General features: G+C 57.6%; 82 protein-coding genes and 2 tRNA genes (1 of these 84 only partly in view). 41 read left to right on the forward strand and 43 right to left on the reverse strand.

All coding sequences use genetic code 11. The annotated features are described in order from the left end of the window. On the reverse strand, positions 1-117 hold the 5' portion of the coding sequence (locus VGR81_03440) for an SAM-dependent methyltransferase (protein ID HEV2287986.1). It extends 759 nt beyond the left edge of the window; only the first 117 of its 876 coding nucleotides appear in the window; its start codon is at positions 115-117; its stop codon lies off the left edge, out of view. Positions 118-371: 254 nt separating this feature from the next. Between VGR81_03440 and VGR81_03445 the strand changes: the two genes are divergently transcribed. Together VGR81_03445 and VGR81_03450 are read left to right on the forward strand one after the other, a co-directional pair. Beyond that, positions 372-3476 (forward strand): hypothetical protein, encoded by a 3105-nt coding sequence (locus tag VGR81_03445; GenBank protein ID HEV2287987.1) that lies wholly within the window; start codon positions 372-374, stop codon positions 3474-3476. Between the two features lie 78 nt (positions 3477-3554). After that, positions 3555-4244 (forward strand): DNA alkylation repair protein, encoded by a 690-nt coding sequence (locus VGR81_03450; protein HEV2287988.1) that lies wholly within the window; start codon positions 3555-3557, stop codon positions 4242-4244. An 18-nt stretch (positions 4245-4262) separates the two neighbouring features. On the opposite strand, the gene VGR81_03455 is transcribed toward VGR81_03450, so the two are convergent. The 8 genes from VGR81_03455 to VGR81_03490 form a co-directional block, all read right to left on the reverse strand. Beyond that, a complete protein-coding gene (locus tag VGR81_03455; GenBank protein HEV2287989.1) occupies positions 4263-6431 on the reverse strand; it encodes a molybdopterin cofactor-binding domain-containing protein in 2169 nt (722 codons plus the stop codon). Beyond that, entirely contained in the window at positions 6431-6907 is a 477-nt protein-coding gene (locus VGR81_03460; GenBank protein HEV2287990.1) for a (2Fe-2S)-binding protein, read from the reverse strand. The genes VGR81_03455 and VGR81_03460 overlap by 1 nt, the downstream gene beginning before the upstream one ends. 121 nt (positions 6908-7028) lie before the next feature. Further along, entirely contained in the window at positions 7029-10214 is a 3186-nt protein-coding gene (locus VGR81_03465; protein ID HEV2287991.1) for a hypothetical protein, read from the reverse strand. Between the two features lie 163 nt (positions 10215-10377). Further along, positions 10378-11484: a DUF481 domain-containing protein gene (locus VGR81_03470; protein ID HEV2287992.1), complete on the reverse strand. Its 1107-nt coding sequence runs from the start codon at positions 11482-11484 to the stop codon at positions 10378-10380. 215 nt (positions 11485-11699) lie between these two features. Next, positions 11700-12857: a galactokinase gene (gene galK / locus VGR81_03475; protein ID HEV2287993.1), complete on the reverse strand. Its 1158-nt coding sequence runs from the start codon at positions 12855-12857 to the stop codon at positions 11700-11702. Next, positions 12854-13081, reverse strand: coding sequence for a hypothetical protein (locus VGR81_03480; GenBank protein ID HEV2287994.1), 228 nt, complete (start codon positions 13079-13081; stop codon positions 12854-12856). The genes galK and VGR81_03480 overlap by 4 nt, the downstream gene beginning before the upstream one ends. Then, a complete protein-coding gene (locus VGR81_03485; GenBank protein HEV2287995.1) occupies positions 13078-14691 on the reverse strand; it encodes a sodium:solute symporter family protein in 1614 nt (537 codons plus the stop codon). The genes VGR81_03480 and VGR81_03485 overlap by 4 nt, the downstream gene beginning before the upstream one ends. A gap of 46 nt (positions 14692-14737) precedes the next feature. Then, the gene (locus VGR81_03490) at positions 14738-16573 is read right to left on the reverse strand and encodes a beta-galactosidase (GenBank protein HEV2287996.1); all 1836 of its coding nucleotides are present in this window, start codon (positions 16571-16573) and stop codon (positions 14738-14740) included. A gap of 142 nt (positions 16574-16715) precedes the next feature. Between VGR81_03490 and VGR81_03495 the strand changes: the two genes are divergently transcribed. From VGR81_03495 to VGR81_03515, 5 genes are read left to right on the forward strand one after another with little or no spacing between them, the layout of a single operon-like run. Beyond that, positions 16716-17597 (forward strand): nucleotidyltransferase family protein, encoded by an 882-nt coding sequence (locus VGR81_03495; GenBank protein HEV2287997.1) that lies wholly within the window; start codon positions 16716-16718, stop codon positions 17595-17597. A 32-nt stretch (positions 17598-17629) separates the two neighbouring features. Further along, positions 17630-18940, forward strand: coding sequence for a galactokinase family protein (locus VGR81_03500; protein ID HEV2287998.1), 1311 nt, complete (start codon positions 17630-17632; stop codon positions 18938-18940). A 22-nt stretch (positions 18941-18962) separates the two neighbouring features. Continuing rightward, positions 18963-21053 (forward strand): hypothetical protein, encoded by a 2091-nt coding sequence (locus VGR81_03505; GenBank protein HEV2287999.1) that lies wholly within the window; start codon positions 18963-18965, stop codon positions 21051-21053. Beyond that, a complete protein-coding gene (locus VGR81_03510) occupies positions 21050-22576 on the forward strand; it encodes a sodium:solute symporter family protein (GenBank protein HEV2288000.1) in 1527 nt (508 codons plus the stop codon). The genes VGR81_03505 and VGR81_03510 overlap by 4 nt, the downstream gene beginning before the upstream one ends. A gap of 19 nt (positions 22577-22595) precedes the next feature. Beyond that, positions 22596-22742 carry a hypothetical protein gene (locus VGR81_03515; GenBank protein ID HEV2288001.1) on the forward strand — a complete coding sequence of 49 codons (147 nt, stop codon included), beginning with the start codon at positions 22596-22598 and terminating at the stop codon, positions 22740-22742. A 1-nt stretch (position 22743) separates the two neighbouring features. On the opposite strand, the gene VGR81_03520 is transcribed toward VGR81_03515, so the two are convergent. From VGR81_03520 to VGR81_03530, 3 genes are all read right to left on the reverse strand, one after another. Next, the gene (locus VGR81_03520; protein HEV2288002.1) at positions 22744-24666 is read right to left on the reverse strand and encodes a beta-L-arabinofuranosidase domain-containing protein; all 1923 of its coding nucleotides are present in this window, start codon (positions 24664-24666) and stop codon (positions 22744-22746) included. A gap of 100 nt (positions 24667-24766) precedes the next feature. Beyond that, positions 24767-27724, reverse strand: coding sequence for a carboxypeptidase regulatory-like domain-containing protein (locus VGR81_03525; GenBank protein ID HEV2288003.1), 2958 nt, complete (start codon positions 27722-27724; stop codon positions 24767-24769). 70 nt (positions 27725-27794) lie between these two features. Next, the gene (locus tag VGR81_03530) at positions 27795-29003 is read right to left on the reverse strand and encodes a hypothetical protein (protein HEV2288004.1); all 1209 of its coding nucleotides are present in this window, start codon (positions 29001-29003) and stop codon (positions 27795-27797) included. Positions 29004-29381: 378 nt separating this feature from the next. Between VGR81_03530 and VGR81_03535 the strand changes: the two genes are divergently transcribed. Continuing rightward, positions 29382-29651, forward strand: a complete 270-nt coding sequence (locus tag VGR81_03535) for a hypothetical protein (protein HEV2288005.1) — start codon at positions 29382-29384, stop codon at positions 29649-29651. A 35-nt stretch (positions 29652-29686) separates the two neighbouring features. Here the strand turns inward: VGR81_03535 and VGR81_03540 are convergent, their stop codons facing one another. Next, positions 29687-31621: a tetratricopeptide repeat protein gene (locus VGR81_03540; GenBank protein HEV2288006.1), complete on the reverse strand. Its 1935-nt coding sequence runs from the start codon at positions 31619-31621 to the stop codon at positions 29687-29689. A 586-nt stretch (positions 31622-32207) separates the two neighbouring features. Here VGR81_03540 and VGR81_03545 point away from each other — a divergent pair. Then, entirely contained in the window at positions 32208-32963 is a 756-nt protein-coding gene (locus VGR81_03545) for a hypothetical protein (protein HEV2288007.1), read from the forward strand. Positions 32964-33134: 171 nt separating this feature from the next. Here the strand turns inward: VGR81_03545 and VGR81_03550 are convergent, their stop codons facing one another. Next, positions 33135-33662, reverse strand: coding sequence for a LytTR family DNA-binding domain-containing protein (locus tag VGR81_03550; protein ID HEV2288008.1), 528 nt, complete (start codon positions 33660-33662; stop codon positions 33135-33137). Positions 33663-34198: 536 nt separating this feature from the next. Between VGR81_03550 and VGR81_03555 the strand changes: the two genes are divergently transcribed. From VGR81_03555 to VGR81_03565, 3 genes are all read left to right on the forward strand, one after another. Further along, the gene (locus VGR81_03555) at positions 34199-38467 is read left to right on the forward strand and encodes a carboxypeptidase-like regulatory domain-containing protein (protein HEV2288009.1); all 4269 of its coding nucleotides are present in this window, start codon (positions 34199-34201) and stop codon (positions 38465-38467) included. Positions 38468-38858: 391 nt separating this feature from the next. After that, the gene (locus tag VGR81_03560; protein ID HEV2288010.1) at positions 38859-39269 is read left to right on the forward strand and encodes a hypothetical protein; all 411 of its coding nucleotides are present in this window, start codon (positions 38859-38861) and stop codon (positions 39267-39269) included. Between the two features lie 191 nt (positions 39270-39460). After that, positions 39461-39904: a LytTR family DNA-binding domain-containing protein gene (locus tag VGR81_03565; protein ID HEV2288011.1), complete on the forward strand. Its 444-nt coding sequence runs from the start codon at positions 39461-39463 to the stop codon at positions 39902-39904. Between the two features lie 49 nt (positions 39905-39953). Here the strand turns inward: VGR81_03565 and VGR81_03570 are convergent. From VGR81_03570 to VGR81_03590, 5 genes are all read right to left on the reverse strand, one after another. Beyond that, positions 39954-40030 (reverse strand) — tRNA-Val (locus tag VGR81_03570). 65 nt (positions 40031-40095) lie between these two features. Then, complete coding sequence (locus VGR81_03575) at positions 40096-40443, reverse strand: YbjQ family protein (protein ID HEV2288012.1); 348 nt, start codon at positions 40441-40443, stop codon at positions 40096-40098. A 138-nt stretch (positions 40444-40581) separates the two neighbouring features. Further along, positions 40582-42471, reverse strand: a complete 1890-nt coding sequence (locus tag VGR81_03580) for a CocE/NonD family hydrolase (protein HEV2288013.1) — start codon at positions 42469-42471, stop codon at positions 40582-40584. Between the two features lie 51 nt (positions 42472-42522). Further along, the gene (locus tag VGR81_03585) at positions 42523-43038 is read right to left on the reverse strand and encodes a hypothetical protein (protein ID HEV2288014.1); all 516 of its coding nucleotides are present in this window, start codon (positions 43036-43038) and stop codon (positions 42523-42525) included. A 94-nt stretch (positions 43039-43132) separates the two neighbouring features. Next, positions 43133-46045, reverse strand: a complete 2913-nt coding sequence (locus VGR81_03590; protein ID HEV2288015.1) for a beta-propeller fold lactonase family protein — start codon at positions 46043-46045, stop codon at positions 43133-43135. 282 nt (positions 46046-46327) lie between these two features. Between VGR81_03590 and VGR81_03595 the strand changes: the two genes are divergently transcribed. The 3 genes from VGR81_03595 (at position 46328) to VGR81_03605 (ending at position 48938) form a co-directional block, all read left to right on the forward strand. Further along, a complete protein-coding gene (locus VGR81_03595) occupies positions 46328-46474 on the forward strand; it encodes a hypothetical protein (GenBank protein ID HEV2288016.1) in 147 nt (48 codons plus the stop codon). 98 nt (positions 46475-46572) lie between these two features. Beyond that, positions 46573-47799: a S41 family peptidase gene (locus VGR81_03600; GenBank protein HEV2288017.1), complete on the forward strand. Its 1227-nt coding sequence runs from the start codon at positions 46573-46575 to the stop codon at positions 47797-47799. Between the two features lie 8 nt (positions 47800-47807). Beyond that, on the forward strand, positions 47808-48938 hold the full coding sequence (locus VGR81_03605; protein ID HEV2288018.1) for a divergent polysaccharide deacetylase family protein: 1131 nt from the start codon (positions 47808-47810) through the stop codon (positions 48936-48938). 54 nt (positions 48939-48992) lie between these two features. On the opposite strand, the gene VGR81_03610 is transcribed toward VGR81_03605, so the two are convergent. Both VGR81_03610 and VGR81_03615 read right to left on the reverse strand, forming a co-directional pair. Then, positions 48993-50102 (reverse strand): NAD(P)/FAD-dependent oxidoreductase, encoded by a 1110-nt coding sequence (locus VGR81_03610; protein ID HEV2288019.1) that lies wholly within the window; start codon positions 50100-50102, stop codon positions 48993-48995. A 197-nt stretch (positions 50103-50299) separates the two neighbouring features. After that, positions 50300-51472, reverse strand: a complete 1173-nt coding sequence (locus VGR81_03615) for a N(4)-(beta-N-acetylglucosaminyl)-L-asparaginase (GenBank protein HEV2288020.1) — start codon at positions 51470-51472, stop codon at positions 50300-50302. A gap of 230 nt (positions 51473-51702) precedes the next feature. Here VGR81_03615 and VGR81_03620 point away from each other — a divergent pair, with 230 nt between their 5' ends. From VGR81_03620 to VGR81_03635, 4 genes are all read left to right on the forward strand, one after another. After that, entirely contained in the window at positions 51703-52680 is a 978-nt protein-coding gene (locus VGR81_03620) for an ABC transporter ATP-binding protein (protein HEV2288021.1), read from the forward strand. 7 nt (positions 52681-52687) lie between these two features. Then, entirely contained in the window at positions 52688-54238 is a 1551-nt protein-coding gene (locus tag VGR81_03625; protein HEV2288022.1) for a hypothetical protein, read from the forward strand. Positions 54239-54458: 220 nt separating this feature from the next. Further along, positions 54459-55223 (forward strand): isoprenylcysteine carboxylmethyltransferase family protein, encoded by a 765-nt coding sequence (locus VGR81_03630; protein HEV2288023.1) that lies wholly within the window; start codon positions 54459-54461, stop codon positions 55221-55223. 114 nt (positions 55224-55337) lie between these two features. After that, positions 55338-57359, forward strand: coding sequence for a S9 family peptidase (locus VGR81_03635; protein HEV2288024.1), 2022 nt, complete (start codon positions 55338-55340; stop codon positions 57357-57359). Between the two features lie 721 nt (positions 57360-58080). On the opposite strand, the gene VGR81_03640 is transcribed toward VGR81_03635, so the two are convergent. From VGR81_03640 to VGR81_03650, 3 genes are read right to left on the reverse strand one after another with little or no spacing between them, the layout of a single operon-like run. Beyond that, positions 58081-58533: a GtrA family protein gene (locus VGR81_03640; protein HEV2288025.1), complete on the reverse strand. Its 453-nt coding sequence runs from the start codon at positions 58531-58533 to the stop codon at positions 58081-58083. Beyond that, the gene (locus VGR81_03645) at positions 58530-59276 is read right to left on the reverse strand and encodes a CDP-alcohol phosphatidyltransferase family protein (protein ID HEV2288026.1); all 747 of its coding nucleotides are present in this window, start codon (positions 59274-59276) and stop codon (positions 58530-58532) included. Before VGR81_03645 ends, VGR81_03640 begins: the two co-directional genes overlap by 4 nt. Positions 59277-59317: 41 nt before the next feature. After that, positions 59318-60187, reverse strand: coding sequence for a hypothetical protein (locus tag VGR81_03650; GenBank protein ID HEV2288027.1), 870 nt, complete (start codon positions 60185-60187; stop codon positions 59318-59320). A gap of 148 nt (positions 60188-60335) precedes the next feature. Here VGR81_03650 and VGR81_03655 point away from each other — a divergent pair, with 148 nt between their 5' ends. Next, a complete protein-coding gene (locus VGR81_03655; GenBank protein HEV2288028.1) occupies positions 60336-61208 on the forward strand; it encodes a winged helix-turn-helix domain-containing protein in 873 nt (290 codons plus the stop codon). Positions 61209-61420: 212 nt separating this feature from the next. Here VGR81_03655 and VGR81_03660 read toward each other — a convergent pair whose 3' ends face one another. Continuing rightward, on the reverse strand, positions 61421-61888 hold the full coding sequence (locus VGR81_03660; GenBank protein ID HEV2288029.1) for a nuclear transport factor 2 family protein: 468 nt from the start codon (positions 61886-61888) through the stop codon (positions 61421-61423). Between the two features lie 48 nt (positions 61889-61936). Then, positions 61937-62416 (reverse strand): nuclear transport factor 2 family protein, encoded by a 480-nt coding sequence (locus VGR81_03665; protein HEV2288030.1) that lies wholly within the window; start codon positions 62414-62416, stop codon positions 61937-61939. 191 nt (positions 62417-62607) lie between these two features. On the opposite strand from VGR81_03665, the gene VGR81_03670 reads away from it, so the two are divergent. The 3 genes from VGR81_03670 to VGR81_03680 all read left to right on the forward strand — a co-directional run bounded on the left by VGR81_03670 (position 62608) and on the right by VGR81_03680 (position 65230). After that, entirely contained in the window at positions 62608-63696 is a 1089-nt protein-coding gene (locus tag VGR81_03670; protein HEV2288031.1) for a histidine kinase, read from the forward strand. After that, positions 63684-64445 carry a LytTR family DNA-binding domain-containing protein gene (locus tag VGR81_03675; GenBank protein ID HEV2288032.1) on the forward strand — a complete coding sequence of 254 codons (762 nt, stop codon included), beginning with the start codon at positions 63684-63686 and terminating at the stop codon, positions 64443-64445. The genes VGR81_03670 and VGR81_03675 overlap by 13 nt, the downstream gene beginning before the upstream one ends. Positions 64446-64786: 341 nt before the next feature. After that, complete coding sequence (locus VGR81_03680) at positions 64787-65230, forward strand: tetratricopeptide repeat protein (GenBank protein ID HEV2288033.1); 444 nt, start codon at positions 64787-64789, stop codon at positions 65228-65230. Positions 65231-65499: 269 nt separating this feature from the next. Here VGR81_03680 and VGR81_03685 read toward each other — a convergent pair whose 3' ends face one another. The 3 genes from VGR81_03685 to VGR81_03695 form a co-directional block, all read right to left on the reverse strand. After that, positions 65500-66252 (reverse strand): PEP-CTERM sorting domain-containing protein, encoded by a 753-nt coding sequence (locus VGR81_03685; GenBank protein ID HEV2288034.1) that lies wholly within the window; start codon positions 66250-66252, stop codon positions 65500-65502. 214 nt (positions 66253-66466) lie between these two features. Beyond that, entirely contained in the window at positions 66467-67375 is a 909-nt protein-coding gene (locus VGR81_03690; GenBank protein HEV2288035.1) for a sigma-70 family RNA polymerase sigma factor, read from the reverse strand. A gap of 2 nt (positions 67376-67377) precedes the next feature. Continuing rightward, complete coding sequence (locus VGR81_03695; protein HEV2288036.1) at positions 67378-67848, reverse strand: DoxX family protein; 471 nt, start codon at positions 67846-67848, stop codon at positions 67378-67380. Between the two features lie 95 nt (positions 67849-67943). On the opposite strand from VGR81_03695, the gene VGR81_03700 reads away from it, so the two are divergent. Beyond that, positions 67944-68447 (forward strand): carboxymuconolactone decarboxylase family protein, encoded by a 504-nt coding sequence (locus VGR81_03700; GenBank protein ID HEV2288037.1) that lies wholly within the window; start codon positions 67944-67946, stop codon positions 68445-68447. A gap of 951 nt (positions 68448-69398) precedes the next feature. Here VGR81_03700 and VGR81_03705 read toward each other — a convergent pair. The 5 genes from VGR81_03705 to VGR81_03725 form a co-directional block, all read right to left on the reverse strand. Then, complete coding sequence (locus VGR81_03705; protein ID HEV2288038.1) at positions 69399-69908, reverse strand: hypothetical protein; 510 nt, start codon at positions 69906-69908, stop codon at positions 69399-69401. After that, positions 69908-70129 (reverse strand): hypothetical protein, encoded by a 222-nt coding sequence (locus VGR81_03710; GenBank protein ID HEV2288039.1) that lies wholly within the window; start codon positions 70127-70129, stop codon positions 69908-69910. The genes VGR81_03705 and VGR81_03710 overlap by 1 nt, the downstream gene beginning before the upstream one ends. Positions 70130-70301: 172 nt before the next feature. After that, a complete protein-coding gene (locus VGR81_03715) occupies positions 70302-70952 on the reverse strand; it encodes a deoxynucleoside kinase (GenBank protein HEV2288040.1) in 651 nt (216 codons plus the stop codon). A 129-nt stretch (positions 70953-71081) separates the two neighbouring features. Then, entirely contained in the window at positions 71082-72479 is a 1398-nt protein-coding gene (locus VGR81_03720) for a tryptophanase (GenBank protein HEV2288041.1), read from the reverse strand. Between the two features lie 126 nt (positions 72480-72605). Next, positions 72606-74870, reverse strand: a complete 2265-nt coding sequence (locus tag VGR81_03725; GenBank protein ID HEV2288042.1) for a M20/M25/M40 family metallo-hydrolase — start codon at positions 74868-74870, stop codon at positions 72606-72608. A 433-nt stretch (positions 74871-75303) separates the two neighbouring features. Between VGR81_03725 and VGR81_03730 the strand changes: the two genes are divergently transcribed. Continuing rightward, positions 75304-75984, forward strand: coding sequence for a hypothetical protein (locus VGR81_03730; protein HEV2288043.1), 681 nt, complete (start codon positions 75304-75306; stop codon positions 75982-75984). Between the two features lie 371 nt (positions 75985-76355). On the opposite strand, the gene VGR81_03735 is transcribed toward VGR81_03730, so the two are convergent. Next, positions 76356-76586 (reverse strand): type II toxin-antitoxin system HicB family antitoxin, encoded by a 231-nt coding sequence (locus VGR81_03735; GenBank protein ID HEV2288044.1) that lies wholly within the window; start codon positions 76584-76586, stop codon positions 76356-76358. A gap of 124 nt (positions 76587-76710) precedes the next feature. On the opposite strand from VGR81_03735, the gene VGR81_03740 reads away from it, so the two are divergent. Further along, positions 76711-77880, forward strand: coding sequence for a P1 family peptidase (locus VGR81_03740; protein ID HEV2288045.1), 1170 nt, complete (start codon positions 76711-76713; stop codon positions 77878-77880). A 28-nt stretch (positions 77881-77908) separates the two neighbouring features. On the opposite strand, the gene VGR81_03745 is transcribed toward VGR81_03740, so the two are convergent. Beyond that, on the reverse strand, positions 77909-79678 hold the full coding sequence (locus tag VGR81_03745; protein HEV2288046.1) for a HAMP domain-containing sensor histidine kinase: 1770 nt from the start codon (positions 79676-79678) through the stop codon (positions 77909-77911). Between the two features lie 304 nt (positions 79679-79982). On the opposite strand from VGR81_03745, the gene VGR81_03750 reads away from it, so the two are divergent. The 4 genes from VGR81_03750 to VGR81_03765 all read left to right on the forward strand — a co-directional run bounded on the left by VGR81_03750 (position 79983) and on the right by VGR81_03765 (position 84452). Continuing rightward, a complete protein-coding gene (locus VGR81_03750; GenBank protein HEV2288047.1) occupies positions 79983-81077 on the forward strand; it encodes a hypothetical protein in 1095 nt (364 codons plus the stop codon). 28 nt (positions 81078-81105) lie between these two features. Continuing rightward, positions 81106-82560, forward strand: coding sequence for an amidohydrolase family protein (locus VGR81_03755; GenBank protein ID HEV2288048.1), 1455 nt, complete (start codon positions 81106-81108; stop codon positions 82558-82560). Positions 82561-82653: 93 nt separating this feature from the next. Next, on the forward strand, positions 82654-83340 hold the full coding sequence (locus tag VGR81_03760) for a hypothetical protein (protein ID HEV2288049.1): 687 nt from the start codon (positions 82654-82656) through the stop codon (positions 83338-83340). A gap of 92 nt (positions 83341-83432) precedes the next feature. Further along, positions 83433-84452, forward strand: a complete 1020-nt coding sequence (locus VGR81_03765; GenBank protein ID HEV2288050.1) for a class I SAM-dependent methyltransferase — start codon at positions 83433-83435, stop codon at positions 84450-84452. A gap of 51 nt (positions 84453-84503) precedes the next feature. Here the strand turns inward: VGR81_03765 and VGR81_03770 are convergent, their stop codons facing one another. Together VGR81_03770 and VGR81_03775 are read right to left on the reverse strand one after the other, a co-directional pair. Beyond that, positions 84504-86987: a 2-oxoglutarate dehydrogenase E1 component gene (locus VGR81_03770; GenBank protein ID HEV2288051.1), complete on the reverse strand. Its 2484-nt coding sequence runs from the start codon at positions 86985-86987 to the stop codon at positions 84504-84506. Between the two features lie 55 nt (positions 86988-87042). Continuing rightward, complete coding sequence (locus VGR81_03775) at positions 87043-87615, reverse strand: DinB family protein (GenBank protein ID HEV2288052.1); 573 nt, start codon at positions 87613-87615, stop codon at positions 87043-87045. A gap of 148 nt (positions 87616-87763) precedes the next feature. Between VGR81_03775 and VGR81_03780 the strand changes: the two genes are divergently transcribed. Beyond that, positions 87764-88924, forward strand: coding sequence for an aminotransferase class I/II-fold pyridoxal phosphate-dependent enzyme (locus VGR81_03780; protein HEV2288053.1), 1161 nt, complete (start codon positions 87764-87766; stop codon positions 88922-88924). 112 nt (positions 88925-89036) lie between these two features. Further along, positions 89037-89510, forward strand: a complete 474-nt coding sequence (locus tag VGR81_03785; GenBank protein HEV2288054.1) for a hypothetical protein — start codon at positions 89037-89039, stop codon at positions 89508-89510. Between the two features lie 29 nt (positions 89511-89539). Here the strand turns inward: VGR81_03785 and rpsU are convergent, their stop codons facing one another. Further along, positions 89540-89737, reverse strand: coding sequence for a 30S ribosomal protein S21 (gene rpsU / locus VGR81_03790; GenBank protein HEV2288055.1), 198 nt, complete (start codon positions 89735-89737; stop codon positions 89540-89542). A 332-nt stretch (positions 89738-90069) separates the two neighbouring features. On the opposite strand from rpsU, the gene glgC reads away from it, so the two are divergent. The 4 genes from glgC (at position 90070) to VGR81_03810 (ending at position 94763) form a co-directional block, all read left to right on the forward strand. Further along, positions 90070-91302, forward strand: coding sequence for a glucose-1-phosphate adenylyltransferase (glgC, locus tag VGR81_03795; GenBank protein ID HEV2288056.1), 1233 nt, complete (start codon positions 90070-90072; stop codon positions 91300-91302). 15 nt (positions 91303-91317) lie between these two features. Then, positions 91318-92085, forward strand: coding sequence for a methyltransferase (locus tag VGR81_03800; protein ID HEV2288057.1), 768 nt, complete (start codon positions 91318-91320; stop codon positions 92083-92085). A gap of 113 nt (positions 92086-92198) precedes the next feature. Then, positions 92199-93587 carry a phosphopyruvate hydratase gene (gene eno, locus VGR81_03805; GenBank protein HEV2288058.1) on the forward strand — a complete coding sequence of 463 codons (1389 nt, stop codon included), beginning with the start codon at positions 92199-92201 and terminating at the stop codon, positions 93585-93587. A gap of 54 nt (positions 93588-93641) precedes the next feature. After that, positions 93642-94763: an aminotransferase class I/II-fold pyridoxal phosphate-dependent enzyme gene (locus tag VGR81_03810; GenBank protein HEV2288059.1), complete on the forward strand. Its 1122-nt coding sequence runs from the start codon at positions 93642-93644 to the stop codon at positions 94761-94763. 266 nt (positions 94764-95029) lie between these two features. Here the strand turns inward: VGR81_03810 and VGR81_03815 are convergent, their stop codons facing one another. Continuing rightward, positions 95030-95746, reverse strand: a complete 717-nt coding sequence (locus tag VGR81_03815; protein ID HEV2288060.1) for a hypothetical protein — start codon at positions 95744-95746, stop codon at positions 95030-95032. A gap of 214 nt (positions 95747-95960) precedes the next feature. On the opposite strand from VGR81_03815, the gene VGR81_03820 reads away from it, so the two are divergent. From VGR81_03820 to VGR81_03835, 4 genes are all read left to right on the forward strand, one after another. Continuing rightward, on the forward strand, positions 95961-96677 hold the full coding sequence (locus tag VGR81_03820; GenBank protein HEV2288061.1) for a Crp/Fnr family transcriptional regulator: 717 nt from the start codon (positions 95961-95963) through the stop codon (positions 96675-96677). Positions 96678-96799: 122 nt separating this feature from the next. Then, entirely contained in the window at positions 96800-97777 is a 978-nt protein-coding gene (locus tag VGR81_03825; GenBank protein ID HEV2288062.1) for a DmsE family decaheme c-type cytochrome, read from the forward strand. Positions 97778-97874: 97 nt separating this feature from the next. Continuing rightward, on the forward strand, positions 97875-100463 hold the full coding sequence (locus VGR81_03830; GenBank protein ID HEV2288063.1) for a hypothetical protein: 2589 nt from the start codon (positions 97875-97877) through the stop codon (positions 100461-100463). Positions 100464-100522: 59 nt separating this feature from the next. Beyond that, complete coding sequence (locus tag VGR81_03835) at positions 100523-100861, forward strand: cytochrome c (GenBank protein ID HEV2288064.1); 339 nt, start codon at positions 100523-100525, stop codon at positions 100859-100861. A gap of 303 nt (positions 100862-101164) precedes the next feature. Here the strand turns inward: VGR81_03835 and VGR81_03840 are convergent, their stop codons facing one another. From VGR81_03840 to VGR81_03850, 3 genes are all read right to left on the reverse strand, one after another. Then, the gene (locus tag VGR81_03840) at positions 101165-101491 is read right to left on the reverse strand and encodes a hypothetical protein (protein HEV2288065.1); all 327 of its coding nucleotides are present in this window, start codon (positions 101489-101491) and stop codon (positions 101165-101167) included. A 66-nt stretch (positions 101492-101557) separates the two neighbouring features. Further along, entirely contained in the window at positions 101558-101761 is a 204-nt protein-coding gene (locus VGR81_03845) for a cold-shock protein (GenBank protein ID HEV2288066.1), read from the reverse strand. Positions 101762-102008: 247 nt separating this feature from the next. Further along, positions 102009-102085 (reverse strand) — tRNA-Arg (locus VGR81_03850). A 492-nt stretch (positions 102086-102577) separates the two neighbouring features. Between VGR81_03850 and VGR81_03855 the strand changes: the two genes are divergently transcribed. Next, the gene (locus tag VGR81_03855; GenBank protein ID HEV2288067.1) at positions 102578-104227 is read left to right on the forward strand and encodes an outer membrane beta-barrel protein; all 1650 of its coding nucleotides are present in this window, start codon (positions 102578-102580) and stop codon (positions 104225-104227) included. Positions 104228-104419 lie beyond the last annotated feature (192 nt).

Genomic DNA, 104419 nt, shown 5'->3' on the forward strand with positions numbered 1-104419 from the left:
ATAGGGGTCGCGGAAGAGAGCGTCCGGGCGGTCCGTTTCCAGGGCGCGGTAATAGGCGACCCAGCGAGCCGTGTCCGAGATATCGCGTATCACTGGCCCCTTTGCCGATTCGCTCACCCCGATGCCTCCCAGGGAATGCTCCTCGCTATTTTAGTCGGTTGGCACGCGGAATGATACGACGGCGGGCAAGTTTGAGGTAGGGTTCGAGGCCGGTCCGGGCAGGATGCAGCGGGCCAGTTTGCATTTCGACTCTTTGTGCTACGGTCCAGAAAATTCGAACTAACCCACGATTCGGCAAAATATTTGTTGGGCAGAAGCGCCCGGAATGATTTATCCTCGGATGTTTTTCGCCCACTGTGAGGAGCGCAAACATGATAGGAATTCGCCGTACCGTTTTCATCGCTCTATTTTTTGGGATACTCGGTTCGCTGGCACCCGCAGCCAGCGCGCAACAATACCCGATGAATCTTTACCAGGACATGCGCTGGCGGATGATTGGTCCGTTCCGCGGCGGGCGAACGAAGGCTATTTCCGGCGTGGCGAGCGAGCCAAACGTCTTCTATATCGCGCAGGTGAATGGCGGCGTTTGGAAGACGACGGACTACGGCGAGACGTGGAAGCCAATTTTCGACGCGGAGCCGACGCAATCGATCGGCGCGCTGGAAGTGGCGCCCTCAGACCCGAACGTGATTTACGCCGGCAGCGGCGAAGGCTTGCAGCGCCCTGACCTTTCGGTAGGGAACGGCGTCTACAAGTCCACGGATGCGGGAAAGACGTGGACACACATGGGCCTCGATGACGCGCAGCAAATCGCGGAGCTGGCAATCGACCCGCGCGATCCCAATAAAGTGCTGGTTGCTGTCGTTGGCCATCCCTACGGCCCGAGCGAGCAGCGCGGCATTTTCCGCACGACGGATGGCGGACAAACCTGGCAGAAAGTGCTCTCCAAAGACGACGGTTATACCGGCGGCGGAAGCGTTGAGATTGATCCTTCCAATCCGGATGTCGCCTACGCTTCGCTGTGGGACAGCGTTTCTGGCCCGTGGGAAGACGGCAATGAATACAACGGCCCCAATAGCGGGCTATACAAATCGACCGACGGCGGCGCGACCTGGACGCAGTTAAGCAATGGACTCCCCGACGGGATTATCCAGATTCATACGGCGATTGCGCCAAGCAATACTAGCCGCATTTTCGCCGCTATCGCCGTGGGCCGCGGCATCGATATCTATCGCTCCGATGATGCCGGAGCGAGCTGGACAAAAATCACCGACGATCGACGCCCAGAGGGCCGCATCGGCGGCGGCGATTTGGCGGTTCTGCGCGTCGACCCGAAGAATCCGGATGTCGTCTACTCAACGAGCACCGTAACGTGGAAGTCGACCGACGGCGGCAAGACATGGAACGCGTTGAAGGGCGCGCCGGGCGGGGACGATTACCAGAACATGTGGATCAACCCGAACAATCCAAACATTATTTTGCTGACGAGCGACCAGGGCGCGGTGGTGAGCGTGAATGGCGGAAAAACGTGGAGCAATTCGTGGTATGCGGAGCCGACCGCGCAGTTCTATCACGTGATTACGGACAATCAGCATCCCTATCGCGTCTATGGAGGCCAGCAAGAGAGCGGTTCAGTGGGCATTGCCAGCCGCGGCAACGACGGAGAAATCACATTTCGTGACTGGCACCCCGTCGGCGTGATCGAGTATGGCTACGTTGCGCCCGACCCGCTGAACCCGGACATCGTTTATGGCGCGGGACGAACGGAAGTTTCGAAATACAATTGGGTGACCGGACAAGTGCAGAAAGTGACGCCGGTGGGCGCGGGTGCGGGCAAGTATCGCGCGGACCGCACCGAGCCGATCATATTCTCTCCGATCGATCCGCACGTACTGTACTACGCGACGAATTATCTTTTCAAAACGACCAATGGCGGCGATTCGTGGACGACGATCAGTCCGGATCTGTCACGCAAGGCTCCCGGGATACCGGAGAGCCTCGGCGGCATGGACAAAAACGATCCGAGTGCAGATCAGCCGCGCGGAGCGATTTATGCGCTCGGACCGTCGCCAGTCGATATCAAAACCATTTGGGCTGGCACGGATGACGGATATATCTGGGTGACGCGAGACGGCGGGAAGAAATGGAACAATGTGACGCCACCGAAAATGACCGCGTGGAGCAAGGTGACGCAAATCGTTGGCTCGCATTACGACGTCAATGGGGCGTTCGCTTCGGTCAGCCGCTTCCGCATCAACGACATGAAGCCTTACATTTACCGCACGGACGACGGCGGCAAGCACTGGCAGCTGATCGTCGACGGGCTGCCGGACAATGAGCCGGTGAATACCGTGCGCGAAGACCCCGTGCGGAAGAATTTGCTTTTCGCAGGCACGGAAAATGCGGTTTGGGTGTCGTTCGATGCCGGCGATCACTGGCAATCCTTGCAGTTGAATCTGCCGCATTCGTCGATGCGCGACCTTTGGATTCACGATAGCGATTTGATCGTGGCCACGCACGGACGCTCCTTCTGGATTCTTGACGACATCACGCCGCTGCGGCAATTGAGCGACGGCATGGCGAAATCCAATGCCTATCTTTTCGCGCCGGCGCCGGCGTATCGTTATCGGCGGGATACGAACACGGACACGCCCTTGCCGCCGGAAGTCCCCGCCGGACAGAATCCTCCCGACGGAGCGATCATTGACTATTACCTCGGCAGCGCCGCGACGGATAAAGTCGCCATTGGAATTTACGACCACGCGAACAAACTCGTGCGCTTCTATTCGAGCGCCGAAAAGATGCCGTTCACCGAAGACGAGCTGAAGAAAACGCTCGGCGTGCCGACTTACTGGGTCCGCTGGCCGCGAATTCTTTCGAGCGCCGCAGGCATGCACAGGTGGGTGTGGGATTTGCATTACACGCCGCCGAAATCGCTCGCGCACAACTATCCGATTTCCGCGGTGCCGCATGACACGCCGAGCTATCCGCTCGGGCCTCGCGTGGCGCCGGGGACGTACACCATGATGCTTACGGTGGGCACGCAAACCTACACGCAAACGATCGAAGTGCGGGAAGATCCGCGCGTGCACGCGACGCAAGAGGCGCTCGAGGCGCAATCGCAGATGGAGCAACGGCTCGCGGCGAACATGGATAAGGCGTACGACGCGATGCAAGAGATCCAGAAGTTCCGCGAAGGATTGAAGCAGCAATCCGGCAATCAGATTGCTGCACTCGACAAGCAAGCAGCAGAGCTCGCCGGCGCGGGAGGCGGGAGAGGCGGTTTCTTCGGCGCGCGCGGAGGAAGCGATAGCTTCGCGCGGCTCAGTGCGGAATTCGGGCAGCTCTATACGCAGATTGATGGCGCCGATGCCGCGCCGACAACGACGCAAGAAGCCGCGGCAAGCGCATTAGAGCCCCGGCTCACAGCGCTGCTGACGAAGTGGAAAGAGCTCCAGACCTCGGCGAAAAAATAGCGCGGATGGATTCGGGCCGCGTGCCGTTTTTGGCGTGCGGCCTGCATCCGCAATACTGTTCGCCGGCTGCGCAATCGCATGACTCTCGCAAAAGCCCGCAAGGCGCTTCGCCGCTGCGCTGACTCGAAAAGAGCGCGCACATTTCGCGGTTTTTTCAAAGACACGACCGATATTTTCTTGGGCGTCACAACACCACAAATGCGGAAGGTCGCTCGCGAATTTCAGGGATTGCCGCTGCGCGACGTGCGCGATTTGATGAAGTCGAAAATTCACGAGGAGCGTTCGCTGGCGCACGCGATTCTCGTTCTGAAATTTCGCGGCGCAGACGAACGGAAGAAGGGCGCGATTTTCCATTTCTACATGCGCAACCGGAAGTACATTCACGAATGGGACGGCGTAGACGATAGTGCTCCCTACATCGCCGGCCCTTATCTTTTGCGTCGTGACAAGAAGCCGATCTATGAGCTGGCGCGGTCAAAGAGTCTCTGGGACCGGCGCATTGCCATGGTTTCGACGTGGTGGTTCATCCGCCAAGGGCAAGTGCACGACGCGCTGAAGATTGCGCGGCTGCTTTTGAAGGATGAAGAGGATCTGATCCACAAAGCATCGGGGTGGATGCTGCGCGAGGCGGGCAAGCGCAATTTACAGGCGCTCGAAAAATTCCTCAAAAAGCATCATCGCGAAATGCCGCGCACGATGCTGCGCTATGCGATCGAACGTTTCCCGCAGGAAAAAAGACGCGCTTACCTCGCAGGAAAAATCAACTGAAGACTTCTCACGGCGTTTCTAGCCTCGCTTCGGCAGCTTTCCGTCTTGCAACATGGGCATCGAGCGGATGCGCAGGCCGGTTGCGTCGAAAATTGCATTGGCGACAGCAGGGGCAAGGCCCACGATTGGCGTTTCGCCAGCGCCGAAGGACGGCTGATCCGTGCGGTCGATGAGCACGACTTCGATCCTGGGTTCGTCCTTGAATCGCGCCACGCGATACTGCGCAAAATGCGGATTCAATATGCGGCCATTATCGAATTCGATGGCTTCGTAAAGCGCGCCGCCGATTCCCATGGTGACTGCGCCGGAGATGGTGTTTTTCAGTCCGTCCGGATTCACGATGGCGCCGCAGTCCCATCCTTCCACAACGCGCTCAATGTGGACTTCATCCGTCGCGAGATTGATCGAGATTTCCGCGAACGCCGCAACGTGGCCGCCTTTATCGATGCCGCCGGAGATTCCGAAGCCGCGCCCCGGCGCTTTCTTGCGTCCTTGCCAGCCGAATTTCTCCGCGGCGGCCTGGTAGACAGCGCGCAATCTATCGTCTTGAAGATTATTCATGCGAAATTCGAGCGGATCGACGCCGGCGGCATGGGCCAGTTCGTCCATGTGAGATTCGCGTGCAAAATGATTCGCACAAGCGGCGAGCGAACGATACGAACCCTGGCGCAGCGGCGCCTTCACGGGATGAAATTCGATGATTTGATTGGGGACTTCGTACATCGTGGCGATGGCGGCCGCGCCGGAATTGTAGTTGTGAAACTCCCAAGCCGTGAGCTTGCCATTGGCACCGACGCCGCTCTTGATTTCGATGACGCCCGCGGGCCGGAAGTACGCCCACGTGAATTCCTCTTCGCGCGTCCAGAGCAGATGAACGGGCTTGCCCGCAGCCTGTGCGAGGCGGGCAGCCTCGACCGCGCATTCGCCGGTGTGCTTTCCCCCATAGGCAGCGCCTGTGTCAGGGACAATGACACGCGCAGTGTCGTTCGAAATGTGCAACGCCTGAGCCACTTCGTCGCGAACAGCAAACGGCCGCTGCGTGCCGGTCCAGACCGTCACTTTGCCATCTTTCCAGTCGGCGAGAGCGGCGCGGGGTTCGAGCGGACAGTGCGCGATGTAGGCGATGGTGTATGTCGCTTCGAGGCGGTGCGCTGCCGCGGCTAGGCCATCGCTCATCGAGCCTTTCGTCTGGCGATAGCGATTCTCTTCGGCGGGATTTTCTTCCGCGTTTTTCTTCAAGTAGTCGAAAAGCTCTTTGCTTGATGATTGCGGAGTCGTGTTCCATTCGGCTTTGATCGCCGCGAGCGCACGCTCAGCCGTCAATTCATCCGGCGCGGCAACACCGACAAAATCCCCATCGCGCACGGCGATAACGCCGGGCATCGCCTTTGCCGCGCTCAGATCCACAGAAGTGAGAGTCGCACCAAACGCACTGGGCCGCAGGACTTTGCCATAGAGCATTCCCGGCAACTTCAAATCCGGAGTGTATTTGTGCCGGCCAGTGACGAAATCGCGCGCGCCGATTTTGTGAATCGGCTGGCCGGCGATTTTCCATTCGGTGGCGGGAGTCACGGGGTCTTCGGTGGGCATCACTTGCGCGAGAGCCTGGCCCTGCGCAAGCTCGCCGTACGTAATCGAGCGTCCACCGGAACGGTCGGAGACAGCGCCGTTTTCAGCAACCAGCTGACCCGCATCGACGGTCCACTTTTTCGCCGCGAGGCCCACCAGCACACTTCGCGCAGCCCACGCAACGGAACGAAGCTGCGTGCCCATCTGCGGCGTGGTGCGGCTGCCGAACGTGCCCATGTCGAATGGCGTCAGTTGCGTGTCGCCCATCACCATTTGAATTGACGCGAGTGACACATGCAATTCGTCCGCGACGGTCTGCGCCAGCGACGTGCGAATGTTCTGGCCGATTTCCACTTTGCCGGTGTAAACGGTGACGCCGCCATCCGGCGCGATATGCAGCCATGCGCTGATTTCGCGCGGCATCTTTTCTTCCATGCCGATGCGGCGGCCGGATTCCTGCAGAGCCAGGGCATCCTTGGCAACCGCCAGGATGGCGATGCCGCCGCCAATCGCCTTCATGAAGCTGCGGCGGTCCATCGAGAAGAAGTGCACGGGAAGCCCGCGCAGTTCGTAGCGTTCAGGCTCAATCGGCACGGCGGTCTTCTGGTCCGGAGCCATTATGCGTTCCCCTTCATGCGCGAGGCGGCGAGCTGAATCGCTTCCGTAATCCGCTGATAAACGCCGCACCGGCAAATGTGGCCGTTCATGTAATTGGCGATTTGCGCTTCGGTAGGATTGGGCTGGACTTTCAGCATGGCCACGGCGCCCAAAATCATGCCCGACGTGCAGTAAGCGCATTGCATGGCGTCCGCATCGATGAACGCCTGCTGCACCGGGTGCAGCACGCCGTTTTTTTCGAGGCCCTCGATTGTGGTGATGTGATGCTTGCCGACGGCGCCGACGCGTATCTGGCAGGAATGGCGCGGATTTCCGTCGATCAGCACCGTGCATGCGGCGCACTGGCCTTCGCCGCAGCCGTATTTCGTGCCGGTGAGGTCAAGCTGGTCGCGCAGAACACTGAGGAGCGTGGCGTCGGCGTCAACGTCGAGCGCGTGGGGCGTTCCATTGACGTTCAGTTCCGTAACTCTGGCCATGCGGTTCCTCCGCGGGAAGTACCCGCCCGCCGTACCGCAGAAACGCTATTTTAGTTCCCTGAACTTCTTCGCGTCAAACAAAAGAGCGCGTCGGGCGAGCCTCGTCAAATTGCTTTCGAGATCAATCCTCCCTGCGCGGGCGCGACATCTCAAGTTCAATCGGTTCGATGTGCGCGCGGTGCAGGTCTTTGTTCAGATCCGGCAGTTTCGTGGAAACGATCGCTTGCCATTTTTCAAGCGCCGCGACTGCGATCTGATCGTCCTGCGCGAAGGCGGCGAAAGCGTCGGACGAAGGTGCTGCGTCATCGCTTTCGACGGCGCGCTGCACTTGTCCGAGCGCGCCGGAAACGTAGCGAAGCGTCGTTCGGTCCGTCGGCACAGGCATGCCCGCAGCCAATTCTCCAGCGGGCGGTCTGCCCAAAACGGAAGCGACTTCCGCGCTCAATTCATCGACGCTGCTGGCCAATTCCTTGCGCGAGGCGGCCTGCGGGCCGAGCGCCTTCAGCTTTTCCTGCAGCTCTGCCGCGAGCCTCGCGGCTGCGTTCACTTCCGCCGACTTTGCCGAAATTTGCTGCGCGAGTTCCAATTGTTTTAGCAGATCCTCCTGCGAGACGTTCGCGCGAGGATCCATTTTTACTGTGAGAGGTTGGGTGTAGCTCTGGCCATTCATGGTGAGCCGCACGGTGTAATCACCCGGCAGCGCCCACGGCCCGCCGCCGAATCCAAACATCGCGGCCATCATTCCGCCGCGACCTCCTCCCGTACCGGGATAGTGCAAATCCCAAACGAAGCGATGCATGCCGGCTTCGGCGGAAGGAGGTTCGGCCGGATGCACCCATGCCGCGGGAATGTCCAGCGTTTTCGGGTTGATCGGCGGCACTCTATCGGCGCTTGAGTAGCGACGCACGAGCCGGTTGTTGCTGTCGAAAATCTCGAGGGTTATGGGGCTTGTGGACGCGGATTTCAGGTAATAGTCAATCATTGCGCCATTGGGAGGATTTTCACCGGCGGAAATTTCCGCCGGCAAAGGTGTTCCTTCATCTGAGCCGGGATGCATGCGCCAGGCAACCTCGGGTTTGAAGAGGTACGCATCCGAACTCGCGATCTGCCCGGAAGCCTGCCGCAACGGGGTGATGTCGTCGAGGATCCAGAATGAACGACCGTGCGTGGCAACAACGAGGTCGGCGTCGTGAAATGCGATATCACGAATCGGCACCGTGGGCAGATCCAATTTCAGGGGCTGCCATTGCGCGCCGTCGTTGAACGAAACATAGACGCCCGTTTCCGTACCGGCGAAGAGCAGGCCGCGGCGCACAGGATCTTCGCGCACCACGTTGACGTAACTGCCTTCGGGAATCCCACTGGCGATGAGCTGCCATGTTTTTCCGCTGTCGTGCGTCACGTAGATGTAGGGTTTGATGTCGTCGAGACGATGGCGGTCAATGGCTGCGAATGCTTCGTTTGCATCGAAGTGCGACGCATCAATGAACGTCACTTTGCTCCACGCCGTGAGCTGCGCGGGCGTGACGTTCTGCCAGGTTGCGCCGCCGTCGGAAGTGACTTGAATGTTGCCATCGTCCGTACCGGTCCAAATCAAGTCTTTATTAATTGGCGAAGGGGAAATCGTGTAGATCAGGCCGTGATAGCCGTTGCCATCAACATCTTTCACCGTGACGGGATCGAGATTCGAAGGAATTCCCGGCGCGGAACGAGTCAAATCCGGGCTGATGATTTGCCAGCTCTGGCCGCCGTCGGTCGTCTTGAACAAAACCTGCGTGCCAAAATAGAGAGCGTGTGGGTCAGCCGGCGAGAAAACAAGCGGCTGCGTCCACGTGTGCCGGTAATCGCCGGGATGGGCGAGCTCAGGGGCGACGTCCTGCGCTGTGCCCGTGAAAACATTCTCCTTGGTCACCGTGCCTCCGAAAAGAATGCCGGGATGGAGCGGATCCGGCGCGATGTAGCCATTCTCGCCGCCGACGCCGAGAGGCAACCAGTCGCGCGCACTGATTCCGCGATGGCGGCTGCGGCTTGTCGTGCCCGAAGCGCCGCTATCCTGCTGCGCGCCATAAACCCAATACGGAAACCGATTGTCCACAGCAACGTGATAAAACTGCGCGGTCGGCTGGTTGTACCACGAGCTCCACGACTGCGCATCGTCGACGCTTACGATGACACCCTGATCGCAGCCAAGAATCATGCGATTCGGATCATCGGGCTCGATCCAAAGCGTGTGATAGTCATCGCCGCCGGGCGCGCCTTTGATGGCTGTGAAACTTTGGCCGCCATCGGTCGAGCGATAGGTCGAGGTGTTCATAACGTAGAGGACATTTTCGTTTTTCGGATCGACGGTGACGCCGCCGAAATACCATCCGCGGCCCCAGATGCGCGGCTCATTGTCCGCGAGCTTCCATGTTTGGCCCGCATCATCGGAACGGTAGAGGCCGCCGTCCTTGGCGTCAACAATGGCGTAAACGCGATTCGAATCCGACGGCGCCACGGCAACTCCAATGCGGCCGAGCCCATCGGTGGGCAGTCCGTTCGTCAGTTGCGTCCAGTTGTCGCCGCCATCGGTGGATTTATAAAGACCGCTGCCGGGGCCATTCGACGGCGGATAAACATTCCAGGGCGGACGGCGCGTCTGCCACAATGCCGCGTAAATCGTCTTCGGGCTCTCCGGATCGAGCGAGAGGTCGATCGCGCCGGTGTTTTCATCCTTGAAGAGAATTTTCTTCCACGTTGCACCGCCATCGGTCGAGCGGAAAACACCGCGATCCCCATTCGGCCCGTAAGAGTGTCCCATCGCGGCCACGTAGACGAGATTTGCGTCATGCGGGTCGACAACGATGTCGCCGATTTGCCGCGTATCTTCCAGGCCGATGTGCGTCCACGTCTTGCCGCCATCCGTGGATTTGTACATTCCATTGCCATAGGAAATATCGGAGCGCATGTCCGGTTCACCGGAGCCGACGTAAATCACGTTCGTATCCGACGGTGCGACGGCAATCGCGCCAATCGAAGCGATGTGCTCGGAGTCAAAAATCGGATTCCACACAAGCCCCGCGTTGCTCGACTTCCACACGCCGCCGCCCACAGCGCCGAAATAAAAGACGTCTGGCTTGCCAGGCACGCCAGTGACCGCCACGGCGCGTCCGCCTCGGAATGGGCCGATCAGCCGCCAGTGCATTCCGCTGAATAAATTCGGGTTCATCTCTTGCGCGGCAAGCGGCCGCGGCGCGGCCAATAGAAGGACGGCAAGCGACGCAATAAATGCAGAAAGAAAATAAAAATCGCGGCGGTTATGGCTCACTGTAGATTTCTCCTCAAAAAACGAACAGTATCGAACACGCGAGTATATAACACGCACAGATATGCTCCTATGAGAAGACGTCAAACGTCGGGGTTGCGTTTCCGCCTGAGGTTTCAGCCATGCGCGCGAGATCGGCTGGGAAGATCGTGAAGCGCGGGATCAATCAGATCGCGCCTTTGCCGAAGGTGACGCGAATTCCCGTCGTCAAGACGAAGTCGTTGGTCTTGATGCCGGGAATCGGGTTGCTGACGTAACGGTCGTTGAGAGAAACCTGCCAGTCGAGCCAGCCTTTAATCTTCGTGGCCGCCGAGCCGTTGAAGGTCATTCGGTATTGGCCGCCATAAGACAGATTGGGCCAAAAGTCGAGCTGCTCGGCAAACGACGTCCGGGTGGAAGCCTTGTAGGTGATAATCTCGCCTACGTTCACTTCGCCGCTTTTCTGCGTGATGTTCTGTCCTAATGTGGCTGCGAGCGTCGAGGTGTAATAGGCCTGGTCAAAGGCGCCGCCGCCGTAGACGTCAAAAACTGTGCTGGCTGTCTTACGGACGTGAAATCCGCCTCCTCCGCCGAGCACGTTGCGCAGGTTCAAATCTTCCAGCTCGTCGTACTGAAATTGCGTTTGTGCAAACGCGAAGGCCCTTGGGCTGAGGTTGAAATCCCCGCGAAGGTCGCCCGTGATGGCGTGGGCCGTTGTCGTTGTGACGCCGGGAACGATGTTCGCGCTCTTGGTCAGGATTGAATTGAAATCAACAGTGATTTTATCCGCCGCCGTCGTGCGAATCGCTGTGCCGTCGAATGTCAGACTCGTCGTATCCGAATTGCCGCGCGTCGCGCTCAGTCCAGCGTCGAGAAAACCGGCCCAGAAATCGGTCAGGCGCGGATGCTGAAGCCGGTAAATCACGGCGAGCGCCGCGGCCTGCTCTGCGTCATTGCGAATATACTGCACGGAGTTCTTATCTGACGCCACCGTGCCTTCATTCTTCGTTTCAATCTGAATTTTTCCGTCGCTCATAGACACGGTTCCAGAGACAACTTGATTGTTGCTCAGTCCTACGTAAAGTTCCTGGCTGGACTGAATCCCAGCGACATCAAGCCAATTCACATTGACGTCCCCTGCGTAATCCGTCTTGATGAGCAGAGTTTTTGTGTCTGATTTGACGATCGTTCCTGTCACGTGGTCGCCGTTCTTGAGTGTGATCTGATCTGCAAACGCGGGAATGGAAAACAGCAGCGCCACTAGAATCACGGCCGTCCTCACCAAATTACGCATTGTGCTTCATCCTTTCAATTTAGGGGAATCTACCCCTCACGAGGCGGGCCAGCCATCATGCGTCGCAGTGCCGAAAAGTATAGCGTGATTTTTCACCACTCCAAACGATGTTTTGCGAGTTAACAGGCTTTGCCGGCCTTTCTAGCAGGCGCCCGAGCGGGACCGCCCCAAGGCAGTGGACGTAATTATGTAGAGCGGGTCTACCCAAGCAAATTTCAAGTGATTTCAGCGGCTCCGCTGGAGGCGTGGCACATATAAACGTCCGGGAGAATTCCGCTGCGGTCTTTATACGATTTCGCGAGCGCGTTGGCGAAATCCGCAGCTGCGTTTGTCTGGACGAGGTTGACCGTACATCCGCCGAACCCCGCGCCAGTCATGCGCCCGCCGAGAAAACCGGGAAGTTCGCCCGCAAGCTTTACCATGAGGTTCAATTCTGCAGACGATACTTCGTAATCTTCATCAAGGCTCTTGTGGGATTGCGTGATGAGCCGGCCCAATGCGGCGAAATCGCGTTTCCGCAGCGCCTGTGCAGCTACACGCACGCGTTCAATTTCCGTTGTGACGTGCCGCGCCCTTCGGCGGATACTCTGTGGCCATTCGCGAGCCATTCGTTCGATATCTTCCCAATAGACATCGCGCAGCGCCCTCACATCCGGCCGTTCGGCGCGAATTCGCTCAACAGCCTCATCGCATTCCTTGCGCCGGCGGTTGTATTCCGACGATGCTGCGAGCGCGTGCCTCCCCATCGTATTAGCTACCACCACAGAGACTTCCGATTCGTCGAGAGGCTCCATGTCTATTTCGCGCGTGCGGCAGTCGATCAGCATGGCATGGCCGCGCCGGCCGCAACATGCCGCGAGCTGATCCATGATTCCACAGTGCATTCCGACGAATTCGTCTTCCGCGCGCTGGCACGCCTGTGCCAGCGCAACAGGCTCCATCTCGGCGTTAGCAATTCCTAGAAATGCGAGGCCGCATGAGACCTCGAGCGCCGCAGAAGAACTGATCCCAGCGCCCATCGCGACGTCATTCGAAATCAGCAAGTCCGCGCCGCCGATATCTCGCCCGGTTTCTGCGAGAGCCCATGCCACGCCGCGAACGTAGTTGCTCCAGTGATGCTGGCCGGGCCGAGGGTCATCGAGACCGCACTCGATTGTCTCCCTCATCTGCTCGGAATGGATTCGCAGCCGGCGGTCGCTCCGCGGCCTCGCGCATACAAAGCAATCGCGGTCAATGGCGATGGGCAATACCAGGCCTTCGTTATAATCGACGTGTTCGCCGATCAGATTTACGCGGCCGGGTGCGCGAAAGATGCGCGGGTCGCCGGCAAACATTTCCGTGAATTTCTTTGGCAATCCATCGAGGGAAGTCATCGCTGATTTCGCGTTCGCCGTCCGGCTCGAATGGCGCGCCATATCATGGCCAGACCAAATGCCAGCATCGCCGCGCCCCACCAGAGATTTATATTGACCGCGTGCGTCCATAGCTCGGAACGCGCGCTCGAAAAAATGCCGTAAATTCCTACAGCTGCACCGATTGCCGCGAAGAGCAATCCGATGGGCCAGCGAATGTCGAGCTCGGGTCCGGATTCCTTCATCGAAAGATCCAATTCAGCGCGACGACAATGATACCTACCGTCACCGCCAGCGTGGCAGGCCTGCGTATCCATCCGAGGTGTTCGTAGCTCTGTTTCTTCGTCAGCGAATAAACAAGCCCGCCGAGTTCGGCTTCGGGACGCGGTTTTGTGAATAGGCTGATTCCAATCGTCACAAAGAAGCACACCACCCACGCGTAAATCGCGCGGTCAAAATTCGCAGCCATCTCGCTGCGATAAATAAACCAACCGTGCAGCGTCGCGAAGTAATGCAATGCCGCCGCGGCGGTTCCGCTCGCCAAGCCATAGAACGCGCCATTGGGCGTCGTGCGCTTCCAAAACATGCCCAGCAGAAATGTCGCGAACAGCGGCGCGTTTACAAACGAAAAAATGAGCTGCAAATAGTCCATGATGTTGTGAAAACTCAGCGCCACATACGCCGCGGCGACGCTGAGCAAGACTCCGCCCACGGTCGCGATCTTCCCCATCCGCAGATAATGCGCGTCGCTGGCGTCGCGCCGGATATAGGAATGGTAGATGTCGTATGTCCATACCGTATTGAACGCGGTCACGTTGCCCGCCATTCCGGACATGAAGCTCGCCAGCAGCGCCGTGATTCCTACGCCCAGCATTCCCGGCGGGTAGTAGTGCGAGAGCAAAAGCGGCAGCGCCATGTTGTAATCGATTTTTCCCTGAACCAGGAATGCCGCTCTTGGCAGCAGAACCCACGCCGCCATTCCCGGCACGATTACGAGAAACGGAATAAACATCTTTGGCAGCGCCGCAATCAGCGGCGTTTTCTGCGCCGCAGTCATGTCGCGCGCCGCCAAAGCGCGCTGCACAACCAGAAAATCCGTGCACCAGTATCCGAATGACAGCACGAATCCGAGGCCGGCGACGAGTTGAAACCAATCAACACCCATCGGATTGGCCGTCGCCTGCCCGAGGTTTGACCACATGTGCGTGAAGCCCGGCGGCATGCGCGCTTCGAGGCCGCTCCAGCCGCCAGCTTTCGTTACCGTCAGCACAGCCAGCGGCAAGATGCCGAAGACAATCAGAAAAAATTGCAATACTTCGTTGTAAATCGAGGAAGTTAAGCCGCCGAGGAACGTGTAGATGAGGACGACGATTGCGGAAAGAAAAATCGTGGCATGAATCGACCATCCGAGCATCAGCTTGAAGACCAGCGCCATGGCGTACAAATTGATGCCGCTGGCTAGGATGGTCATCACGGCAAACGTCAGTGCGTTGAACGCGCGCGTTTTTTCGTCGAAGCGGAGGCGCAAATACTCCGGCACGGATCGCGCACGGCTGCCGTAATAAAAGGGCATCATGCACAGCCCGACAAAAATCATCGCCGGAATTGCGCCAAGCCAGTAGAAGTGGCTCGTCAGCATCCCATACTCGGCTCCGCTTGCGGCCATGCCCATGACTTCAAGCGCGCCGAGGTTTGCGGAAATGAAGGCAAGTCCCGTGATCCACGCGGGAATTCGCCGGCCGGAGAGAAAAAAATCCAGACTCGTGCGCATGGATTTCTTGAGTGTGAATCCGACGCCGAGCACAAATGCGCAATAAATCGCGATGACAGCGTAATCAATCCATTCAAGATGCATGGACGGAAAGACGAATCCTCTTATGCATTGTGATTTGCCTTATTGTTCATTCTTGTGACTCGGGTTGCACCTTGTTGAGAATCGGTTTCTTGCGTCCGGCCAGCCAAGCTCGTGAATCATCCTTCAGATCAAACACAATCACTTCATTTCTGCCCTTCATGAGCCACACGCCAGGAACATACAGCGTTTGCTGCGGCCCGATGTTCCAGAAGCGGCCCAGATTATGCCCGTTGATCCACACCACGCCCATGCCCAAGTTGCGCACGTCGAGAAACGTATCGCCGGTGCGGGCAAGCTCAAATGTGCCTTGGTAAAACGCTGGCGCATGCACGGAGCTTTTCGAGAATCGCAAGGACGTTAGATCCGTCATCGGCAACGGGTAAATCTCCCATCCGGTCAGTTCGCGTCCATCGAACGTAACGGACTCAGTTATGCCTTTTCGATCGTCGCGCAAATGTGGCCCGAAATTGATCCTGCCGAGATTCTCCACCAGGATGTCGAGCGTGTTGTTTGCGGCCGGAAGCTCGACCGGAATGCGGTCCTGTCCCAATCGCCGATCCAGAGACCCTGCGCGTTGCCCATTTACAAAAACCTCAGCATAGTCGTGAACTTCCGTGATCTTCAATTCACCACGGCGGGAGCCCCTGATATGTGTGCGGTAAAGAATATAGCCGTATGCCTGCCCGACGGCTTCCATTGTCTCCGGTCGTTCGCTTTGGATCGGCTGGCTGAGATTCGCCCAGAGCGAAGAGGAATCGTTGAGCTTGAATTTCGGGATTTCGATAATGGGAGTCGGCGCGGGCAGAGGCGGTAAGCTTGCTCCGCGAAGATAATGGCGAACGACATTTCGAAACGCAAAAAACTTTGGCGTCGGCCGGCCAGCTTCGTCCAATGGTGCGTCATAATCGTAGCTCGTGGTATCGGGCTCGTAAGTTTTTTCGAAATTCGCTCCGGCCATAAAGCCAAACGAAGTTCCGCCTTCAAACATATACAGGTTTACGGAATAGCCGCGCGACAGCATCCATTGCAGTTCTTGCGTTTGCCGCCGGGCATTCGTCACGTTGTGTGCCGCGCCCCAGTGGTCGAACCATCCGTCCCAATATTCGCCGCTCATCATTGGTGTTCCCGGGCGGAACGCGCTCAGCGCCGCAAACGCCGATTCGGCCTCGCCTGGGCCGAAATTCACAACTGCCGGCAAACCGGCGAGCGTTCCATGCGGCAGTTCGGGGGAGCCATCTGCCGTGTAGAGGAGCGCGCCATCAAACCCCGCCTTGAAGATCAAATCGCGAATGTGGCTCATATAGGCAGAATCGGCGCCGAATGAGCCGTATTCATTTTCAACCTGCACGGCAATGATTGGCCCACCGCGCGTGATCTGCAGCGGCGCGAGCTCCTGGCCCAGCCGTGCCAGCCATTCGCTGGCAGGCCGCAGAAAATTTTCCTGTTGGCCTCGCAATTCCATCTTTGGATCCGCGAGCAGCCACGACGGCAGGCCGCCTAAATCCCACTCCGAGCAGATGTATGGTCCCACACGCAAAATCACGTAGAGCCCTTCTTCCTGTGCCTCGCGGACGAACTCCGCCACGTCGAGTTGCCCGCTGAAATCGTAAATACCTGGCTTCCGCTCATGCAGATCCCAGAAAACGTAAGTCGAAATCGTATTCAATCCCATCGCCCGCGCTTTTTGGAGACGATCGCGCCAGTAAGCGCGCGGAATGCGTGCATAATGCATTTCGCCGGAGATCACCTGAAACGGCCGCCCGTCGAGCACAAATCGGCCGCCTTCGACGCGAAAGGAGTGTGCTTGCTGAGGCCCTGCCGGAAGCGACAGAGGAAGAACCATCACCCCAAAAGCGGCAGCAATCAAAGAGAGGAACCTCACGTGCTCGTTTCCTCGCATTCCTCGCGAAATCGCTTCCGGGAGTGCATTGTCCACCTTTATTCGCGTCGAGCATCGCAGGTTTTGCGCTCAATGAAGAAACGCCGGCGATGTGGGCTGGCTGTAGGATAATGACGCTCGCCTCTTGCAGCAAGGAGCCATTTTCGCTGGAGAACCGAATGAGCCTGGTCACGCCATCGTGAACACTGCGCCGAATGAAATTACGAAGGCTGTGATTCTCGCTCGCGGTTTGGGCAAGCGAATGCGCTCCCCCGATTCCTCCGCGGATCTCGCCGACGAGCAAGCTCGTGCCGCTGACGCAGGAATGAAAGCGATGATTCCGATTGGGCGTCCGTTTCTCGATTTCGTCCTTGCTGCGCTTGCCGATGCGGGCTTCACTGAAGTGTGCCTCGTGGTCGGGCCGGAACACACCGCCATTCGCGAATATTACGCTTCAATTCCTGCGCGCCGCGTCCGCATCTGTTTTGCGATTCAAGAGAACCCGATGGGCACGGCAAATGCTCTTCTTGCTGCGGAGTCGTTCACGGCCGGCGAGTCGTTTCTTGTTCTCAATTCCGATAATTATTATCCCGTCGAAGTTTTCCAGGCGTTGCGTGCCCTCGGCGAGCCGGGCCTTCCTGCTTTCGAGCGCGAAGGGCTGCTCCGAGAAAGCAATATTCCTTCCGATAGAATTCGCGGCTATGCGCTGCTGGAAATTAGCGCGAAGGGTTATCTCAAGCGAATTATCGAGAAACCCGATGAGATGCCCCAAGCCGTCGCCAGCAGGGAAATCTTCATCAGCATGAACTGCTGGCGATTCAGTCCCGCGATTTTTCGCGCCTGCCGCGAAGTCCCTCGCTCAGCGCGAGGCGAATTCGAGCTGCCGGAAGCTGTGCAATACGGCCTCGCGTCGCTCGGCCTTCGTTTCAAGACGATTCCGTTTCGCGCGGGCGTTCTCGATCTTTCCTATCGTGGCGACATCGCCGAAGTCGCGAAGCGCCTTGCTGATGTTCGAGTCGAGCTATGAGCGCATTTGACGATCGGCTGCGCGGCTCTGGCATGAGCGCCGTCGAATCTTCTGCAAAATCTGCGCTCTTCGCGAGGTTGCTGCGGGAATTGCAAGGGATGCGCGAAGGAGGCGCCAGTTTCCATTACGCTTTTTTCATTCCCGGCCGCCTCGAATTTCTCGGAAAGCACACAGACTATGCAGGTGGTCGCAGTCTTCTGTGTGCCATCGAACACGGCATCTGCATCGTGGCCGCGCCACGCGATGACGCGCAGATATGCATCTTCGACGCTGGCCGCGCCTCCTCCGTCGATTTCGAATTCACCGCATCCATCGAACCAACCGCGGGGCACTGGTCGAATTTCCCGATGACCGTGGCGCGACGGCTGGCGCGCGACTTTCCAGGCAAGCGCGTGGGCGCGGACATTGTCTTCGCCAGTGATCTTCCTCGCGCCTCGGGCATGAGCAGTTCCAGCGCTTTCATGGTCGCGATCTTCTTCGTTCTCGCACAGGCAAATGAACTGTGGCAGACGCAATCTTACCTGCGCGCCATTTCCTCCCGAGAAGACCTTGCCGGCTATCTCGCTGCCATCGAAAGCGGCGCGAGCTACAAGGCCTTCCTCGGCACTCGCGGCGTGGGCACGCATGGAGGAAGCGAAGACCACGTTGCCATCCTGTGTTCGCGCGCGGGATTTTTGCGTCAGTATTCTTTTTGCCCGATACATTTCGAGCGGGAAATTTCTCTGCCGGAGCGGCATCGCTTCGTCATCGGAGTCAGCGGCGTGAAAGCTGACAAGACCGGCGACGCGCGCGATGCCTACAATCGCGCTTCAGAAGCCGCGGAAAGAATTATGGACCTTTGGCGCCGCACCACCGGTCGCAGCGATTCCTCGCTTGCTGCGGTCTTATCTTCGTATCCCGAGGCGAGCGATCAGCTTCGTCAAATATTGAGCGGATCGAAGGACGCCGACTACCCCGCTAGCGCGCTTCTGGATCGCGTCACTCAGTTTGCCGAAGAGAGCAACGGAATCATTCCTTCCGCCGGAGATGCTCTCGCTCGTGGGGATTTTGCGCGCCTTGGCGTGCTTGTCGATCGTTCTCAGTTTCTCGCTGAAACGCTCCTTAAGAACCAGGTTCCCGAAACGATCGAACTGGCTCGTTCCGCCCGTTCTTTTGGTGCTGCGGCGGCCTCAGCTTTCGGTGCGGGTTTCGGAGGCAGCGTCTGGGCGCTCGTCGATTCCGGTCGCGAAGAAGAGTTTTGCAATGCATGGGCGGCGCATTATCATCAGCGCTTTCCGGAGCGGGCCGATGACAGCCGTTTTTTCGTCAGCGGTCCCGGCCCGGGTTTAGTTCAGTTCGATTAACGCTAGTTTGTTGAGGAGATTCGTGCGTCGCGCGAAAAAAGTCCCGGATCCAACGCAGCAAGATTTATTGCGTGCCATGACTCGCCGCGAATTTGTTGGCCGCGGCGCTTTGTTGCTGGCAAGCCTTCCGGCAGCTTCCTTTCTCGGCCATTCGCCTTTCGGTGCGATCCTCCAAGACTCATCCGATCAACAAGACGCTCTACGGGCGCAGATCGATGGCGGCAAGATTTCGCTCACCAATCGCCTGCTCACGGCACAATGGCAAATCTTGCCGGACGGCTTACAACTCGTCCAGATGAAAGACGAGCGAAACGGACAGACGATTGCAGGCCCGAAGTCCGCCTTTTCGCTGGCCCTTGCCGATGGCTCGCAGATTCATTCCTCGGCTATGCGCCTGGTTAGTGCCCCGAAGGTCGAAGAACTGGCCGCGGATTCGCGCGCTGCTCGCTGGTCGGAACGTATCCCCGGCCGCGCCGTGACGGCTTCTTTTGAGGATACGCAGCAGCGGCTCCGCGCAGTTTGGCGTGCGATCCTTCGCGATGGATCGAACTACATCCGGCAGGAAGTGCAATTTTCTTCGCTCAAAGAAAATTTGCCGATCGCCGAAGTAACGATGGTGGAAATCGATGTCCCCGAAGCTGAAGTTGCAGGCACCGTCAAAGGCTCACCCGTCATCTCAGGGACTTGGTTTTTCGGTTTCGAGCATCCGCTGTCGCAGAGTACTGTTGAGGGCACTCGCTTGTCTTGCAGCATCGATCGCCAGCTGCCGCTCGTCCATGGCCGCGACGCGTCCTATTCATCCGTAATTGGCACAACAGCTCCCGGCCAGCTTCGGCGCGATTTCTTGCGCTATGTTGAACGCGAGCGCGCTCATCCGTACCGCACGTTTCTGCATTACAACTCCTGGTACGATCTCGGTTATTTCACGCCTTATGACCAAGCGGGGGCGTTGGACGTGATTCGCGCCTTCGGCGAAGAGCTGCACGTGAAGCGCAATGTAACGCTCGATTCTTTCCTCTTCGATGACGGCTGGGACAATCACAAATCGCTCTGGAATTTCAATTCGGGTTTTCCGAATGGCTTCGCTCCGGTCAAGGAAGCAGCGCAGAAATATCATGCGGCGCCGGGCATTTGGCTTTCGCCATGGGGAGGTTACGACGGCCCGCGCAAGGAGCGCCTGGAATATGGCAAGCAACAAGGCTATGAGGAAAACTCCGGCGGCTTCGTGCTTTCCGGGCCTAATTATTTCAAGCGCTTCCGCGAAGTTTGCCTGGAAATGATCCGCACCTACGGCATCAATCAATTCAAATTCGACGGCACGGGCAACGCGTCCACGGTATATCCCGGCAGCGAATTCGATAGCGATCTTGGCGCTATGATCAACCTGATCGGTGACTTGCGCCGCGCCGAGCCGGATCTTTACGTGAATCTCACGACGGGCACCTATCCTTCGCCCTTCTGGCTGCGCTATGCCGATTCCATTTGGCGCGATGGCGACGATCATTCCTTTGCAGGCGTCGGCTCGAATCGCCAGCAATGGATCACGTATCGCGATTCCGCGACGCACGAATACGTGGTTCGCCGCGGCCCGCTTTATCCGTTGAATTCCTTGATGCTTCACGGCCTGATCTACGCGCGCCACGCCGAAAAACTGAGCGACGATCCGGGCCATGATTTTCCCGCTGAAATCCGTTCCTACTTCGGCACGGGAACGCAGCTTCAGGAAATGTACGTTACGCATTCTCTGCTTTCCATTTCCGACTGGAATACGCTCGCCGAAGCCGCGCGCTGGTCGCGCCGCAACGCCGATATTCTCGTCGACACACACTGGGTCGGTGGCGATCCGTCGCATCTGAAGGTTTACGGCTGGGCGTCGTGGTCGTCTCGCGGCGGAATTGTCACGCTCCGCAATCCGGATAAAGCGCCGCAAGTGTTTGAACTCGACGTGCAATCCGCGTTCGAGCTGCCGTCCGCCGCTGCCGAAAATTATGTCGCGCGCAGCCCCTGGAAAAACGACGCGGGTGTCACGGATATAAATCTTCGCGCTGGGCAGCCGCACACATTCACATTGCGACCTTTCGAAGTCCTCACACTGGAAGCCGCTCCGCGATGACTTTCACGGCCGCCGACTGGCTCATCGTCATCGGTTATCTTGTCGGCTCGGTCTCTATCGGTCTCGTCGGCAAGCGCTACCTCGGCGACGTTTCGCAATATCTCGTCGCCGGCCGTGAATTGGGCCTCTATGTCGGCATCGCCACGCTCGCCGCCACGGAAATCGGCACGATCACCTATATGTACAACGGCGAGCTTGGTTATCGCTTCGGCTTCGCTTCGTTTGCCGCCGCGCTGATTTCCGGCGTAGTGATGATTTTCGTCGGCCGCACAGGCTTCATTATCAGCCGTTTCCGCCAGCTCAAATTGATGACCGTGCCGGAATTTTTCGAGATTCGCTACAGCCGCGGCCTCCGTCTCGTCACCGGAATTCTGGTCGCGCTGGGCGGAATCCTCAACATGGGCGTGTTTTTGAAAATCGAAGGCGAATTCCTGACCATCGTCAGCGGTATTCCCGCGCGTTATCTCGTCGCCGTGATGACCGGGATTCTTCTTCTTGAGCTTCTCTACACCGTCGTCGGCGGAATGGTCTCCGTGGTCATCACGGATTTTCTGCAATACGCGCTGCTCTCCATCGCCACAATTCTCGTCACGATCTATGCCGTGCATTTTGCCGGATGGCACAACATCGTCCACAAAGTCGCTGCGACGATGGGCAACGCCGGCTTCAGCCCGCTTGCCAGCCCCAAATTCGGCTGGACGTTTCTCATCTGGCAAATTCTGCTGTGGCTGTCCATCGTCACCTGCTGGCAAACGACGGCCATGCGCATCTTCTCGGCTCGCGATCCGAAGACTTCCAAGCGTGTTATGACCTGGACCGGCTTCATATTTCTCGGCCGTGGCATGCTGCCCATGCTGTGGGGCATCGCGGCGCTTACTCTCTTCGGCACAGGCGCTCTCGACAAGGGCGTTCCTTTGCCAATGATTCACGGCCACGCGATGGCTCCCATCGACGCCATGCCCGCCATGCTGGCGCAAATTCTGGGCCCCGGCGTGCGCGGCATCGTCGTCGCCGGCATGCTCGCCGCCACCATGTCCGTCAATAGCTCTTATCTTCTTGGCTGGAGCGCCGTGATTTCGCAGGATGTCGTTCTCCCGCTGCGGGCCATGCTCGGGAAAAAGCCGCTCGGATCGCGTGCCCAGCTCCTCGTCAATCGCATCGCCAATCTTTTTGTCAGCTTGTTTCTGATGTTCTGGGGTCTCTATTACACACCGCCCGGCGCTGTTTATCTCTATTTGAACATCACCGGCACGATATTTTTAGCCGGCGGACTCATTTCTGTGGTCGGCGGACTTTACTGGAAACGCGCCAACATTCTGGCGGGCTACCTCGCGATGATTCTCGGAGCGGCGGGCGCCATCGTTCCGTTCTTTTTCCTTCATTGGAACGAAAACGTGACCGGTTTTGTATCCTTCAGTCTCGCTGCATGCGGCTTTATCGTTGGCTCTCTGGCGGGGCGCGCCACTCCGCCATCGCAAGCGATCCTGCTGGCAGGAAAACAAATCGAGGAAGTGACACCATGAAGCCTTGCGAGGAATCGCAATGAAATACTGGGAATTGTTTTGGACGGCTTGCCTGATCGTCGCCGGAGGAGCGTTTGCGCTGATTACCCTCGTCGTGATTGTCAAGGGCGGTCCGGATCTTCGCGAGATGCTCCGCCAGCTTCGCCGCCAAAATCTTCAGCGCTGACTCAGCCGGCGTCCCCGAATCGGTCCTCTCGGGTTTGTGTCTTCCAATAGACCACGTATTTTTCGCCTGCGATTTGATAGAAGGGAATCAGCGCCGTTTCGTTCGCCTGTCCCTTCGTGCGAAAACGCAGCGGCTGTCCCGGCGCGGGTTCCACCCAAGACGTCACATCTTTCGAAGCGGGTTGGATGGTCGGTGCCTCGCCGGGATGCTCATCCGGCGTGCTGTCGTATCCCGAATACATGAGCTCCTTCGTCACGCCTTCCGAGCCGAGCCGTCCTCCAAGCACCAGAGGGCCGTACATCACCGCCTGGCGCGTCTCATCTCCCGGAAGCGCCTCTGTGCGCAAACTCATCGGCATGGCCAATTCCACGCGGTCACCGCTCTTCCACACTCGATTCACGTTCAGATAGCTGCTGGGATTCGAAAAAATCGGCAGCGCCTCGCCATTCACCTTGATTGTTCCGCCACGCGTGGCCCAATAGGGAATTCGCAAGTTCAGTGCCATCTCCACCGGCTCTTTTGCATCGAAGATCAGTACCGTCTTTTCTTCTTCGGGAAATTTCGTTTCCTGACGCAGCCGCACGCCCTTCTCCGGCCAGTTCAATTCCGAGGCAATGAACAAATTGACGTAAATCCCGTGCTCGTCATGAAAATAAATCGAGTCGCCGAATTTGGAATATTCTTCCGCGCCCGTTCCCGTGCAGCACCAGAACGAGTCGTAGCGCGTGTTGTAATACTTCCAGAACCCCGAACCAAGCGGCAGGAAATAGCTCTTCATTCCATCCGCGTCCTGCGTTCCCAGTCGGCTGTTGAAGAGCGTCCGTTCGTAGTAGTCCATGGCGCGCGGATCGCCCGTCCAGCCGAAGATGTGCCGGGTGAGCTTCAGCATGTTGTACCCGCAGCAGCATTCCTCGTCCCACTTGTTCAGCGTTTTCGATAAATCGCCGGGATCCGATGTCCAGTGCTCGTCGTCGCTCGTCCCGCCCGTGCAATACGTTCGCCGGTTCCCGACTTCCTGCCAGAAATAGGAGGCAATATTGTGGTCGCGCGCGTCGCCGGCGAGTTCGTATCGCCGCGCGACGCCAATGATCTTCGGAATATTCGTATTTGTGTGCAGGCCCTTCAGCTCATCGCGATATTCCGCCAGCGGATCAAAAACATCTTTGTGATCGAACCGCCGCGCTGTGTAGAGATACTCCCCTTTACCCGTCACGGCATATAGATTGCAGAGAACTTCCAGCATCCCTCCCTGTTCCACTTCCAGAATGCGTTGCATCTGCTCATCGCTGAGCGGTTTCACCCACAATCCGACCCACTGCGCCATTCCTTCGGCCACTTCCAACGCCTGTTCGTTGCCGCAGTGCTGATACATATCCAAATGGCCGGCCATGATTTTGTGAATGGTGTAAAACGGCGCCCAGACCTTTTGTCCGTTGCGCAGCCGGTCGAATTCTTCCTCGGGAAACGCGCTGAGATAACCAGTCTTGAGCGCCTTTTGGCAGCGCGCGAGCTGCTCGACCATGGCGCTGGCTTTTGCCTTCAAGTCCTCGTCGCCCGTGCTCGCATACATCTGCGCGCAGGCGGAAAGATAATGGCCTCCCGCAAAATGTCCGCGCAGTTCGCAGTCCGGCTTTTCCCAGCCACCGAGAGGCTCTGCTGTCGAAGGAAGTCCAGCCGTCACCAGAAACATGGGCAACAAGCGGTCGGAGGGAACGGAATGAAGATAATTGCGATTGATTTCCATTGCGTTGCGGAAGGGACCGTCGAGCAGGCGCACTTGGGCCATGTCGAACGGCTTGATTTCACCTGGAATTCTGTCCGGAATGCCTGAGCGATTATGGGCTGAAGACGTCTGCGCCTGGTATTCACCTCGCGACAAGCCTGCGAGGGATTTCGGAAGCAATCCCGCTCCTGCCGTCGCCATCGCGCCCCAAAGAAACTTCCTCCTCGAAAAACAATTCGGCCAGAAAGTCATAGACCACCTCTGGTTTTATTTGGCGCGTCCGATGATACCTGAAGCTGCGTTAAAAGCTGAACTCCGCTTGCAGATAGAGAATGCGGTTTGCCGCGGTAGACGAAAATGGCCCGCCCGCCAGACCATTGGATTCTCCGAAGAACGGCGACCCGATTACGCCGATCGGCACGCCCAGGTTCACATTGTTGAAAACGTTCCGCGCGGAGATGCTGAGCGTCAAGTTGTACGGCCGGCTCGACGGATTCCCCATCCCGCCAAACATGCCGCCGCTCATTCCAAACGGTCGTCCTCGTCCGCCGCGCGGGCCGCCACCGCCGGGAAATCCAGGCCGCCCCGCACCCTCTTTTGTCCGGCCGAAACCAAATGTCTTGGCCAGTCTTACATTGAGTGTGAAATGGCTAGGGCCTGTTTCTGAGTTGACCGGAATCCGCGCTTGCGTCGGGCTCGGATCGATATTCAAATAGCCGAAGGGAGTGGCCACGATGTTCGTGCCCGGGCCAGTCGCCGGCGCTGGTCTCTGATTGAACTGCGAGCTGCCGATCAGGTCCTGCTGGATTGTAATCGAGTATGGAAGACCGGAGCTTGCCACCATGAATGGGCTGAGCCGCAATCCCCAAGGCAGTCCAACAGTTCCTCCCATGAATGCCCTATTTCTCACGTCGAAGGACGCTCTTCCATAATCTTCAGAAATGTCGAATGGATTCGAAGGAAAGCTTCCAACGCCCGATGTGTCGCTATTGGCATAGTTCAGAGTGTAGTAGCCAAAAATCGAAACTCTCGATCCGGCACGGACCGAGAGATTTACGACCAACTCGTTCTGCCGGAACACGCCTTCCGATTGGAATTGATACACGTTTCCCGGCGTACCCAGGGGGTAGACCGGCGCGGAAGGATATGTCCCCAGAGTGGGAGTATTGATGTTGTTCGTGAGTAATTGATCCCACCCGCGCGAGTTCAGGTACGACACAGAGAGCGTCGCGACATTCGTCAACTGCCTCTCGACCGTCACCGCGCTCTGCAAAATCCCTGGCGCATGAAGGTTCGGCGCGATCTGATAAATCGTCGGCAATGTCTGCCCGCCGGGACACAAGCTTTGAATATAGCTCAGCGTCACTGGTTGAGGCGGAGCTGTTGTGTAGTAGCACGACGGGAATGGCGCCACGTATTCCTGTTGCGTCACGCCATTCAACCTGGTTGCTTCGAGAACTTGTCCTTCGCCGAACCGGTTGTAGAAAATTCCCGTGCCGGCCCGCAGGACCATTTTCGGCGCGCCCGTTTTTGACGTGCCAATTCCCCAGGCAACGGCCAATCGCGGAGCCCAATCCATGGAATTGCTGATGTCGGTCTGGGATTCCAGCCGCAGGCCCGGACTGATCGTGATATTGGGACGGATGCGCCAGTCGTCCTGGATGTATATTCCAGAGTCAAACATGGACACTGACGTCGCAGGGGTTCCGATATTGATCGAAAACTGCGTGGCTCCGCCGCCATTTGCGTTTGCCGGCTGGTTGTTTGCGATGTTCTGCTCGGTCTGCTGGTAGGCGGCAAGCGATGCGAAGCTGAAGCTGCCGAGAAAATTCGAATTGGCAATACTGTCGTCCGTCACCCAGCGAAACCTTCCTCCGAAGATCAGAAAATGTTTCCCATGTTGGATGGAGGTGTAGTTCTGCAGCTCATAATGATTCGTTGTATCGTTCACCGTTTGCGCCGTCGCGCCGCCGGCAGTGAAGGCGCCCAGAACGCTCACAGTCGGCGTGTTCGTGAATGGGGTTTGATTATTGACGTCGTGCAGATACTGAAAGCGTGTTTCATTCACCACATGCGTGCCGATCACTTGCGTGTCGTCGAGCTGCAGCGTTTGCTCGGTTCCCAGCGTATCGAAAGACTCTGACGGCAGATCGATCGCTCCGAGTTGATTCTGCTGATTGTTTCGGAAATATTGGTAGCGCACCGAGAGCGTGTTGTTCTTTGTCACCTGCAGGTCAAGCCGCGGGCTGAGGTTGGTTCTCGTTCGCGGCGTTGGGATCGAAGCAAAAAATGGGCTCACGCCGGGAAGTTGCGTCGAAGAACATGGCGATGCGCCTCCGGAGCTGGTCCCCGGAGAGAAAGTTCCGCCGGGCCCTTGGAACAGAGCTGGATTCGTGTCGTTCGTCAGCACGCAAGCGTTCAGCACGTCCACGTCGTTGATGTTTCTCCTCTGCGCACTGAAGAAAAACGAAGCTTTCTTTCCCAGCGGTCCTCCCACGCTGCCATTCCACAGTGTCGAGTCGTACGCTGGCTCCGACACGGCAAAGGGATTCATGGAATTGAAGCTTGAGTCGTTGCCATTCAGTTCGATTTGACCGTGATATTTGTCAGTTCCCGGCTTGGTGAAAATTTCGATTCGTCCGTATCCCAGTTGATCGTATTCCGTGGAAAATGGATTTTGATTGATGCGGATTTCTCGAATGGCCGATTTCGGCGGCAGTTGCCCCGCCGTAAATCCATCGATATACATCTGCCCGCCATTCGGACCCGCCGATGGCCCGGCGAGAGCCTGAAGATCGGACTGCAATTCGTCCGGGTCGTCGGAAAGAGCTTCCAGATCCTTGCCTTGCAACACAATCGCCCCAGCGTTACTCGCCGGATTGACGCTCAACGTAGGAGCCGTGGCGTTTACCGTGACCTTCTGTTGCTGTACTTCGATCGCCAGGGAAATGTCGACTTCTTGAATCTGATTCGCCGTGATCTGAACATCGTCCTTCTCGAAAAAACTGAAGCCCTTGGCGATAACCTGTACCTTGTACACACCCGGAGCCAGGTTCTTGGCCTCGTAGAGGCCTTGGCGATTCACAGTGAACCTCGACGCCTGCCCGTTTGCGTCCGTCACGATCACGGTTGCGCCAGCTACGCTGGCCCCAGAAGGATCCTTCACGACACCACGGAGCGTTCCCGTGCCGCCCTGCGCGAAAAGCGGGCTCGCAATCAACAAACCCAGTAAGAAAATGAAAGGCTTATAAATTCGCATTCACAACTCCCCATTTGATTTCGTGGTTTCCCGCCATTAAGTTCCATAAAATGTTGGTGATTTGCGGATTTTATGGATTGCCGGCGTCTTCCGCTGGTGCGCTGAGGCTCCAGGGTGAAAGTGTCATTGTCTGGCCGCCTCGCGATGCCGCTTCCAGAATTGGTTCCACTCCGCCGAGCAGCGTAATCGCCGTTACTTCTCCGAGATTCGCGCCCTGCGTTGACACGATCATCACCGCCTCGCCTTTTTGCAAATCAGTGAGTTTGACAGGGGGCAGCCGGTTGAGCATTTGCTGTAAGTCCGCGCGCCCGCCTCCCCCGCGGGTCATCCCGCCGTAGCCTCCGGGAGCCTGTCCGCCCGCCGAAGCCCTCTCCGGTCGTGCTCCGCCTCCGGGTTGGCCGCCTTGCGGAGTCCGCAGCCGCATCGCAATGAACTGCGCCATCTGCGGAGACAACTGCCTGATTTCCGATTCCGCTGTGATCTTCACGAGGACGGGCTTCTTCGCGATCAAGTCCATGACGTTTACCGCATTTCCGGTCGTGTCAATCGAGCTAATTGTTCCCGCGATGTTTCGAAACGACCCGGACACAATTTCCTGCGCGGTAAACTCACTTCCGTCTGCGCTTCTTGTCCCGCGCGCGCGAAGCTGGTCGCCGGGCACGATTTGGTCTATCGCGCTTGTCTTGGCCTTGTCGAATTCAACCGAGTCCGGCGCATAACGCCGCACCATAGTGTCCTTGGATGTGTGGATAACGATGTCCTTGATGCCGCTCAACGAGGCCGTTGTTATGGTCACCGTGCTGTTCGCGGCGTCTACCGACTTCACTAATCCGCCGATGCCGCGCTGCCACTCTTGACGCTCTTGCTGTTGTTTTTCTGCGATGTCTGCGTGCTTGATCGCGATGAGCACCGCAGCTGTCAGCGTCTTGCCATCGTTCGACGATTGTCCTCGGGCCAGAATCCGGTCCCCGACCTGCAAATCCTGCAAATGAATCACGACCGCATTGCTCAAATCCTTCTGCCCCGGCTCGACTCGCAGGATTCGCGTCGCATCCTGCATGTTCACCGTGATTTCGGCGCCCTGATCCGTCGTCATCGTCAGGGTATTGCCGGCAATCGTTTTGATGGTTCCAATCTGTCTTGAAGCCGCGGCTTGTTGCGCTTGCAGCGAGGCCGCGCACGCGCGCGATGCTCCTGCGATGCTCAGGCTCGCGGCTATGAGCGTCACGGTCGCCAGTATTCCTGTTTTCAATCCCATCACCCGCATAATGTGCTCCATCTTTGGAAAGCCGCGGTCGCATCGTCCGGCGCGGTCCTATTCACGCGCCCCCGCGCTTTCTCCCTCACCCCAATTTGCTCTGTTGGTTAGACGGCCAGTGTGCCAGCTTGCGTTTCCAATCGTTTTATTCGCGTATGGGAATATGCAGTGCTTGGGGCCCGGTCTGCCATTTGGCGCCTGTGAGCTGCGTCACATAAATTCCGCCGCTCGACGACTAGAATCTTTTTGTCTGGATGATACAAGTCGCCGGGATCTCTTCCGTAATAGTGCGGCACCGGAAGAATATCGGTATCATCCGCGCATTGAGATTGAGGAATGCGGGCGCCCGTTTTGCGGAACCGCTCCGGCAGCGAAATAAAACTTTTAAGGAGGCATCTCATGAGGCTTTCCTTGAAGTCCATGGCTATTTCCTGTGGTCTGTTGTGGGGAGGTGTGCTTTTGTTCGTAGGTCTCATCAACATCGCGTGGCCAGCTTATGGCGTTGCTTTTCTCGAAGCCATGAGTTCGGTCTATCCGGGGTTTCATGCAACGCATACACTCGGAGACGCGTTGATAGCCGCAATTGAGGGGCTTGCAGATGGAGCAGTCGGCGGGTTACTTTTCGCTTGGCTCTATAATCTGAACATCTCCGAGCCAGTTTCAAGATAGCGAGTTCGCGTCCAGGCTTACGAAGCGAAGGCCCGTCATTGATCTGTGGATTTTTTGGGTTTGCCGATTTTTTGCGCCGCCCCGACCCAGAAGAGCACAAAATTGCTGTAGTGATGGTAGAAATGGATGTAGTGCGTCCTGTAATGCATGTAGAGGTCAACGTACTCCGGCAACCACAATGTGACATTGTGATTTTTGAAGGACACCGGCGCATAGTCCACGATGATGTGCTGCCTTGACAATTCGATGGACGGCAGCGGTTTGACGAGGTCCGTTTCCATATGAACCACTTCTCCTGCGTTGACGTCCACCCACGCGCGCCCCTTGAAAGGCAGCACCATGCTCTGCCTATCGCTCTCGAATGCCGACAAAGGGCTCGTGGGCCAGTCCGCTTTCTGCTGGAACCGCACCACCCATGCAGCCCGGTCATTCCATTCTCCCAGTCCTTCGCACGTCCATTGGAAAGCATCCCGGTATGCCGGATGGAACGCCAGGACCAAAGCCGGCGCTCCCGTATCCATGATTCCTCCGGGCATTTCACTTGCGACAAGCACCGGCCGGCGCAACTCTTCCATCCGAATTGACTTCGGATTCGCGTCATCAATCGTTACCATGTAGGTGAATGAGCGCTTTTCCGGAGCCTCCAACAGTTTGTTTCGTTTTACCTCCGTTACTTCGTAATCCTCTGTCGCCGAAAATTCTTGCAAATCCGTCGTTAGCTTTTGGACTTCATTTGCTGCTGCGTCCAGCACCTTTGGCAGCGTGCAAGCCTCGTTCGATATGACAAACGGTTTTTCTGCGTCAATGTCCTCCGGCGCCCAGTCTTCGCTTGGTGGCAGGTCTAGGGCCAGATCTGCGGGCAGTGTCGGTGCAGGCAGATTGATTGTTGCGGGAGAGCTTCCCGGGCCTTTTGGAAAAATACGCACGGAAACCGCCGGCGCAGCGGCCAATTGTTTCCACCACGTTTGGATCCCTGCCACGTCAGGGTAGCGAGGATTTTCAACTAGGAACGCATAAACTGTGTTTCTCGCGTCCTCTCGGTCTCCCATTCCCGCCATCGCTTCGGCGAGCACCAGCTTCACTTGGCTTGCTTTATCCTTGCCATTAGCGAGAGCCGTCTCTGCCTCTGTGCGCGCCTTCTCATAATCTTTTTCGCGCAAGTATGATTCCGCCAGCAGCCAATGCGCTTTCCAGGATGCGGGATCCAGTTGCACGGCCTGGTCCAGCATCCGAATCGCCCCAGCCGTATCCCCTCTCTGATAACGCGCATTTCCGAGCGCAACGAGCGCGAGGCCTTGCCGGGGGTCCGCCGATACAGATTTTTCAAGGTACGGCTCTGCCTGCGAGGCTTTATTGTCGAGCAGGAAACGCATCCCCATAAGGTAATTCACATAGGGATTGTCCTGCGCCAGCTCCAGGGCCTTCTTCAGTTGTTTCTGTGCGGGCTTGAATTTATTCGACTGAAGATCCTTCAACCCGCTCTGCACTTCCTTCACTGCGTCGGGCGGCAGCGTAAATTGGCCCCCGGGTGGTTGAAAGACAAGCGTTTCATCCACCGGCTTCAGAAACACGATGACGCTCTGCGCTTTCAGATCCGTATTTTGCAGCGCAATCCTTTTGTGCGCCGTTTCATAATTTTTTGCGTCGACCTCCAGGTCATACAGATCATTTGTGTTGATGAAATCAAAAAGGTAGGCGTCTTTTACGACTCTGGGAAAAAGCGGCAGAGGATCTTCAAACAGGGAAAGTGTTGGCCTCAGCCTCATCTGCACATCGGCGCTGGGGGGAAGCGAAGCGCCTGTCTCCGTCACCACGTAGACAGTCAGCGAGCCCAGTCCAGGCCCCGTGTTGACAACCGGCATTCCGTCGCCGGGTCCGGGTCCCGGTGGAGTTCCTTGTCCTGCCGCAACTCCCGCAACCATCAATGCCAGCGTGCTGAGCGCAGCAATCTTGCAAAGCTGAATTCTCATCGGTCCCTGGCAAATACATCGTCGAAAGCGGTTTTTTTTGTCGCTTTGTTTTGTTCGCTAACGGTACGGCAGGAAATATTCATTGTCAATCGAGTCCAAGGTCTAGTAGCCGGCCCGTTTGAATTTTCTTAATCGCGACACAAGGAGTCAAAATTCAGGCTGAACCGCTATCGAAAATTTGAGGGAACGTCTCGAAAGTCTGGCATGCCCGCGCGCCCGCAAACAGCAAATTTTCAATGCGAATGTTGGATGTCGCGGCTCGTATGCGAAAAACTGGTTTTGCTCCGCATCTTATTCCGCTGTGACGCCCATGCCGGCCGGAATTTGTAGCCGTCCAGTTTCCCCGTTGGCATAGGTAGTCGTCGGGCCGCGCATTTCCAGATTTTTCGAGTCGAACTCGGATGCGGATAATTTATCAATAGATTTGAGGCGTCCCAGCTTACTTTCGTCTTCTGCGTTAACGCCTAAGCTACAGAGCCATATGGACCGCTTGTAACAATTTTGTATTCAGCCGAAAATATAAATGGGATTTTTGGCTTTAGCGTCCGTTGGCGGTGTTTGTCTTGGGACAGAGGCGGGCCTGGCAATGATCGGATTCAATCGAGCCGAGCTGGATCGTTTAGAGTCGCGCGAAATTCATTTGACCATTCTGTCGGCGATTATCGTTCTGGTGATGGCCGGTGGTGTGGCTCTCTTGATGTACCCGTTGGTGTTTGTTCACCCGGAAGAGGGAGACAAATGGACTCTCCGCTTCGCTTTTATCGGCTTTTGTGTCCTGTCCATTTTATTCGTCATTTATCTCCTCGATCGCCAGCGAACGTTCAGACGGCTTAAGCAACAGCTCGTTGCGCAGCTCGACCGGAACCTCGAGTTGCGCCATCAGGCCGATGTGGACCTTCTCCACAATCTTCAGGACATGAGTCATTTTCAAGACCGCCTCACGATGGAATACCGCCGCGCCTCGAACATGCAGCGCCCGCTCTCTCTGGTCGTGGTGAGACTGAAATTTCAGCAGGACATCAGCGACAAAGATCAAACTACCGCGTTGGGCGAGGTAGCGCGCTGTATCTCCCGGGGTTTGCGTCCCACAGATTCAATGTACCTTCTAGGGCAGGGACTGTTCGGCTTGCTTCTGCCGGATACCGATTCTGCCGCCGCCAACGCGACCACGGTTCAATTGGAACAAACGCTCGGCGCTGCCGGTTCAGCGAACAAGTTTTCCTTCGCTACATTTATTTGCAACTATCCCAATGACGCCAAGAGCGCACACGAACTGGAGGCATCTGTCCTCGCGCTGGTTCCCGAGAGGGATGCCACTCTCATTGGTGTGGATCTGCGCTGACTCGTCCCACTCCGGTCAGATTCCGCGCAAAACTAATGAGGAAATCGGCCGCATAATTGATCCTTGATTATCCGCAAATCGTGGACGATCAGTGTGGTGATGAATTGGAAGGAAGGTTGCCGCGAAGACGGCCACTCAGCTTTGACTGAGGCTCAGACATGCACCTGATTTTCAGTTGTCAGCAAATAACTCGTTCCCCAGCCAAAGTTCCGCCAGCGCCTCTAGATTTTTCTTGTACGTCCGCGTGACCGAAAATTCTCTCCCGCTCGTCAGGCGCAGCAGATATTCCCCGCCCATACAGGGACGGATCTCTTCAACCCATGCTCGATTTACAAGTGCCGATCGGTGAATGCGGACAAATCCGAAATATTTGAGTCTTTCCGCGAGCTCGGAAATCGATTCTCGCAATCGAAACGATCCGGATTCCCGCTGTAAGAGCACGTAGTTGCCCTGTGCCTCAACGGCGATTACGTCGCTCAGATTGATGAAAAGAATTCTGCCATCATTCTTGATCGCCATTCTCGTCGCTTGCCTTGCAAAGGGATCTTGGAGTTCGGAGGCTGCTTCCGGCTGCTGCAGTTCGTCGGTACTGGCCAGTCGGAGAGAGGTTGTGTCAATGGCTTCGCCAAGGTTCTGATTTGTCCCGGGCGCGGTCATCGAATCAGCAAGTTCCGCTGTTGATGCATGTTTACTGTCCACGGTTAGCACCCGCCGGAATCATTACTTCTGGTTTTGTTTAGGTTGGATTAATTTACTCGCTTCAAGGTTGTCTTGATTTCTGAAGATTTTAGTTCCGCTACGCGAAATCATCGGACCGCCCTCTCCCAGTGGAAAAGTTACACGCTTCCTCCACGAGATGGTTGGTCAGTTCCTCTCTGATGACAGCACGATTTCTTTGCTCCCAAATCTGGAATTCCGGGAATGTCTCTTCCATTTGATGTGAATTGCACCGGCCCCGTGGTCACATCGCGTTCTTTAGGTATGAAAGTCGATAATAGAGTGAGAAGATATTTCGCTGTGGCTATCCTGATAAATAGTCATCCTAAAAATCATATTCCCCCGACCTCACTCACCCTCTAAGTCGTTGCAAATGTGTCATCTAGCTTTGGCCCTACTATTGCCAATCATCCGGGAAGAAATGAAGTGCGCCGGGGTGCAACTAGGCGTATGTGGGTGAATTTTTGGGGCTGTTGGTCATTGGCTTAAAAATTTGCGACTGAGGCGGGAGGTAGTCGATGCGTAACTTTTTACGATTGGAACGCGTTGCTTCAGCGTTCTTTTTCTGCGTTTTTGCTTTTGCTTTGGTATTAGGGATGTCACCTAAGCCGGTGTTAGCACAATCGGCGAGCACGGGCATGATCGTTGGCGTTGTGACCGACGCCAGCAATGCCATCGTGCCGAATGCGACGGTGACAATCACGTTGAAGTCAACGGGGACGTCGCGTTCGACCGTGACAGACACTCAGGGGCGTTACGTCTTTGCTGACGTAGACCCTGGTGCATACGACATTACGATTTCCAAGGCTGGTTTCTCGTCCACCGTGATCAGCAACCAGGTGGTGAAGCTCGGCCTGCAACTGACGGAGAACGCGAAGATGCAGTTGGGGAGCGTCTCGACGACGGTAACGGTGACGGAGACGCCGGGAGCCGAGTTGCAGACGGTGACACCGACTGTTGGCACGACGCTGAGTGGCGCGATCATCCTGAACCTGCCCAACCAGAGCCGCGATGCTTCCACTCTGGCCATTCTTTCGCCCGGTCAGAATATCAATGGCAACACGGGCGGTGAATCCCAGGATGAAAACTCCTTCCAGCTTGACGGTGGATTTGCCACCGACGACATGAGCGGTGACAACAATACGTACATCCACGGCTTCGGTTCGGACACGGCGGGCGGCGCGGGTGCTATGCACACCCAGGGTAATAACCAAACACCGTCGGCGGTTGTGCCTGTTCCGGTGGCGAGCATTGAGGAGTTCAAGGTATCGACGGCAAACCAGACGGCGGACTTCAATGGCGGCGGTGGCAGCCAGATGCAACTGGTGACCAAGCGCGGCACGAAGACGCTGCACGGTTCGGTTTACGAATACTATCTGGACAACAATTTTGGTGGCGCGAACACGTGGGACAACAACAGCACGGGGACGGCGCAACCGAGTTCGCATTTCAGCCGGTTTGGTGCATCGGCGGGCGGCGAGATACCGCATTCGAACTTCCTGGGTGGGAACTGGTTTATCTTCGGCAACTACGAAGGCTACCGTTTCCCGCAAAACTCGATCTTCGAACGCGCCTTCCCGACGGCGACTCTGCGGACGGGCTTGATGCAGATGGACGGTGAAGTAATCAATCCAAATAATGTAGCTACGACGGATCCGGCAACAGGCAAGACCTATGCTGCAAACATGGTAACCTGCGTGGCGGCTAAGGGGTGTGATCCGGTGACTGTTGGTTCTGTGACTACCTATACCTACACTCCAGGCCAAACCTTTGGTTGCGGGCCCAGCGGGACTGGCACCTGCGATCCGCGCAATTTGGGCTTTAACCCTGTGCTGAAGAATCTGTGGAACACCTACCTGCCTCTGCCGAATGACTGCAATCAAGGCGATGGCCAAAACTATTGCGGTTATAAGGGCGCCATCTCCACGCCGCAGTCAAGCAACTTCGGCGTGGCGCGTGTTGACCACGACTTTGCCAAGAACTGGCATTTCAACGGCACGTATCATTACTACAAATTGCAAAACACAGTATCGGATCAGTGGGACGTCGGCGGGTTCTTCCCGGGCGATACGAAGGGGGACTACGCGGCCGTTCGCACGAAGCCTCAGGAGCCGTGGCTCTATACGGCAGGCTTGACAACGGATGTGACGCCGAATGTGACCAACGACATACACTTCAGCTATACGCGGAACTGGTGGGCGTATGGAGACCCCGGTGGTGTTCCAAACGTCGCTGGCTACCCGGCCGCACTGGAAGTTGGTGGGGAGAACAGCGGGGCCGGTACCACCGATAACCCGGTCTTTATTCCCTATAACACCAACAACCAGAACGTACGCACGCGCTACTGGGACGGTCATGATTCCATGTACCGCGACGACGTGACGTGGATCAAGGGCAACCATCTGTTCCAGATGGGCGGCACGTATCAGCGGAACAACGATACGCACGAGCGGAACGATAACGGTTCGTTTGTCAACACGTTCGAGCAGTATCTGATTGGAACTTCGTTCACCAGCGCGCTTACTAACAATAACATCGACCTTAGCGGCGTGACGCCGCTTGGCGTAAGCAGCAGCAGCGCTGACGCAGCGAAATATGGCGAGCTTTACTCGATCGTAACTGGTATGGTGGATCAGACACAGGGTCTCTATACCCGCTCGCCCGGCTCGCGCTCCACTGGCCTGCCTCTCTTGCCCAGGCCCACTGGCGACTGTGCGATCGCCGGTGTGGCTGCCACGGCGGATTGCACGAGTTCGCCGCCGCTGCTGAATACCAGCGTCATTCCGACCTACAACCTGTATTTCTCCGATTCGTGGCACTTGAAGCCCACGATTTCGCTGAACTACGGCCTCGGTTACACGGTGCAGATGCCGCCGTACAATACCAATGGCGGCTATCAGACGGTCATGGTGGATCAGAACGACAACATTCTGTATGCCATGAATTATCTGAATAACGAACGGGCGGCGGCGCTGCAAGGCAACGCCTATGCCCCGATGATCGGTTTCTCGACCGTCGACAATACGAATCATCACAATCACTATCCCTATGACCCGTTCTTCGGCGGACTCGCTCCTCGCGTCGGAATCGCGTGGAACGTCCGTCCGGACACAGTGGTCCGCGCGGGCTATTCGCGGATCTTTGGGCGGATCAACGGCGTGGACCCCATGCTGGTACCGATGCTCACGCCGGGCTTGATGCAGCCGGCTGTGTGCGAGGGCCCGACCATGACAGGAACCTGCGCTACAACATCCAATTTAACCACCGCCGCGAACGGCTTTCGGGTCGGCGCGGATGGCGTGAATGCGCCATTGCCCGCCCCGAGCGCGAGCCTTCCCCAGCCGTGGTATCCGGGTTTCAACGACGTCCAAACCGGGCCGGGCGAAACGATCGATCCGAATTTCACGCCAGATCGTTCCGATGAATTCACGCTCAGCATTCAGCACCAGTTCGGGCCGAAAATTCTCGCCGAAGTGGGCTACATTGGCCGCCTCATGTCCAATGAAGGCGAGTATTACAGCCTGACGAACGTTCCGTACATGATGACCGAGGGCGGACAGACGTTCGCTAACGCCTGGGCTCAGGTGATGCAAGCGACAAACTTCGGCACGAACCTGAGCAGCATTCCGGTGCAGCCGTTCTTCGAGACCGCACTGGGAGGAGCGGGGTCAAACTACTGCACAGGAAATTTCGCGGGTGGCATCACTGGCCTTACCAGTTGCACGGCGGAGTTTGTTAGGCAGAACGCCGCCAACGGCAACATGCAAGGGTCTGTTCCGTACAATGCTTGGAACGGCGTTTCCAGCGCCGGTTTCTTGCTATTTAACGGAAATGCTGCCCGGAGCTCGCCGAGCGATCCCATCGGAGTGACGTGCCCGACAGGCAGTACTACTGGGATTGGGTGCCAGGGCGAAACACCGTCCATCGATACGACTGTCAGCAACGGCTTTGGAAACTACAATGCCGGCTATTTGCAGTTGACGATGACGGACTGGCATGGCCTGACCACGAAGGCCAGCTTCCAGTATAGCAATGCGCTGGGCACGGTCAACGTCCTGCAGGCTAGCAGCGCATTCACGACTGTCGACCCCTGGAACCTCCAGAACATGTACGGGCCGCAGACGTACAACGAGAAGTTTAACTTCAACTTCTTCATGAATTACGCTGAACCCTTCTACAAGTCTCAGCAGGGCGTGATCGGGCATCTGCTCGGCGGATGGAACTTCTCTCCGCTGTTCACTTACGGCAGTGGTTTCCCGGTCGAGCTCGGCACGGGGACTGGCGGCGACAACACGAGCTTCGGTGAAACGAATCCGGGCTATGTGGGGTCGGAAGAGAACGGCGTGATCATGCAGAACCTGCACTACAGCGGCACGAGAAAGGCATCGGCTGGTGGGGTGGCCCCGGATGGCACGCCCTGCGGCAACTTCGGCCCAGGCTTTAACGTGTTCAGCAACCCGGCCGCAACGTGCCCGGGAGCTGGCATATTCGGCGATCCGATCCGCAACCCCATTCTTGGCTTCGACGGCCAGATTGGGGGCGGCGGTCCGCTAAAGGGTCTGCCGTTCTGGAACTTGGACATGGGCATCAACAAGAATGTCAAGATCACCGAGAAGTTCAGCGGGACGATGTTCTTTGACTTCACCAACGTCCTGAACCATATGCAACCGAACGATCCTGCACTCAACATCTTTAGCCCAGGTACGTGGGGCGTGTTGGGTGGCGGCGGGAACTTGCAGGGTAACCTCCCACGCCAGTTGCAGCTTGGTTTGAGCATAGACTGGTAGTAGCCAAAGTGGCGGTGCGGGAGGATCCCCCAGATCCTCCCGCTATCGCTACATTCGTACGTATGGTATAATTTCGAAACACCCATATGCATAATGGAGCCAAACAACCGATTGCTCAATTGGCCGCAAAGCCACATACCGACCAGTTGGTACCATGCCTTCCCTCAATTCCTGCCGCGTGTGTCAGAGCCACAGGATCTGTTGTCCAAAGTTGGGTTCCCATTCTTCACAGAGGCAATGCGAGAAAATGACCGAACATATGCGAGAAGATGTCAGGTGTCTGCTTGAATCATTCAGGATTGGGCCATCGTCGCTGAACGCTGCGCTGCGTCAATTTCCAAGGCAAATGTGGCGCTACCGTCCCCGCCCAGACCGTCCGAGCATTCACGATATGGTCATCGAGCTTACCGAAGCGGAGGCAAGTTCCTATGTAATGTCTCGCCAGTGGGTTGCTCAGCCCGGCACACCGCTAAACGAACTCGCCGGTCGGTCCCGGGTTCGATCCTTCGTCTATTTTGATCAAACGGTCCTCGAATCTCTCCGGATCATTTCGTATCTGAGGAGATCGACGTACAGGCTCCTTTACAACCTGCCCGAAAATTGCTGGGACTACACTGCGGCTCATCCTCGCAACGATTCACTCACACTCCATCAGTGGCTGATGATTCTCGAACGCACCATCCCGAGGTCCGTCGAGCAAATGCATATGAACTACGATAGCTGGATCAAGACGCACCCCGCCAAGAAACTCCGTGTGAAATCTGTGGCCAGCTTGGAGTGCATTCCGGAAACAATCGGGTGAAGTAATCAAATTTCATGGGCCCATCTTCGATGCGGGAAAGAAAAACTGCCGGCAAATAAGGCTTGTTGATCGATGAATTGCAATACGAGTGGTTTTTTTGATTGCCCTTTGAGGGCGAATGAATCGTTGGGGTGCGGCCGAGAAGATGCTTGGCCGCATGCGGTCAAGTCAATCTACTCGGATAACTCGAAATGAACGCAACGCTGACCGACATAGAGAAAGATGCGACGAGCTCGGCGCCTAACCCGCAGAAACCGTCTCCCTCTCGCAAGCAAACCACTAGAATCGCCCTTAAGACCCGAGCCGGAGGAGTTGTTTTCATTGCCTCGGCCGACGTGCTTGCTGTCGTGGCGCAGGGTAACTATGTGCTGCTGCAGCGCGAGTCTGGCTCTTATCACCTCCGCGAGTCGATTTCCGCGATGGAGGAAAAACTGAAGCCATTCGGCTTCGTCCGCATTCACCGATCCATCTTGGTAAACAAATCATGGGTCGAGGAGATTCGTCCTCACGCGCCGGGAAAGTACTTGCTGCGCTTGAGAAACGGGCAAGACTATACGGTTACCAGAAGTTACAGAATGAATCTCAAATTCCTTGCCGAACTCTGGCTTGGCAACGACACATTCCAGGGTGCATGACCGCGCTGTAATTGCGTTGGTTTCCCATCCGCATTTGCTTGGGGAGCAATGGTAGGCCCGTGCGGGCTCGAACCGCAGACCTCTACCGTGTCAAGGTAGCGCTCTAACCAACTGAGCTACGGGCCTATTTTTCTGGCTCAATTCTAACACCATCTCTGCTTCGCCGCGACGCTCTCCGCGCCGTCTGGCCCTCACGTTGCGCGTTCCACCATCACCGCGGTCCCGTACGCCAGCACTTCCGTCACGCCCTGCATGATTTCATTTGCATCGTAGCGCACGCCGATGATCGCGTTTGCTCCGCGCTCCGCGGCATGTTCCATCAGCAGCTCCAGCGCATCTTCGCGCGTCTTTTCGCACATGTCCGTGAAGAGCGTGATGTTTCCGCCGACGATTGTCTGCAGCGACGCGCCGATATTCCCGAATATGCTCCGCGACCTCACAATGATTCCGCGCACCAATCCCATGGATCGCACGATGTGGTATCCGGGAAGCTCAAACGCATTCGTCACCATGTTCATATCCACTCGTCCGTTCACCATTGCCTCCTATGCGGTCGCGACCAAACTCGATCTGTCATTCCGAGCCCCGTTCGCGCGGCCTGCGGCAAGCAGCCAACATAAACAAAGTCGCGAACGGGTGCGAGGAATCTGCTTTTCTCAGTTTAGGTCATGCTCAGCTCAGTGCTGCACCACTGGTATCTCCACGTTCGACGGATACTCTTTGCTCCGATAAATCCTCTGCGTCGCCTCGATGTAATCGCTCGCCTTCGCCTTGAAAATATTCGGCACAAACTTCTGCGGGTTCCGGTCGATGATCGGAAACCACGTGCTCTGCACCTGCACCATGATGCGGTGGCCCTTCAGGAAGCAGTGGCTATTCGTGTGCAAATCGATCGTGTAAGGCGTCACTTTTCCCGGCGTAATCGGCTCCGGCCTCTCGAAGCTGTTGCGGAAACGCCCGCGGAAAACTTCATCCGCAATCATCAGCTCGTATCCGCCCATCGACGGCTCCGCTTCATACTTCTCCGGATACACATCAATCAGCTTCGCAATCCAGTCGCTGTCGCTGCCTGTCGTTGACGCGTACAAATGCGCCACAATATCTCCCGCCACGCACACATCTTGTTCGAGCGGTCCCGTGGACCAGTTCACCGTATCCGGCCGCGAATCCACAAATCGCTGATCCTCCACAAGCCACGTGTACCAGCGGCTCCCCGGCCCGTAGGTCTCCTCGATGGGCCTATGCCGGTAGGGAACCGGATGTGCCGGGTCGGAAATATAGCTGTCAAACGCGTTTGCGCCGATTTCCCGCGGCGCGTCAAACGATAATTTCCCCTTCGCGCCAAAATACAATTTCTTCTCCATCACGTTTGCCGTCGGCGGCCAGGCGTCGTAATCCACCCACTTGTTCGCTCCGGTTTCGAATGTCCGCACTTTCTTGAACGGCAGCTCGCCTTTATCCTTCAGCCAGTAGGCAAACCACGGCGCCTGCGCATCCGCGCGAAAATCCTTGCTCGTCGGCACGCCGAACTGAATCCGTCCCAGGCTTTCGCCGTCGCTCCGCGCCCATCCGCCGTGATTCCACGGCCCAACGATCAGATAATTGAAATGATTCGTATCGTTTTTCTCCAGCGTCTCGTAAATCTTCACCGGTCCGTAAAAATCTTCCTGGTCCCACCATCCCGCCACATTCAAATCCGGCACGCTCAAATGCATGTCCTTCAAATACGGATAGAACGCCTGCTTCCGCCAGAAGCTGTCGTAGTTCGGATGGTTGACGTAGTCTTCCCACGTCGGAATTCGCCCGTGCAGATACATCGTGTCCACGTTCGATAGCGGACCCAGCTCGAGATACCATTCGTAGGTGTCGTACTTGTCGAACTGAAAAGTGAAATTCGTCTTTCCCGTCTCCATCATCGCCGCGTATTCGAATCCGTAGCTCAGCCGGAACGCGCCGTTGTGGTGGAAATCGTCGCCCAGAAACATGTCCGCCGGCGACGCTTGCTCCGACACGGCCTTCAGCGCCGGATGCGGCTCGAGCAGCGCCATCGCCGTCAGCCATCCGCCGTAGGAAATCCCCAGTAGCCCTGCGCGCCCGTTGTTGTTCGGCACGTTTTTCAGCAGCCAGTCGATGGTGTCGTACGTGTCCGTGCCTTCATCAATCGCCTTCGGGTCCTTCCGGTCGCGCGGCGGCCGTTGCATCACAAATTGTCCCTCCGAACCGTATCGCCCGCGTATGTCCTGCATCACGAAAATATAGCCTTCCGGAATCATCTCCTGATAAATCCCGAAAAGCCGGCTGTACCCGTTCGCGTCGTCGTTCGTGCCGTAGGGCGTGCGCGTAATCAGAAACGGTAGCGGTCCGCTTGCGTTTTTCGGCGCGTAAATCTCCGTATGCAGCCTCACGCCGTCGCGCATCGGAATCATCGCGCCCTGCTTCGTATAGAGTGCGCTCACGTCAATCATTCCCGTTTGCGCCCGCGCCGTCCGCACATGCAGCGCACACGCACCCGCTGCCGCAATTCCCCCCGCGATGCACACCACCACCGCAATTCGCATCCTCTTCATCGTTTTTCGCTCCACAACCCCGCGCGAGCCTACCACAATTCGCGCCGCGACTTAGTCCTTACTGCGATAAGCTTCAATCACCATGAATTCTTGCCACGTCTTGCCGTCGTCTGACCTCTCGCCTCGCCAAGTAAAGTGATTTTCAGAAATGTTCGTATAGGTAGCGCGCGTAAACACATGGGAGGCAACAGGCTCATCCATGCTATACGTGATTCCTTTTTCGTCGATCTTGACGCCGCTCGTCTCCGTTCCTAGGTCAACCCAGGTACCACCCAAAGCATTTAGCCATTTCATGTTCCAAGTCTTCTTCTTGGCATCATACAAACGAAAGTTTATCCCCAGCACCAGAAGCTCGCCGGCGGACGTAGTCATTCGATACTTGTCCTCGATCGCGTACCCATCCAGGATGTAACGTCCCTCCCACTCGGCCATCAGACCCTCCCAGGTCCCGTCCTCCCGCTTTAGCTTCGCCTCGCAACCCCACTTACCGACCAGAAAGGCAAAGCGAGAAAGTTCTGGCGGTGCGTTGGGATTGAGTTTCCCGTACTCCTGTTCGTCAGTTTTCATGGCTCGAGAATTCGCCTGCGCAGGCTTCATCGTGGCTCTCCCACCGCATCCCATAAGTGCCGTTTACGGTTCGCAGCTTCAGCTGCGATATATGTTACTGTTTTGAAGAATCTTCCTTCAGCAACTCTTTCCGGTTCTCTTTCAAATCCCTTCCGCTCCTCTCCGTCGGATACGGCACATCGTCTCCCATGAGTCCATACCACACAATCCGGTTGAACTTTTCCGGATCTACGTGATCCTCCACGGAAAAATCCATCCCCTTCGTCTTCTCCGCCCAGTACGCCGCGTCATGCCGCGGCTTCGCATGAACGCCGCTCTGCGCCGCTCCAGCTCCCGCCGCCGCACTGCCGATAGGCAACTGCGTGCTGCGTAGCACGTCCGGAACAATCGCGGTGTACGTCCACGGCTTGTACTCCGTTGTGAACACGTCCGCCATCGGCTCCGCCACCGCATCGTTAATTCCCATCGGCTTCATGCCCAGCACGTCTTCGATTGTCCGCAGCAGATTCACCGTATCGTAGTGCGCCGACACCACTGCGCCTTGCTTCACGTAAGCGCCCGCAATCAGCACCGGACTGCGATGCGCGTCCACGTGGTCCGGCCCGTTCTGCGCGTCATCTTCCACAATGCAAATAATCGTGCTGTTGGCAAACGGGCTGTGCGCCACCGCTTCGATCACTTTCGCAATCGCATAGTCGTTGTCGGCCATCTCCGCTTCCACTGTGCCGGTCCCGTCAATCGCGTCGCCAAACTGGCCGAGATGGTCGCGCATCAGCCGTATAAATTCCAGATTCGGCATTTCCCCGCTCGCCACATAGCCATCAAACTCGCGCTTCCACTCCACATACCGCCAGTAATCCGGCAGCGCTAAATCGAATCCGCGAAAATAAGGATCGGTCACGGGTATCAACGCCGCTTTAACCGCAAACGCCACGCGCGTTTTCGTCTTGTACGGCTCGCGAATCACCGGAATCAGCCCTTTTTTCGCTAGCGTCGCGTCGTAGCGCTTGTCGTCCACAAAAAATCCATAATTCCGCAGCGTCAGCTTCGCCCGCAATGCCGCGTCCCACAAATATCCTGTGCCCGCATCGCCGCCCGGCCCGTCCGGCGCCTCGACGTCATTCGTCCCCGGCAGCAGATCGTCATCTTCCGGCGTATCCGGATTGTCCTTCCGCCGCGCGCTCGGCGACGCAACGCCAGTATTGATGTTGCGGTCCTCGCCTTCGAAATCGTAGGACAGGCCTCGTCCCGCATAATAGATAGGAACTTCGTTTTCCACGAAGTCCGTAGTCCGCGCTGCCGTCGACCAGTTCCATCCCTCACCGCTCACATCGCCACTGCAATAGAAATTATCCAGATCCACGAATTGCTCCGCGATCTGGTGATGATTCGGACTGAGCCTCTGTCCCAGCACCGCCAGCTTCGGGTCTCCGTTGCCCTCGGGTAAATCCCCCAGCACCTGATCGTATGTGCGGTTCTCCTTGATGATGTAAATCACATGCTTGATGTGCTGTCGCAAAAACGCTATCGTTTTTTCGTTTTCTGCCCGCTGCGCGTCCGTTTCGTAGTGATTGTTCTCCGCCACCTGCTTCGTCAGCGACGCCAGCTCATCGCTCGCCGGCGTCGGAATCGTCTCGAACCCTCCCTTGTTCAATTGCAAAATGTATTCGTTCTGTGCGTAGCAGTGATCCAGCCCGCCCCGTGCAATCGAAGTCGTATTCCGGCATCCTTCCGGATTCGGACCAGGAATACTCTGCGTGTCCAGCACGTACAACATCTTTCCATCCTTGCTCACGCTCACCGAACTCGGATACCACCCCGTCGGTATCAGCCCGCTCACAGAACTAGATCCCGTTTGCCCCAAATCAATCACCGCGATCGAATTCGCTCCTCCATTCGTCACGTAAAGCTGCTTCTCATCCGGCGAAAGCGCCAAACTGTTCGGATTGCTTCCCATCAACTTCGCTGGGTTCGAATAAACCGCGCGCGGTGCAGTCGTGCCTACGGTTACAAGCATGCGATTCGATGTAGCATCAACCACCGCCACCTCATCATCTGTCGCCAGCGCTGCGTATAAGTACTTCTGCTCGCGATCCAAAATCATCTTCCCCGGCTCCCCGGGCACAGCAATCCGTTTCGTTACTTTCGGCTGGCCGGAAATATCCACCACCACAATTTGTCGGTCGCGCGGACTCGACACATACGCCGTGTCATTTCCCTTCGTCACCACCCAAAACGGATACTCTCCGCCCGGCACTCCTTTCTGCTTTGGGTCGCTCGCCCCGGGACGCAAATCCAGATCCGCTGTCTTCTTTCGCGCCGCCACATCCACCACGCTCACCGAGTCATTCTCGAAATTCGCCACCACCAATTTCTTTCCATCCGCCGTCACGCCAATCCCCGCCGCGGCCGGCTTCACGCCGATGCCCAGCCCACGCTTGTGTCCAAGCGCAATCGCTGGCGCAGCTTCCGCCCACTGCCCATTCTGTTTGGCAAACACGTGAACGTCATCGTCCACGCCGCCCGCCACGTAAAATTCCTGTCCATTCGGATTCCACGCAATTCCGTCAAATGTATTCGCCACCTGCAGCACTTGTGTTTTTTGCGGACGGCCCTGCGAAACATCGAACACGAAAACATATTCATTCGAATCCCGCTTGATCCGCTTTCCCGCCGAGTCATCCATTTCGTTGTATCCGCTGGTCAGCACCAGCAGCGTCGCGCCATCGGGACTCATCACCGACGTCACTGGCTGCCCCGCCACGTAATCCGGAAAATCTTCGAGCCCGGGATTCAGCGGCACGTAATACGACCCCTGCGCCGCCATCGGCGTAATTGTCATGCCCGTCGGTAGCACCGCGCGAGCCTCCAGCGAAGGCAGCGTCGGCTGCTGAACCACGGCCACTGTTTCCCGTGCCGTTCCCGCGCGATATCGCATCGCAAAATAAATCGCCGCAATCACGCATACCACAAGCACCACAACTCCGATTCCGCGCTGCCCGCTCATGTCTCCTCCTCGGTTCCCCGACGTCCAAAGCGAACGCCATTTTGTCACAACTTTTCTTCGCCGCCTTTGCTAAATTCTCTTTGACGAATATCATGCATGCAGATTGTTACAGCCCGTTTACATCTCGGCTCGCCTCAAGTTGACATTTCCCTGACGAGAATTTTGTCACGACAAAATAGGGCCTTGTCCCGTTTTTAATAAATTTCATCCCAGTATGTTCGTCTCCCTCTCTTCGGTCTCGCCCAATCCGCGCTACAATCTCCGCATTCCAAGGAGGCCTGCATGAAACGCGGCTTCTTCAATCAAAAGCTCGGCAAACGCAACTCTCGTCGCTCTGAAATGCTGAAATCCAAGTCCTTCGCCCGGCCATCCGTGCGCAACCCTCGCGCATCGAAACAACCGAACACGGGCGCGCATCCCGGCCGATGAGAATCCCACCGGGGATGCTATAATGTTCTCCGGGTTTGGCCGCTTGTTTTGGTCATTCCGCTAGGGCGTCTATCGCGCGAGAGAGCAGGGAAGAGAAGATGAGCTCATTTTGGAAAAAATTTGTAATTGTTCTCTCGGTGATGGTTTTCGCCTATGTCGCTGTGGGCTACGTCAAGGGCAACTCCGACAGCGACACATCGTACGTCTCTCTCACCGTTTATTCCGAAGTTCTCCAGCATATTCAGGACGATTATGTCGATACGCCGGACGTCCACAAAGTCACCATCGGCGCTCTTCACGGCCTTCTCGACTCTCTCGACCCGCAATCCAGTTATCTGAGCCCGCGCGAATACACGGATTACAAATCGAAGGTCGAAGACAAGTCTCGCGGCCAGGTCGGCGTTTTTCTCTCCAAGCGCTTCGGTTACGTCGTTGTCGTTTCCATGCTGCCCGATAGCCCTGCCGTGAAGGCCGGCCTGCGCGATGGCGATCTTTTCGAGACCATCGCCGGATTTTCCACCACGCAGATGTCCATCGGCCAGGCTCAGGTTCTCCTCACTGGCGATCCCGGGCAGACTGTTAAAGTCGAAGTCATCCGCCGCGGCACGCAGCAGCCTTTTGATGTCACCATGACCTACGCGAAGCTCCAGCCGCCGCATCTTATCCAAGAGACCATGCAAAAGGACATCGCCTATCTCCGCGTCTCGGCCTTTGAGGCGGGCACAACCGCTCAAATCCGCGACAAGCTCCAGGAATTCCAGCGTCAGGGCGCCAGGAAACTGATTCTGGATTTGCGCGACTGCGCTTCCGGCCCCATGGATGAGGGCATCAGCGCCGCCAAGCTCTTCCTCTCATCTGGCACGATTACGACCCTCAAGGGCCAGACTGTCGCGCCGCAAGTTTTTTCCGCCGACGCTTCCAAGGTCGTCTGGAATGAGCCGATGACCGTTCTGATTTCCGGCGGCACCGCCGGGCCGGCCGAAATTCTCGCTTCAGCCATCGCCGGTAACCATCGCGGCGATTCCGTGGGCGAAACAACCTTCGGCACCGCGTCGCAGCAGAAAATTATCAATCTCGACGACGGCGCAGCCATCATCCTTACCGTCGCCAACTATTTCACGCCGGATGGAAAATCGATTCCCAAAGAGGGCGTCTCGCCCACCGTTCCTGTGATGCCGCAACAGCTCCAGAGCGTCGCGCAGCTCAATCAGGATCAGGACCAGCTTGCGCCTCCCGCGCCGGGCCAGCTTCCTTCGCCCGATGATCCCGTCGTGAAGAAAGCCATCGAAGTTCTCCAGAATCCGCCCGCGCAGAAAGCCGCCTGATTTTTCACGTGCCGGCTTCGCATCGGGGGGCTGAGTTTCCTCTCCGCGCATTTTTTCGTCGCATCTCCGCGCCTGCATTTTCCTTTTTTCTCATTTTCCTGGCCGCCGGTTGCGGCAAAAGGCCGCCCTCTTCCGCAGAGATCAATGCCATCACGAGCGATCTCACCTCCGCCGCTCAAAAAGCCGCTGGCCGCGGCGCGCAAATCGTCATTCGTCCCGAATCGCAGCCTCTCTCCGGCGGCGGCTCGCTCCATATCGCCAACGACATCTACATCCGCCTGGCGGACGCTTCAAGTCTATCCGCGGTCGATCAAGCTCTCGCGCGCGCCGCCGCTCGGTCCCGTCTCACTCGTGCCTCCTACGCTCATTCCGCCAATGCCATTCGTTTTGATCTGCTCCTCCGCGGCGTTCGCATCGAGTCCGTTCGCATCGGCGCACCGCGCAGCGCAAACGCAAACCAGCTCGCCCCTTCCGAAACCGGCCCGCGCCTCGCCATCATCATTGACGACATCGGCGCCGACGCCGCCGCAGCTCAAACACTCTTGAAGCTGCCCGTTCCTCTCACGTTCTCTGTTCTCCCCGACCAGCCGCATTCCGCCGAAATCGCCGAAGCCGTTTTCCGCCGCGGCGATCAAGTCATGCTGCATCTGCCGATGGAATTCGAAGGCAGCACGGCCAAGCCCGAAGCCGTCGAGTTGCGCGTCGGAATGAATCAGAGCGAAGTCGAAAGCATTCTTGCCGCCATGCTCGCCAATGTTCCGCACGCCATTGGCGTCAATAATCACGAAGGTTCGCGCGCCACGGCCGATCCTCAGTTGATGGCCGAATTGATGCCGGCTCTTCGCGCGCGCAACCTATTTTTCATCGACAGCCGCACCACCGCCGCGACCGTCGCTTACGATGAAGCCGAGCAGGCCGGCGTGCCCGCGGCCTCGCGCAACGTTTTCCTCGACGACGTTGAAACGCGCGGCGCCATTCTCGGCCAGCTCGATCTCGCCGTTCGCGACGCGCAAAAACAGGGCTCGGCCATCGCCATCGGCCATCCTCATCCCGCCACGATCGCCGCCCTCGCTGAAGAGTTGCCGCAGCTCAAATCCCGCGGCATCCAGCTCGTCTTCGTGTCCACGCTCGTGCGCTAAAATGAATTTCTTCTGAATTGATTCAGAGAAGAAGTGAAAGCTGCCACTGCAGTTTCACCCGAGGATTTCGGAAATCATCCCGATCACGGTTTCCGCAATCGCTCCCGCCGAAGTCAGCGCCGGTGATTCCAGCCCGATCAGTTGCACCACACTCGGAAACTGCTTGTCGCGCTCGATGATGAAATCGGAAGGATGATGGCTTCCCGGCGGCGCGAGTTTCGCGCGAATCCCCGTGTACGACGGACGCAAATCCTCGGCGCGAATCTCCGGCAGCATCGGCCGCGCCATGCGCGCGAAATCTTCCACGGGCGGCCGGTTGCTCTCGTAATCATTCTTGTCCGCGATGTAATGGGCCGTCGGGCCCACGAGCACGCCGCCGTAAAGCGTCTTCGTCAAATGCACGCCCAGGCTCAGCCCCTCCGGATGCGGCAGCGGATAAACCAGTCCGCGCACCAAATCCGTTCGTCCGCGCACGATTTCGCAATACTCCCCGCGCACGGGATAGATTTTGTGTTTCGCCATCTCCGAACCGAGCAGCCCCGCAATCTCATCGGCAAACAATCCCGCGCTGTTCACCAGGCATCGCGCCTCGATTTCTCCCACTGAGCTTTTCACGCGCACCGTGCCGCCCGCCGCCTCAAGTTTTTCCACCTTCGCGCGCAGCACAATGTCCGCTCCTTGCTCCGCCGCAATCCGCGCGTATGCTTTCACGAGCTCCTCGCTCGCCACAATTCCCGTTGATGGCACTTCAATCGCCGCCGTCGCTGCAATATGCGGCTCCCGCGCGCGTACTGCCGCCGCATCGACAATCCGCAATCCTTCGACGCCGTTCGCGCTCCCGCGCTCCATCAGTTCCGTGAGCGTCTTTTCCTGCTCGCGCGAAGTAGCGACAACAAATTTTCCCGTGTTGCGATGCGCAACGCCGTGAGCCGCGCAAAATTCGTACGTCAGCCGGTTCCCGCGCACGCACAGCTTCGCCTTCAGCGATCCTGGCGTGTAATAAAGCCCCGAGTGGATTACGCCGCTGTTGCGCGTGCTCGCGCCCATGCCGAGCTTCGGCATCTGCTCGAGCAGAAGGACGTCCTTCCACTTCGCGGAAGCGGCGCGCGCAATAGCGCATCCCACCACCCCGCCGCCGATAATGACTACGTTGGCCCGATCCATACTGGAATGCAGCGAAAAGAAATGGATTCGCCGCTCTGGAAGTCCTCCCAAATGGTTTCAGGGGGTCGGAGCTTTAGCTCCGACATAAACCAGCCTGAAAAATGGGGCTTTAGCCCCTGAAGCAAAGCCGTTGACCGCTCTTGATATTTAGGAGATGCCCTCAAGTCTTTCCTCTCGTTCCTTCGGAGCAAGCTTTTTCAATAATCTCCGCCCGTTCCCTCGAACTTCGGCGTGCACGCCACTGCGCGCGGACCCGAGCCATCGTGCACCGCATAGCGGATCGTTTGCCCGTCATGACGGTCCGACCACAGCGCCGCCGCGCCGTGAACTCCATCCTTGTTCAGCGCGTAAAACTGCAGGTCGAACATCTTCAGCCTCGACCTATCGAAGTCGTAGTTGTGCACCACGCGGTCGATCGCTTCCATGCATGCATCCGTCGGTGACATCCCCCGCCGCATCATCTCCACCACCGTGTGCCCGCCCGCGATCTTGATATCTTCTTCTCCGCGCCCCGTCGAACCCGCCCCTCCCACTTCCTGATCCACAAACAATCCCGCTCCGATAATCGGCGAATCGCCGCACCGCCCGGAGATTTTCCACGCTAGCCCCGAAGTCGTCGTCACGCCAGACATTTCTCCTTTTCCATTCACCGCCAGGCAATTGATCGTTCCCGTCGGCGGATGCGCAACCACGTCCTTGATCCACGGCGCCCACGCCTGCCGCTCCGGCGCGTTCAGCAGTTCCGCGAGTTCCTTGTTGAAGTCCGGCGCGTCCAGCCCCGGCCGCCAGTCCTTGGAAGTCGCCGCTTTCCACGCCAGCCACGCAATGCGCGATTTGTCCGTCAGCAGATTCATCGCCTCGAATCCTTCGTCGATGGCAAACTGCGTCGCGCCCCGCCCCACGAGAAACGTATGATTCGTCCGCTCCATGATCACGCGCGCCACTTTCGACGGATTCTTGATCTTCTCGATCGCGCCCACCGCGCCGCATCGCTTCGTCGGCCCGTGCATCACGCACGCGTCCAGTTGCACCACGCCATCTTCATTCGGTAGCCCGCCGTACCCCACGGTATTGTCGTTCGGATCGTCCTCCACCGGCACGACGACCGCTAGCACTGCATCCATCGTGTCGCCCGTCGTCCGCAGCACCTGCATCCCCGCTTCGAGATGCGGCAATCCGTTCAGCGCCGAAATAATGCACGGGCGGTTGCCATTCGCTGCCGCAACCTCTCCGCCAGCATTCGCCGCTGTGCCTTCGTTAAGCGTTCTGCCGTTTTTCGTTGCAATCGCGCCCCACACATTCGTCGCCGTCGCCGCGATTCCCCCCGTCAGAGCACTCAGAAAAAATCTTCGCCGTGTCACCTTTTCCATTTTTCGCCTCGCACAAAAATCACATTCCCGCGCCCGCGAGCATAGCCTCGCGCGGCCTTTCCCTCAAGCAGCCTTTTCGTCATCGTCGCTGTTCCGCTTCATTGCGCCGTCCTGCGTCGGTGCCGTTTCGCATTTCCCGGTGAACTTTTTCCTCCTGCCCTGCGTATTGACAGATGAGCTATGGGCAGTCAGAATCCGCCCAGCATTACGTCGAAATCGGAAAGCCGAACATGGTCCATCTCGAAAATCTAACTAAAGAATACGATCTCCCCCCTATCAAAGGCAGGCCCGCGGCCGTCGTCGCCGCCGATCGCCTCAATCTCACCATTGCCGACGGCGAAATCTTCGGCTTCGTCGGCCCCAACGGCGCCGGCAAAACCACCACGCTCAAAATGATCTGCGGCCTGCTCGTTCCCACTTCCGGCGTCGTCGAAGTCAATGGCATCGATGTCGAGCGCCGTCCCGAAGACGCCCAGCAATTCCTCGGCTATCTCGCCGATTTTTTCTCGCTCTATGACGACTTGAAGGTCTGGGAGTATCTCGATTATTTCGCCCACGCCTATAAAATGCCCTCCGCGGAAATCCCCGCGCGCGTCAATGAGGTCATCGCCTGGGTCGGCCTCGAGTCCAAGCGCGACGCTTTCATTCAGGGTCTTTCGCGCGGCATGAAGCAGCGCCTCGGCATCGCCCGCGCTGTGCTTCACGATCCGCCCGTCCTTGTCCTCGACGAGCCTGCCTCCGGCCTCGATCCCAAAGCGCGCGTCGAGCTGAAAGACCTCCTGAAAAATTTGAATCGCCAGGGCAAGACCGTCCTCATCAGCTCCCACGTTCTTTCCGATCTCGAAGAAATCTGCACCTCCGTCGCCATCCTCGAAAAAGGCCATCTGCTTCGCGCTGGCAAGCTCGCCAGTGTGATGCAGGAAGCCGCCGCGCCTTCGCGCCGTCGCATTCGCATTCGTGTCGCCGCTACGAGTGATCAACTCCTCGGCTGGCTCTCCGCGCGCGGCGGCGTCTCCGACGCGCATCCCGCGGCGGGCGTCGTCTCCGGCTCCTCCGCCGTCGATTTTCTTTTCGCTGGCAACGACGCCAATCTCGCCGCGCTCGTCCGCGATCTGGTCATGTCCGGCGCGCCTGTCTTTGCCGTCGAAGGCTCTTCGGAATCCTTCGAACAAATCTACGCCCGTCTTTCCGGCGGGGAAGTGATGTGACCGCGCCATGAATCTCTTCTCCAATCCCGAAATCATCCGCAACGCGCGCATCCAGCTCCGCCCGCGCAAGCTCCTCATCGCCGGCGGCCTTTCTCTCGCCCTTTCCGCGGCGCTGGTTTACGCGTCTCTGCATAGTGCGGACAAGACTCCCGACTATCCGGGAAGCTTGCTCCATGTGATTCTCATCATTCAGTGCGTCGTTCTCGTCTTCGGTGGTGGCATCGCTTGCCTTCACGCCGTTCAGCGCGAAAAGGATCAGAACACCTACGACTCCCAGCGCCTCACGCGCCTCTCGCCGTGGGGGCTGACGCTCGGGAAACTTTTCGGCCCGCCGCTCATGGCCGATTTCATTTTTCTCTGTTTTCTCCCCGCCGCTCTCATCGGCGCCGTCCAAATCCACAGCAATTGGACAATTCTGTTCGTCACCTATGTTCTTTTGATTTTCGGCGCCATCGTCTTCGACGCCCTCGCCCTCGTCATCTCTCTATATCTCCGCCGCGGCACCGTCACTTGGGCCATCTTGGCATTCTTGTTCATCACCTATGCGGCTTCGGGTGGTTCCATTCCGTTCGCCCCTTATTTTCATCTAGGCCCCATCGGTCCGTTCATCACCGTGGATCTTCCTGCGCATGCGTCTTGGAGCATGGCGGACACTGCGATCAATATCGGGCCACGCAGCTTCACAGTGCCAAATCCATTCCACGACGTTTTCTTCGGCGTTTCTGTTCACCACGCCGTTGTCCTTCCCTTCATTTACATCACGCTCCTCGCCTGGTTCCTTCTGGCCGCCGTCCGCAATATCAAGCGTGATCCCGAAAACTATCAGCTTTACACTCCCGCGCAGGCGCTCGGCTTCATCTACTATCTCAACTTCATCCTCTTTTCGTTTTTCGGCTGGAATAGCATTCAGGACCCGAAATCCTTCTTAAGCCCGCTTTCCACGCAATCGCTTCTCCTCAGCCTGAATATTCCTCTGTTTTTCATTTTCGGCATGTTGGTTCTGCGCAATCGCGTTCAGGTTCGCCGCCGTTTGCACGCTGCCGAAGCCGTCCCGACCGGTCTCGATTTCCTCTGGCCCGTTCCTTACATTTTCGCCGGCGTCATCGTCGTCGGCGCCGCCATGATCGGCATCATGGAATGGAAACGCAATCCCGCGCTCGAATGGAGCCTCGCCCTCGCCATTTTTCAGGTGATTTTCTTCGCCGTCTGGCTCTCCGTGGATTTGCTTTTCCTGCAGTGGATGAATCTGCGCCGCGGCCGCCATCCGCTCGCTCTTGGCGTCCTCACCCTCGCCGTCTATTACGTCTGCGTTACCATCATCGTCAGCGCGCTTCACCTGAACGATCGCGCATTCACCGCCATCCTTCTGCCCACTCCGCTTTTCATCCTCAAATCCTCGCTCTGGACGACGCAAGTCGCCGAATGGCTCGTCGCACTCGCCGCCGAAGCCGCCGTCGCACTATTTTTCGCCTTGCTCTGCCGCCGTCAGCTCGCCGAATTGCAGCCGCACCCATCTTCAATCTCCATCAACGCCCCGGCCACCAGCGCTTCTCTATGAGTCTCGTTAAAGAGAATTTTCCTTTCGCGCGTTTTATCCGCGCGATATGCTGAGCTCCGATGATCCGTGCCACTAGATCCGAATTGTCCGAGCGCTTTTTCGGTAGCGTGCTCGTTCGCGGATTGGTTTTCAGGATGTCGCGGCTTCAGCCGCGACAAACGCAGTTGCTAAAGAGAATTCTCCTTTCGCGCGTTTTATCCGCGCGGGGTGTTGCACTCTCATGATGCGTGCGTCGGAGATCGAATTTCGCGCCCGCTTCTGGTTCATCGGCGGCATTTTCTGGCTGGGCTTTGCGTCCTATAGCTTCGATCATCAGAACGCCGGCGTCGCCCTCGCGCAATTGCTTTGGCGCCGTGCCATCGATGTCAACTCCTCCTCCGCTGCGCGTCCCCTGCACATTGTTTTCGCATTTGCCGCCTTCCTCGCGCTTCTCTGCGCTTTGATTCGCACCTGGGCCGCCGCGTACCTTCGCAGCGCCGTCGTTCACGACCACGCCTTGCATTCCGAAAAACTCGTCGCCGACGGCCCGTTTCGCTGGATGCGCAATCCTCTCTATCTCGGCGGCGTACTCCTCGGCGCGGGCTTCGGCTTTCTCGCCAGCCGTGTCGGCTGGTTCATCATGACTTTCGGCCTGTTCTTTTTTTATTACCGCCTCATTTTCCGCGAAGAAGCCGCGCTCACTGCTTCGCAGGGCGATTCCTTCCGTGCTTACTGCGCCGCCGTCCCGCGCTTCTTTCCCGCACTGCGCCCGCGCGTCCCCGCCAGCGGTGCCGCGCCTCGCTGGGGTCAGGCCTTCCTTGGCGAGTTGTTTGTATGGGGTTTCGCCGTCTCCGTCGTGGCCTTTGCCGTCACTCTCCGTGTGCCGATTTTCTGGATCGCCATGAGCATCAGCCTGTTTGGTTATATGTGCTATTGGCTGATATCCGGCCGCATCGCCCGCCGCTCTGCCAGCCAGGATTCGCAAAAGCCTTCCGTTTCCTCCTGATCTCTCGCCCGTCGTGCTCATCGTTTTCTGTCACCCACCCCTTGCCTCCATCCGCGCTCAATGTCACAGTATTCGCTCGCATTCCGGCAGATTCATCATGGAAAGGACCTTGAAATGAGCCGTCTCGCAAAATTCTCAATCATTCTTCTTGCCGTTGCGTTCGTCAGTTCCGCCGCGCGCGCCGCCAGCTCCGATGCGCCGCCAAAACCTTCCGCCGCTGTCGCCCGCGCCATCCGCACTCTTTCCGGTGCGCGCGGAATTTCCGGAGCCGTGATTTCCCCCGACGGCCGCCGCGTCGCCTGGGTCGAATCTCTCCCCGGCAAAGACGGCGCTCCCTCGCCGCACTCCGCCATTTACGTTGCCGATTGGAAATCCGCCGCCGCGCCGCGACGCATCACCGCCGCCGCATCCGGCGCCGCCGCTCGCGAAGGACAGGTCGTCTGGTCGCCCGATAGCAAAAGCATCGCATTTTTTTCCGACGCTGCTCACGCCGGCCAATCTCAGCTTTACGTCACCGATTTCACCGGCGCGCCTCGCCAGCTCACGCACGTCAAAGGCGACGTCTCCTCTCCGCTCTGGTCGCCTGACGGCAAAACCATCTCGTTTCTCTATATCGAAAACGCTCCGCGCGCCGCTGGCCCGCTCGCTGCGGAGACGCGCGATGAAGGCGTCGTCGGCGTGAAAAATTTCGAGCAGCGCCTCGCTCTCGTTGACGTCGCTTCTGCCGCTCTTCGCCAGATTTCTCCCGCCGATATGTACGTCTACGAATATGACTGGTCGCCAGACAGCCAGAAAATCGTCGGCACCGCCGCGCACGGCAATGGCGATAACAACTGGTGGATCGCCAAAATCTATATCTTCGACGCCACGCACGATTCCGCGCCGCAGCCCATCTTCAAATCCGGCATGCAAATGGCTACGCCCAGATGGTCGCCCGACGGCCAATCCGTCGCGTTCATCGGCGGTCTCATGAGCGATGAAGGTTCCGTCGGCGGCGATATCTATACGATCCCCGCAAATTCGCCGAGCACCGAAGCGCGCGACATTACTCCCGGCATCAAAGCCTCGGCCAGCTCGCTCCAATGGTCCGCCGATTCGCGCTCCATCTTTTTTAGCGAAATTGTCGATGGCCAGAGCGGCGTCGCCTCCGTCCTTCTCGATTCCGGTGCCGTCTCCACGCTCTATACCGGCCCGGAGCATCTCAGCGCCAATGGTTTCGGTGTCGCCGTTTCGCTGGCGCGCGACGGCAAAACTGCCGCCACGGTTCGCCAGTCCTTCAGCGCCCCGCCCGAAGTTTGGGCCGGCCCCATCGGCGATTGGAAGCAAATCACGCACGTCAATAGCGGCCTGCATCCGGCGTGGGGCAAAGCCGAAAGCCTCCACTGGACCACCGATATCGGTTCCGTTCAGGGCTGGCTCGTCTACCCCGCCGACTACGATCCCTCGAAAAAATACGGCCTCGTCGTCAGCGTCCATGGCGGACCGGCCGCCGCGAATCTGCAAGCCTGGCCCGGCATCCGTTCCTATGCTCTCGCTCTTCCCGCAGCGGGCTATTTTGTCTTGTTTCCCAATCCGCGCGGCAGCTACGGCGCGGGCGAAGCCTTCACGCGCGCCAATATTAAGGATTTCGGCTACGGCGATTTCAAGGACATCATGGCCGGCGTCGACGCCGCCATCGCTTCGCTTCCGGTTGATCCTAATCGCCTCGGCATCACCGGCTGGAGTTACGGCGGCTACATGTCCATGTGGGCCGTCACGCAAACGCATCGCTTCCGCGCCGCAGTCATCGGCGCCGGCCTCGCCAACTGGCTCAGCTACTACGGCGAAAATTCAATCGACAAGTGGATGACTTTTTATTTCGGCGACACGGTCTACAACGATCCCGCTGTCTACGCCAAATCCGCTCCCATCACCTTCATCAAAAATGTTCAAACGCCTTCGCTCATCGTCGTCGGCGACAGTGACGGCGAATGTCCGCCGCCGCAGTCCTACGAATTCTGGCACGCGCTCGTCACTCTCGGCGTCCCGACGCAGTTCGTCATCTATCCGCACGAGGGTCACGGCTTCGTGAACCCCGCGCACAGCCGCGACGTCGCCCTCCGCGCCATCGCCTGGTTCAACGAATATTTGAAATGAAACTCACACCCAAAACAAATTTCGCCGAGTGGGGTAATTCCTGCATTTCGCCTTCGTAGGGGCGCTGCTTGCTGCGCCCGTTACATCTCGTAGGGGCAGGGCTTGCCCTGCCCGCAGGTGGCCCATCCTTCGCCGTTTGTGCGAAGGGTGGGGTAGTTGCCGATGATTGCATCTGTAGCTCATGTCCCGTTTGCGCGACTCCCTGCGCAAACTGACATGAGGCCTTCCTGCATTTTGCCTTCGTAGGGGCGCTGCTTGCTGCGCCCGTCGCAATTCGTCGGGGCAGGCCCACCGCGCCCGTTTGTCGCCTGTGTAGGGCCCGATCGGTTTTATCGGGCCGATGCCGTCCACGGGACGGCACAAGCTTTTCTCGCTTGTAGGGGCGCTGCTTGCTGCGCCCGTCGCATTTCGTCGGGGCAGGCCCACCGCGCCCGTTTGTCGCCTGTGTAGGGCCCGATTGATTTTATCGGGCCGATGCCGTCCACGGGACGGCACAAGCTTTTCTCGTTTGTAGGGGCGCTGCTTGCTGCGCCCGTCGCATTTCGTAGGGGCAAGGCTTGTTTACCCTGACGAAGGAAGGGCCCTGCCCGCGCCTGCCCGCCTTGGCTGGCGACTTTCCGAGTCGCGTTCACAGGTGGCCCATCCTTCGCCGTTTGTGCGAAGGGTAGGATATTTCCCGCATTTGTTTCGTATCTCTGTCCTGCCGCTTGACCGTCTTTGTTCAGCAGGCGTCCTGCGCCGATGCAGTCCTGCTGACGCCGCGAAAAACAATCCGGTCGCTCACCACAAAATTAACGATCGAGCACGCCGCCACCGCGCACAAATTCGCCACAACCAGCGTCACGTGTGCCTCGCTCATCAGCAGCCACACCACCGCCAGATTCCCGCCAATCGAAATCGCTCCCGTCGTCGCATTGAACGTCGCGAGCCGCAGCAACAAATGCATCCGCGTCTTCGCCTTTCGGTCGCGCCACGTCAGATGCTCGTGCCACACGAAGTTGTGCAGCACCGCCGCTTCCACCGCCAGCGCCGTCGCTGCCAGCGAATTCGCACCCAGTGCCGTGCCCAGCACATACACGGCAATCATCTGCACGCAGATCCCCATCGCTCCCACGGCGTTGAATTTTATCCAGCGCCTCGCCGTTCTCCGCGCTCGCTCGCCCCATGCGCTCATCGCTGCGTCTCTTGCTGGTAAAGCGTCCGCGTATGAAAAATCGCGGAGACAATAAACATAGTCAGCATGCCCGCAATCGCCACCAGTCCGCCGAAGTCCAGCACGCGCCACGAAAGCCCCGGCACCCGCGCGTCCGGCTTCAGACAGAGCGCAAAATTTCCCAGCGCCAGCAGAATCCGAATCTCCGTCGGCCCCAGTTTCGCGAACGACATTCGAAAAACGCCCATCGTGTACGTCGCCAGATACGATTCGATCGAAAGCAGCAGAAACGCCACCAGCATTCCCGCGGCAATGCGCCAGTCCATGCAGCCCGAAATCGCCAGCCCGCCCATCAGGAAGAGTGCTCCCATCGAATCGATTACGTGATCGACGTAAAATCCATACCGCGGCCGCTGGCAATTCCGCACGCGCGCCAGCGTCCCGTCCAGGCTGTCGCCAAACCAGTTCAACGCCAGAAAAAATGTCGCCAGCAGCAGCCCCGCCGAATTCCAGCGCGTCCATGCATAGCTCGCGCCAGCCAGCAGCATCGAGATAAACCCCAGCAGCGTCAGGTGATCTGAATTCACCCGCGCCGGCATGCGCGCCGCCAGCCACAGCAGAATTTTCCGCTCCGGAACGGCCGTAATGCTTTCTTGCAGCCGCGTAGCATTCTTGAATGCCGCGAAATTTCCTTCGCGCGGCGTTGCGTTCGCCTCCGCCTCGCGCGGGTTTATCGTTTCGATGCTCAGCGTTCTCGCATTCATTTTTCTTTTCTCCTTTCTCTCATTTCGCATCCGAAAGCCAGTCACTTCGCCGATGCCGGTTTTTGCAGCAGCGCCGCGCGCGTCTCCGTCAGCATCGAGTGCAGCGATTCGGCGGGAACTTTCTCGATAAAGGAACCGATCAGCCACCCCAGCCCTGTCGGCACATCGCGCGTCAGTGAAACCACGTCGCACTGAATGTAGACGCCGCCATCGGCCTGGTAGAAATGCCAGTAGGAATCGAGCCGCCAGAGAAATCCGTGATCGTCGCCAACGGGTTCGTCGCTCTCATCTGCCTTGCCTGCATGGTCCACCTCCGCCACTCGTGTGCTGTGCGACCGCGAATACTCATGCTCGCCGTCCATCCGCGTGTAGCGAATGTCGTATTCCGTGTCCAGCACGACGGTGATCACTTCCGTGCGTTTCAGCCGCAGATAAACGTGATATTCCTCTCCAGATTTCGCTTCGAGCTTCGCCTTCATCACTTCCGGGCTGTAATATTCCGCGTCGCGGTTGTAGTCCTGCAAAACGTCGAGAACATGGGTGAGCGAAACTCCCGGCACAAAAACAATTCCCACCCAATCGTGAATCAGCCCTCCGGGGATGGACATGCAGCTCTGCGTGTCGCAATCGCTGCTGCGTTGCGCCAGGATTTGCCCCTCCTTTAGCTCGGCATAGTCCTTGGCCCTTTCCGCCGGCGCCAGACCATCAATCCACAGGAAATTTTTTCGCGCCGCGATGTCTCGAGACTCGCGCGCTTCCTTGCCTTGAATGTATTGGTCGAATTTCCCCGCCGTCTGCGCGGAAAGTTGCGTGGCAGCGCAAGGCTTCATCGCCGCCGCTGTTCCGCAGAGCAAGATCACCGCCAGCGCCGCTCTGTATTTCCAGCCTCGATTATCTTTTTCGGTTTTCATGCGCCGAAGATGCCAGAATCGGCGCCATCGCTGCAATGACCTGCGCCTCATTTCCGCATCAGCTCGAAGTCATCCTCTAACAACCATAAAAATCAGTCGTTTACTCGGGTTTCTCTCGTAAAATGTCTCCCGCATTCCGGAGTATCGCGTGACCGAAGCTCGCAGCGGCAGCCGCACATTTCGTTTCGGCGTATTTGAAATCGATGCGGATACCGGAGAACTCCGCAAGGAAGGGAAGGCTCAGCCGCGTCTTCGCGACCAGTCGCTTCGCATTCTTTTAATGCTCCTCGAACGCCCGCGCGATCTCGTCTCGCGCGACGAGCTGCGCGAAAAGCTCTGGTCCTCCGACACTTTTGTCGATTTCGACCACGGCCTGAATACCGCCATCAATCAGTTGCGCAACGCCCTCGGCGATTCCGCTTCAAATCCGCGCTTCATTCAAACTTTGCCCCGCCGCGGCTACCGGTTCATCGCACCGGTCGAAATGCCCGGCATGCCCGTCTCGCCTTCGCCTGCCGCGCCCGGTTCCAGCGCTCCCGTCGCATCCGCTGGAGCGGTAGACGGCTCCTCGCCTCGTTCGCTCATTCTCAGCGACGCCCGTGATCTTCCCGTTGTTTCCGGCGTCATCGCGCGCACTCTCTTTTCCCTCGTTCAGTTGCTCTACCTCACCTTCTACATCGTCTCCCTCGCGCGCCTTTCGAAGATCAGCGCCATCCTCGCCGCCGCGCAGGATCCTGTCCGTCTGATTCTCACCGTCTTGATCATCACCGCTGCGGCTGGCATCCCCGTTCGTCTGTATCTTCTCTCCGCCACTGCTTTCAACTATCACGGCCTGAACGCCAAATTTCGCCGCCTTTTCCCATTTCTCCTCCTGCTCGACGAGCTTTGGGCTCTCGCTCCATTCCTCCTCGTTCAGCAGATCGGCATCGGCTTGGCCATCGCCGCCACTGCCGCTCTCCTCTATTTACCTTTTTCCCAGCGTTCCTTGCTTCTCATGGCCTCCTCCCATCGTGCCGGGTAGCTCTCCAAGCGTGCCAATCTTGCGCACGCCTATACAAAAAAGCCGGAACGAACTTTCGCTCGCTCCGGCTCACCTCACATAGTGGATCAGCGCGTTCTGCTTGCGGCAAACCGAGTTTCTACTTCGGGTTGGGATTGTAGAATACGACCATCTTGGCTTCTGGCAAGCCAGGCTGCACCAAACAAGCCGCAACCGAATCGTATCAATCTCTTTTACTTGGAACTGGTTGGGATCAAGGTTTCATGGGTTAACACGCACTTCCAGCTCCCGTCCTTCCAGAGCCACACATCGGTTTGGCGCTCGGTCACGTCGAAGGGTTTCCCACCGAACATTCCCGACGTGTGCACTTTTGTTGTTATCAGTGCGACATCTCCGTAAAGCCGCACTCTCGGTTCGGAGGTTTCAAATGTTTTTCGCGTCAACGCTCCGGATTTTATTCCTTCGGGAAAGATAGACGGTCCCTCACCGACGCCACCACGTCCAGAGATCACCGCCCAGCTACTGTCAAGCAACTTTGTGATCGCATTCGCGTCGTTGTCGTGTATCGCTTGCGTCAACTTGTCCTCCGCTGCTAGGGCACTTTTTGCCGTGGGCCCCGGTTGGGCTATGGCGCGTCCAGCAGGGATTGAAATCGTTCCGAATGCGATGAATAGCACTACCATCGATCTTGCAAGCCTCATATTCGCTCCTCTTTGCTCGCAGAATTGTGTGCCTCTCACAATTTTTTCCTATTTCGCGTCCTTCTCATCTGTGCACACGTATTTTTTCTCGTCTTTCCGGAACAAGGTCTCGTGACTGAGCACGCACTTCCACCTTCCATCTTTCCAAATCCATACGTCGGATTCGCGTTCCATCACATCGAAGGGTTTCCCGGCAAACTGGCCCGCGAGGTGTAGCTTGAACGTGACTACCGCTGCATCCCCGTATACGCGCACTCGGGGTTCTGAAATATCAAACGTTTTGAGGGTCCGGAAACCAGACCTTATCCCCTTCGGGAAAATCCCACTCCCCTCATTTATCTCCGCCCATGCGTCAATGACCGCCCAGTTATCCACCAGATAGCTCTGGATGGCGTCCGCGTTGTTCTCCGTGAATGCCTTCGCAAGTCCTTCCTCTGCCGCCAGAACGCTTTCCGCAGTTGGCCCCGCTTGGGGTATTGCGCGTCCGGCAGGCATTGAAATCGTTCCCAATACGATGAACAGCGCCACGATCGGCCTTCCTAATTTCATGTTCGCTCCTCTTTAGTCTGCAAAATGTAGCTCTAACTCTGCGAAGCATAATCAGAAGGGCTCCGGTTGCTTCGCCTGATCTGCGGCGAGCCCGCCTTTTGCGGTGAACCGACGGTTTTGAACGCCAGGCCGCGCCCGTTCAGCCAAACTTGTGAGCTAAAATACCGGCTATGCGGAAGCTGAAGCGCGACGATCTTGGTTTTCCCACGTTCTGGACTGTCCAGATCGTTGGCTGGGTCTGTTACTACCTGTGGGGATCCATCCTCCTGCTTCCTTTTCTGCGTCAGCCCGGAGCGCTGCGCGGGAACACGGTATTTTTCATTTCGCTGTTTATTGTGAGTTCTCTCCTGCGTCCCGTTTGCCACTCCCTGATGGGCCATGCGTACTCATGGATCGCTCTCGAAATGCGCGCGTTTGTCTGGTCGCTGCTTGCAGGAATCCCTGCCGCCTATGTGATTCAACGGCTGACAACTCTTCACCATCCGCTGAGTTGGACTGGCTGGCTGACAACTTCTGTAGAGTCCACGTTTAATCTCTTTGTTTGGTGCAGCCTGTATTTCAGCATCAAACTCTGGCAGCAATCGATACGCGAAAGACAAAGGCTGCTGCGCGCCGAAGCCGAAGTGCGCGATGCACGTCTCAGCGCCTTGCGCTACCAGCTCAATCCGCATTTTCTGTTCAATTCGCTCAACGCCGTATCCACGCTCGTTCTCGAAGGAAGTCCTCCTGCGGCCACGCGCATGTTGTCGCAGATCGGCGACTTTCTCCGCACGATTCTCGACACCGAAGCCGCGCCGGAAACTCCGCTTTCTCAGGAAATTGCCTTCGCCGAACAATATCTGGCCATCGAGCAAACCCGACTCGGCCCTCGCCTTCGCGTGGACATGGCCATCTCTCCGGAAACTTTGGACGCCCTTGTTCCCAGCATGTTGCTCCAGCCGCTCATCGAAAATGCCGTCCGCCACGGCGTCGCCCCCGTCGTAGAGGGCGGAACAATCCGCATCGAAAGCAAACTTCACGATGCGCACCTGCAGATCAAAGTCCAAAATTCTGGCCCGCCCAGCTCGCGCCTCGCGCCATGCAGACAGCCCGCCGACGGTATCGGCATCGCCAACACAGCCGAGCGTTTGCAGACGCTCTATGCCAGTGACCACAAATTCGTGCTGCAGTGGCCCGAAACCGGAGGCTGCGAAGTAACGGTAGAGCTGCCATACCGCAAGCGCGCGCAGTCGCAAGAGGCCGCCTCATGCGTGTCTTGATCGTCGACGACGAACGCTTGGCCCGCCGCGGCGTCATTCTCCGCCTGCGAAAATTCAAGGATGTCGAAATCGTCGGCGAATGTGCCGACGGCTTGTCCGCGGTCGAGAAAATCCTTGAACTTTCTCCCGACGTCATCTTCCTCGATATTCAAATGCCCGGCATGGACGGTTTCGAAGTCCTTCGCGCTTTGCCCAAAGGAAATCTCCCCAGCGTCATCTTTCTCACCGCCTATGAGCAGCACGCTTTGCGCGCCTTCGAAGTTCACGCCCTCGATTATCTGCTCAAGCCCGTGGACGACGAGCGCTTCGCCGCCGCCGTGAACCGCGCTTGCCAGCTTGGCGATTCCGCCTCGAAGCTCCAAATGACCGAGCGAATCCTCCGCATGCTCGACCGCGACTCCGAAAGATACGCCTCGCGCTTCGTCGTGCGCATCGGCTCGCGCATTCAGATCGTCCACGCCGAAGATACCGATTGGATCGCCGCCGCTGGAGACTACACCGAGCTGCACGTCCGTGGTCGCTCGCATCTTTTGCGCGAAACCATGAATTCGCTCGAACAGAAACTCGATCCGGCCAAATTTCTTCGCATCCATCGTTCTCGCATCGTGCGCACGGACCGCATCGTGGAACTATCCGCCATCGACAACCGCGAATACCTCATCAAGCTGGCTGACGGCTCGCAGCACCGCTCCAGCCGCACCCACGCCGACAAGCTCGCCAGGTGGATGAACGCGGAGAAAACCGCCTAAGCGCCAAAAATTGTTTTCGACTCGGCCTCATCCTGATTTGCTCGCCCACGTCCACAAATAACTCGTTTTTTATCAATAATTTAACAAATAAACTCCGCCTCTGAACCCGCTGACATTTTTTCGCCTGTCCGCCCGGCCAAATTCGCCCCATTGACCGAAAACTGGCCCCCTGAGCAGTAGTAACCATCCCGCGTCAGCGTTAGTCTCGCATTAGATTTCGGAAGCAACCCGCAGCCGCAACGTGGCGCGGGCGGCTTAAGGGAGCGGCGGCAATGGCCCAGACGGCTTATCTGATGCAATCAGCGCCGGTGCTTGGCGCGCCAGCGGCAGTGGACGCAGGAATGATGGAGTTCAAGGAATGCCTCAAACGCATGCGCGACGGTGATCCCAATGACGCCCTGGCTCACGCGCGCCGGGCATTGGGCGCAGCGCCCAAGAACCCGTTCTATCTCTCTTACACAGGTTTATTGGCGGCCATGGCCGACCGCCGGTACGCCGACGCGGAGACGCTCTGCCGCGAAGCCCTCAATCTCAAGTGCAATCACGCTCAGCTCTACCTCAATCTCGCCGAGGTTTATCACCAGGCTGGGCGCAAGACCGATGCCATCATTGTCCTTGAAAAGGGCATGATTTCCGCGGGGCGCGATTTCCGCATCCGCCGTGCGCTGGAAAGAATCGGGGTTCGGCGCGACCCGGTGTTTTCCTTCCTCCACCGGAATCATCCGCTGAACAGGATGTTCGGCCGCCTGCGTCATCATTTCTCCGGCGCCGCGCGTCCCAATTAGCGAGCCGCGGCTTTCGTAGGGGCTTGCTCGCTGCGCCCGAGCATGCTCTCTGTTGTATAGGCTGTTCGCCGGCGCTTTTCGCAACGAATTTTACGGGTTCCCCAAAGCAGCCAACCCACAGGGAAGCCCGGGGCGAGTTCCCCCCTCGCCCCGGGTGCTTCACCCCCATCCCCCGTCCCCTCCTCTGGCCTTACGGATACGCATCAGGGCATCAACCGCCGCATAACCAGATTGTCATGCCAATCCGGAAGATCGGCTCCGCGGCCTACTTAATCGATCCGGAAACGAATCGCCGCTAGAATCCCCAGGGCTCCGGCTCCGAGCAACAGGAGGCTCGGCGGCTCAGGCACAATGTTTCGCGAATCAAGCGGGTAAACCGTACCCGACCCCGAGGTGAGCGACACACCAGAAATCGGATTCCCGTTCGCATTCATGACAAGCACGTCTTCCAGCACCATATCCACCAGGATCTGGCCGCTTGATCCGCAGGAAATATCCCCTGACATTCCGAAATCAAACGGAGATCCGAAAGTGATGGGTTGCGCTGTCGTTGTGAATGTGGCCACTCCCGAGCCGCCATAACTGAGCGACGCCAGCGGCACGGTTTGGTTGCCCGCAGTAGCATCCGCGCTGCTGTAAATGCAGTTGTTGGAGAACTGTATGCCAAATGTGAATTCCGCGAACGCTGGACCCGTTAGCGAGCTGTCTGTAAACGTCAGCAGATCATCTATCGATCCGGAGGCAAGACCATAAGATTGGCCGCCGAAAGACTGCGAAGACGTCGCATCTGCGCCGAGGGAAAGCTCCCACTCATGATCATGCGCAAAATATTTGGCTGACGCAAAGGCGTCTGCAAATCCAACGCTGCAGAACGCGTTAGTGCTGCTGCTATCCGTGCATGTCGTAATGGCTCCCGCCTCCGCATACACCGATGTTGAAACGCTCCCGCCCCAGGCATCGTTCGTCGCGATCATCAAGCCGAAAACCATGCACGCCACTGCCACAAAAATCTTCCTTGCCATTGACCTTCTCCCTTGCGCCGCCCCAATCAGTCTGCACGACGAAGAGCGCGCAAGAATCGCATCAGTAATCTTGAGAAGACCCATAGCAGAAATCAGTGACGTGCATCACGTGACGTCGTGTCCGCCACGTACCTCGCTCGGCGCGCAGTCTCAGCGCGCGTCTGCTCCATGTTCGTTTTCTGATTCCTTCTTCGTGCCGCGGCTTGCGCCGCTCTCAATCCTCCAGCACACTCACGTCCAGCTTTTCCACGCTCGCCGGATTCGTCACGATATCCACTCGCGCGATCTTTCCTTGCTCAATGGTGAGCCGTATCGCACGGGATAGCTTTCCATTCTGCGCCATCACCAGCCCGACCGCTCCATCCACCAGCGCCGCCTGCGTGAACTGCATTCGTATCGCCTGCGCGTACGCTATCGCGCCTCGCGCCCAATTCTCCGCGCCACGAATCTCCCTCGGAGGAGCCCCTGGACGTCCCGCCGCATGATCCACTCTCACCACCACATCGGGATCCAGCAGCTTCAATAACCCGTTGAAATCGCCCGCGCGCAGCGCGCCCAAAAAACTCTCCGCAATTTTCCGGTGTTCCGCCAGGCTGGCGCTCGTTCCGCTCGGAGCCGCCGCGCCGTGTACCCGCCTTCTCGCCCGGCTCGCCAGTTGCCTCGCCGCATCTTCCGAACGCCCCACAATCGGCGCAATCTCCTCGAACGGCACGGCAAACATATCGTGCAGCACAAACGCCAGCCGCTCCGCCGGCTCCAGCCGGTCCAGCACCACCAGCAGCGCCGCGCCCACCGCATCCGCCAGCACAGCCTCCTGCTCTGGATCCATCTTCTTCGCCGGAATCTCCCGTACCGCCGCCGTTTGCGGCGCCGGCTCATCCAGTGATTCCTCCCGCCGCGAATTGCGCGCCCGCAGCATATCCAGGCACACGCGCGCCGCCACGGTCGTCAGCCATCCGCCCAGATTTTCCACCTCGCTCACGTCCGTCCGGCTCAGCCGCAGCCACGTTTCCTGCACCGCGTCGTCCGCCTCGCCCCCCGACCCCAGCATCCGGTACGCCACCGCGCGCAAATGCCCGCGATTTTCCTCGAACCGTTCCGCCAGCCATTCATTCCCGCCCATGGTCATATCCTTTCACCTTCGCGTGCGTTCGCCGCGAACAAAACCCCCAGCGTCCGCCTCGGCGGCCGCAGCGCCCATGACGCCATCGCCAGCGCGGCGATGATCAGCGGCACAATCGCTTCCGTCCACTGACTGCAGGCGGCATGCGAGGCGGCCGCGCCGCTCATCTCGAAGAAGATTCCCGCATACGCCCATTCTTTGATTCGTCCAAACCCAGGAACCAGCACCGCCGGAACCGCCAGCAGTTTCCACACCCCCACGATCGGCAGCAAATAGACGGGATATCCGAGGCCCGTGACCACCCCAACGACGTAGTGCGTGCGGGCCACATCCCACACACCGCCGGTCAGCAATTCCGCGGCCAGCAATCCAGTAAGTATCCAGTAACCGATTTCCTTGGCCTTCACGCCGCCCTCCCTTCCCTTCACTTCGGACGCCCCATCTTCGCCCGTTCCGCCCTCCGCCATTCCCATCCAATTTCCGCTGGCGCCTGTCACATTTTCCCGCCGTGCTTCGTCAGGGTATTGACGAACGGATTTCAATTTTTGTGACAAGGAGAATTCCAATCATGCAATCAAGAATGCCACATCCGGTGATGTTTTACCCCGAGGCCATACAGGCTCTCATGGCTCTCGGCAAGGCCACAGAAGCCTCCAGCGTTCCCGCGCGCACCTTCGAGCTGATTCATCTTCGCGCCAGCCAGATCAATGGCTGCAGCGTTTGCCTGGACATGCACGCGCGCAATCTCAAGAAGATGGACGAAACCGACGAGCGCCTCTACACCGTTGCCGCCTGGCGCGATGCCCCTTATTTCACTGACGCCGAGCGCGCCGCTCTCGCTCTCGCCGAATCCGTCACGCGCTTGAGCGACCGTTCCGATCCTGTCCCCGACCACGTCTGGGCCGAAGCCGCGCGCCACTATGACGAGAAGGCTCTCGCCGCTCTGCTTCTCCACATCGCCGCCATCAATGTCTGGAATCGCTTGAATGTCGCAACCGGGCAGGTCGCCGGCGAGTGGATGAAGAACGCCGCCGCGAAAAAATGGGTCGAAACCGCCAGCGCCTCGCGCTAATCGCCTGTGCGGGGTCGCGTTGCACCGTCGTGGGCATTGACTCGCAGCCGTCGCATCACGCCGCGCCGCCGCATTTCTGCTGTACGCCAGGCGGCTGGCGTGATGCCCTCGCCGCGGCTCAGTTCCTAACGCGCAAACACCTCGGGGTGAGCCTGCCCGCCGCAGGCAGGAAATCGCCGTCGGCTTTCGTAGGGGCGCTGCTTGCTGCGCCCGAGCCTGCGCTTCGCATTTCGAACGCAAGCGCTAGGTTTCAGCTTGCTGAGAGAGCGGAGGGCAAGAGTCTCTCACGCGCAGCGCCAACTCTGGGGCGAGCTTCCCCTTCGCCCCGGGATAGTTCTTCGACCTTTCACAGTCCTTCCGTTCGAGGATGGCGCTTTCCAGAGAGGTGCCAGAGCGTATGCCCAGAGCGTACGAAGGACCTCGCGTTAAATCGCCGGAGAGAGTATCCAGTTGAAAGGCATGACCCGGAGAAGTTTGGTCTTGGACGCCTTGCCGTGCCAGCCACAGTTGGGACTTGTGCAGGCCAGCTGCTCGTTCCCAAACAGCTTCATCACGTTCACTGCTGAAACCAACGTACTGCACTTCCGCTCTAAGTTGATGTTGTGATGGCCCTTAGGGCATTCAAAAATCATTCGATATGCTGAGTTCATAACACCTTGATTATACCATAACTAGCCGCATAAGACGGCGCCAGCCCGCTTCAACTCATCAATTTCAGCAACAGCGCTTTTCCTTCTTTATCCGTCAGCACGCCTTTGCGGATCAGCGTGACGATCAATTCGTTCACCACGTAGCGACCCCTCTCAAGCCCACGATCTCCTCATTTTTCCCTTGACAAACCATTTACACTCTGGTATACATCGTTCAACATTATTGCTTGCAGCACCGGCCAAGGGCAACGTTAGGCCACCGACCCTTCCGCCTCAGAAAATCGCTAGAAATCTAGCCAAATTAAAATTCAAAGGAGAAACCCCAATGGCGCCTCAGTCCGCCAACGAACGCTACGCCTCTGTCCTTTCCGCCAAAATAAACGATCTTCTCGCCCAGGACGGTTCGCCGCTCGCCGAACCCTCCGCTGCTCCGTCCTCGCGCAAACCAAGCAAATCCAAACCCCATCCCCGCCGCGTCGCGGGCCATGAACGCAATGGACGCCACAGCCGCAAATGCCAGATCTGCAATCATCCGGATCGCCAGGCCATCGAGGACGATTTCTTGGACTGGAACAGAGCCTCCTGGATTCAAGAATCCTACGGTTTGCGCGGCGAGTCCGTCATCTACCGTCACGCTCGCACCACTGGACTCGATGTCCGCCGCCGCGAAAACCTCCGCGCGGTCGTCGAAAAAGTCCTCGAAGAGGTCAGTTTCATTAAGACGCCCACGGCCTTCGCGGTTCTCCGCGCCGTCCGCACTCTCGCCTGCCTCAATGAACGCGGCCAGTGGACCGAGCCGCCCACCACGCATCACGTCGTCTCAATCACCAAACCACCGGCGAAGTCCGCCAACTCTTCCACATCCACAGCCCCGCGCCGCACTGCCCGTCGCTCGCCCATGCAAATGATCTCCGATCCCTCCCGGATCACATCCGCGAAACCCGCTCCCGCTCCATCGCTCCGTCCCGGCTCCGCTGCCCGTAAATCCCAAAATTCGGCCCCGCTCTCTCGCGAATCTCTGGCCTCCAGCATCCCGCCTCCCAGTTCTAATCGACAGACCTATGAAAAATTAGAAATGGACGCAACTCGTTCAAAACAAAGATCGGAGCTCATTTCTAATCGACAGACACAGCGCATTTTGAGGGAGAACGCTTTTATGCCGCGCCCGCCGTCACGCTGCAAAAAAATCCGGCGTCCCGTTGTTTCATTCCGGGCCGAGGGGCAGGAAGTACTGCGTGCCTTTCACTGGCTGCTTCAGCCGCCGCAGCAGCTCCTGCAAATCCTGGTTGCGCTCCACGAAGTCGATGTCCGACGTGTCCACCACCAGCAGATTCGACGCCGAATAGTGAAAGAAAAAATGCTCGTATGCCTGCGCGATGGTTTCCAGATACTCCGGCGAAATGTTCGATTCCTCCGGCGCGCCTTTTTTCGAGATGCGCCGCTTCAGCACTTCCGGTTTGGCCTGAAGATAAATCACCAGGTCGGGGATGGTCAGCGAAGACGCCAGCATTTCGTAGTAGCGCTCGTAAAGCTTCAGCTCTTCGTTGTCCAGGTTGACGTAGGCGAAAATTTTGTCTTTCTCGAAAAGAAAATCGCTCACCACCGGCCCGGGGTTTTTTTCCCGGTCGATTTCCACCAGCCGCTGATGCCGCTCCATCAGGAAATGCATCTGCGCCGCGAATGCCGCTCCCGGTTTTTCGTCGTAGAAAGCGCTCAGGAAAGGATTATCTTCGCAATCGAAGACGCGCCGCGCGTGCAATCGTTCCGCCAGAATTTTCGCCAGCGTGGATTTGCCGACGCGAATCGGCCCTTCGATCGCAAAATAGCGCGGCGTCTTGAATTTCGGGTCCGCCATGAACGCGGCATTATAGCAAATGCAAGTTGCCCGCGCGGCAACTCCGCTTTACAGTGCGCACCGCGCCCGTTCACGCCGCGCCGTTCGCGGCTTCGGGAAACGCGCCCCGCAAAAAAGCAAAATGCAAAATCACCGCTCGCCTTTGTGCATCCTCGCCGGCCGGAATCGCGCCGTGAAGTGCCGCAGGAAGGGCGCCTGATATGTCAATTCCAGCCCGCGGATTTTTTTGCGCCGCCGCCACACTTCGAGGATCACTTCGACCACGTAGTCGATGTGCGATTGCGTGTAAACGCGCCGCGGAATCGCCAGCCGCAGCAGGTCCATCGGTCCCGGATGCTCCACGCCCTTTTCGTCGCGCTTCCCGAACATCAGCGAGCCGATTTCGACGGAGCGGATTCCGCCCTCGATATACAGTTCCGCCGCCAGCGCTACGCCGGGAAATTGTGCCGGCGGAATGTGCGGCAAAAATTCCCGCGCATCGATATAAATCGCGTGCCCGCCCGGCGGCTGCACAATCGGCACGCCTTCCGCGGCAATGTGATCGCCCAGATACGCCGTGGAGACGATGCGGTAATTCAAATAATCTTCGTCGAGCGCTTCGTTCAATCCCACAGCGATGGCGTCCAGATCGCGCCCCGCGAGTCCGCCGTATGTGGGGAAACCTTCCGTCAGAATCAGCAAATCTTTTTCCTGCTGTGCCAGCAAATCATTGTTGGTGCAGAGGAATCCTCCGATATTCGCGAGGCCGTCTTTTTTCGCGGACATTGTACAGCCGTCGGCATGGCGAAACATTTCCTGAGCGATTTCGCGCGGAGATCTTTTCGCAAAGCCGGGTTCGCGGAGTTTTATGAAGTACGCATTTTCGGCAAAGCGGCACGCATCGATATACAGCGGAATCTTGTGGCGCGCGCAGATTTTCTTCACCGCTTTGATGTTTTCGAGCGACACGGGCTGGCCGCCGCCGGAATTATTCGTCGCCGTGAGCATCACGAGCGGCACGCGCTTCGCGCCCACACGGTCGATCACAGCAGTGAGCTTCGCCGTGTCCATGTTGCCTTTGAAGGGATGGCGCGTCTGCGGCTCGCGCGCTTCGGCGATGGGAATATCCAGCGCTTCGGCGCCGACGAATTCGCAATTCGCGCGCGTCGTATCGAAATGCGTGTTGTTGGGAACCACGTCGCCTTTTTTGCACATCACTCCGAAGAGAATTCGCTCCGCGGCGCGCCCCTGATGCGTGGGAATCACGTGCTTGAATCCCATGATGGCCTGAATGGACTTGCGAAAGCGCTGGAAGCTCGGCGAGCCGGCATACGACTCGTCGCCGCGCATCATCGCGGCCCACTGCTCGGTGGACATCGCGTTCGTGCCGGAGTCGGTGAGCAGATCGATCAAAATGTCGTCGGAAGCGACGAGAAAAAGATTGTAGCCCGCGGCGGCGAGAAGCTTCTCGCGTTCGCGGCGCGTGGTGCCGCGAATCGGCTCAACGGACTTGATGCGAAACGGCTCGATGATCGTCTTGATGGGCATGAGCAATTATCTCAGGCGAAAGACGAAAGTGAAAGCGCGCTTCGCCGCATCGCATCGCGGCAGGGAAATGCCGCAAAGAAATTCGCGCAGCGCGCGATTCATCTCATTGACGCAGGCAATGCGCCGCTACCAACTGCGCGAGAGCGCGTCAACGATGTGCGCGAGGCCATCGAGATCGCGCAGGTCGATCACTTCACCCGGCGAATGCGAATAGCGCAGGGGCCAGCCGAGCGCGACGTCAATCGAGCCGTAGCGCAAAAACGCAGAGCCGTCGTTGCCGCCGCCCGTGGTTCCGTATTGCACCGGAATATGATTGGCGCGAGCGATGGAAACAACTTTTTCGACCAGTTTGCGGGGAACAATACTGGAATTGTCCACGGCGCGGACAACGAATCCGTCGCCGAGTTTGGCGTCGCCGAAGCGCTTGGACTCAAGCGGAGAATCGGAGCTGACGAAAGTGTCGATGGCGAAGACGTATTGCGGCGCTTTGCCTTCGGCGCCAAGCCGCGCGGCGAGTTTGCCGGCGCCGACGAGGCCGAGCTCTTCACCCGTGGACCAAACGAATGTGACGTCGCGGTCTTTCAGATTCGGCCCGAGCGTCCACGCGGCGGAAATCAGCGCGGTGTCGCCGACGCGATCGTCGAAGCTGCGCGCATTGGCGCGTGTGCCGGCGAGGCGGCGGTATTTCTTCGGAATGGTGATGTAGTCGCCGGCGGCGATGCCCATTTGCGCAACTTCCTCAGGCGAACGCGCGCCCACGTCGGCGCGATACATCAACCCGCGGCCGCGGGGAAACTGGAAGCCGGGCTCGTCCCAGCCTTCGGGCAGCTCCATCACGGCGGGAATGTCGCGGCCATTCATGGTGTGAACCAGCGCGGCGTGGCCCAGGAAATAATTGGGCAGTCCGCCTCCGCCGCTGACAGCGAGTTTTCCATTGGGCAAAATTTCCTGAACGACGTAGCCGATTTCATCCATGTGCGCGACGAACATGATGCTGGGAACATGAGCAGAAGGCGGAGCGGAGCCGATTTGAAGAATGAGATTTCCGGCGTCGTCGGTTTCAGGCTTGGCCCACTTCGGGAGCAGGCTTTTCACCGCGTCGCGCATGCGGGCTTCATGCTCGCTGACGGCATAGGTTTCGACGAGATGCTTCAGGATCTGTTCGTTCGTCGGCGGCGTGTCCCACAAACTGGCAGGCTGAGACGACGCAATGCTGTTGGTTGCGGGCTCGGTTGCGACCGAGCCTTGCGCGTAGGCTTCGAGGAGATGCGTCAGATCCATCAGGTCATTCGCAGAGATGATTTCCGCAGGCGTGTCCGGCCAGGCGGTGGCAATCGCGAGGTGCGCGGTTTTATCGGGAGTCTTCGGCGGGGCAAGATAGCTCGGCGGCATCATCGCGCCGGAAAAATCCATCGCAATGGGAATTCGATTGGAATCGGCGAGAGATTTGAGGTCCTGAGCGAAACCAGAGAAATTTCCGCTCGTATCCTGCGAACCAACGAGCACGCCGCTGCCCAAATCGCGGCGCGGCCCGCGATGCAACGTAGGCTCGGTGGGAATCGGCGGCGCAGCGGTCAGGCGGCCGACGTAGATGAGTTCGTCGGGGTTCTCTTCATCAATCAGACGCTCGAGGCCGCGCGCGCCAGCCCATTGCTGGGCCGCAAAGGCGACGACCAGCGTGCCATTGATTTTCGAAGGATCGATGTGGCGCAGCAGATCGACGAGAGCGGCGTCGCCGAAGCGGTCGCCGACAGCAGCGGCAGTATAGGAATTATTATCGAGCGAAAAGAGAGTGCGGTCCATGACCACGGGACTCAGGAGATCGGCGCCGAGGCGCTTCACTTCGGCAGCGGAACTGGCGCCAACGTCAACGTACATATTTTCGATGTCGGAAGGATCGGGGGGATGGAGACGTCCGGGGAGGAGATGAATGGAAAGACCGGCAACGACCCCGGGGATCCATTTGCCGGAGGCAGATTGAATTTCGACGGGCTGCGCGGAATAGAGCTCGTTGAAGAGCGGAAGATTACCGAACTGCGGGAGGCGCTGGAGCTGAATGTAGCCGTCGTCGGTGATGTTACCGACAACGTAGCCAGGCTCGTCCATGGGCGCGACGATGAGGCGCTTGGGGCTGCCGCTGCCGATGGTGACGATAACGTCATCGAGATTGTCGGACTTTATATCCAATTGGGGCGAAAAAGATTTCAGGCGGCCGCGAATATCCGCGGCGAGCGCGGATTCATAGCCGGGAACGGCCGGAGTTTCGGCGAATTGGCGAAGGTCGTCGCCGAGCGAGCCGGGAACTTTGCCGGAGTCTGATTGTGCGAATGCGGATGGAGTGATGCAGGCGAAGATCGCGACGAAAAGAAAGGAGCAGGAACGTTTTATCATGGCGGCGGATTTTCCCTTCGGGAGCATTGGTATTCTGATGCGAGTTTTGACCCGATGAAACTGCGCGCATTCGCGAAAAGCGCAGAAGCGCGAAACGGGAAATGTAACGCAGCAGGGGCACAGCCGCAATAGTTTTGGGGTATTCGAGTGGCGGGCTAATTCTGTGTTGCTGAGTGGGCGATCTCTTTCCTCTGGAATCCAACGCACCACGGAAGGAGGCACCCTCTCAGCTCTGTCTCGTGATTCGTCGGGAAGACAAACCAAAGCAACCGCTGCCCAAAACCGCAACCATGTGCCTCCTCAGGTGCATTGCTGACGGGCAGGCATCAAAACAAGGCCTGGGGTTATGCGATTTTGTTCTTGACAAGTCCTTATCGCATATCGCATAATATATCTGTCCTTGCAGTAAAAGTGTCCATCGAGGTTACCTACGATGACGACCAAGAGCAGCGAAGGCAGCAAGCCGAACGTTCCTTACGTCCCCTTCCGAACCTTTCTTTCTGCCATAGAGGGTTTCGAACGCAACATGCCGGGGCAAATTGATAGCTCCGTCTGGCCGACTTACTCAGGGGCAATTAGAAGCCAACTTCTTATGGCCTTTGATGCCTTAGGCTTGAGGGACGACAAAGGCCGTTCGTCCGCTGCGTTAAAAGCCATTGTCGAAGACAAAGAGCACCGCAAGTCCCTCCTAAGGCCCTTGCTAGAAACGACGTATCCGGCGCTTTTCGCGCTCAACCTCGCAAAGGCTACGCCGAAGCAACTAAATGACGTGTTCGAGGAGTACGGAAAGACTGGAGAGACCACCAAGAAGATTAAGTCTTTTTTTCTACAGGCTGCCAAGTATTCGGGCGTGCCAATGAATCCGCTCCTCTTGACAAAGACCCGCAATGTTACGCAACGTAAGAAAAAAACAAACCTTCCAGGCGCGGAGCCATCTCTTGACAACCAGCAAAGGCAAACGAATTCCATGACGATTGAGCTTGAGAGTGGCGTGAGACTGACACTCAGTCTCTCTGGAAACGTTTTGGAACTGAACGCGAATGACCGGAACTTTGTTTTTGCTTTGACTGACAAGTTGGAAGGCTACAGAACGAGGGACAACCACGCAAAATAAAAAAAACCTATCGTGAACGTCGGATCGTGGTAGGGCGCGATTGGAAGGGGGACAAGCTCACGATCGAACTGGAGACTTCGGTGTCAAAGCGAGGAAAGTTCCGGGAAGACGGCTACACAGGCGAGGGCGAGAAGTGAAGCTGCCGGTGGTTTCCGGGGCGGAAGTGATTCGTGTCCTTGAGCGTTGTGGATATGTGGCGGTTCGTCAAAAGGGGAGTCACGTGCGCCTGCGGAATGAGCGCGAGCCGCGAAGACTTCCAGTAACCGTTCCGTTGCACGACGAAGTTGCCTTTGGCACATTAAAGCGGATTCTGCGTGATTCTTTGCTTACCGTGGAAGAGTTTTCGTCGAAGTTGTAGAAAGGTTCGCGAATTACTTGGCAATGACGACGCTGCCGATTAGCACGTTATTGGGATCGGCAATTTCTTCGCCCCGGCTTTCCATATCCTCGAGGCACAATTCGATGGCCTCACGAATATTGGCGAGCGCCTCGTTGACAGTTTTTCCTTGCGAGTAGCAGCCCTGGATTGAGGGGCACACGGCAACGTAACCGCCATATTCCGCGTCGGGTTCGAGGAAAACCTTAAAATCTCGGATGCTCATGTTTCTATTCTAGCTTATCAGCTCCAATTGCCCTAATACGTGTGCGATATTATCCGCCAAGTTGGAAACAGCTCCAAGTAGTAGCGATTGAACACGGTAATAGAATCGGGCGCGGGAGAGGCAAATGATGAGAACGGTGAAAATCGTGATGCTCGGTTGTGCGGTGGCGCTGATCGCTGGAATTGCGTTGGCGCAGACAGAGGAGAGTAGCGCGATGAACACGAAGCCGCGGGCGAGGGATTTGGGAATAGGCATCGGCGTGTATGAGCAGGGGCCGCTTGATGCGATCACGGATGTGGCGGGAGTGGAAGTGGGGCAGACGACGATCATTCAGGGAAATGACGTGCGCACGGGAGTGACGGCGATTTTGCCACACGCGGGAAATATGTTTCAGCAGAAAGTCGCGGCCGCGGTGTACGTGTTCAACGCGTTTGGAAAGCTGGTGGGATCGACGCAGGTGAACGAGCTCGGGCAGATCGAGACGCCGATTTTGCTGACGAACACGCTGAGCGTGTGGGACGCGGCTGCGGCGATGACGGACTGGATGCTGGCGCTGCCGGGAAATGAGGAGGTGCGGTCGATCAATCCGCTGGTGGGCGAAACGAATGACGGATGGCTGAATGACATTCGCGGACGGCACGTGAAGGCAGCGGATGTCGTGAAGGCGCTGGAGTCGGCGCGCGGCGGAGCAGTGGAGGAGGGAACTGTTGGCGCGGGAACGGGCACGGTGGCGTTTGGGTGGAAAGGCGGAATCGGGACGAGTTCGCGGCGATTGCCTGCGAATGTTGGCGGCTACACGGTGGGCGTGCTGGTGCAGACGAATTTCGGAGGGAATTTGACGATTGCAGGCGTGCCGGTGTATCGCGAACTGCAGCCTCCGCGACGCATGGCGGATGCGCATGGCGAGAAACGCGATTCGGCGGATGGGTCGTGCATGATGGTGGTGGCGACGGACGCGCCGCTCGATGCGCGGCAGTTGATGCGGCTCGGGAAGCGGGCGACGTTTGGGCTGGCGCGCGCGGGATCTTCGGGCAGCAACGGGAGCGGAGATTTTGTGATCGCTTTTTCGACCACGGCGAAAATTCCCGGCGATGCACAGGGGAGTGCGGCGGCGAGTCTTTCGGAGGAAGCGCTATCGCCGCTGTTTGAAGCTGCCAGTGAAGCGACGGAAGAAGCGATTGATAATTCGCTGCTGCGCGCGACGACGGTCACCGGACGCGATGGCCACGTGATCGAAGCGCTGCCGATTGAACGGTTGAAAGAAATTCTGGCGGAGCACGGCGTTCATCCGTGAGACGGAATTTCGCGCGCGAATCGCGGCATTAGTGCGTATGCGCGGGAGTGCCGCCGGCCATTTGCGGGAAGAGCGCGAGCACGGCGGGAAGAGCGACGCGAAACGTGCAGCCGCCTTCGGCGCGATTGAAGCCGCGAATCTGGCCGCCGTGTTCCTGAATGATTCCGTAGCAGATACTCAGACCGAGGCCGGTGCCTTTGCCGACGGGCTTGGTGGTGTAGAAGGGATCGAAGACGCGTTCGGGATCGCGCAGGCCGGGACCGGTATCCGAAAAATCGAGGACGACGCTGCCGCGCTCGCTGCGCGTGCGGACGGTGAGGACGCCGCCACCGACGGTTTCCATGGCGTCAACGGCGTTGTTGATGAGGTTGTAGAAAACCTGGAGAAGCTGATTGGGGTCGCCGCGAACAGCGGGAAGAACGGATGGATTCTCCACTTCGATGCGAATGTGCTTGTCGCGAAGGTCGAGCTGACGGAGTTCGATCGCGCTGGTGAGCACGGACTTGATGTCGAGCAACTGTTTTTCGGCAGGCACCTGGCGCGCGAAGCTGAGGAGATTGGTGACGAGAACTTTTGTGCGCCGAGCTTGCTCGCGGATTTTTTCGCCAAGACTGCGAGAGCGGTCGGTGGCGATAGGATCGGCTTGAATCAAATCGGCATAGCCGAGAATTGCGGTGAGAGGATTATTGATTTCGTGCGCAGCGCCAGCGGCGAGCTGGCCGAGAGAAGCGAGCTTTTCGGCCTGGACGAATTGCGTTTGGAGGCGCTTCAAGTTGTCGACAGAGTCCTCCAGGCCCTTCATGAGGCTCAGGCGCTCACGATCAACCAACTGCTGCCGCCAGAAGAGCAAGGCGGTTCCCATGACGATGCTGAGAAGAGTGAGGAAAAGGCGAAAACGCCTTACGGGCAGCGGCGCGTCGCTGGCGAACTCGCTCCATGCGGCCATGAGAGGCATGGTCAAAATGCAGAGAATCGCGAGGCGCGCAGGCCACTGGGCATCGCGAGGGGGAGCGGGCCGGTCCGATGTTTCGGGCGAGAGATTTGCACGATGCGCCAAAATGCCCGTGGTGCCGAACCACACAAAGGCCGCGATGGTGGGCAGGTTCAGAATGCTGCCGGCATGAAAGCGGCCCTCGAAAGTAGGCATGACAGTGAGCGACATGCCGGCGACGTACATCGCAGAGGCGCCGAAAAGATTTCCGTAGACGCCGCGCCAGCCGGGCTTGGCGCGAAGAGCCAGGATGCCGACGCCGAAGAGAAAAACGAGGTTCGCCAGGCCATAGACCTGAAGGTCACGAATGCGGTTCAAGGCGATGTGAGTTGGATCCTGCGCCCACGCGAAAGCGAGGAACAAGTAGAGGAACGTCCACCAAACTCCAAGAAGAAGAAGGTCGAGATAGCCATAGCGCAAGGATTCGCGCATTTTCGAAGAGTGCGGCAGAAGAGCCAGGGAGGCCATCAGCGGCACAACGTGCAGGAAAAAAATGATGTCAATGGGGGAAGATGAGCCGGCTGGAGTGTGAAGGACGAGGTCCTGATAGGTCCAAATCAGCCTTCCGGCGAGCCAAAGCGTGCAGCCAAAGGCCAGGAGCATCCAGAAATTATTCTGGCGAGGATAAGGAGAAGAAGCATTCCAGAGCAAGCAGGCATTGGCGAAAAGCGGGACGATGCACAAGGTGATATCGGCGAAGGCCTTCCGGGAGTCGCCGGAAGGCGTCAAAAGAGAAACAAGGGCGAAGCCGCCGACAAATACAGCCCATGCGGCGACAACTATCCACGTGGATTTCGCCAGTTTCATTTGCGGCCTAAAGAGAAGCTCTCCTAGCGTAGCATGGCTATCGGCGAGCACGTTTTGCACCTTGCGTTACGGGAGCCAATCAATTAATAGAACTGCGCTCCTCCGGGAAATCGAGCCGATGTACCGGGACCGCGAGCTGGGATTTGCGGCGAATTGTAGCGCCAAATGCGGTTTTTTCACACGTATTCCAGTTGCCAGCGCGAACGGCTTGGAGCAAAATGGCGGCGCTCTTTGGGCGAAATGGGGCGAAGGAATGTGCATGCGTTTTCGGCGCAGACCTTAGGCGATTTTCCGTGGAGGAATCATGTTTCGGCGAGCTGGCATCTTTTTTTTGCTGTTGGCGGCGGCATCATTCTGCATTTTTCTGGCGGCGAGGAACTCGCAGGCGCAGAACGAATCCGGCGAATGGAGTTTCGCGGCGTCGGGCGATTCACGGAATTGCGGCGACGTGGTGGTGCCGGCGATTGCGGCTGGCGTAATTGCCCATCACGCGGCTTTCTACTGGCACCTGGGCGATCTGCGCAAGATTTACGACTTCGACGAGGACATGCAGCATGAGCCCGAGCACGTCGCGCATCCGATGACCATCATCCAATACGAGCAGGCCGCCTGGCCGGATTTCATCGCCAACCAGATCAATGCGTTCGGCGCGGAGCCTTATTTTCTGGGCATCGGCAACCACGAAACGATTCCACCGATGACGCGGGATCTTTTCATCGAACAATTCGCCGACTGGCTGGACATGCCGGTGCTGCGCGAGCAGCGGCTGCGAGACGATCCCGCGAATCACAAACTCGAAACCTATTACCATTGGCAGGAGCGCGGCGTGGATTTCATCAACCTCGATAACGCTTCAGCGGATCAATTCGACCGCGCGCAAATGAAATGGTTCGAGAGTGTGCTGAAGCGCGACGAAGCGGACGCGGAAATACGCACGATCGTTGTGGGAATGCATGAAGCCCTGCCGGAGAGCCTGTCCTCGGGGCATAGCATGAACGAGTCGCCGGTGGGGATTGCGAGCGGGCAGCGCGCGTATGCGGATTTGCTCGGGGCGCAGAACGTTGCGCATAAGCATGTATACATTTTGGCAAGCCATTCGCATTTCTACATGGCGAACATTTTCAATAGCGATTACTGGCGGAAGAACGGCGGCGTCCTGCCGGGATGGATTGTAGGCACGGCGGGCGCGGTGCGCTATCCGCTGCCGACAGATGCGAAAGATGCCGACGCGGCGGAGACGAATGTCTACGGATATCTGCTCGGGCATGTGCAGGCGAATGGAGAGATTCATTTTACGTTTGAAAAGCTGGACCGAGCGGACATTCCCGCGGCGGTTGCGGACCGCTTCGGTTCGCCATTCGTCGACTGGTGCTTCGCGCACAATTCCGAAGCGCAATGAGCCGCGAAATTTTTGAGAGGATGAAACGATGAGAAAATTTGCCGCATGTTTCGCGATGGCGGGATTTCTTTTGTGTGCTGCGGCGACGCCGCTTGCGGCGCAAGACGCGAGCAAGCTCGCGCCGGGCGTGCGCGAATTCGTGAAAGTGAGTGCGCCGGTGGTGGCGCTTACGCACGCGCGCGTGATCGACGGTACAGGCGCGGCGGCGCGGACGGACCAAACCATCGTGATTGCGGACGGCAAAATTCAGTCGGTCGGCGACTCGTCGAGCGCTGCGGTTCCGAGCGGTGCACAGGAGATTGATCTTACAGGCAAGACGGTGATTCCCGGCCTCGTCGGGATGCACGAGCATTTGTTCTATCCTTCGGGCGGGCGAACGGCCGTGGCGATGTACAACGAAATGGGATTCAGTTTTCCGCGGCTGTATCTGGCGAATGGCGTGACGTCCATGCGGACGACGGGGAGCATCGAGCCGTACACGGATCTGGAACTGAAAAAACTGATTGATGCGGGCGAACTGGCGGGGCCAAATATTTATGTCACAGGCCCGTATCTCGAGGGCGCGGGAGCGTTCACGCCGCAGATGCACCAGCTTACGGGGCCGGAGGACGCGCGCAGGACGGTTGATTTTTGGGCGGATGAGGGAGTGACTTCGTTCAAAGCGTATATGCACATCACACGGGCGGAACTGGGCGCGGCGATTGAAGAAGCGCACAAGCGCGGCATAAAAGTGACCGGACATCTCTGTTCGATTGGGTTCAAGGAAGCCACGGCGCTGGGAATCGACGACCTAGAGCATGGATTGATGGTGGATACGGAGTTTGATCCCGGGAAAACGCCGGATGTTTGCCCGTCGCAGCAAGTGACCGCACAGACGCTCGCGGGAATCGACGCGGAAGGCGCGCCGATGCAGGGAACGATACGCGATCTTGTGGCGCATCACGTGGCGGTGACTTCGACGATCGTGATTTTCGAAACGGTTTCGCCGAATCAGCCGCCGCTTGAGCAGCGCGTGATTGACGCGATGCTTCCGGAAGCGGCGATTTCCTACCTTGCGACACGCGCACAAATCGGGCAAAGCACGAACTCGCCGTGGCCGGGGCTGCTGAAGAAGGAAATGCAATTCGAGCGAGATTTCGTGAAGGCCGGAGGAGTGTTGCTCGCGGGCGAAGATCCAACGGGATACGGCGGCGATCTGGCGGGGTTCGGGGATCAGCGCGAGATGGAGCTTCTGGTCGAGGCGGGATTTACCCCCGCGGAAGCGATTCACATTTACACGGAAAATGGCGCGCGGTTTCTGGGCGAGGATGAGCACATCGGAACGCTGGCCGCGGGCAAGAATGCGGACCTGGCGGTGATTGACGGGGATCCCTCTGCGAAAATCGAGGACATCGAAAAGACCGAGCTCGTTTTCAAGAACGGAATCGGTTACGACTCCGCGAAATTGATTGCATCCGTTCACGGAACCGTGGGACTGCACTGATTCTGGAAGGGCGCCGATTCGTCATCATCACGATCATCATTGCTATCGTCACTCCGCACGACTGAATCTCAATCCGTCAACAGGGGGAGTTGCATGCAAACGTTTCCAATGAAGAACCACAATTGCGGCGATGCGTTCCGGCGCTTCGTTCGCTCGCTTGCGTTTTCGCTGGGGATTGCGCTGATGCTTTGCGGCGGCGCTGTGGCGCAAGCACAAAGCCAGTCACAGGAGCAGGACCAAGTGCAAGGACAGGCGCCGCAGGTGCAACTAAGCTCACAGAAGCCATCTCCGCAGAAAAGCTCGCAAGGACGGTTGCTATTCGGCGAGGGATTTATCCGCGGCTACACGGATTTCGAAATCGCGCCGCCGCACAACGAGCCGGACCTGGGGCGCTGCAACCAGCCGCAGCCGACCTGCTCGGCATTTGCGCGCTACATCATGGGCGGCTATCTGGAAATTCAACCGTTCGCGCGGACGCCGCTGCGGCACGCGTATCTTTTCATCCAGCCGAATTTTTTCTTCGGCGACAACATCCCTCAGGTGAACTACACGTATTCGATGGCGCCGCTGGCGGTGGAGCGCACGATGGGATTAGCGATCGATTTGCCGAAGCATTTCGAGCTGCGCATCACAAATCACGGCGTCACTTCGTTCAGCCCGTTTGACAAAAGTTTAGGTGTATATGACTCGGGACCAAACAAAGAGCCGCTGGGAATCTACAACACGGTCGGGGTTCGCTGGTATTTTGGCGGCTACACGCATTCGGACGCATCGTGGTAAATGACAAGCCTGAGGATTCGAGTTCGGAATTTGCGTTCGTTGCCCGAGGCTGAGATGTGGCGCATAATTTGAGATTCGCTGAAAGGACAAATATGAGTGATCCCGGTCAAACGCAACGGCCCACGCCGGAGCGAATTTTTCAGGCGCTCAACGGATATCAACTGACGGCGGCTCTGAAGGCGGCAATCGAGTTGGAGATTTTCACGGCTATCGGCGGCGGCGCGGATATGGCTGCGGTGATTGCGTCGCGCTGCCAGGCGTCGGAGCGGGGGGTGCGGATTTTGTGCGATTACCTCGTCGTGCATGGCTTTTTGACGAAGAGCGGCAAGGGGTACGGACTTGCGCCGGACGCCGCGGTGTTTCTCGATCGCCGGTCGCATACGTACATCGGCGCATGCACTGGTTTCCTTACGTCGCCTTTCATCCGAGGGGAATTCGACAGACTTGTGGAGGCCGTACGCAAAGGCGGGACAATGATGGGACCGGAAGGCTCGATGGCTCCGGACCATCCCATGTGGGTGGAGTTTGCGCGCTCGATGGCGCCACTGCAGGGGCTCATGGCGGAAACGGTGGCGAAAGTGATCGGAGTAGATCCCGCTGCGAAGTGCAAAGTGCTGGATATTGCCGCGGGCCACGGAATGTTTGGCGTGACGGTAGCGCGGCATAATCCGAACGCGGAGATTTACGCTGTCGATTGGTCCGGAGTCCTGGACGTGGCCAAGGAAAATGCGGAAAGAGCGGGAGTATCTTCGCGATTTCACGCGATTCCCGGCGATGCGTTTCGAGTGGAATTCGGTTCGGATTACGATCTCGTCCTGCTGGCAAATTTTCTGCACCACTTCGATCCGGCGGCGATTGAGAAGTTCATGCGCAAGACGCATGCCGCTCTCAAATCCGGCGGACGCGCCGTTACCCTTGAATTTATTCCCAATGAGGACCGCATTTCACCGCCGTTTCCCGCTGCATTCGGCGTCATTGTGCTGGCAACAACGGCTGGCGGAGACGCTTATACGTTTGCAGAATACGAGCAGATGTTTCGCAGAGCGGGATTCGCGGAGAACGAGCTGCGTGTTCTTCCTTCGACGCACGGCGTAATCATTTCCCGAAAATAAATTCGGAAGGCGCCCGAAGCGAAGGCCTTTTCCGACAGACTAAAGCTGCGGTCAGGATTTCCCCGTGCCGAAAGCGAGAGCGAGCAAAGTCTTCTGCTCGAGCTCGTGAGCCTTCGCCGAGCCTGTCGCGGGGCTGGCGCTGGCGGAACGCTTCACGGAGCGCAACGGGCGTCCGCGCAAAATGCGCGTGAGACGCGGCATCATGAAATTGAGCGCGCCCATATTGGCAGGCTCTTCCTGCACCCAGACAAAGTCGTGCGCGGAGGAATGCCGCGCGATGGCAGCCTCGAGATCTTTCTCCGGGAAGGGGTACATTTGCTCGAGGAAAACGATCGCGGTCGAAGAGTCCTGACGGCGCTTGCGTTCCAGGGCGAGCTCATGACCGATTTTGCCGGTGCAGAGAAGCACGCGCTCGGCCTGCTGGACTTCGCGGTCAGGAAGAACGGGCCGAAACCGCGGCGCGGAGAAATCTTCAATCGGCGAAGAAGCCGCAGGATGGCGCAACATGCTCTTGGGCGTGAAGACGACCAGAGGCTTGCGCCAGCGGCGCAGCGCCTGGCGCCGCAGAAGATGGAAATACTGCGCGGCGTTGGAAGGCTGGCAGATTTGCATGTTGTCGCGCGCGGCAAGCTGCAAATAGCGTTCGACGCGGGCGCTGGAATGCTCGGGGCCCTGACCTTCGTAACCGTGCGGGAGAAGAAGGACCAAGCCGGATAGCAGATTCCATTTGTCTTCGCCAGCGGCGATGAATTGATCGATGACGACCTGCGCGCCATTGGCGAAATCGCCGAACTGCGCCTCCCAGAGCACGAGCGTCTCCGGATAATCGCGGCTGAATCCGTATTCAAATCCCATCACGCCGGCTTCGGAAAGAGCCGTGCTGTAAACCTCGAAACGCGCCTGATCGGACGAAAGATTCGCGAGCGGGATGAATTCGTTTTCGGTTTGCGTGTCGATGAGCACGGCGTGGCGCTGATTGAACGTGCCGCGCTTGCTGTCTTCGCCACTGAGGCGCACGGGCGTGCCCTGCATCAGCAGAGAACCGAAGGCGAGAGCTTCAGCCATTCCGTAATCGACAGCGGATTTTCCCGCACCCATCGCGGCGCGCTGTTCGAGCAGTTTTTTCACTTTCGGGTGAATGGCGAAACTGTCGGGATATGTGGTGAGCTTCGCGGTGATTTCGCGCAGAGTTTCAGGCGAGACGCCCGTATCCACTTCGAAATCGGATTTGTAGCGGCCGCCCTCGTAATTTTGCCAGTAAGGCGGGAGCTGGCGCATGCGCGGAGTTTTTTCGAGCGCGACGGCGTTTTTCTGCGCGTTCTCGAATTCCTGGCGGACCTGTTCGACGGTGGCTGCGGGGTCAGCGCCGGTTTTTTCGGCATAGAGCTTCCACAGCGGCGGATGCGCTTGGATTTTGCGGTAACGGAGAGGCTGCGTGATGGTGGGGTCGTCAATTTCGCTGTGGCCGTAACGGCGAAAGCCGATCAAATCGATGAGAACCGGGCTTTGGAATGCGTAGCGATAGTCAATGGCGATGCGCGCGACGCGAACGACGGCGTCGGGATCTTCGGCGTTCACGTGCAAAATCGGAATGGACATGCGCTTCACCAAATCGGAAGCGAAGCGCGAGGACTGGCATTCGGACGGCACGGCAGTGAAGCCGATGAGATTGTTCATGATGATGTGCACGCTGCCGCCGATGGAAAATCCATTAATCATGAGGAGATTCAGCGTTTCCGCCCAGATGCCCTGACCGGCGAAAGCCGCGTCTCCGTGCATAACGATAGGAAGAATTTCTCTGGGTCCGTTTTCGCCGCGGCGGGTTTGCTTGGCGCGGGCGCGACCGAGCGCGACGGGGTCTACGGCTTCGAGATGGCTGGGATTGGAAACCAGATGAATACCGACGGTGCTGCCGCTGCGCGTCGTATATTCGCCCGTTGCGCCGATGTGATACTTCACGTCGCCGCCGCCCAATTCGCTGCGCGCGTCGATTTCCTCGAAGCGCGCGAAAACGTCTTCGGCAGGGCGGCCGACGATATGAATCATCACGTTCAGGCGGCCACGATGACTCATGGCGAGGAGAAGTTCCTGCGCGCCATTTTCCGCGGCGGCGCCGAGCGTTTCGTCGAGAAGGGGAATCGCAGCGGCGAGGCCTTCGATCGAGAATCGTTTGTTACCGAGATAGCGGCTCTGGACGACGTGTTCGAACAATTCCGCGCGGACGATGCGTTCGAGAATGCGCGCGCGATCCGGTTCCGGAGCGGAAGATTCGAGACGCTCCTGAATCCAGCGGCGGCGGTCGGCATCGAGAATGTGCATGAACTCGGCGCCGATGGCGCCGCAGTAGATTTTCCGCGCTTCGCCGGCAGCGTCGCCCGAAAGCTGCTCCAATTCCGGAACAGGAAGCGGCGCGAAATCGCCGAGCGGGTCGAGATCGGCTTCGAGATATCCCCAGCGGCGAAAAGCGTCAAACGCGGCTTCGCGTTTTTCGTCGATTGCCGAGTTTGCTTCGATGATGACTGATTTGTTTTTCACTTCGAATCCCTTTTGGAATTTGAATCAAGGATGATTACAAGAAATTCGTTTGTTTCTACGCCGCGGGCCATGCGTCCAGCATCTTGCGCAGCAGAACCAACTGGCCGAGGTGATATGAATTGTGATCGGCGAGGACCAGCGCCTCGCGAAGGATCGTCTGGCCATCGCCATGCGGGATGCGCGCGAAAAGATCCGTTTTCGGATTGCTGACAAGCTCCTGCATTTCCTGCAAATCGCGGCCGAAGGCTTTCACGCTCGTTTCCCAGGCCGTCGCGCTCGGCGGCATCTCCGAGGAAGGCCAATAGCCTTCGGGGAATTTCGGCGAGACGTGCCTTGCATTCCGCGAAAATTCCAAAATATCCCACTGAGCGATACGCAGATGCTCGAACAATTGCCATGCCGTATGCGGCGAATTGCCAGCGCGAATGCCGCGCTTTGCTTCGGGGAAGTCCGCGAGCGCCTCGCCCGGCTTTATGTGCGCGCCACCGCCTTCAAGCAGCTTGACGAGAAGCGCGCGCAGAGTTTTGTCGTCGATGGAATTTGAGGAACGCGCCGACGCGGCTTGCTTCGGAGCTGAAGGTTTTGCGCGGCGCGAGGCTTTCTTCTTGGGAGACCGTTTACGATTCATGAATTCATTTTAAGACGGCGCGACGTGCGGGTCAACGAAGGGGCAACCGGGCAAATACGCTGCCACTTCACTTGCGCATCGCGGCCTGCGGGCGGATAATCCGGCCAGCAAATTTTGCAATCCGAATCGAAGCAGAATGGAGGCCGTGATGGCGAACGAAAATATTGGAAACGAGATTTCGCGGCGGCAATTCGGCAAATCCATCGGCGCGATGCTGGCGGCTGCATACGTCTCGCCGAAATTGCTGCAGGGCGTCGCGGGCGGACGGCTCAAAGGCTTTTCGCGCACGGATGCGATCCTGATCAATTCGAATGAGAATCCTTACGGACCCTCAGCGCACGCCATCGCCGCCATCACAAATTCCGAAAGCGTGGCCTGCCGCTATCCCGACGACCTCTACACACGAACGATTCAGGCGATTGCCGCGCTGCACAAAGTGGAGACAGAGAATGTGGTTCTCGGCTGCGGCTCGACGGAGATTTTGCGCGTCTGCGACGCCGCGTTTGCGGGCCCGGAGAAGAGCCTGGTTGTCGCGGAGCCGACGTTCGAGGCCGTGACATACTACGCGGAAGTGTCGCGCGCGAATGCCGTGAAGGTTCCGCTGACGGCAGATTTTCGGCACGATATGCCGGCGATGGCGAATGCGTGCAACGCGAACAATACGGGGCTGGTTTACGTCTGCAATCCAAATAATCCGACGGCGACGATCAATACGAGGGATGAGTTCGCGGATTTCATCCAGCGCGTGCCGGCCACGACGTATGTGCTCGTCGATGAAGCGTATTTTCATTTCGTCGAGGACCCGAAATATTCGAGCATCGTGGACATGATTCCGAAATATCCGAACTTGATCATGACGCGAACGTTTTCAAAAGTGTATGGCATGGCGGGAATGCGGCTGGGTTACGCCGTGGGGCAGAAGGAAACGATCGAAGCGATGCGGCGCGAACTGCTTTTTGACAATGGCAACGCGGCTGTGCTGGCGGCAGCGACGGCGAGTCTTGCCGATCCGGAGATTGTGCCGCTGAACAAGAAACGGCTGAACGATACGCGTAAGTGGGTGATGGGTGAACTAACGAAGGACGGCTACCACGTGATTCCGTCAGAGGCGAACTTCTTTATGGTTGGGGTGGGCGGCGACGTAAAGCCCGTGATTGTGGCGTTCCACGAAAAGAAAATCATCGTAGGGAGGAAGTTCCCGTCAATGGGAACGTATCTGCGCGTTTCGGTGGGGAAGCCGGAAGAGATGCGCGCGTTTCTGGCAGCGTTCCGTGAGATTGTGCCGGCACAGAAATCCGCGGCGGCGTAGGGCTTAACGACGAAGATTCGAGACGTGCACCAGCCGACACACGGAGAAACGCGCAACAGCGACACGAGCGAGAGCCCGTCCGGTCAGCTCTTCGTTCGGCAAGTTTGCGCGAGTGAACGAGCTGGTGCTAGTCCCCGGCAGCTTCGGCCGCAGCTCCGCTAATCGACCGACGCTGCTGGAAACACTCGCGACAATAAACTGGCCGGCCTTGCGTAGGCTTGAACGGCACAGTCGTTTCCTTGCCGCACTGGGAACAGACAGTCTTGGTCTCGACGCGCTGGACGCTCGCCGGGGCCGCACCTGCCGAACCCTGGGCGCGAACCGATTTACATCCCTTGCATCGCTTCGGTTCGTTTTTGAAGCCCTTGTCGGCGAAAAACATCTGTTCGCCGGCGGTGAATACAAATTCAGAACCGCATTCCGCACATTTCAGGACCTTATCGTGGTATTCCATGGGCCGCTCCGGGGTGTTGCTAGCACATCTTCGAACACACTACGCCCTGAACCAGATCATGCCGGGATTTGCTGGGGTTCGCTGATTCTCCCGCCCGCCGACCTGAAAAAAGCAAAACGGAACGAGGCATAAAGGAAACACCCAAAGCTGTGCCGCCTAGCTTAATCCTGCTCCCGACGCTGCTTTTTCCGGAGGCGCTTGCGAGACAGGGCTTCTTTGGCCCGGCGTTTCTCTCCAGGCTTCATGTAGTAACTGTGCTTCTTGATTTCCTTGATGATGTCTTCCGCCTGGACTTTCCGCTTGAAACGCCGGAGGGCATTCTCCAAAGACTCGCCCTCTTGAATGACAACTTCGGCCACGCAACTTCACCCCCGTTCAGGACCGTGTTTTAGTAAAGATATGTTACTGGAGTGGGTGATTTAGACGACTCCCCCCGCAGGACACATCCTTGAGGCGGTTTTAACGGAGGCATGGAGGGAAGTCAAGTATTAAATTTGGAAGACGCCGGAGGCCAGGGAAGGCGTGCGATGGACGCAATATGTCAATGTTGGAAACAAGGTTTGCAGTGATGTGGGCGAGGGCCGGCGAGAGGCGCGAGCGAAAAACCGATGCGTTTTCCTCGTCCGCCATTTTTTGGTTTGGATGACGGATATTGTTAGAATGAGCCGCGAGGTACGGCTGGAAAAATCGCATGTCGCTGATGAAGAGCGCGATCGGCGTGCTACTGGCGGGAGGGCAAGGCGAACGGCTTTGGCCCCTCACGCGAGACCGCGCGAAACCAGCGGTCCCCTTCGGCGCGATTTACCGCATCATTGATATCACGCTCTCGAACTGCCTGAACAGCAACCTGCGGCGCGTTTTCGTTCTGACGCAGTACAAGGCGTTGAGTCTGAATCGCCACGTGCGGCGCGGATGGTCTTCGCTGATGGGTGTGGGCGATTTCATCGAAATTCTTCCGCCGCAGATGCGCGTCTCGGCGCACTGGTATCTGGGGACGGCGGACGCGGTCTATCAGAACATTTATTCGATCGGCAGCGAGCAATCGAACTATGTGATCATTTTGTCCGGCGATCACATTTACAAAATGAATTACGAGAAGATGCTGCAGCAGCACGTGGATTCGGGCGCGGACGTGACAGTGGCGACGGTGGAAGTGACGCCGGAGGAAGCAGCGCATAAATTCGGCGTAATCGAAACGGACAAAGAAGGGCGAATTCTGGGATTCCAGGAAAAACCAGCGGTGCCTAAACTCTCCGTGCGGCATCCGGGCAAAGTCGACGCGTCGATGGGCATTTATATCTTCAATACGCAATTTCTGTTGCCGGCGCTGATCGCTGACGCGGAAGACCCGAATTCATCGCATGATTTCGGCCACGACATCCTGCCGAAGACCATCGCAAACTTTCGCACGTATGCCTACAATTTCCGCGACGAAAACAAGCAGGAGACACTCTACTGGCGGGACGTGGGAACGCTTGAAGCGTACTACGAGGCGAACATGGATTTGGTCAGCGTTTCGCCGGTGTTCAATCTTTATGACAAGAGCTGGCCGCTGAAAACCTGGGAGCAGCAATATCCTCCGGCGAAGTTTGTTTTTGCGGATCCGGGGCGGACAGGAACGGCGGTGGATTCCATTGTGGCGGCGGGTTCGATTATTTCCGGAAGCCGCGTGAGCGGGTCGGTGGTTGGTTATGATGTGCGCGTGAACAGCTACTGCGAAGTGGAGGATGCGATCATCTATAACCACGTCAATATCGGAAGGCACTCGCGGATCCGGAGAGCGATCATCGACCGGCACGTCAAGCTGCCGGAGCACACGGAAATCGGCTACGACCTCGAAGAAGACCGCAAGCGGTATCACGTCAGCGAAGGGGGAGTGGCGGTTGTGGTTCGCGACGAATCCATGCTCGAGGAGCCGGAGTAACCGACCAAATTTCTCATGCCCACAAGCTTCCAGCCGAAATTTGGACACGCCGCGGAAGAATTCCAGCGTTACCGGCCGGAATATCCGGCCGAACTTTTCGAGCGCATTCTCGCAGCTGTTCCAGCCGACCACCGCGAACGCGCCGTTGATCTTGGCGCCGGAACCGGCAAGGCCACTCGCGCGCTTCTGCCCCATTTCCGTGAAGTGATCGCCGTCGAGCCCGATCCGGGAATGGCCGCAAAGCTCCGAGGGGATATTCCCGCAGCTATCGTTCATAACGTCACAGCAGAGAATTTTTCGCAGCCGCCTTCAACGGTTGACCTCGTCACCATCGCCAATGCTTTGCATTGGATGGATGCACCGCACGTATTTGCCAATGTCCATTCCTGGCTTGGCCCTGGTGGAATTGTTGCGGTCTTTGACCGGCCATTGCCGAAAACGATTCCTGCCATCGACGCCATCGTGCTTGCCGAGTGGCGGGGCCCGTGGAAGTCCCACCGCGACTCGCGTCTCGGGAAAAAGTACGTCTGGCAGGACCAAGCCCGCGCCGCTGTCGGCTTCGAATTTGCCGAGGAAACAAAATTTTCCTACGTAATTCCCATGTCTCTCACGGATTTCGTCGGTTTTTGGCGCTCCACTTCCTACGGCAGTGCTTATGGACTCACGCTTTCCGATCCGGAATCCTATTGGCGCAGCCTCGAATCGCGGTTCGCCGAAGCCGCCGACGATGCAACGATTCTCGTCGATCTGAGCCCCACGCTCATCCTCTCGCGCAGGATTTGATCGCGCATCCACCCGGCCTCTCGCTGGCAACTCTATGTGCACCGGATGTATTTGCAGAATTTTGCTGTCTTCATCGTAGAATGAACCTTTGCCGCTGGTGAGGAGGAAGCTCGATGCCGCGCAACAAGAAGGCTGTTGTGGAAGCCATGGCTGCGGGAATAGCACGCCGAGAGGTTTTCAGCTCCAAAGGCAAACGCACCGGAGCGAAAATCGCTCACGTCATTGGGCGCGAAATTCTGGATTCACGCGGGAATCCGACGGTGGAAGCCGATGTGATTCTGGCGAGTGGAATGCGCGGACGCGCCACTGTGCCATCGGGCGCTTCGACGGGCGAACATGAGGCCATCGAGCTGCGCGACGGCGACAAATCGCGCTATCTGGGCAAGGGGACTCGCAAGGCGGCGGAAAACATCAACGGCCCGATCGCGAAAGCGGTCAAAGGAATGGACCCCTGCGAGCAGAGCGCGCTCGACCGCAAGATGCTCGAAGCGGACGGAACGCCGAATAAATCGAAACTGGGCGCGAATGCGATTTTGGCTGTCTCCATGGCTGCGGCGCGCGCCGCGGCTGCGGAAAGCGGATTGCCGCTCTACAAATATCTGGCGCGATTGGCGGGCGCGAAATCCGCGAATACGTTGCCGGTTCCCATGATGAACATTTTGAATGGCGGAGCGCACGCGGACAATTCCGTTGATGTGCAGGAGTTCATGGTGATGCCCGTGGGCGCGCCGAATTTTCATGAGGCGCTGCGGTGGGGCGTGGAAGTCTTTCATCACTTGAAGGCGGTATTGAAGATAAATGGCTATTCGACGGCGGTGGGCGACGAAGGCGGCTTCGCGCCGAATCTGAATTCGAATGAGGAAGCGCTGGAGCGCGTTCTGGAAGCCATTACCGCCGCGGGCTACAAACCCGGCGAGCAAATGGCGATCGCGCTCGACCCGGCGGCGAGCGAGTTCTATGACAAATCGAGCCAGAAGTATGTCTTCAAAAAATCCGACAAGTCACAGCGAACTTCGGCGCAGATGGTGGAATTCTGGGCGAACTGGGCGCGGCAATATCCCATCGTCTCGCTGGAGGACGGCATGGCGGAAGACGATTGGAACGGCTGGGAACTGCTGACGAAAGAGCTGGGGACGAAATTGCAGCTCGTCGGCGACGATGTTTTTGTGACGAATCCCGAAATTTTCAAGAAGGGCATCGAGCGGAAAATCGCCAACGCGATTTTGATCAAGCTGAATCAAATCGGCAGCGTGACGGAAACGATGGAAGCGATTGCCATGGCGCGCAAGGCGGGTTATGCGTCGATCGTGTCGCACCGCTCGGGCGAGACGGAAGACACGTTCATCGCGGATTTCGTGGTGGGAATGGGCACGGGGCAGATCAAAACGGGTTCGGCTTCGCGCACGGATCGCATCGCCAAATACAACCAACTGCTGCGCATCGAAGAAGAGCTGGGCAAGGAAGCAAAGTTTCCCGGGCGGAATGCGCTGGCGCGCAAATAGATATCCGGCCGAAAGACTTCCGGTCACAGCCAAGGAATTTCTGCGGAGAGTGGAATGAGGATCGAAGCGTTCGAGCTGGAGCGCTGGCAATCGGTTTGGGAGAACCGCGTCGAACTGAATATCGCGGAGAGCGGCGTCGAGCCGCTCAGCGCCAGGGAGTTGATCGAGGATTCAGGAGATATGGCGCGCGTGCTCGATGCGCGGCTTGGCTACCCGCAAACGAATGGCAGCGAAGAATTGCGCTCGCGCATTGCGGCGCTGTATCCGCGCGCAAAATCTGAAAATGTTCTGCTGACATGCGGCGGCGCGGAGGCGAATTACGTCGTGGCATGGGGATTGATTGAGCGTGGCGACGAAGTGGTCTTCATGCAGCCCAATTATATGCAGGTGGCCGGCCTTGCGCGCGGATTTGGCGCGGAAGTGAAGCCGTGGTGGCTGCGCGAGGAATTGAAGTGGGCGCCGGACGCGGACGAACTGACGAGGCTCGTGACACCGAAGACGAAGCTCATCGCCATTTGCAATCCGAGCAATCCCACGGGCGCGGTGCTGAGCGATTCCGCGATGGATGCGATCTGTGCCTCTGCCGAGAAAGTTGGCGCGTGGATCTTGGCCGACGAGATTTATCGCGGCGCGGAATTCAGCGGGCGCACGACGGCGAGCTTTTATGGGCGTTACGAACGCACGCTTTGCACGGCGGGCCTTTCGAAAGCCTACGGCTTGCCGGGATTGCGCACCGGATGGGTCATTGGCCCGGGGGAAATGATCGAAAAACTTTGGGGCTATCATGACTATACGAGCATTGGACCGACGATGCTGACGGACCGCATTGCGTCAATTGCGCTCGCGCCGGAGCGGCATGCATGGTTGCTCGATCGCACGCGGAGAATTCTGCGAGAAAATTATCCGGTGGTCGGCGATTGGCTCGCCGGGCACGCGGATTTATTCACGCACGTGAAGCCGAGTGCAGGCGCGATCGCGTGGATTGGACTGCGCGAGAAGTGGAATTCCGCGAGTGTCGCGGAGGCTTTGCGCGCCCGGAAAGGCGTTCTGCTCGTTCCCGGGGAGCAATTCGCGATGCCGGGGTATTTGCGAATCGGATTTGGAGAGAATGTCAGCAAGCTTTGGCAGGCGCTTTTGAGGTTCGATGAGTGGATTGCGGAAGGAGCGCAGACATAATTGTTGCGCGGCTGAACGGAAGAATGGCTATGGTTTTGGCGCGTAACCCGGACATTGGGTGACGGGCAAGCGCGGATATTTGGCGTAAGACGGGTCGGTTGCAGAACGCTCGCAAAGGATGAAGGTTGATCCGCGGTCGGACTGAATGCGGCGCGCAAACTGACACTTGGCGCAGAGACCTGCCTTGAGGCGTTCGGTTGCGGCATCGCTATTTTCGGCCACGCTTCGAGAATAGCATTCAAATCAGTTATGCAGCTGCGAAACGATCAGGCTGCGGGCAATTCGGTGACGCTCTCGGCAGAAGGAACGTCATGCGCAACAAGTTTGAGGACCACGCCATCGAGCTCCGTGCAAACGAGAGTAAAGACATGGGAGCAGCGGTCGCATAACCAGAAGTGTTTGACGCCGTGCACGCCTCTTAGCAACTCGCCCGTCGTATCCGTGATTCCCGGAGGGTTCGGTTCGGTTCGAAACCGGAAAAACTTGCCGCCTTTGCTCCAGGAAAAAGCATTCGGGCAAGCCGGGTTTGCACATTTCGGCTGAAGATTCACGTTCATGGCCGCACCTCTTGCGTTTTCGGTTGGGTTGCCATTCGCCGACAGTTCATTTAACTGGCGGCTGATTTTTCGCTCGTTCTCCAGTCGTGTGACCGTGTCTTGCAGCCATTCTCTGACCGCTTTTTCAATCTCGCGTCTGTCGGCATAGCGATAAAGCGAATCGAGGGTTTCCCATTGGGTGTTGAACGGAATGTGGCGGCAAGGGATCGGAGAGGAGCGAAACTCGAATGGCACGAGCTGTATCAGCGCGCAATCCGAGCACGGCAGCGGATCTTGCCCGCGCCCGTAATTCACACATGCGGGTGAATCTTCGAAAATGAATGCCGGCCGCCAGGATTCGCCGGCCGTGCGCTCGTACCCTCCACTCTCGAGAAACTCGAGCTCTGCTTTGATAACATCCAGGAGATCGCGCGCGTCTTTTTGCATGTATGCCGCTTACTCATCCCGCAAAAAATTGTGAGCGACGGCAACTGTGATTGCGGTGATGCGCATCACCGCAAAGCGTGACTCCTGTCACTGGCTCAAGAAACAAAAAAGAGCACATTTATACGAGAAGATACTGCTAATGCCAGACAATGGGACGAGCGCTTTCAGAATCGTCTCGCGACGCCCGGGGCGTTCCGTGTGGTATGATTCGGCCATGAAAGCCCCGTACGGCTTGGAAATTATCGAAAGCTGCGTGGCTTGTCCTCACCTGCAAGAGCGCGTGTTTTGCAATCTCCCGCCATCAGCTCTGCAGCGTCTGTCGGCGATTACGTCCCCCTCCTCCTATCCCAAGGGAGCCACACTGTTTGTGGAAGGGCAGACGGCCCGAGGCGTTTTTATTTTATGCAATGGACGCGTGAAACTTTCGACCTCTTCGGCGGATGGCAAGACGCTAATCGTGAGGATCGCGGATCCTGGTGAGATTCTGGGTTTGCCGGCCACGGTTACGGGGAAGCCCTATGAACTGACCGCGGAGGTGGTCGAGCCGGCGCAGGCGAACTATATTTCTCGACCCGATTTTCTAGGTTTTCTTCGCGAGAATGGCGATGCCGCTCTTCGCGTTGCTCAACAACTGGGCGAAACTTATCATGGCGCTATCGCGGAGATGCGTTCCATTGGACTAGCCCATTCTGCCGGTGAAAAGCTGGCCAGATTTTTGCTGGATTGGAGCGCCAGCCACGGAAAAGGGAAGAACGAAATTCGCGTGAAGTTGACTCTGACGCATGAGGAAATTGCCCAGATGATCGGAGCCTCTCGCGAAACAGTGACGCGGCTCTTCAGCGATTTTAAGAAGAAAAAACTCCTGCAAGTCAATGGCTCAACGCTTATCGTCCGCGACAGGGCAGGGCTCGAAAGCGTGGCTGGCAACTAGCATATCTCCGAAGTGAAGGTCTGAAGTGGGCCGCAACAATCACATGAATAAGTGACATTGATCACATATCAATTTACAGATGCGGTTCTATTATCCCTGCAGCTTTAAAGGGGGAACGGCCTATGCTCGACTCCACGACCACGGCCTCGATCTCCAGAGTTTCATCACTTCTCGTTGCCGTGCTGATATTGCCGGCGTTTGCTCTGGCACAAGCAGCGCCAAAGACACAGGCAAACGCCAGCACAACCACGACACAGCAAACGGCTGCCGCGAGCAAGTCAAACGCCGCTCCAAATTATGCGGGCTCGGATGCCTGCAAGGCGTGCCACGCCGCCGAGTACAAATCCTGGGAAGATTCGCCGCATTGGAAGACAACGCTCAATACAAAACAAGGACCGTCGCACGAAGGCTGTGAGGCCTGCCACGGCACGGCGGCCAGCCACGTTTCCGATCCGACGGATGTTTCAAAGCTGTTCCTCTTCGAGAAGGCTTCCCCAAAAGATATTGATGCGCGCTGCCTGGAGTGCCACGCAGGCGGGACGGAGCACATGAATTCGCTGCATTCCGTTCATGGAGAGAATGGTGTGAGCTGCATATCCTGCCACTCGCCGCACCATGCCACGCAGGCGCAGTTTTTGCTGGTCAAGGCGCAGCCGGATCTCTGCTACACGTGCCACCTGGCGAAGAGAGCCGAATTCGTAATGCCTTTCCACCACCGGGTCAACGAAGGACTAATCAAATGCACCGATTGTCACAATCCGCATGGCACGGAAGGGCCGAAGCAGGTGCGCATGGCTTCCACTCAGGATGCGGTGTGTTTCAAGTGCCACAGCGACAAGCAGGGACCATTTGTGTATGAGCACGCGGCCGTGAAAGTGGATGGCTGCGAGTCGTGCCATGTGGTTCACGGCGGACCGAACCCGCACATGCTGAAGGTCAGCAACGTGAATCTGCTGTGCTTGCAGTGCCACACGACGTCGAGCTTCAGCAGCGCGCCGGGAGCGCCTTCCTTCCATAACCAGGCGAGCTTTTTCCAGGCATGCACGTTGTGCCATGTGGCAATTCACGGTTCGAATGCCAGTTCATTTTTCTTCAAGTGAGGCGAGCCATGAGCGTTTTGCGAGCTTCGCGAGATGAAGATGCGTTGCGAATGAAACTCAGTAGAAGCTGCAATTCCCGGACGGTGGGAGAACGGCCATGAGAAAACACAAAATGGTTCTGGGGCTGGTGCTCATGCTGCTGGCAGCGCTGTGTTTGCCCGTTCGTTCCGAAGCGCAGGATACCTCCGGCGGGACGAAAGGCACGAATTCCGGCAACTATAATGTGCAACAGACCATTGAGTTCGGTTATCGAGCGAACGAGATGAACGGCAACTATGATACGTACGATACGTTCGTCAATCTCGGTTCCGGTTTCCGTCTTTTCGATTACACGCTGAACATGCGATCACTGGATCATCAGGGACCTTTTTTTGATGATCTAAATTTCAGCAATTTTGGGTATGGCGGCGACCCGAATGACGTTTCGCGCCTGCACATCGACAAGAACAAGTGGTATGACTTCGACGCCCTCTTCCGGCGGGATGTGAATTTCTGGGACTACAATCTTTTCGCCAACCCGTTCAATCCTGCATCGTTGAACCCGCTCGGGTCAACGACCACGGGCTGTATTGTAAGTCCTGCGAGTTCAGCGAACCCTGGTCTTCCGGGGTATTGCTCAAGTCCATCGGTGGCGGCAACGCATTCGCCGCACTCGCTCGATCTAGTGCGGCGGATGCAGGATTATGATTTGACGCTTTTGCCGCAATCGAAGGTGCGATTGCGGCTGGGTTTTTCGCACGACGCGGATCAAGGGCCCGGCTTTTTCACGACCGACAGCGGAACCATTCCAGACTTCCCGGAGAATTACAGCTATTCGACCAACACGTATCGCATGGGTGCGGATTTTCGCGTCCTGCCGCGCACGACGATCTCCTTCGATGAATTCCTGAATTATTTCCGTCAAGACAATACCGTGACGGAGAATCCAACGGCGACGCCTCAGCAATACGGTTATCAGGCGAATGGTGTTCCGGTGGACCTTGGTCAGATTTGGAGCACGCAAACTCCGGCGGAAGCGTTGCCCTGCGCCACGCCGATCGCGAACGCCGCAACCACACCTCCTACTGCGAATACGGCCTGCAACGGATTCGTGAGTTACAGCCAAGTGAGCCAGCCGCGTGACTTTATGCCGACAGAGCGGATTCGATTTCAGACGGACTATTTCCATAACTTCGAAATGACAGGTTCCTTCGGCTACAGCAGCTCCGACAATACGATTCCAAATTTCAACGAAACAATCATTGGCTGGACTGCCCGTACATCCTCTCCCGGCGGCACGACTGCCGGCCCGGCCGAAGCGAAGCGCGTTTCCGTGGATGGCGACTGGTCCGGGGTTTATTCCGTCACCAGCAATTTCCGCATCGAGGACTTCTTCCATTACAACAACTGGCGCATTCCCGGGATGTGGAACAGTGTCACCGGAACTTTTTTTGATACAGCCGGCGCAACAGGATTGGGCGCTCCGGTCGGCGTGTTCGCGGCTGTCAATTGCAACGCCAGCAATGCTTTCAATGGCTCCACGTGTCCGAACCACACGGCGACCTCAGGTGCCGATCTCGCAAACGCCTACAATGCGAATTTTGTGAAACAAGATATGAAGTCCAACACGATCCAAGCGGATTATGATTTTAGCAAGCGCGTCAGCGGATATATCGGATATTTGTATTCGCACCGCGCAATCGTGATGTCCTCGCTCAGCTACACGACTGCGGATATTTACTATCCAGGAGGAGCGGGAGGCACGGCGGCCAATGATTATCTTGCTGCGCGCGGAAATTGTGCGACGCCGAGCGCATGCACGATGAACCCCGACGGCTCGCTGACTTTCCTTCCCGCCGTGCCGACGACGGGCCCCACGGTGGATTCGCTGGACGTCAACGAAAATTCGCTGATCCTCGGGCTAAGGGCGCATCCTGCCGATACACTGCTGATCACTGCGAATTTCGCTTTCGGTTATAACGATGCCGCTTTCACGCGCATGGATCCGCGGCAGGTGCAGACCTACAATATCCACGCCACGTACACGCCGAAACCATGGGCGACGGTGGATGGCGCGGTCGAAATCCACGAGAATCGCGACAATGTCTACACCGTGAACGATCGCGAGCATGATCGGATGTACAGCTTCAACGCCATGCTCGTTCCCAGCCCGCGCCTGGCCGTCAGCTTCGGCTACAACTACTGGGATGTTTATACGCAGGCGGAGATTTGCTTCGACTATTCCATCACCTATACAAACCCGGCGCCGCCTCCGAAAACTCTGCCCGTAAGCAACTCGCCGCCGGGCGTGGCGACCACGGCATGTCCGATCTCTGGCGCTTCGGTCGGAGCGGCTGGATTGGGCGCGCTATCGACTTATGCCAGCTACGATCACTTCGCGCATGGCGATGTGATGTGGAAGCCCTCGAAGCGCGTGACCACGGCCTTGGGGTATAGCGGCAGCATCGTCCGCGGCAATACGATTTTTCTGAATCCGCTCGCGCCTTCCGGAACGCTGGATTACAACTATCTGATGCCGTACGGCTCGGTCACAATTGATATGGTCAAAGGCTTCAGCTATAAGATGGCCTGGAATTACTATGGATTTAACGAGACGGGAAACACAAACCCGTTTGGATTGGCCGCGATACCTCTGCAAGACTTTAATGGAAGCAATATCACGTTTTCCGTGCGTGACACATTTTGAGTGATTCATCCGGGAGGAGCAGATTGCGATTGATTTTTCGTACTCGGGAGGCAGGTCAGATGAATAGCCTATTGCGTCGAGTGAGCCAAGCGCTGGGTCTTGCAGCCGCGTTCCTGTTTGCGCTCAATATTTCTGCGCGCGCGGATGATTCGGCGAGTCTATACAAGGCAAAGTGCGCTGTGTGCCATGCGCCCGACGGCAGCGGCAACAACGTCATGGGAAAGCAACTTGGCGCTAAAGATTTGCGCTCGGAGGAAGTGCAGAAGAAATCCGATGCGGACCTGAACGGCGTTGTCACGAACGGTATGGCGCCGAAGATGCCGGCGTATAAGGACAAATTGACCGCCGACCAGATCAAGGGGCTTGTCGTCTATATTCGCGAACTGGCGAAAAAATAATCAGGCCCCTGGCACAACATCTCCAATGAAATTTCGCCGAACCCAGAGGCAGAAGTATAGTAGAACGTGCCCGAGGAGTTGACCTTCGCCACCATCGCTCCTCCGTAAACGCTAAATTGGTCAGAATTGTGCTATCGAACTGCGCTGTGGATGCCGCAAGTGTCTATCCCACATACGGAAAGCCTTTCGATTTGATTTTCCGACAGACGAAAAATGAGGGATGGCGCACCCAAGGGGACGATTTTAGAACTTTTCTGGCTGGATTTGTGTCAAGTTTGCTACAGATTGACTGTCCTGAAGGAACTAGGAGTCTCTGGAGGGTCTGCGGCTAAAAGCGCTCCGCTTTCGGGCGGCATGGCTGCTGCGATAATCTTCAAGCTCTGCATCTGTAATACGAAAAAGGGATTCCGAAGGATGATTTTCGCAGGCGGCTAGTTCGCGCCGAAGCTTGAGCGAACATACGTCCGGCGCATCTTGAAAGCTGACACGGCGCGCGCAAAATGCTTCCTGCGTGATGCTGATGGTAAATTCGCGCGTTTCGCTGGAAGCCTCACGCACCATGAAACTGTATTCGCGAACAGTAACCTTCGACTGGAAGCCTATAAATTGTATCAGGATTTCTTTGGTCACTTGGGAGCCTCATTTCGTGGCAGCGAGCTGCAGCGAGCCCGTTTCAGCGGGCTCGCCTGTTTACCGCTAGAGGGCGGTGACGCTTGATGCCTGCAGGCCCTTGGGCCCCTTGGTCACTTCGAATTCAACCGCCTGTGCCTCGTTAAGCGACTTATACCCCTCCGACTGGATCGCGGAGAAATGGACGAAAACGTCCTCGCCGGACTGACGCTGGATGAATCCAAAGCCCTTGCTGGCATTAAACCACTTCACTGTTCCTTGTTCTCTCAACTTTGCTTCTCTTTTCTGTTTGAGCTATTTGGTGCTACTTCTCCACCGCCTCCAGGCACAAAAAAAGCTGCAAGTGTGGACTTGCAGCCCCTTCAACAATTCTAAAGGTTTTACAAGAGCAACAAACGCACCCCTATTATCGCCTGTTCTTGGTGCGGTGTCCATATCAATTCCGCGCCTTCCGTCATTTTGCAACAACAAAACGCGGCGGCCACGGGAGTCGTTCAAGGCACAGTGTATAAGAAACTGGCGCGCCCGGAGAGATTCGAACTCCCGACCTTCTGGTTCGTAGCCAGACGCTCTATCCAGCTGAGCTACGGGCGCTTTGAGTGCAACTGTCTCAGTTTACGACGCGGGTCGCTTTTGCTGCAACCGCGAACTGTTTTTTTCTCACTCGCGGGATGTATATCTTCCGTTTGGATGCGTGGGCTATCCGCGAAACATCTAGTTTGCTCTGGGCGGAACGGAGAAAAGCGGACCCGGAGTGGAGGGCCGGCCACTTATCCGGCGTTTCTGTTCGATGTGCGATGCTCTTCGCCGCCTGCCCCGCGAGGTTCACATTTCGACTGTTGGGATGCGGGATTCTTGCGCGAAGGAAAGAGTTACCGATAGACTGGACAAACGATGGAAGAAGGTAATACGCGGATAGTCAAATCTGTTTGTGGCACGAAACACATCGCGGCCGCGATTCGCCAGGTTGAATCATGTGCGAGTCCGGCGATCTCTTCAGAGGTCGAAAGGGCATTGAGCAATTTCACGCCCAATGCAGGCTAGGCAAGCTCGGCGTGCGAACGAATACGCCGCGGGAGGATTTTCATGAGCAAGTTCATAGCAAATTATGTCGTGCGAGCCTTGATCCTGCCGTTGTTCATTATAGGAACAGGTGCACCTTGCTTCGCGCAAGGCTCTAACGCTTCGTCGAACCAGAATGCAGAAAACTCCGATCAACAAGCCGCCATTAAAAAAGAGCTTGATGCCATGAAGAAACGCATCGCTGAGCTGGAAGCAGAGCTGAAGAAAAAGCGTTCGCAAGAGCAAGAGAAATCGAATGCCAAGCAGACCTCGCCAATAGAGGAATCTGCGTCAGTACATCCGGATACGAAGCCCAGACAAAAAACCGCCAAGATCGCTCCATTTTCAGATCATGACTGGACCTGGCTGAATGGCAATCCGCGCACAGAAACGCCCGCTTTCGATTCGAAATTCTTTACGCCGGAAGTTCGCGTGGATACCACATATACCTATGACTTCAACCATCCAAAGGATCACTCGATGGGCGGATCAAGCGAAATTTTCCGCGCACAGGAAGTTCAACTGGAACAACTTGGCGTCGGCGGCGACTTCCACTATGACAATGTGCGTGCGCGATTGATGACGCAGTTCGGCATGTATTCCGTTACCACGCCGCGAAATGACGCGAGTCCTGGCAATGGTCAGTGGGACCTCGCGGACGCTTATCGGTACATTTCAGAAGCCTACGGCGGCTATCATTGGAATGTGCTGCACGGCATCAACCTGGACGCGGGAATCTTCATGTCGTATATCGGCCTATTCAGTTACTACAATTTTGACAATTGGGCCTATCAACCGTCGTATGTTTCTTCAAACACGCCCTGGTTTTTCAATGGCGTGCGCATCCAGATTTTCCCGACGGCGCATTTGAAAATCGAGCCATGGATCATCAATGGATGGCAGGCGTATGGCTCGGCGAACCACACACCCGGTGTTGGCGGTCAGATCAAATGGACTCCGGCTGGTTGGATAGAAATCATCTCCAACAATTATGGCGTCGGCGAGGATGATTTGTTCGTTCCCGGCCGCCGGCGTATACACACCGACGACAGCGTTGAGGTCAAATATTTTGACCAGCCCGAGCAGCCACTCGACAAAATGGCCTTTTCGCTGACCGGTGACATGGGTTGTGAATACGGAGCCGGCGTGAGCTGCCACGGTGATACAAGAGGCGGCCCGAAACAGAGTTTCCTGGGCTTCATGGCCTACAACCGCTTCTGGTTTCATAAGGACTTGTACGGCGTGACCGTCGGAGGAGGCAAGATCAACAATCCGGGCCGCTATCTGGTCTTGATACCTCCAATCAACGGTGAGAGTGCTATCAGCGCGGCGACCAATTCGCCATACTTTACTGAGAATCCCGGCGATCCATTCAAGGCATGGGACTCGTCATTCACGTTCGACTACATGCCCAAACAATACATCACCTTCCGCTGGGAATATGATTATCGCCATGCCAACGTTCCGTACTGGACCGGTCGCGGAGGAATCACACCTCCTGGCGGTAATAATGGTTCTCCCCAGGATTACGTCTGCATGAGCGGCACATCCTCCGGGCAAGCGGTTCTCGCGGCGGCCGAGACGGCCTGCGGCGGCGGGATCGGCAGCGTGTGGTTTCCGGATCTCCGCAAAAATCAATCTTTCATTGATATGGATATACTCGTGAAGTTCTGACTTGAGTTGTGGGAGAGAACTCACTTGCGAAGGCTATGCACCACGGTCAAGAAGGACGTGGCGCGCCCAAGGGGACGATTTTAGAACTTTTCTGGCTGGATTTGTGTCAAGTTTGCTACAGATTGACTGTCCTGAAGGAACTAGGAGTCTCTGGAGGGTCTGCGGCTAAAAGCGCTCCGCTTTCGGGCGGCA

It is taken from the genome of Candidatus Acidiferrales bacterium (assembly GCA_035934015.1).
Taxonomy (GTDB): domain Bacteria; phylum Acidobacteriota; class Terriglobia; order Acidiferrales; family UBA7541; genus DAHUXN01.

Excerpts from the sequence above, each read along its gene's own strand:
- VGR81_03640 (HEV2288025.1), bottom strand. The coding sequence starts at position 58,533 with ATGAGCGCATGGGGCGAGCGAGCGCGGAGAACGGCGAGGCGCTGGATA.
- VGR81_03720 (HEV2288041.1), bottom strand. The coding sequence starts at position 72,479 with ATGCCCATCAAGACGATCATCGAGCCGTTTCGCATCAAGTCCGTTGAG.
- VGR81_03830 (HEV2288063.1), top strand. The coding sequence starts at position 97,875 with ATGAGAAAACACAAAATGGTTCTGGGGCTGGTGCTCATGCTGCTGGCA.
- VGR81_03625 (HEV2288022.1), top strand. The coding sequence starts at position 52,688 with ATGAATCTCTTCTCCAATCCCGAAATCATCCGCAACGCGCGCATCCAG.
- VGR81_03530 (HEV2288004.1), bottom strand. The coding sequence starts at position 29,003 with ATGGAGCACATTATGCGGGTGATGGGATTGAAAACAGGAATACTGGCG.
- VGR81_03575 (HEV2288012.1), bottom strand. The coding sequence starts at position 40,443 with ATGGTGAACGGACGAGTGGATATGAACATGGTGACGAATGCGTTTGAG.
- VGR81_03740 (HEV2288045.1), top strand. The coding sequence starts at position 76,711 with ATGATGAGAACGGTGAAAATCGTGATGCTCGGTTGTGCGGTGGCGCTG.
- VGR81_03680 (HEV2288033.1), top strand. The coding sequence starts at position 64,787 with ATGATGGAGTTCAAGGAATGCCTCAAACGCATGCGCGACGGTGATCCC.
- VGR81_03800 (HEV2288057.1), top strand. The coding sequence starts at position 91,318 with ATGCCCACAAGCTTCCAGCCGAAATTTGGACACGCCGCGGAAGAATTC.
- VGR81_03725 (HEV2288042.1), bottom strand. The coding sequence starts at position 74,870 with ATGATAAAACGTTCCTGCTCCTTTCTTTTCGTCGCGATCTTCGCCTGC.
- VGR81_03735 (HEV2288044.1), bottom strand. The coding sequence starts at position 76,586 with ATGAGCATCCGAGATTTTAAGGTTTTCCTCGAACCCGACGCGGAATAT.
- VGR81_03545 (HEV2288007.1), top strand. The coding sequence starts at position 32,208 with ATGATCGGATTCAATCGAGCCGAGCTGGATCGTTTAGAGTCGCGCGAA.
- VGR81_03775 (HEV2288052.1), bottom strand. The coding sequence starts at position 87,615 with ATGAATCGTAAACGGTCTCCCAAGAAGAAAGCCTCGCGCCGCGCAAAA.
- VGR81_03500 (HEV2287998.1), top strand. The coding sequence starts at position 17,630 with ATGAGCGCCGTCGAATCTTCTGCAAAATCTGCGCTCTTCGCGAGGTTG.
- VGR81_03825 (HEV2288062.1), top strand. The coding sequence starts at position 96,800 with ATGCTCGACTCCACGACCACGGCCTCGATCTCCAGAGTTTCATCACTT.
- VGR81_03820 (HEV2288061.1), top strand. The coding sequence starts at position 95,961 with ATGAAAGCCCCGTACGGCTTGGAAATTATCGAAAGCTGCGTGGCTTGT.
- VGR81_03715 (HEV2288040.1), bottom strand. The coding sequence starts at position 70,952 with ATGGCGGACCCGAAATTCAAGACGCCGCGCTATTTTGCGATCGAAGGG.
- VGR81_03765 (HEV2288050.1), top strand. The coding sequence starts at position 83,433 with ATGAGTGATCCCGGTCAAACGCAACGGCCCACGCCGGAGCGAATTTTT.
- VGR81_03590 (HEV2288015.1), bottom strand. The coding sequence starts at position 46,045 with ATGAGCGGGCAGCGCGGAATCGGAGTTGTGGTGCTTGTGGTATGCGTG.
- VGR81_03630 (HEV2288023.1), top strand. The coding sequence starts at position 54,459 with ATGATGCGTGCGTCGGAGATCGAATTTCGCGCCCGCTTCTGGTTCATC.
- VGR81_03810 (HEV2288059.1), top strand. The coding sequence starts at position 93,642 with ATGAGGATCGAAGCGTTCGAGCTGGAGCGCTGGCAATCGGTTTGGGAG.
- VGR81_03580 (HEV2288013.1), bottom strand. The coding sequence starts at position 42,471 with ATGAAGAGGATGCGAATTGCGGTGGTGGTGTGCATCGCGGGGGGAATT.
- VGR81_03565 (HEV2288011.1), top strand. The coding sequence starts at position 39,461 with ATGAACGCAACGCTGACCGACATAGAGAAAGATGCGACGAGCTCGGCG.
- VGR81_03780 (HEV2288053.1), top strand. The coding sequence starts at position 87,764 with ATGGCGAACGAAAATATTGGAAACGAGATTTCGCGGCGGCAATTCGGC.
- VGR81_03445 (HEV2287987.1), top strand. The coding sequence starts at position 372 with ATGATAGGAATTCGCCGTACCGTTTTCATCGCTCTATTTTTTGGGATA.
- VGR81_03525 (HEV2288003.1), bottom strand. The coding sequence starts at position 27,724 with ATGCGAATTTATAAGCCTTTCATTTTCTTACTGGGTTTGTTGATTGCG.
- VGR81_03610 (HEV2288019.1), bottom strand. The coding sequence starts at position 50,102 with ATGGATCGGGCCAACGTAGTCATTATCGGCGGCGGGGTGGTGGGATGC.
- VGR81_03730 (HEV2288043.1), top strand. The coding sequence starts at position 75,304 with ATGACGACCAAGAGCAGCGAAGGCAGCAAGCCGAACGTTCCTTACGTC.
- VGR81_03710 (HEV2288039.1), bottom strand. The coding sequence starts at position 70,129 with ATGCTGGAGGCCAGAGATTCGCGAGAGAGCGGGGCCGAATTTTGGGAT.
- VGR81_03855 (HEV2288067.1), top strand. The coding sequence starts at position 102,578 with ATGAGCAAGTTCATAGCAAATTATGTCGTGCGAGCCTTGATCCTGCCG.
- VGR81_03520 (HEV2288002.1), bottom strand. The coding sequence starts at position 24,666 with ATGGCGACGGCAGGAGCGGGATTGCTTCCGAAATCCCTCGCAGGCTTG.
- VGR81_03650 (HEV2288027.1), bottom strand. The coding sequence starts at position 60,187 with ATGAAAACCGAAAAAGATAATCGAGGCTGGAAATACAGAGCGGCGCTG.
- VGR81_03480 (HEV2287994.1), bottom strand. The coding sequence starts at position 13,081 with ATGAAGGAATCCGGACCCGAGCTCGACATTCGCTGGCCCATCGGATTG.
- VGR81_03585 (HEV2288014.1), bottom strand. The coding sequence starts at position 43,038 with ATGAAAACTGACGAACAGGAGTACGGGAAACTCAATCCCAACGCACCG.
- VGR81_03510 (HEV2288000.1), top strand. The coding sequence starts at position 21,050 with ATGACTTTCACGGCCGCCGACTGGCTCATCGTCATCGGTTATCTTGTC.
- VGR81_03455 (HEV2287989.1), bottom strand. The coding sequence starts at position 6,431 with ATGGCTCCGGACCAGAAGACCGCCGTGCCGATTGAGCCTGAACGCTAC.
- VGR81_03535 (HEV2288005.1), top strand. The coding sequence starts at position 29,382 with ATGAGGCTTTCCTTGAAGTCCATGGCTATTTCCTGTGGTCTGTTGTGG.
- VGR81_03760 (HEV2288049.1), top strand. The coding sequence starts at position 82,654 with ATGCAAACGTTTCCAATGAAGAACCACAATTGCGGCGATGCGTTCCGG.
- glgC (HEV2288056.1), top strand. The coding sequence starts at position 90,070 with ATGTCGCTGATGAAGAGCGCGATCGGCGTGCTACTGGCGGGAGGGCAA.
- VGR81_03515 (HEV2288001.1), top strand. The coding sequence starts at position 22,596 with ATGAAATACTGGGAATTGTTTTGGACGGCTTGCCTGATCGTCGCCGGA.
- VGR81_03460 (HEV2287990.1), bottom strand. The coding sequence starts at position 6,907 with ATGGCCAGAGTTACGGAACTGAACGTCAATGGAACGCCCCACGCGCTC.
- VGR81_03620 (HEV2288021.1), top strand. The coding sequence starts at position 51,703 with ATGGTCCATCTCGAAAATCTAACTAAAGAATACGATCTCCCCCCTATC.
- VGR81_03540 (HEV2288006.1), bottom strand. The coding sequence starts at position 31,621 with ATGAGAATTCAGCTTTGCAAGATTGCTGCGCTCAGCACGCTGGCATTG.
- VGR81_03675 (HEV2288032.1), top strand. The coding sequence starts at position 63,684 with ATGCGTGTCTTGATCGTCGACGACGAACGCTTGGCCCGCCGCGGCGTC.
- eno (HEV2288058.1), top strand. The coding sequence starts at position 92,199 with ATGCCGCGCAACAAGAAGGCTGTTGTGGAAGCCATGGCTGCGGGAATA.
- VGR81_03745 (HEV2288046.1), bottom strand. The coding sequence starts at position 79,678 with ATGAAACTGGCGAAATCCACGTGGATAGTTGTCGCCGCATGGGCTGTA.
- VGR81_03560 (HEV2288010.1), top strand. The coding sequence starts at position 38,859 with ATGGTCATCGAGCTTACCGAAGCGGAGGCAAGTTCCTATGTAATGTCT.
- VGR81_03835 (HEV2288064.1), top strand. The coding sequence starts at position 100,523 with ATGAATAGCCTATTGCGTCGAGTGAGCCAAGCGCTGGGTCTTGCAGCC.
- VGR81_03695 (HEV2288036.1), bottom strand. The coding sequence starts at position 67,848 with ATGGGAATGGCGGAGGGCGGAACGGGCGAAGATGGGGCGTCCGAAGTG.
- VGR81_03685 (HEV2288034.1), bottom strand. The coding sequence starts at position 66,252 with ATGGCAAGGAAGATTTTTGTGGCAGTGGCGTGCATGGTTTTCGGCTTG.
- VGR81_03660 (HEV2288029.1), bottom strand. The coding sequence starts at position 61,888 with ATGAGGCTTGCAAGATCGATGGTAGTGCTATTCATCGCATTCGGAACG.
- VGR81_03705 (HEV2288038.1), bottom strand. The coding sequence starts at position 69,908 with ATGCGTGGTGGGCGGCTCGGTCCACTGGCCGCGTTCATTGAGGCAGGC.
- VGR81_03470 (HEV2287992.1), bottom strand. The coding sequence starts at position 11,484 with ATGCGTAATTTGGTGAGGACGGCCGTGATTCTAGTGGCGCTGCTGTTT.
- VGR81_03635 (HEV2288024.1), top strand. The coding sequence starts at position 55,338 with ATGAGCCGTCTCGCAAAATTCTCAATCATTCTTCTTGCCGTTGCGTTC.
- VGR81_03450 (HEV2287988.1), top strand. The coding sequence starts at position 3,555 with ATGACTCTCGCAAAAGCCCGCAAGGCGCTTCGCCGCTGCGCTGACTCG.
- VGR81_03690 (HEV2288035.1), bottom strand. The coding sequence starts at position 67,375 with ATGGGCGGGAATGAATGGCTGGCGGAACGGTTCGAGGAAAATCGCGGG.
- VGR81_03595 (HEV2288016.1), top strand. The coding sequence starts at position 46,328 with ATGAAACGCGGCTTCTTCAATCAAAAGCTCGGCAAACGCAACTCTCGT.
- VGR81_03700 (HEV2288037.1), top strand. The coding sequence starts at position 67,944 with ATGCAATCAAGAATGCCACATCCGGTGATGTTTTACCCCGAGGCCATA.
- VGR81_03645 (HEV2288026.1), bottom strand. The coding sequence starts at position 59,276 with ATGAATGCGAGAACGCTGAGCATCGAAACGATAAACCCGCGCGAGGCG.
- VGR81_03485 (HEV2287995.1), bottom strand. The coding sequence starts at position 14,691 with ATGCATCTTGAATGGATTGATTACGCTGTCATCGCGATTTATTGCGCA.
- VGR81_03815 (HEV2288060.1), bottom strand. The coding sequence starts at position 95,746 with ATGCAAAAAGACGCGCGCGATCTCCTGGATGTTATCAAAGCAGAGCTC.
- galK (HEV2287993.1), bottom strand. The coding sequence starts at position 12,857 with ATGACTTCCCTCGATGGATTGCCAAAGAAATTCACGGAAATGTTTGCC.
- VGR81_03555 (HEV2288009.1), top strand. The coding sequence starts at position 34,199 with ATGCGTAACTTTTTACGATTGGAACGCGTTGCTTCAGCGTTCTTTTTC.
- VGR81_03615 (HEV2288020.1), bottom strand. The coding sequence starts at position 51,472 with ATGGAAAAGGTGACACGGCGAAGATTTTTTCTGAGTGCTCTGACGGGG.
- VGR81_03750 (HEV2288047.1), top strand. The coding sequence starts at position 79,983 with ATGTTTCGGCGAGCTGGCATCTTTTTTTTGCTGTTGGCGGCGGCATCA.
- VGR81_03600 (HEV2288017.1), top strand. The coding sequence starts at position 46,573 with ATGAGCTCATTTTGGAAAAAATTTGTAATTGTTCTCTCGGTGATGGTT.
- VGR81_03755 (HEV2288048.1), top strand. The coding sequence starts at position 81,106 with ATGAGAAAATTTGCCGCATGTTTCGCGATGGCGGGATTTCTTTTGTGT.
- VGR81_03670 (HEV2288031.1), top strand. The coding sequence starts at position 62,608 with ATGCGGAAGCTGAAGCGCGACGATCTTGGTTTTCCCACGTTCTGGACT.